88 protein-coding genes, 5 tRNA genes and 2 pseudogenes are annotated in these 97,676 nt (G+C 73.5%); 19 read left to right on the top strand and 76 right to left on the bottom strand.

Annotated elements, in window-relative coordinates; translation table 11 throughout:
• Window positions 1-226: 226 nt before the first annotated feature.
• The 4 genes from OO48_RS12370 to OO48_RS12355 form a co-directional block, all read right to left on the bottom strand.
• Window positions 227-1,753, bottom strand: coding sequence for a CoA-acylating methylmalonate-semialdehyde dehydrogenase (locus tag OO48_RS12370; protein WP_033215199.1), 1,527 nt, complete (start codon window positions 1,751-1,753; stop codon window positions 227-229).
• A 106-nt stretch (window positions 1,754-1,859) separates the two neighbouring features.
• On the bottom strand, window positions 1,860-2,768 hold the full coding sequence (locus OO48_RS35085) for a hypothetical protein (protein ID WP_051732047.1): 909 nt from the start codon (window positions 2,766-2,768) through the stop codon (window positions 1,860-1,862).
• 86 nt (window positions 2,769-2,854) lie between these two features.
• Window positions 2,855-3,301, bottom strand: coding sequence for a hypothetical protein (locus OO48_RS12360; RefSeq protein WP_033215197.1), 447 nt, complete (start codon window positions 3,299-3,301; stop codon window positions 2,855-2,857).
• Window positions 3,302-3,437: 136 nt separating this feature from the next.
• Window positions 3,438-4,952 (bottom strand): gamma-aminobutyraldehyde dehydrogenase, encoded by a 1,515-nt coding sequence (locus OO48_RS12355; RefSeq protein ID WP_033215195.1) that lies wholly within the window; start codon window positions 4,950-4,952, stop codon window positions 3,438-3,440.
• A gap of 185 nt (window positions 4,953-5,137) precedes the next feature.
• Between OO48_RS12355 and OO48_RS12350 the strand changes: the two genes are divergently transcribed.
• The gene (locus OO48_RS12350) at window positions 5,138-6,784 is read left to right on the top strand and encodes a PucR family transcriptional regulator (protein ID WP_033215193.1); all 1,647 of its coding nucleotides are present in this window, start codon (window positions 5,138-5,140) and stop codon (window positions 6,782-6,784) included.
• 31 nt (window positions 6,785-6,815) lie between these two features.
• On the opposite strand, the gene OO48_RS12345 is transcribed toward OO48_RS12350, so the two are convergent.
• The 5 genes from OO48_RS12345 to OO48_RS12325 all read right to left on the bottom strand — a co-directional run bounded on the left by OO48_RS12345 (window position 6,816) and on the right by OO48_RS12325 (window position 11,816).
• A complete protein-coding gene (locus OO48_RS12345; RefSeq protein WP_033215191.1) occupies window positions 6,816-7,439 on the bottom strand; it encodes a hypothetical protein in 624 nt (207 codons plus the stop codon).
• On the bottom strand, window positions 7,436-8,455 hold the full coding sequence (locus OO48_RS12340; RefSeq protein WP_033215187.1) for a WXG100 family type VII secretion target: 1,020 nt from the start codon (window positions 8,453-8,455) through the stop codon (window positions 7,436-7,438). The genes OO48_RS12345 and OO48_RS12340 overlap by 4 nt, the downstream gene beginning before the upstream one ends.
• On the bottom strand, window positions 8,452-8,766 hold the full coding sequence (locus OO48_RS12335; RefSeq protein ID WP_033215185.1) for a WXG100 family type VII secretion target: 315 nt from the start codon (window positions 8,764-8,766) through the stop codon (window positions 8,452-8,454). Before OO48_RS12335 ends, OO48_RS12340 begins: the two co-directional genes overlap by 4 nt.
• Window positions 8,767-8,881: 115 nt before the next feature.
• On the bottom strand, window positions 8,882-10,240 hold the full coding sequence (locus OO48_RS12330) for an aspartate aminotransferase family protein (RefSeq protein WP_033215183.1): 1,359 nt from the start codon (window positions 10,238-10,240) through the stop codon (window positions 8,882-8,884).
• Window positions 10,241-10,370: 130 nt separating this feature from the next.
• Window positions 10,371-11,816: a gamma-aminobutyraldehyde dehydrogenase gene (locus OO48_RS12325; RefSeq protein WP_033215181.1), complete on the bottom strand. Its 1,446-nt coding sequence runs from the start codon at window positions 11,814-11,816 to the stop codon at window positions 10,371-10,373.
• Window positions 11,817-12,082: 266 nt separating this feature from the next.
• Between OO48_RS12325 and OO48_RS12320 the strand changes: the two genes are divergently transcribed.
• From OO48_RS12320 to OO48_RS40645, 4 genes are all read left to right on the top strand, one after another.
• Window positions 12,083-12,556: an Lrp/AsnC family transcriptional regulator gene (locus OO48_RS12320; RefSeq protein WP_014138339.1), complete on the top strand. Its 474-nt coding sequence runs from the start codon at window positions 12,083-12,085 to the stop codon at window positions 12,554-12,556.
• Window positions 12,553-13,947: an aspartate aminotransferase family protein gene (locus OO48_RS12315; RefSeq protein WP_033215178.1), complete on the top strand. Its 1,395-nt coding sequence runs from the start codon at window positions 12,553-12,555 to the stop codon at window positions 13,945-13,947. The genes OO48_RS12320 and OO48_RS12315 overlap by 4 nt, the downstream gene beginning before the upstream one ends.
• A 221-nt stretch (window positions 13,948-14,168) precedes the next feature.
• Complete coding sequence (locus tag OO48_RS12310; protein ID WP_033215176.1) at window positions 14,169-14,891, top strand: ABC transporter ATP-binding protein; 723 nt, start codon at window positions 14,169-14,171, stop codon at window positions 14,889-14,891.
• 10 nt (window positions 14,892-14,901) lie between these two features.
• On the top strand, window positions 14,902-16,041 hold the full coding sequence (locus tag OO48_RS40645; RefSeq protein ID WP_033215175.1) for a hypothetical protein: 1,140 nt from the start codon (window positions 14,902-14,904) through the stop codon (window positions 16,039-16,041).
• Window positions 16,042-16,106: 65 nt separating this feature from the next.
• Here the strand turns inward: OO48_RS40645 and rlmN are convergent, their stop codons facing one another.
• The 6 genes from rlmN to rpsB all read right to left on the bottom strand — a co-directional run bounded on the left by rlmN (window position 16,107) and on the right by rpsB (window position 21,909).
• Window positions 16,107-17,207 carry a dual-specificity RNA methyltransferase RlmN gene (rlmN, locus tag OO48_RS12300; protein WP_033215173.1) on the bottom strand — a complete coding sequence of 367 codons (1,101 nt, stop codon included), beginning with the start codon at window positions 17,205-17,207 and terminating at the stop codon, window positions 16,107-16,109.
• A 95-nt stretch (window positions 17,208-17,302) separates the two neighbouring features.
• Complete coding sequence (locus OO48_RS12295) at window positions 17,303-18,169, bottom strand: phosphatidate cytidylyltransferase (RefSeq protein WP_033215171.1); 867 nt, start codon at window positions 18,167-18,169, stop codon at window positions 17,303-17,305.
• A 184-nt stretch (window positions 18,170-18,353) separates the two neighbouring features.
• Complete coding sequence (frr, locus tag OO48_RS12290) at window positions 18,354-18,911, bottom strand: ribosome recycling factor (RefSeq protein WP_033215169.1); 558 nt, start codon at window positions 18,909-18,911, stop codon at window positions 18,354-18,356.
• Between the two features lie 80 nt (window positions 18,912-18,991).
• A complete protein-coding gene (gene pyrH / locus OO48_RS12285; protein ID WP_033215167.1) occupies window positions 18,992-19,747 on the bottom strand; it encodes a UMP kinase in 756 nt (251 codons plus the stop codon).
• A gap of 289 nt (window positions 19,748-20,036) precedes the next feature.
• The gene (gene tsf / locus OO48_RS12280) at window positions 20,037-20,876 is read right to left on the bottom strand and encodes a translation elongation factor Ts (RefSeq protein WP_033215166.1); all 840 of its coding nucleotides are present in this window, start codon (window positions 20,874-20,876) and stop codon (window positions 20,037-20,039) included.
• A gap of 130 nt (window positions 20,877-21,006) precedes the next feature.
• The gene (gene rpsB / locus OO48_RS12275; RefSeq protein ID WP_033215165.1) at window positions 21,007-21,909 is read right to left on the bottom strand and encodes a 30S ribosomal protein S2; all 903 of its coding nucleotides are present in this window, start codon (window positions 21,907-21,909) and stop codon (window positions 21,007-21,009) included.
• Window positions 21,910-22,536: 627 nt separating this feature from the next.
• Here rpsB and OO48_RS12270 point away from each other — a divergent pair.
• Window positions 22,537-23,127, top strand: a complete 591-nt coding sequence (locus OO48_RS12270) for a murein hydrolase activator EnvC family protein (RefSeq protein WP_106970302.1) — start codon at window positions 22,537-22,539, stop codon at window positions 23,125-23,127.
• Window positions 23,128-23,134: 7 nt separating this feature from the next.
• Here the strand turns inward: OO48_RS12270 and OO48_RS12265 are convergent, their stop codons facing one another.
• From OO48_RS12265 to proS, 18 genes are all read right to left on the bottom strand, one after another.
• Window positions 23,135-23,809 carry a TetR/AcrR family transcriptional regulator gene (locus tag OO48_RS12265; protein WP_245194608.1) on the bottom strand — a complete coding sequence of 225 codons (675 nt, stop codon included), beginning with the start codon at window positions 23,807-23,809 and terminating at the stop codon, window positions 23,135-23,137.
• A gap of 110 nt (window positions 23,810-23,919) precedes the next feature.
• Window positions 23,920-24,762 carry an RNA polymerase sigma factor WhiG gene (gene whiG, locus OO48_RS12260; RefSeq protein WP_081952072.1) on the bottom strand — a complete coding sequence of 281 codons (843 nt, stop codon included), beginning with the start codon at window positions 24,760-24,762 and terminating at the stop codon, window positions 23,920-23,922.
• A gap of 1,349 nt (window positions 24,763-26,111) precedes the next feature.
• Complete coding sequence (gene dprA, locus OO48_RS12255; protein WP_245194607.1) at window positions 26,112-27,548, bottom strand: DNA-processing protein DprA; 1,437 nt, start codon at window positions 27,546-27,548, stop codon at window positions 26,112-26,114.
• A 117-nt stretch (window positions 27,549-27,665) separates the two neighbouring features.
• Window positions 27,666-29,333 carry a YifB family Mg chelatase-like AAA ATPase gene (locus OO48_RS12250; protein ID WP_081952070.1) on the bottom strand — a complete coding sequence of 556 codons (1,668 nt, stop codon included), beginning with the start codon at window positions 29,331-29,333 and terminating at the stop codon, window positions 27,666-27,668.
• Between the two features lies 1 nt (window position 29,334).
• The gene (locus OO48_RS12245) at window positions 29,335-29,805 is read right to left on the bottom strand and encodes a YraN family protein (RefSeq protein WP_081952069.1); all 471 of its coding nucleotides are present in this window, start codon (window positions 29,803-29,805) and stop codon (window positions 29,335-29,337) included.
• 276 nt (window positions 29,806-30,081) lie between these two features.
• A complete protein-coding gene (locus OO48_RS12240) occupies window positions 30,082-30,408 on the bottom strand; it encodes a DUF2469 domain-containing protein (protein ID WP_030458804.1) in 327 nt (108 codons plus the stop codon).
• A gap of 56 nt (window positions 30,409-30,464) precedes the next feature.
• Window positions 30,465-30,932 carry an NUDIX hydrolase gene (locus tag OO48_RS12235; protein ID WP_245194606.1) on the bottom strand — a complete coding sequence of 156 codons (468 nt, stop codon included), beginning with the start codon at window positions 30,930-30,932 and terminating at the stop codon, window positions 30,465-30,467.
• Window positions 30,933-31,020: 88 nt separating this feature from the next.
• The gene (lepB, locus tag OO48_RS12230) at window positions 31,021-31,764 is read right to left on the bottom strand and encodes a signal peptidase I (RefSeq protein WP_081952068.1); all 744 of its coding nucleotides are present in this window, start codon (window positions 31,762-31,764) and stop codon (window positions 31,021-31,023) included.
• A 167-nt stretch (window positions 31,765-31,931) separates the two neighbouring features.
• The gene (lepB, locus tag OO48_RS12225) at window positions 31,932-32,849 is read right to left on the bottom strand and encodes a signal peptidase I (protein WP_106970301.1); all 918 of its coding nucleotides are present in this window, start codon (window positions 32,847-32,849) and stop codon (window positions 31,932-31,934) included.
• A 204-nt stretch (window positions 32,850-33,053) separates the two neighbouring features.
• Window positions 33,054-34,040 (bottom strand): signal peptidase I, encoded by a 987-nt coding sequence (gene lepB / locus OO48_RS34380; protein WP_051732046.1) that lies wholly within the window; start codon window positions 34,038-34,040, stop codon window positions 33,054-33,056.
• 94 nt (window positions 34,041-34,134) lie between these two features.
• Window positions 34,135-35,064: a signal peptidase I gene (lepB, locus tag OO48_RS36150; protein ID WP_033215155.1), complete on the bottom strand. Its 930-nt coding sequence runs from the start codon at window positions 35,062-35,064 to the stop codon at window positions 34,135-34,137.
• A gap of 65 nt (window positions 35,065-35,129) precedes the next feature.
• Window positions 35,130-35,480: a 50S ribosomal protein L19 gene (rplS, locus tag OO48_RS12210; RefSeq protein WP_033215154.1), complete on the bottom strand. Its 351-nt coding sequence runs from the start codon at window positions 35,478-35,480 to the stop codon at window positions 35,130-35,132.
• 155 nt (window positions 35,481-35,635) lie between these two features.
• A complete protein-coding gene (gene trmD / locus OO48_RS12205) occupies window positions 35,636-36,454 on the bottom strand; it encodes a tRNA (guanosine(37)-N1)-methyltransferase TrmD (RefSeq protein ID WP_033215221.1) in 819 nt (272 codons plus the stop codon).
• 5 nt (window positions 36,455-36,459) lie between these two features.
• Window positions 36,460-37,110: a ribosome maturation factor RimM gene (rimM, locus tag OO48_RS12200; protein WP_051732045.1), complete on the bottom strand. Its 651-nt coding sequence runs from the start codon at window positions 37,108-37,110 to the stop codon at window positions 36,460-36,462.
• A 149-nt stretch (window positions 37,111-37,259) separates the two neighbouring features.
• The gene (locus OO48_RS12195) at window positions 37,260-37,499 is read right to left on the bottom strand and encodes an RNA-binding protein (RefSeq protein ID WP_033215152.1); all 240 of its coding nucleotides are present in this window, start codon (window positions 37,497-37,499) and stop codon (window positions 37,260-37,262) included.
• A 2-nt stretch (window positions 37,500-37,501) separates the two neighbouring features.
• On the bottom strand, window positions 37,502-37,930 hold the full coding sequence (gene rpsP / locus OO48_RS12190; protein WP_014138264.1) for a 30S ribosomal protein S16: 429 nt from the start codon (window positions 37,928-37,930) through the stop codon (window positions 37,502-37,504).
• A gap of 451 nt (window positions 37,931-38,381) precedes the next feature.
• The gene (locus tag OO48_RS12185) at window positions 38,382-38,960 is read right to left on the bottom strand and encodes a hypothetical protein (RefSeq protein WP_033215146.1); all 579 of its coding nucleotides are present in this window, start codon (window positions 38,958-38,960) and stop codon (window positions 38,382-38,384) included.
• A gap of 353 nt (window positions 38,961-39,313) precedes the next feature.
• On the bottom strand, window positions 39,314-40,726 hold the full coding sequence (proS, locus tag OO48_RS12180; protein ID WP_033215144.1) for a proline--tRNA ligase: 1,413 nt from the start codon (window positions 40,724-40,726) through the stop codon (window positions 39,314-39,316).
• Between the two features lie 289 nt (window positions 40,727-41,015).
• On the opposite strand from proS, the gene OO48_RS12175 reads away from it, so the two are divergent.
• Complete coding sequence (locus OO48_RS12175) at window positions 41,016-41,831, top strand: SAM-dependent methyltransferase (protein WP_245194605.1); 816 nt, start codon at window positions 41,016-41,018, stop codon at window positions 41,829-41,831.
• Between the two features lie 5 nt (window positions 41,832-41,836).
• Here the strand turns inward: OO48_RS12175 and ftsH are convergent, their stop codons facing one another.
• The 7 genes from ftsH to nsdA all read right to left on the bottom strand — a co-directional run bounded on the left by ftsH (window position 41,837) and on the right by nsdA (window position 52,075).
• The gene (gene ftsH / locus OO48_RS12170) at window positions 41,837-43,741 is read right to left on the bottom strand and encodes an ATP-dependent zinc metalloprotease FtsH (RefSeq protein WP_033215142.1); all 1,905 of its coding nucleotides are present in this window, start codon (window positions 43,739-43,741) and stop codon (window positions 41,837-41,839) included.
• 61 nt (window positions 43,742-43,802) lie between these two features.
• Window positions 43,803-44,327, bottom strand: coding sequence for a GNAT family N-acetyltransferase (locus OO48_RS12165; protein ID WP_033215140.1), 525 nt, complete (start codon window positions 44,325-44,327; stop codon window positions 43,803-43,805).
• 88 nt (window positions 44,328-44,415) lie between these two features.
• Window positions 44,416-45,975 carry a signal recognition particle protein gene (gene ffh / locus OO48_RS12160; protein ID WP_033215138.1) on the bottom strand — a complete coding sequence of 520 codons (1,560 nt, stop codon included), beginning with the start codon at window positions 45,973-45,975 and terminating at the stop codon, window positions 44,416-44,418.
• 102 nt (window positions 45,976-46,077) lie between these two features.
• Window positions 46,078-48,516, bottom strand: coding sequence for a [protein-PII] uridylyltransferase (locus OO48_RS12155; RefSeq protein WP_033215136.1), 2,439 nt, complete (start codon window positions 48,514-48,516; stop codon window positions 46,078-46,080).
• A gap of 124 nt (window positions 48,517-48,640) precedes the next feature.
• Entirely contained in the window at window positions 48,641-48,979 is a 339-nt protein-coding gene (locus tag OO48_RS12150; RefSeq protein WP_033215135.1) for a P-II family nitrogen regulator, read from the bottom strand.
• The gene (locus tag OO48_RS12145) at window positions 48,976-50,301 is read right to left on the bottom strand and encodes an ammonium transporter (protein ID WP_033215133.1); all 1,326 of its coding nucleotides are present in this window, start codon (window positions 50,299-50,301) and stop codon (window positions 48,976-48,978) included. Before OO48_RS12145 ends, OO48_RS12150 begins: the two co-directional genes overlap by 4 nt.
• A 277-nt stretch (window positions 50,302-50,578) precedes the next feature.
• Window positions 50,579-52,075, bottom strand: a complete 1,497-nt coding sequence (gene nsdA / locus OO48_RS12140; RefSeq protein ID WP_051732043.1) for a transcriptional repressor NsdA — start codon at window positions 52,073-52,075, stop codon at window positions 50,579-50,581.
• A gap of 401 nt (window positions 52,076-52,476) precedes the next feature.
• On the opposite strand from nsdA, the gene OO48_RS12135 reads away from it, so the two are divergent.
• The gene (locus OO48_RS12135; RefSeq protein WP_033215130.1) at window positions 52,477-53,136 is read left to right on the top strand and encodes a bifunctional DNA primase/polymerase; all 660 of its coding nucleotides are present in this window, start codon (window positions 52,477-52,479) and stop codon (window positions 53,134-53,136) included.
• Window positions 53,137-53,224: 88 nt separating this feature from the next.
• Here OO48_RS12135 and ftsY read toward each other — a convergent pair whose 3' ends face one another.
• From ftsY to OO48_RS12110, 5 genes are all read right to left on the bottom strand, one after another.
• Window positions 53,225-54,457 (bottom strand): signal recognition particle-docking protein FtsY, encoded by a 1,233-nt coding sequence (gene ftsY, locus OO48_RS12130; protein WP_033215129.1) that lies wholly within the window; start codon window positions 54,455-54,457, stop codon window positions 53,225-53,227.
• Window positions 54,458-54,481: 24 nt separating this feature from the next.
• Window positions 54,482-58,093, bottom strand: coding sequence for a chromosome segregation protein SMC (gene smc, locus OO48_RS12125; RefSeq protein ID WP_033215128.1), 3,612 nt, complete (start codon window positions 58,091-58,093; stop codon window positions 54,482-54,484).
• A gap of 277 nt (window positions 58,094-58,370) precedes the next feature.
• A complete protein-coding gene (locus OO48_RS12120) occupies window positions 58,371-58,574 on the bottom strand; it encodes a hypothetical protein (RefSeq protein ID WP_033215123.1) in 204 nt (67 codons plus the stop codon).
• A 381-nt stretch (window positions 58,575-58,955) separates the two neighbouring features.
• On the bottom strand, window positions 58,956-59,249 hold the full coding sequence (locus tag OO48_RS12115; RefSeq protein WP_033215215.1) for an acylphosphatase: 294 nt from the start codon (window positions 59,247-59,249) through the stop codon (window positions 58,956-58,958).
• A gap of 152 nt (window positions 59,250-59,401) precedes the next feature.
• The gene (locus tag OO48_RS12110; RefSeq protein ID WP_033215121.1) at window positions 59,402-60,208 is read right to left on the bottom strand and encodes a site-specific integrase; all 807 of its coding nucleotides are present in this window, start codon (window positions 60,206-60,208) and stop codon (window positions 59,402-59,404) included.
• Between the two features lie 169 nt (window positions 60,209-60,377).
• On the opposite strand from OO48_RS12110, the gene OO48_RS12105 reads away from it, so the two are divergent.
• Window positions 60,378-61,688 carry an MFS transporter gene (locus tag OO48_RS12105; RefSeq protein ID WP_033215119.1) on the top strand — a complete coding sequence of 437 codons (1,311 nt, stop codon included), beginning with the start codon at window positions 60,378-60,380 and terminating at the stop codon, window positions 61,686-61,688.
• A 6-nt stretch (window positions 61,689-61,694) separates the two neighbouring features.
• On the opposite strand, the gene OO48_RS12100 is transcribed toward OO48_RS12105, so the two are convergent.
• Window positions 61,695-63,086, bottom strand: a complete 1,392-nt coding sequence (locus OO48_RS12100) for a hypothetical protein (RefSeq protein ID WP_033215117.1) — start codon at window positions 63,084-63,086, stop codon at window positions 61,695-61,697.
• Window positions 63,087-63,297: 211 nt separating this feature from the next.
• Between OO48_RS12100 and OO48_RS12095 the strand changes: the two genes are divergently transcribed.
• On the top strand, window positions 63,298-64,212 hold the full coding sequence (locus OO48_RS12095; RefSeq protein ID WP_033215115.1) for a DMT family protein: 915 nt from the start codon (window positions 63,298-63,300) through the stop codon (window positions 64,210-64,212).
• Window positions 64,213-64,563: 351 nt separating this feature from the next.
• Here OO48_RS12095 and mutM read toward each other — a convergent pair whose 3' ends face one another.
• The 10 genes from mutM to OO48_RS12050 all read right to left on the bottom strand — a co-directional run bounded on the left by mutM (window position 64,564) and on the right by OO48_RS12050 (window position 74,209).
• Window positions 64,564-65,421: a bifunctional DNA-formamidopyrimidine glycosylase/DNA-(apurinic or apyrimidinic site) lyase gene (gene mutM, locus OO48_RS12090; protein ID WP_033215110.1), complete on the bottom strand. Its 858-nt coding sequence runs from the start codon at window positions 65,419-65,421 to the stop codon at window positions 64,564-64,566.
• Between the two features lie 11 nt (window positions 65,422-65,432).
• Window positions 65,433-66,227: a ribonuclease III gene (gene rnc / locus OO48_RS12085; RefSeq protein ID WP_033215109.1), complete on the bottom strand. Its 795-nt coding sequence runs from the start codon at window positions 66,225-66,227 to the stop codon at window positions 65,433-65,435.
• 20 nt (window positions 66,228-66,247) lie between these two features.
• Window positions 66,248-66,421, bottom strand: a complete 174-nt coding sequence (gene rpmF / locus OO48_RS36145; protein ID WP_081952064.1) for a 50S ribosomal protein L32 — start codon at window positions 66,419-66,421, stop codon at window positions 66,248-66,250.
• A 49-nt stretch (window positions 66,422-66,470) separates the two neighbouring features.
• Window positions 66,471-67,064 (bottom strand): YceD family protein, encoded by a 594-nt coding sequence (locus OO48_RS12080; RefSeq protein ID WP_033215108.1) that lies wholly within the window; start codon window positions 67,062-67,064, stop codon window positions 66,471-66,473.
• A gap of 179 nt (window positions 67,065-67,243) precedes the next feature.
• Window positions 67,244-68,416 carry a F0F1 ATP synthase subunit B gene (locus OO48_RS12075; RefSeq protein ID WP_033215105.1) on the bottom strand — a complete coding sequence of 391 codons (1,173 nt, stop codon included), beginning with the start codon at window positions 68,414-68,416 and terminating at the stop codon, window positions 67,244-67,246.
• Window positions 68,417-68,545: 129 nt separating this feature from the next.
• The gene (gene coaD, locus OO48_RS12070) at window positions 68,546-69,031 is read right to left on the bottom strand and encodes a pantetheine-phosphate adenylyltransferase (protein WP_033215100.1); all 486 of its coding nucleotides are present in this window, start codon (window positions 69,029-69,031) and stop codon (window positions 68,546-68,548) included.
• 32 nt (window positions 69,032-69,063) lie between these two features.
• Complete coding sequence (gene rsmD / locus OO48_RS12065; protein ID WP_033215098.1) at window positions 69,064-69,648, bottom strand: 16S rRNA (guanine(966)-N(2))-methyltransferase RsmD; 585 nt, start codon at window positions 69,646-69,648, stop codon at window positions 69,064-69,066.
• A 98-nt stretch (window positions 69,649-69,746) separates the two neighbouring features.
• Complete coding sequence (locus tag OO48_RS12060) at window positions 69,747-70,256, bottom strand: hypothetical protein (RefSeq protein ID WP_033215096.1); 510 nt, start codon at window positions 70,254-70,256, stop codon at window positions 69,747-69,749.
• Window positions 70,257-70,361: 105 nt separating this feature from the next.
• On the bottom strand, window positions 70,362-72,563 hold the full coding sequence (recG, locus tag OO48_RS12055) for an ATP-dependent DNA helicase RecG (protein ID WP_033215094.1): 2,202 nt from the start codon (window positions 72,561-72,563) through the stop codon (window positions 70,362-70,364).
• Window positions 72,564-72,601: 38 nt separating this feature from the next.
• A complete protein-coding gene (locus tag OO48_RS12050) occupies window positions 72,602-74,209 on the bottom strand; it encodes a DAK2 domain-containing protein (RefSeq protein WP_033215090.1) in 1,608 nt (535 codons plus the stop codon).
• A gap of 242 nt (window positions 74,210-74,451) precedes the next feature.
• On the opposite strand from OO48_RS12050, the gene rpmB reads away from it, so the two are divergent.
• Window positions 74,452-74,637 carry a 50S ribosomal protein L28 gene (rpmB, locus tag OO48_RS36140; protein WP_014138233.1) on the top strand — a complete coding sequence of 62 codons (186 nt, stop codon included), beginning with the start codon at window positions 74,452-74,454 and terminating at the stop codon, window positions 74,635-74,637.
• Between the two features lie 152 nt (window positions 74,638-74,789).
• Here the strand turns inward: rpmB and thiD are convergent, their stop codons facing one another.
• From thiD to OO48_RS12035, 3 genes are all read right to left on the bottom strand, one after another.
• Complete coding sequence (thiD, locus tag OO48_RS12045; RefSeq protein ID WP_033215088.1) at window positions 74,790-75,602, bottom strand: bifunctional hydroxymethylpyrimidine kinase/phosphomethylpyrimidine kinase; 813 nt, start codon at window positions 75,600-75,602, stop codon at window positions 74,790-74,792.
• A gap of 31 nt (window positions 75,603-75,633) precedes the next feature.
• Window positions 75,634-76,659 carry a 6-phosphofructokinase gene (locus OO48_RS12040; protein ID WP_033215086.1) on the bottom strand — a complete coding sequence of 342 codons (1,026 nt, stop codon included), beginning with the start codon at window positions 76,657-76,659 and terminating at the stop codon, window positions 75,634-75,636.
• 139 nt (window positions 76,660-76,798) lie between these two features.
• Window positions 76,799-77,767 (bottom strand): thiamine-phosphate kinase, encoded by a 969-nt coding sequence (locus OO48_RS12035; protein WP_033215084.1) that lies wholly within the window; start codon window positions 77,765-77,767, stop codon window positions 76,799-76,801.
• 192 nt (window positions 77,768-77,959) lie between these two features.
• Between OO48_RS12035 and OO48_RS12030 the strand changes: the two genes are divergently transcribed.
• A complete protein-coding gene (locus tag OO48_RS12030) occupies window positions 77,960-78,193 on the top strand; it encodes an Lrp/AsnC ligand binding domain-containing protein (protein ID WP_033215082.1) in 234 nt (77 codons plus the stop codon).
• A gap of 19 nt (window positions 78,194-78,212) precedes the next feature.
• Window positions 78,213-78,752: a DUF3515 domain-containing protein gene (locus tag OO48_RS12025; protein WP_051732042.1), complete on the top strand. Its 540-nt coding sequence runs from the start codon at window positions 78,213-78,215 to the stop codon at window positions 78,750-78,752.
• Window positions 78,753-78,756: 4 nt separating this feature from the next.
• Here the strand turns inward: OO48_RS12025 and OO48_RS12020 are convergent, their stop codons facing one another.
• From OO48_RS12020 to OO48_RS12010, 3 genes are read right to left on the bottom strand one after another with little or no spacing between them, the layout of a single operon-like run.
• Window positions 78,757-79,899 (bottom strand): D-alanine--D-alanine ligase family protein, encoded by a 1,143-nt coding sequence (locus tag OO48_RS12020; RefSeq protein WP_033215080.1) that lies wholly within the window; start codon window positions 79,897-79,899, stop codon window positions 78,757-78,759.
• Between the two features lie 30 nt (window positions 79,900-79,929).
• Window positions 79,930-80,913: an NAD(P)H-dependent glycerol-3-phosphate dehydrogenase gene (locus tag OO48_RS12015; RefSeq protein WP_033215210.1), complete on the bottom strand. Its 984-nt coding sequence runs from the start codon at window positions 80,911-80,913 to the stop codon at window positions 79,930-79,932.
• 14 nt (window positions 80,914-80,927) lie between these two features.
• Window positions 80,928-81,728, bottom strand: coding sequence for a lysophospholipid acyltransferase family protein (locus OO48_RS12010; RefSeq protein ID WP_051732041.1), 801 nt, complete (start codon window positions 81,726-81,728; stop codon window positions 80,928-80,930).
• A 217-nt stretch (window positions 81,729-81,945) separates the two neighbouring features.
• Between OO48_RS12010 and cofC the strand changes: the two are divergent.
• Window positions 81,946-82,629 (top strand): annotated as a pseudogene (gene cofC / locus OO48_RS12005) (2-phospho-L-lactate guanylyltransferase); the annotation flags it as partial.
• A gap of 319 nt (window positions 82,630-82,948) precedes the next feature.
• Here the strand turns inward: cofC and OO48_RS12000 are convergent.
• On the bottom strand, window positions 82,949-83,341 hold the full coding sequence (locus OO48_RS12000; protein WP_033215079.1) for a hypothetical protein: 393 nt from the start codon (window positions 83,339-83,341) through the stop codon (window positions 82,949-82,951).
• Window positions 83,338-83,583, bottom strand: a complete 246-nt coding sequence (locus OO48_RS11995; protein ID WP_033215077.1) for a hypothetical protein — start codon at window positions 83,581-83,583, stop codon at window positions 83,338-83,340. Before OO48_RS11995 ends, OO48_RS12000 begins: the two co-directional genes overlap by 4 nt.
• A 152-nt stretch (window positions 83,584-83,735) precedes the next feature.
• Between OO48_RS11995 and OO48_RS11990 the strand changes: the two genes are divergently transcribed.
• Complete coding sequence (locus tag OO48_RS11990) at window positions 83,736-84,479, top strand: GntR family transcriptional regulator (RefSeq protein ID WP_033215075.1); 744 nt, start codon at window positions 83,736-83,738, stop codon at window positions 84,477-84,479.
• A 246-nt stretch (window positions 84,480-84,725) separates the two neighbouring features.
• On the opposite strand, the gene OO48_RS11985 is transcribed toward OO48_RS11990, so the two are convergent.
• The 4 genes from OO48_RS11985 to leuC form a co-directional block, all read right to left on the bottom strand.
• On the bottom strand, window positions 84,726-85,403 hold the full coding sequence (locus OO48_RS11985) for an HU family DNA-binding protein (RefSeq protein ID WP_033215073.1): 678 nt from the start codon (window positions 85,401-85,403) through the stop codon (window positions 84,726-84,728).
• A 133-nt stretch (window positions 85,404-85,536) separates the two neighbouring features.
• On the bottom strand, window positions 85,537-85,827 hold the full coding sequence (locus tag OO48_RS11980) for an SCO5555 family protein (protein ID WP_425338534.1): 291 nt from the start codon (window positions 85,825-85,827) through the stop codon (window positions 85,537-85,539).
• A 134-nt stretch (window positions 85,828-85,961) separates the two neighbouring features.
• The gene (gene leuD / locus OO48_RS11975; protein ID WP_033215071.1) at window positions 85,962-86,558 is read right to left on the bottom strand and encodes a 3-isopropylmalate dehydratase small subunit; all 597 of its coding nucleotides are present in this window, start codon (window positions 86,556-86,558) and stop codon (window positions 85,962-85,964) included.
• Between the two features lie 3 nt (window positions 86,559-86,561).
• Window positions 86,562-87,983 (bottom strand): 3-isopropylmalate dehydratase large subunit, encoded by a 1,422-nt coding sequence (leuC, locus tag OO48_RS11970; protein WP_033215069.1) that lies wholly within the window; start codon window positions 87,981-87,983, stop codon window positions 86,562-86,564.
• A 233-nt stretch (window positions 87,984-88,216) separates the two neighbouring features.
• Between leuC and OO48_RS11965 the strand changes: the two genes are divergently transcribed.
• The gene (locus tag OO48_RS11965) at window positions 88,217-88,930 is read left to right on the top strand and encodes an IclR family transcriptional regulator (RefSeq protein WP_033215067.1); all 714 of its coding nucleotides are present in this window, start codon (window positions 88,217-88,219) and stop codon (window positions 88,928-88,930) included.
• 195 nt (window positions 88,931-89,125) lie between these two features.
• Here the strand turns inward: OO48_RS11965 and OO48_RS11960 are convergent.
• The 8 genes from OO48_RS11960 to OO48_RS11925 form a co-directional block, all read right to left on the bottom strand.
• Window positions 89,126-89,200: transfer RNA gene (locus OO48_RS11960), tRNA-Gln, on the bottom strand.
• Between the two features lie 4 nt (window positions 89,201-89,204).
• A tRNA-Glu gene (locus OO48_RS11955) sits at window positions 89,205-89,277 on the bottom strand.
• 13 nt (window positions 89,278-89,290) lie between these two features.
• A tRNA-Glu gene (locus OO48_RS11950) sits at window positions 89,291-89,363 on the bottom strand.
• Between the two features lie 35 nt (window positions 89,364-89,398).
• Window positions 89,399-89,471, bottom strand: a tRNA-Glu gene (locus OO48_RS11945).
• 21 nt (window positions 89,472-89,492) lie between these two features.
• Window positions 89,493-89,564 (bottom strand) — tRNA-Gln (locus tag OO48_RS11940).
• Window positions 89,565-89,742: 178 nt separating this feature from the next.
• On the bottom strand, window positions 89,743-91,269 hold the full coding sequence (gltX, locus tag OO48_RS11935) for a glutamate--tRNA ligase (RefSeq protein ID WP_051732040.1): 1,527 nt from the start codon (window positions 91,267-91,269) through the stop codon (window positions 89,743-89,745).
• 14 nt (window positions 91,270-91,283) lie between these two features.
• Window positions 91,284-92,081: a fumarylacetoacetate hydrolase family protein gene (locus tag OO48_RS11930; RefSeq protein ID WP_033215065.1), complete on the bottom strand. Its 798-nt coding sequence runs from the start codon at window positions 92,079-92,081 to the stop codon at window positions 91,284-91,286.
• 104 nt (window positions 92,082-92,185) lie between these two features.
• Complete coding sequence (locus OO48_RS11925) at window positions 92,186-92,380, bottom strand: hypothetical protein (RefSeq protein ID WP_033215063.1); 195 nt, start codon at window positions 92,378-92,380, stop codon at window positions 92,186-92,188.
• 466 nt (window positions 92,381-92,846) lie between these two features.
• Between OO48_RS11925 and OO48_RS11920 the strand changes: the two genes are divergently transcribed.
• The 3 genes and pseudogenes from OO48_RS11920 to OO48_RS11910 all read left to right on the top strand — a co-directional run bounded on the left by OO48_RS11920 (window position 92,847) and on the right by OO48_RS11910 (window position 97,625).
• Window positions 92,847-96,767, top strand: coding sequence for a sensor histidine kinase (locus tag OO48_RS11920; RefSeq protein ID WP_051732039.1), 3,921 nt, complete (start codon window positions 92,847-92,849; stop codon window positions 96,765-96,767).
• Window positions 96,704-97,003: pseudogene (locus tag OO48_RS11915) on the top strand (roadblock/LC7 domain-containing protein); the annotation flags it as partial. The gene OO48_RS11920 and the pseudogene OO48_RS11915, both read left to right, overlap by 64 nt.
• 175 nt (window positions 97,004-97,178) lie before the next feature.
• Window positions 97,179-97,625, top strand: coding sequence for a DUF742 domain-containing protein (locus OO48_RS11910; protein ID WP_033215061.1), 447 nt, complete (start codon window positions 97,179-97,181; stop codon window positions 97,623-97,625).
• Window positions 97,626-97,676 lie beyond the last annotated feature (51 nt).

Here is a 97,676-nt window from a genome sequence, read left to right as displayed (position 1 = left end):
CGACCCGTCACGGATCATCGAACTGGTTTCTCAGGGGATTGGCCGCCCCGGGACCGTCCACACAGATGCGTGTCCGGTGCTCCCTGCCGAGCGACCAGTGAACAATACGCCGGATCCGGCGCGGGTGCAAACCAGGCCGGGCTGCAGGGCGACGGGGGCTGAACGGCCGGAAGGCCGGCCCCTGGTGGGGGTCGGCCTTCCGTCACGCCGGGGCGCGGTGGGCTGCTCAGTTGTTGGTGGGGAAGCCCAGGTTGATGCCGCCGTGCGAGGGGTCGAGCCAGCGCTGGGTGACGGCCTTGCCGCGGGTGAAGAACTGGACGCCGTCGGGGCCGTAGGCGTGGCTGTCGCCGAACAGCGAGGCCTTCCAGCCGCCGAAGGAGTAGTAGGCGACGGGGACGGGGATCGGCACGTTGATGCCGACCATGCCGACCTCCACCTCGGTCTGGAAGCGCCGGGCCGCGCCGCCGTCGTTGGTGAAGATGGCGGTGCCGTTGCCGTACGGGTTGGCGTTGATGAGTTCCAGGCCCTCGTCGTAGGAGGGGACCCGGACGACCGACAGGACCGGGCCGAAGATCTCGTCGTTGTAGACGGACATGCCCGGCTTGACGTGGTCGAACAGGGTGGGGCCGAGCCAGAAGCCGTCGGTGGTGGGGGCGCCACTGGCGTCCTCGGCGGCGATGGCGTGCTTGCGGCCGTCGACGGCGAGCTCGGCGCCGTCGGCGACACCGGACTCGACGTAGGAGGTGACCTTGTCGCGGTGCTGACCGGTGACCAGCGGGCCCATCTCGGAGTCGCCGTTGCAGCCGGGGCCGACCTTGAGGGTGGCCATCCGCTCCTTGATCTTGGCGACCAGCTCGTCGCCGATCGGGTCGACGGCGACCAGGACGGAGACGGCCATGCAGCGCTCGCCGGCCGCGCCGAAGCCGGCGTTGATGGCGGCGTCGGCGGCCAGGTCAAGGTCGGCGTCGGGGAGCACCAGCATGTGGTTCTTGGCGCCGCCGAGGGCCTGCACGCGCTTGCCGTAGCGGGTGCCGGTCTCGTACACGTAGCGGGCGATGGGGGTGGAGCCGACGAAGGAGACCGACTTGACGTCGGGGTGCTCCAGCAGGCGGTCGACGGAGACCTTGTCACCGTGGACGACGTTGAAGACGCCGTCGGGGAGGCCGGCCTCCTTCCACAGTTCGGCGATGAAGTTGGCGGCGGACGGGTCCTTCTCGGACGGCTTGAGGACGACCGTGTTGCCGGCCGCGATGGCGATCGGGAAGAACCACATCGGCACCATGGCCGGGAAGTTGAACGGCGAGATGATGGCGACCGGGCCGAGCGGCTGGCGGATCGAGTAGACGTCGACACCGGTGGAGGCCTGCTCGGTGAAGCCGCCCTTGATCAGCTGCGGGATGCCGCAGGCGTACTCGACGACCTCCTGGCCGCGGGCGAGCTCGCCGAGGGCGTCGGAGTGCACCTTGCCGTGCTCGGAGACGATGATCGCGGCGAGTTCGTCCTTGCGGGCGTTGAACAGCTCGCGGAAGTTGAACAGCACCTGGGTGCGCTTGGCGATCGAGGCCTTGCGCCAGCTGGTGAAGGCCTGGGCGGCGGCGGCGACCGCCTGGTCGACCTCGGCGATCTCGGCGAAGTCGACCTGGCCGGTGACCTGGCCGGTGGCCGGGTCGTGGATGTCGCCGCGGCGGGGCGCGGTTCCGGCGGTGGCGACGTACTGGCCGCCGATCCAGTGGGTGATGTGCTTGCTGCTCAAGGGTCTCTGCCTCCGATGTCCACGGATGTCCCGCGCTCGTTCTCCAGTCTGCGCGGGACGGCGGGCCCGCTCAACGAGCACCCTGACGGGGAAGCGCGATTCACCCTTACAGGTCGTCAGTGGGGTCGGCGGGGTCGGACGGGTCGGCGCGGTCCTGGTGGGCGTCCAGGTAGGGGTCGTGCAGGCCGTCGGCGCGGTCCTGGTGGGCGTCCAGGTAGGGGTCGTGCAGGCCGTCGGCGAGCTCGGTGGTCTCCAGCAGGTCGAGCCGCAGGTCCTGGGCCCAGGCTTCGGCCCACCTGCGGGTGCCCGCGGTGTCGGTCTCGGGCGGGAGCAGGGCGGCGGCGGTCTCCAGCCGGTCGGCGAGCGTGCGGGTGGTGAAGTCCTCGTCGAACGCGCTTGCCAGGGCGAGGAGTTCGCCTTCGCGCCGGTGCGCGGTGAGGGCGTGCACGGCCTCCAGGTCGGCGGGCAGGGCGCGCTCGCAGAGGGTGAGGACGGCGAGCGCGGCGGTGTCGTCCAGGGCGGCGACGGGGAGGGTCGGCGGGTGGCGCAGTGGTTCGCGGCGCAGTTCGACGCCGAGTTCCGGCTCCCCGGCGGTCGCGGCAGTCGCGGTGGTCGCGGTGGTCACGGCGGTGCCGTCCGGGCTGCCGAGGGGCGGCTCTCCCGGGTCGGCGGCGGGCGTGCTGACGGCGAGTTGGCGGCGGCGCGCGCTGCCGGGCGGTTGCCGGACCCGGTGGCCGGCGGCGCGCAGGGTCTCGGCGAGCCCGGCGGCGAGGTCGGCGAGCGGCGGGCCCCCGGCGGTGACCAGCAGCAGGCCGGTGCCGTGGACGGGGGCGGGCAGGCCGTGCAGGCGCAGCGCGTCGGGGCCGGCCAGGGCGAGGGCGTGTTCCAGGCAGTACGGCTGGGCGGCGGCGAGCAGCGCGGCGCGGTCGCGGTCGGCGCTGCCGGGGTCGGCGAGGTCTCCGGGTTCCGCGGGACCGGCGACGTCCGCGGTGGCGGCGGGGCTGGTGTCGTCCATGCTGAACAGTCTGTCCCGTTCGGCGCCCGTCAGTACGGCCGAGTGCGACCGGTACGGCCGAGGGCTGCTGACCACGGCTAGTACGGCTAGTACGGCCTGCGCAGGTGCGCGGCGGCGTCGTGCAGGGCGAGTTCGAGGGCGCGGGGGTCGACGAGCCGTCCGCTGGGGCACGGAGGGATCAGCCAGTGCGGGCCGCGGGTGGGGCGGGTGGGGTGCGGGACGGCGATCCAGGTGCCGTCACCGGAGGTGCGGATGCCGGTGCCGGCCCAGCGTTCGGCGGTGCCGACGGGGACGAGGAAGCCGACGGTGTCGCTGTCGGGGTCCTCCAGGACGGGGCCGCCGCCGGGCCGGTCGAGCAGCGCGGCGGCTGGTCGGCCGAGCGGGCCGGGCACGTGCAGGACGTCCCAGCGGCGGCCGGCGGGCAGCAGGGCGAGGCCGAACCCGGTGCGCTCCCAGGCGGTGCGGCAGGCGTCGGGGTCGGGGGCGGCGGTGGCCAGCCAGTGCAGGGCGCTGGGGTGGCGGGTGGTGCTCACGTGGGGTTCCTCGTCTCTCCCGGGCGGCGCGCGGCGGGCGGGGTGCCTGCCGTCGTCACCCGGGAGAGCGGGGTACCGGGGTTCTCTTACACGGGATCGCGGGTGGCCCCGGGAGGGCCGGGGTCAGCGGTCGCGGTCAGCGGTCGCCGAAGATCGTCCGGTGCCAGTCCTTGCGGGCGACGGCGGTGGTGTCGAACATGACGTGTTTGACCTGGGTGTACTCGTCGAGCGAGTACTGCGACATGTCCTTGCCGTAGCCGGACGCCTTGTACCCGCCGTGCGGCATCTCGCTGATGATCGGGATGTGGTCGTTGACCCAGACGCAGCCGGCCGCGATCTCGCGGGTGGCGCGCAGCGAGCGGTGGACGTCGCGGGTCCAGGCGGAGGCGGCCAGGCCGTAGGGGGTGTCGTTGGCGAGCCGCAGGCCCTCCTCGTCGCTGTCGAAGGGCAGCACGACGAGCACCGGGCCGAAGATCTCGCCCTGGACGACCTCGCTGTCCTGAGCGGCGCCGGTGATCAGGGTGGGGCGGTGGTAGGCGCCGAGCGAGAGGTCGGTGCCGTCGTGGCCCTTGCCGGTGGCGGGGCCGCCGGTGACGACGGTGGCGTAGGAGCGGGCGCGTTCGACGAAGCCGGCGACGCGGTCGCGGTGGGTGAAGGAGACCAGCGGGCCCATGTCGGTGCGCGGGTTCAGCGGGTCGCCGATCCGGATGCCCTCGTACAGTTCGGCGACGCCGGCCACGAAGGCGTCGTACAGCGGGCGCTGGACGTAGGCGCGGGTCGCGGCGGTGCAGTCCTGGCCGCTGTTGATCAGGGAGGCGGCGACGGCGCCGTGCACGGCGGCGTCGAGGTCGGCGTCGTCGAAGACCACGAAGGGGGCCTTGCCGCCGAGTTCGAGGTGGGTGCGCTTGACGGTGGCGGTGGCGATCTCGGCGACCCGCTTGCCGACGGCGGTGGAGCCGGTGAAGGAGACCATGGCGACGTCGGGGTGGCCGATGAGGTGTTCGCCGGCGGTGCGTCCGGCGCCGGTGACGACGTTGACGACGCCGTCGGGGATGCCGGCCGCGGTGCAGGCGCGGGCGAACATCAGCGAGGTCAGCGGGGTGATCTCGGCGGGCTTGAGGACGATGGTGTTGCCGGCGGCGACGGCCGGGAGGATCTTCCAGGCGGCCATCTGCAGCGGGTAGTTCCAGGGCGCGATGCTGCCGACCACGCCGACCGCCTCGCGGCGCACGTACGAGGTGTGGTCGCCGCTGTACTCGCCGGCGGCCTTGCCTTCGAGGTTGCGGGCGGCGCCGGCGAAGAACGCGGTGTTGTCGATGGTGCCGGGGACGTCGAACTCGGTGGACAGCTTGATCGGCTTGCCGGTCTGCGCGGTCTCGACCCGGGCGAACTCCTCGGCGTGCTCGGCGAGGATGCCGGCGAGGCGGTTCAGGGCCTCGGAGCGGGCGCCGGGGGTGGCGCCGGACCACTCGGGGAGGGCGGCGCGGGCAGCCGCGACGGCGGTGTCGACGTCGGCGGCGGTGGCCAGGTCGACCTGTTGGACGGTGGCGCCGTTCGCGGGGTTGACCACGGCGAAGGGCTCGCCGCCCGAGCTCCTGGCCGGGCGGCCCGCGATGTGCTGCGCGCCCTCGTTGAAGCTGGTCAGGTCCATGAGCTGCCTCCATTGCCTACTCGTCCCGGCCGACGATGCCTCGGTTCGGGCGTCCGGGACAAGGGTCACTCAGCAAGGGCCGGGACGAAGGGCCTTACACGCTGCAAGGCTGCGTCCGGGCGACAGGGCGTCGCCGTCGAGCATGATTGACTTGACACCCTGAGAACCCCCCGGAGGTATCCGCGATGCTCCCCACCGTCGCCCGCGTGCTCGACCTGGACGTGATGCGGCGCGGCCTGCCCCAGGTGGTGGCCGGGGCCGCCGCGCTGGAGCGCCCGGTGCGCTGGGTGCACGTGAGCGAGCTGCCGGACGTCGCGGGGGTGCTGCGCGGCGGCGAGCTGGTGCTGTCGACGGGCATCGCGCTGCCGGAGGACCGGGACGGGCTGGCGAGGTACGTGCGGGAGCTGGCCGAGGTCGGGGTGGCCGGGCTGGTGATCGAGTTCGGCCGCCGGTACTTCGACTCGCTGCCGCGGGCGCTGGTGGCGGCGGCGGAGCGGCACGGCCTGCCGCTGGTGGCGCTGCGCCGGGAGCTGAAGTTCGTCGCGGTGACCGAGGCGGTGCACGCGCTGGTGGTGAACGCGCAGCTGGAGCAGCTGCGGGTGTCCGAGGCGGTGCACCAGGTGTTCAACGAGCTGGCGACGGAGGGCGCGGAGCCCGCCGAGGTGGTGCGGCAGGTGGCGCGGATGGCGGGCGCGCCGGTGGTGCTGGAGAACCTGGCGCACCAGGTGCTGGCGCACGACCCGGCGGGCCGCGGCGAGCAGGAGCTGCTGGAGAACTGGGAGCACCGCTCGCGCGGCGTCCACCCGCCGGGCCGCACCGGCCACGACCCGCGCTCGGGCTGGCTGGTGACCACGGTGGGCGCGCGCGGCCAGGACTGGGGGCGGCTGGTGCTGGTGGACGAGCCGGTGCCGCTGCCGCCGGACGTGCCGCACCCGCACGCGATGCTGCTGGAGCGCGGCGCGGCGACGCTGGCGCTGAACCGGCTGGTGGTGCGCGACCGGGAGTCGCTGGAGCGGCAGACCCACCGCACCCTGCTGTCGGGGATCCTGACGCACGCGCTGACGGTCTCCGAGGTGGCGCTGCGCGCGCAGGCGCTGGGCGTGCCGCTGGAGGGCCGCCGGCTGGTGGGCGTGGTGCTGCGGCAGCGGCAGGGTCCGCTGCCGGCGGCGCTGGAGGCGCAGGCCCGGCTGCGGGACTTCACCGAGCTGGCGGCCACCGCGATCCGCGCTTCCCGGCTGTCGGCGCTGGTGGGCGCGCTGGACGACGAGGGGGTGGGCCTGCTGGTGGCGCTCGGTTCGCAGCAGGACGAGCACGCCTCGCTGGAGTCCTTCGCGGCGGCGCTGCGCCGGCTGTCCGCGGAGACCGGCCGGGACGGGTCGGCGGCCGAGCCGGTGATAGCGGTGGGCTCCTCGGTGGGCTCGGTCCGCGACGCCCGGCGCACCCTGCTGGAGGCCACCCAGGTCGCGGACGCGGCGCTGCACGACGCGCCGGGCGGCCGGGCCGCGTACTACCGCCTGCCGGACGTCCGGCTGCGCGGCCTGCTGCACCTGCTGCGCGACGACGAGCGCCTGCAGACGTACGTGGAGCGGGAGTTGGGTCCGCTGCTGGCGTACGACGCGGAGCACGGCGGCCAGTTGGCGCAGATGCTGCGGATCTACCTGGAGCAGGGCCGCAACAAGTCGGCGGCGGCCGACGCCGCGCACCTGTCGCGTCCGTCGTTCTACGACCGGCTGCACAAGGTGGAGCGGATCCTGGGCGTGGACCTGGACCAGGTGGAGTCCTGCCTGTCGCTGCACGTGGCACTGCTGGCGCTGGACGCGGTGCGCCGCTGACGGCGGGGTCGGCGGCGCACCGCGTCCCGGCTCAGCGCGGGCCGAGGGCGACCAGCGCGGCGAGTTCCTTCTCGTGGACCTCCAGCGCGAGCAGCGAGCCGTCCGCGAAGTGCAGGTCGACCCGCGAGGAGATCCAGGTGTGCCGGGGTTCGACCCGCGCCAGGTGGGCGTAGGGCAGTTCGCCCAGGACCCGCACGGCCCGCCGGTCGGCGGGGGTGTTGGTGCCGCTGCCGGCCAGCAGGATCCGCCGGTCGGTGAAGAGCAGCAGCACGTCGTCGTTCTCATAGTCGTTGTCGGCGCCGCGCACGGTGCGGGCGAACCGTCCGGCCTGGCTCTCCCAACCGCGGGTGAGGCCGCGCCCGCGGAGGAGCCGGCGGAGGCTGCGGATCAGCCCCCAGGTGCAGTCCTCCAGCAGGTCGGCGACATAGTCCCCGAAGTAGAAGACCGCGGACAGGCAGCCGATCCCGGCCTCGGCGGCCCGCCCGTGGCGCTCGTTGCGGTAGCGGCGCGGGGGGCGGCGGACCAGGTCGCACAGGTCGGCGTCGACGACGCCGCGCAGCTGCTCGCCGGGCGGCACCAGGTGCGCGGCCCCCGGCAGGTGCTGGGCGCCGGGCAGCGGTGGGGCGCCGTACGGGGGGTGGGCGGGGTGGCTCATCCGAAGGCCTCCTCGACCCGGTTGCCCGGCACCCGGTAGGGGGCGCCCTGCGGCGGTCCGTCGAGCGCGCCGGCGACGGTGCCCAGGCCCTGGTCGCTGAGCAGGTTGTCGGTGAGCACGCCGGCGAAGTCCCCGGCACCGGTGACGGCGCCCAGGCCGCCCTTCACCGCGCCCTTCACCGGGCTGTAGACCGCCCCGACGGCCCGCGCGGTGGCGAACTCGCCGAGGTTCTCCATCGACGGGTCGGTGATCGCCTTCCACAGGGTCTTGCGCTGGTTTCCCCGGCCGCCGATCTTGCGGACGGCCTTGGCGGCCTTGCGGGCCTTGTTGATGGTGCCCAGGCTGCGGGCCGCCTTCATCGCCTTGACCGCCTCGTGCAGCTCCTTGAGCGCCTTCTCCAGCTTGAGCGAGACCTGGCCGACCCGGGCGATGTAGACGGCGATCTCGCCCTCGACGATGAGCGCCTCGGCGGCGGTGGCCAGGCCCAGGGTGAGGATGTCGACCACCAGGCCGGCGGCCAGCGTGATGATCAGGGTCTCGATGGCCTCGCGGATGATCTCGATGATCAGGTTCTCGGCGAGCTGGCACTCGGCGGCGGCCTGGCTGATGATCTGCGCGACCTGCGCCATGTCCTCGGCGGTGGCGTCGAGCGCCTCGACCACGACGGCCATGTGGGCGCCGAACGCCTCCGAGGCCGCGCCGTCCCAGGCCGCGTCGACCCGGGTGCCGGCCGACCGCAGTTCGGCGGCGACCTCCCGCACGGCCTGCGCCTGGGCCTGCCACTCGTGCGCGGCGGCGGTCAGCGCCTGGAGGTCGCCGGTGACCTTCTCCAGCACGTCCATCATTCCGGTGGCGTCCAGGGCCGCCTTGACGACGGAGTCGAGGCCGGCGTCGAGGCCCTCGCTGACCGGGTTCTCGAAGCTGGGCAGCGGCGGCAGCCGGTCGGCGACCCGGTCGCGGGTCCACTGGTACGCGTCGACGGCGTCACCGAACGAGCCGGGGGCCAGGGTGCTCATCGGCCGCCCCCGTAGACCTCGGCGGTGTCCTGCTCGTTGCTCTCGTAGTTGTCGACGGTGGCCCGGACGCCTTCGCCGGTCGCGTCGAGCAGTTCGATCAGGTCGGCGAAGTTCTCCTGCTCCGCGTCGGCGTGCTCCTGGTAGGAGCCGTACAGCTCGCCCGAGCCCGGCAGCTTGCCGAAGGCCTCGGACGAGAGCCGGACGCCGGTCAGCGCCGAGCGGATCCGGGCGATCCGTTCGGCCTGGGCGTCGAGCACTGCGGCGTACGCCGTGAGCGCTTCGGGTTCGACCCGAAATCCCGTGTCCCCCATGGTCATTCCTTTGCTCTCCCAGTCAGGCAGATCATCGTACTGATGGGTTCGGCAAAGGCGTCACGGGGCCCCGGGCGGATCACCCGGGGCCCCGTGGAGGAGGTGTGGAGAATCGTCAGACGGTGTGCGCGTCGGTGAGGGTCAGCACCTCGTCCAGCACCGCCAGACCGGTCTTGGCCTCCTCCGCGCTGATGTTGCACGGCGGCACCACGTGGAAGCGGTTCATGTTGGTGAACGGCCACAGGCCGCGCTGCTTGCAGGCCGCCGCGAGCTGCGCCATCGGCGCGTTGTCGGCCCCGGCCGCGTTGTACGGCACCAGCGGCTCGCGGGTCTCCCGGTCCTTCACCAGGTCGAGCGCCCAGAACACGCCCAGGCCGCGCACCTCGCCGATCGACGGGTGGCGCTCGGCCAGCTCGCGCAGGCCGGGGCCGAGCACGTTCTCGCCGATGTGCTTGGCGTTCTCCACGATGCCCTCCTCGGCCATCGTGTTGATCGTCGCCACCGCGGAGGCGCAGGCCAGCGGGTGGCCCGAGTAGGTCAGGCCGCCCGGGAACGCCTGCCGCGCGAAGGTCTCCGCGATCGCCCCGGAGATCGCCACGCCGCCCAGCGGCAGGTAGCCCGAGTTGACGCCCTTGGCGAAGGTCAGCAGGTCCGGGGTGATCCCCCAGTGGTCGGCGGCGAACCACTCGCCGGTGCGGCCGAACCCGGCCATCACCTCGTCCAGGATGAACACGATCCCGTACCGGTCGCAGATCTCCCGCACGCCCGCCAGGTAGCCGGCCGGCGGCACCAGGACGCCCGCGGTGCCCACCACGGTCTCCAGGATGATCGCCGCGACGGTGCCCGGGCCCTCGAACGCGAGGGTCTGCTCCAGGTGCGCCAGCGCGCGCTCGCACTCCTGCGCCTCGTTCTCGGCGTGGAAGTTCGAGCGGTACGGGTACGGGCCCCAGAAGTGCACGATGCCCGAGACGCCGGTCTCGTTCGCCCAGCGGCGCGGGTCGCCGGTCAGGGCGATCGCGTTGGCGGTGGCGCCGTGGTACGAGCGGTAGGTGGAGAGCACCTTGTGCCGGCCGGTGTGCAGCCGGGCCATCCGGATCGCGTTCTCGTTCGCCTCGGCGCCGCCGTTGGTGAAGAAGATCTTGTCCAGGTCGCCGGGGGTCCGCTCGGCGATCAGCCGGGCGGCCTCGCTGCGCGACTCCTCGGCGAAGCCCGGGGCGATGGTGCACAGTTGGGCGGCCTTCGCCTGGATCGCCGCGACCACCTTCGGGTGCTGGTGCCCGATGTTGGTGTTCACCAGCTGCGAGGAGAAGTCCAGGTAGCGGTTGCCGTCGTAGTCCCAGAAGTAGGAGCCCCCGGCACCGGCCACCGCGAGGGGGTCGATCAGTGCCTGGGCGGACCACGAGTGGAAGACGTGCGCGCGGTCGGCGGCCTTGACGGCCTGCCCGGCGACCGAGTCAGCGGTGGGAGTGCTCATGCGACCAGCGTAGGGAGCCCTCCCGACCCCGGGCAGCTCCATCCTGTCACGCGAGTCGCGCGCCGCCCTGACAGAGTGAAAAGCCGGGGGCGCGGGGAAGGATCCCCGCGCCCCCGACGGTCACGACCCGCTAGATCGCGGTCATGACGTGCTTGATCCGGGTGTAGTCCTCGAACCCGTACGAGGACAGGTCCTTGCCGTAGCCGGACTTCTTGAACCCGCCGTGCGGCATCTCGGCGGCCAGCGGGATGTGGGTGTTGATCCACACGCAGCCGAAGTCGAGCCGGCGGGACATCCGCATCGCGCGGGCGTGGTCCTTGGTCCACACCGAGGAGGCGAGCGCGTACTCGACGCCGTTGGCGTAATCGACGGCCTGGTCCTCGTCGGTGAACTTCTGCACGGTGATGACCGGGCCGAAGACCTCGTTCTGGATGATCTCGTCGTCCTGCTTCAGGCCGGACACCACGGTCGCCGCCCAGAAGTAGCCCTTGTCGCCGACCCGGTGGCCGCCGGCCTCGACCTTGGCGTGCGCGGGCAGGCGCTCGATGAAGCCGGCCACCTGCTTGAGCTGGTCGGCGTTGTTGAGCGGGCCGTAGAGCACGTCCTCGTCGTCCACGCCGCCGGTCTTGGTGTCGGCGGCGGCCTTGGCGAGCGCCTCGACGAAGGCGTCGTGGACCGACTCGTGCACCAGGACGCGGGTGGCGGCGGTGCAGTCCTGGCCGGCGTTGAAGTAGCCGGCCATCGAGATGCCCTCGACGGCCTCGGCGATGTCGGCGTCCTCGAAGACCACGACCGGGGCCTTGCCGCCGAGCTCCAGGTGGACCCGCTTGACGTCCTTCGCGGCGGACTCGGCGACCTGCATGCCGGCCCGGACCGAGCCGGTGATGGAGGCCATCGCCGGGGTGGGGTGCTCGACCATCAGGCGGCCGGTCTCGCGGTCGCCGCAGATCACGTTGAAGATGCCGGCCGGCAGGTCGAGGTCCTTCAGCACGCCGCCGATGATCTCGGCCAGCAGCACGGTGGAGGCGGGGGTGGTGTCGGACGGCTTGAGCACCACGGCGTTGCCGGCGGCGATCGCCGGGGCGAACTTCCACACCGCCATCATCATCGGGTAGTTCCACGGCGCGACCTGCGCGCAGACGCCGACCGGCTCGCGACGGACGATCGAGGTCAGCCCGTCCATGTACTCGCCCGCGGCCTTGCCCTCCAGCAGGCGGGCGGCGCCGGCGAAGAAGCGCAGCTGGTCGACCATCGGGCCGATCTCCTCGGAGAGGGTCAGCCCGCGCGGCTTGCCGGTGTTGCGGACCTCGGCGTCCACGATCTCGTCGGCCCGGGCCTCGACCGCGTCGGCGACCTTGAGCAGCAGCTTCTGCCGGGTGGAGGGGGTGGAGTCCCGCCAGACCGGGAAGGCGGCGGCGGCGGCCGCCATCGCGGCGTCCACGTCGGCCGCGCCGGAGAGCGGGGAGGTCGCGTAGACCTCGCCCGTGGTCGGGTCGACGATGTCGAGCGTGCGGCCGTCCGCAGCGTCGACGAACTCGCCGTTGATGTAGTTGCGCAGCGTACGAAGCTCGCTCACGGTCTCTCCTCGGTCTGGGCCTGCGTCGTTGCAGCTCCGGGCGTCAGGTTACTCCGGCGTCCGGGTGGCCACGGCATGTCAGCGACAAGCCACGATCGGCGGTGTGCAGGCTCGCGCATGTACGTAGCCAGGGTACTCATTCCGATGCCGGTATCGACAGGGCCTCGCTCCAAGAGCCACGTTTTCCGCGCCCGATCTTCGAATCGGCGACGAAATCAGCAGCACAGTGGCTTGCGATTCCGCCGCCGGTCAGGCACAGTGGCGGCGTGGCCAACCGTGACCGGAACGCCAGCGTTCCCCTCGACGCCGCCTCCAAGGCGATCATCGAGCAGCTCCAGGAGGACGGGCGCCGTCCGTACGCCGCCATCGGCAAGGCCGTGGGCCTGTCCGAGGCGGCCGTCCGGCAGCGCGTCCAGAAGCTGCTCGACCAGGGCGTGATGCAGATCGTCGCCGTGACCGACCCCCTCACCGTCGGGTTCACCCGCCAGGCGATGGTGGGCATCCGCGTGGAGGGCGACATCGAACCGGTCGCCGACGCGCTGGCCGCCTTCGACGAGGTCGACTACGTGGTCTGCACCGCGGGTTCGTTCGACCTCCTCGCCGAGCTGGTGTGCGAGGACGACGAGCACCTTCTCGAACTGATCAACAAGCGCATCCGCTCGCTTCCCGGCGTGCGGAGCACCGAGAGCTTCGTTTACCTGAAGCTCCGGAAACAGACCTACACCTGGGGCACCCGATGACAGCCGACCCGGCCCAGAAGGACCTTTCCAAGACCGCCTACGACCACCTGTGGATGCACTTCACCCGCATGTCGTCGTACGAGAACTCCCCCGTGCCGACGATCGTCAAGGGCGAGGGCACCTACGTCTGGGACGACAAGGGCCGCAAGTACCTCGACGGCCTGTCCGGCCTGTTCGTGGTGCAGGCGGGCCACGGCCGCGAGGAGCTCGCCGAGGCCGCCGCCAAGCAGGCCAAGGAGCTGGCCTTCTTCCCGGTGTGGAGCTACGCCCACCCCAAGGCCGTCGAGCTGGCGGAGCGCCTGGCGAACTACGCCCCCGGCGACCTGAACAAGGTGTTCTTCTCCACCGGTGGCGGCGAGGCCGTCGAGACCGCGTGGAAGCTGGCCAAGCAGTACTTCAAGCTGACCGGCAAGCCGACCAAGTACAAGGTCATCTCCCGCGCCGTCGCCTACCACGGCACCCCGCAGGGCGCGCTGTCGATCACCGGCCTGCCGGGCCTGAAGGCCCCGTTCGAGCCGCTGGTGCCGGGCACCCACAAGGCCCCGAACACCAACATCTACCGCGCCCCGGCCTTCCTGGCCGGCCCCGACGGCACGGTCGACCCGGAGGCCTACGGCCGCTGGGCCGCCGACGAGATCGAGCAGGCCATCCTCTTCGAGGGCCCCGAGACCGTAGCCGCCGTCTTCGTCGAGCCGGTGCAGAACGCCGGCGGCTGCTTCCCGCCGCCGCCCGGGTACTTCCAGCGCCTGCGCGAGATCTGCGACCGCCACGACGTGCTGCTGGTCTCGGACGAGGTCATCTGCGCCTTCGGCCGCCTCGGCACCATGTTCGGCGCCGACAAGTTCGGCTACGTGCCGGACATGATCACCTGCGCCAAGGGCATGACCTCGGGCTACTCCCCGATCGGCGCCACGATCATCTCGGACCGCATCGCCGCGCCGTTCTACAAGGGCGACAACACCTTCCTGCACGGCTACACCTTCGGCGGCCACCCGGTGTCCTCCGCGGTGGCGCTGGCCAACCTCGACATCTTCGAGCGCGAGGGCCTGAACCAGCACGTCCTCGACAACGAGTCGAAGTTCCTGGCCACCCTGAACAAGCTGCGCGACCTGCCGATCGTCGGCGACGTCCGCGGCAACGGCTACTTCTACGGCATCGAGCTCGTCAAGGACAAGGCCACCAAGGAGACCTTCAACGACGACGAGGTCGAGCGCGTCCTGTACGGCTTCCTCTCCAAGGCGCTGTTCGACAACGGCCTGTACTGCCGCGCCGACGACCGCGGCGACCCGGTCGTGCAGCTGGCCCCGCCGCTGATCTCCGACCAGTCGACCTTCGACGAGATCGAGCAGATCCTGCGGACCAGCCTCTCCGACGCGTGGCAGAAGATCTGATCCTCCCTTCCCCACCCTCCGCCGAAGGGCGGTCCCGGCTCCTCACCGCCGGGACCGCCCTTCGGTGCTCCCGGAACGGATCCGCCGGGTCAATCTGCGGGGCGACACGCCGCTTTCGGGGTGATTCCTCCGGGTTCGGGGCAGTGCGCCGCACCCGCACCACCGCCCGATCGTTCTAATCTGACGACTGTCATATCCCCGTCGGCACCTGGATGGATCTCATGTCAGCGGCCCCGCCCGACAACGACGTGCTCTGGGCCCGAGGGATCGTCAAGTCCCACCACGGCACACCCGCCCTGCGCGGCGTCTCGCTGGGCGTCCGCGAGGGCGAGATGCTCGCCGTCACCGGCCCGCGCGGCTCCGGCAAGTCCACCCTGCTCGGCTGCCTGTCCGCGCAGCTCCCGGTCGACGAGGGCGAGGTCTGGTTCCACAGCTCCCCCGTGCACACCCTGGGCCGGACCGGGCGCGAGAAGCTCCGCCGCGAGCGCTTCGGCTACGTCGGCCCCGAGCCGCACCTGGTGCCGGAGCTGACGGCCCGTGAGAACGTCGCCCTCCCGCTGCTGCTGGCCGGTGTCGGCCACCGGGCCGCGTACCAGGCGGCCGGCGAGTGGCTGGAGCGCCTCGACGTCGCCGACTGCGCCAAGCTGCGGCCCGCCGACCTGCGGCAGGACCTGCGCCAGCGGATCGCCGTCGCCCGCGCCCTGGCCCCCCAGCCGCCGGTGGTGTTCGCCGACGACCCCACCGCACCGCTGCACCACGAAGCCCGCGAGCAGGTCCTGCGGATACTGACCAGCGCCGCCCGCTCGCACGCGCTGACCCTCGTCCTGGCCACTCACGACCCGACGCTCGCCCGGTACGCCGACCGCACCGTCCACCTGGTCGACGGCCGGGTCTCGGCCGTGCCCGCGGAAGCCGCCGCCGTCGCCGTCGCCGTCGAGCGCTGAGAGGGCCGCCGTGTACTACCTCAGACTCGCCCGAGGCTACCGCGCCCTCGACCTCGCCCGCGGGCTGCTCACCGCGACCGCCGCCGCCGTGGTCGCCGCCTTCCTGCTGCGCGCCCTCGGCCGTGCCCTGCACGGCACCGGGGGCGACCTCGAACGGCTGCTCTGGTGCCTGCCGCCGCTCGCCGCGGTCGCCTGGTTCGCCGCCGCGGCCGCCCGCGCCGTCCCCGCCCAGCACCCCGAGCGGATCACCGGCCTGACCGCCGCCGGCGCCGGCCCCGCCCGGATCCGGCTGCTGGTGGCGGGCGAGACCGCGCTCGCCTGCGCGCTCGGCTCCGCGTTCACGCTGCTGCTGTTCCTGATCCTGCGCAACGACATCGCCGGGCCCTCGCTCGCCCCCGACGTCGGCATGGGCGTCCCGCTGCCCGCCGCCGCGCCCGTCGCCCTGCTCGCGGTCCTCCCGCTGGTCGCCGGCGTCTCCGCGGCCTGCGCGATCCGCCTCCCCGAGGGCCTCCCGGGCCGGCCCGCCGAACCCGCCGGCTCCCGCTACACCGCGCTGCGGCTGCTGCTGCCCGCGCCGGTGCTGCTCGCCGGGCTCGGCCTCGAACTGTACGGGCTGCGCCCCGACGCGACCGACGCCGAACGCACCCTCGCCCTCCCCGTCGGCCTCCCCGCCACCAGCCCCGCCCTGCTCACCGGCTGGGCACTCGCCGCGCTCGCCCTCGCCCTGTGGACCGGCCCGCTGCTCGCCCTGGCCGGCCGACTGCTCGCGCTGCGTCGGCCCGCACCGCTGCGCCTGCTGGCCGGGCGCGGCCTCACCGCTCAGGCCCGCGGCCTCGGCGTGCCGCTGGCCGTCCTGACCGCGGTCGTCGTGCTGATGCTGGTCGCCTGGCGCAACTGGGCCCGGGCCGGCGCCGGAGCCCCCGCGCTCACCGTGGTCGAGGGCGTGCTCGTCCTCGCCTGCGCGGTCGCGGCCCTCGCCGCCCGCCTGCACGAACTGCGCGCCGCCCGCCGCCCCGCCCTCGACGCGCTCGACCGCCTGGGCACCCCGCCCGGCCTGCTCACCGGCACGGCCGCCCTGCGCACCCTCGCCGCGAGCACCGTCCTGCTGCTGACCGGCGGGCTGACGGTGCTGCTCTGCCCGCTGCTGTAGCCGCGGACGCACCGGGGCCCGGGAGGAACGCGTCCTCCCGGGCCCCGGCGTTCCCGCCCGGACGCTCAGCCCGCGGCGGCCAGCTGCCCGCAGGCGCCGTCGATCTCCTGGCCGCGGGTGTCGCGGACGGTGGTGGGCACGCCGTGGGCCTGCAGGCGGCGGACGAACTCGCGCTCGTCCTCCGGCCGGGAGGCCGTCCACTTCGAACCCGGCGTCGGGTTGAGCGGGATCAGGTTCACGTGCACCCGGCGGTTCTTGATCAGCCGGCCGAGCAGGTCGGCGCGCCACGCCTGGTCGTTGATGTCCTTGATCAACGCGTACTCGATGGACACCCGGCGGCCGGACTTCTCCGCGTAGTTCCACGCGGCGTCCAGCACCTCGTCGACCTTCCAGCGGGTGTTGACCGGCACCAGCTCGTCGCGCAGCTCGTCGTCCGGGGCGTGCAGCGACAGCGCGAGCCGGCAGCTCAGGCCCTCGTCGGCGAAGCGGTGCATGGCCGGGACCAGGCCGACGGTGGAGACGGTGATGCCGCGCTGCGAGAGGCCGAAGCCGTCCGGGGACGGGTCGGTGAGGCGGCGGATCGCGGACAGCACCCGGTTGTAGTTGGCCAGCGGCTCGCCCATGCCCATGAACACCACGTTGGACAGCCGCGCCTCGCCGCCGGGGACCGCCCCCGACTTGAGGTCGCGCATGCCGGCGGCGATCTGCTCGACGATCTCCCCGGTGGACAGGTTCCGGGTCAGCCCCGCCTGGCCGGTCGCGCAGAACGGGCAGTTCATGCCGCAGCCGGCCTGCGAGCTGATGCACATGGTGACCCGGTCCGGGTAGCGCATCAGCACCGACTCGACCAGCGTGCCGTCGAACAGCTTCCACAGCGTCTTGCGGGTCGCGTCGTCGTCGCAGGAGACGTGCCGCACCACGGACATCAGCTCGGGCAGCAGCGCCTCGGTCAGCTTCGCCCGGCTCGCCGCCGGAATGTCCGTCCAGCTCTCCGGGTCGGCCGACATCCGCCCGAAGTAGTGGTTCGACAGCTGCTTCGCTCGGAACGGCTGTTCGCCCAACTCGGCGACGGCCTCCTTGCGCTCGGCAGGGCTGAGGTCGGCGAGGTGTCGCGGGGGCTTGGCGCCGCGCGGCGCGACAAAGGTCAGTTCTCCGGGCTTAGGCATGGTCCGTCCAGTGTCGCAGATGCCGGACGGCCCCCGGACGCGGTGGCGTCACGAGGGCCGGGAAGGGGCTGGGAGGTGCCGGGAGGGCTCCCGGGTCAGCTGCCGACGAAGACCGCGAGCAGCAGCCAGACCACCGGGGCGGTGGGCAGCAGGGAGTCCAGCCGGTCCATGATGCCGCCGTGGCCGGGGAGCAGGGTGCCCATGTCCTTGATGCCGAGGTCGCGCTTGATCATCGACTCGGCGAGGTCGCCCAGGGTGGCGGTGACGGCCGCGCAGCCGCCCAGGATCAGGCCCTGCCACCAGGTGCCGTCGTCGATCAGGTACTGCATCAGCAGGGCGCCGGCGATCATCGACAGGCCGATGCCGCCGGCCAGGCCCTCGCGGGTCTTGCCGGGACTGATGGTCGGCGCGAGCTTGGTGCGGCCGAACTTGTAGCCGACGGCGTACGCGCCGGTGTCGGAGCAGATGGTGACGACCAGGAACAGCAGGATCCGCCAGGCGCCGTCCTCGGCGGCCAGCATCAGCGCGACGAAGGTGGCCAGGAACGGCACGTAGAAGGCGGTGAAGACGCCGGCCGTTACGTCGCGCAGGTAGTTCTCGGGCGGGGTGGCCATCCGGGCGACCATCATCGCCAGGCCGGTCACGGCGAGGATCGCGGCGGCCCACTGACCGCCCTCGAAGTAGCCGGTGACGACCATGCCGACACCGCCGACCAGCAGCGGGACCTGCGGGACGTGGACGTCCTTGCGCTCGGCGAGCCGGCTGGTGAGCTCCCGGATGCCGACGGCCACGGCGGCCGCGACGACCACCATGAAGACCGCCTTGACCACGAACAGCGAGGCCGCGACCACCGCTCCGAGTCCGACGCCCACGCCTATCGCGGCGGGCAGGTTGCGGCCGCCGCGCGGCTTGCGGGGCTGCTGGTCGGTCTGGGCCACGGGGCTCTCCTGGGCGGGGGGCATGAACTGAGTCTGTGCCGCGCCGCCCCCTCGCCATGCCGGGGGCCGCCGCGCGTGACCCGTTTGGTGTCGGCCGGGTCGGGCCGCCGGCCCCGGTCCGGCCGGAGCGGAACCGGCCCGGGTGGAGCCGCGCCCCGGGCCGGGCGGTCTGGCCGCCGGTCCGGGGCGTTGCGGGCGGGGGTCCGGATCAGACCTCCAGCAGCTCGGCTTCCTTGTGCTTGAGCAGCTCGTCGATCTGCGCCACGAACTTGGCGGTCAGGTCGTCGAGCTCCTTCTCGGCGCGACGGCCGTCGTCCTCGCCGATCTCCTTGTCCTTGACCAGCTTGTCGATCGCGTCCTTCGCCTTGCGGCGGATGGAACGGACCGAGACCTTGGCGTCCTCGCCCTTGCCGCGGGCCTGCTTGATGTACTCGCGGCGGCGCTCCTCGGTGAGCTGCGGGAGCACCACCCGGATGACGGAGCCGTCGTTCGACGGGTTGACGCCCAGGTCCGAGTCGCGGATCGCGGTCTCGATGGCCTTCAGCGCGGTCTTGTCGAACGGGGTGACCATGGCCATCCGCGGCTCCGGCACCGAGAACGAAGCCAGCTGGTTGATCGGCGTCAGGGCACCGTAGTACTCCGCGACGATCTTGGCGAACATCGCCGGGTGCGCGCGCCCGGTGCGGATGGCCGCGAGGTCGTCCTTGGCGACGGCGACGGCCTTCTCCATCTTCTCCTCGGCCTCGAGGAGGGTCTCATCGATCACTGTCTGCTCCCTGTCCGGTTCATCTGCTGTTGTCCCGTACCGGTGCCCCGGACGGCTGTTGCTGCTCGGAACCCCGACGCCTAGGCCCGGGCGGAATCCTCGCTGATGAGTGTGCCGATCTTCTCACCCTTGACCGCACGGGCGATATTGCCCTCGGCGAGCAGCTCGAAGACCAGGATCGGCAGCCCGTTGTCCTTGCAGAGGGTGATCGCGGTCAGGTCGGCGACCTTGAGGTCGCGGGAGATCACCTCGGTGTAGTCCAGCGCGTCGAACCGGACCGCCGCGGGGTTGGTGCGCGGGTCGGAGTCGTAGACGCCGTCGACGCCGTTCTTGCCCATCAGCAGGACGTCGGCGTGGATCTCCAGGGCCCGCTGCACGGCGGTGGTGTCGGTGGAGAAGTACGGCATGCCCATGCCGGCGCCGAAGATCACCACGCGGCCCTTCTCCAGGTGCCGGATGGCGCGCAGCGGCAGGTACGGCTCGGCGACCTGGCCCATGGTGATGGCGGTCTGCACCCGGGTCTCCATGCCCTCCTTGATCAGGAAGTCCTGGAGCGCCAGGCAGTTCATCACGGTGCCGAGCATGCCCATGTAGTCGGAGCGGGCCCGGTCCATGCCGCGCTGCTGGAGCTCGGCGCCGCGGAAGAAGTTGCCCCCGCCGATGACGATGGCGACCTCGGTCCCGGCCCGGACCACCGTGGCGATCTCGCGGGCGATGGCGTGCACCACGTCCGGGTCGACGCCGAGGCCGCCTCCGCCGGCGAACGCTTCGCCGGACAGCTTGAGCAGTACCCGGCGGCGTGCACCGCCCGGCGCGGTCTCCTGCGTCTCCTGCATGGACTTTCTCCTTCTCCGCCTGCTGGTCAGCAGGTCTGCAAAGTGCTGGTCACCGCGCCGGGCGTGCGGACCCGGTGCCGTGTACACGAGAGGAGGCCACTGCCGCGGGAACCGGTACGGTCTCCTGCACGGCAATGGCCTCCTCGTCGTTCATGGTGCCGACGCCGCCCCCGGGGGGTGCTGGAGGGCTCGGTCGGCGCGCTCCTCCGTCCTCGCGGACGGGGGCGGTCCCCCTACTTTATGTCCGGCACGGGGCCGGGAGGGGCAGGACGGACCGCGGGAGCGGGTCTCAGGCGCCGACGCGGAAGCGGACGAAGCGCTTGAGGGTGACGCCGGCCTCGTCGAGGACCTTGGCGACGCTCTTCTTGTTGTCCTTGGCGAACGCCTGCTCCAGGACGGCGTTCTCCTTGACGAAGCCGGTGACCCGACCCTCGACGATCTTCGGCAGGGCGGCCTCGGGCTTGCCCTCCTCGCGGGCGGTGGCCTCGGCGACGCGGCGCTCGTTCTCCAGCTCCTCGGCCGGGATCTCCTCGCGGGAGAGGTACTTCGGCGCGAAGGCGGCGATGTGCTGCGCGACGTCCTTGGCGGTCTCGGCGTTCTCCTGGTCGAGCTCGACGAGGACACCGATGGTCGGCGGCAGGTCCGGGTCCGACTTGTGCATGTAGACGGCGACGAAGCCGTCGTTGTCGAACTGCGCGAAGCGGCGGAACACGATCTTCTCGCCGAGGGTCGCGTTGGCCTCGTCCACGAACTGCTGGACGGTCTGGCCCGGGGCGATCTCGGAGGCCAGGGCGGCGTCCAGGTCGGCCGGGGAGGTGGCGGCGACGTGCGCGGCGATCGCGTTGGCGACCTCGACGAACTTGCCGCCCTTGGCGACGAAGTCGGTCTCGCAGTTCAGCTCGACCAGGACGCCGGACTTCTTGTCCTCGGCGATCAGCGCGGCGACGGCGCCGTTGGAGGCGTCGCGGCCCTCGCGCTTGGCAACGCCCTTCTGGCCCTTGATGCGCAGGAGCTCGACGGCCTTCTGGACGTCGCCCTCGGCCTCGTCCAGGGCCTTCTTGCAGTCCATCATGCCGGCGCCGGTGAGCTCACGGAGCTTCTTGACGTCCGCGGCGGTGAAGTTCGCCATGGTTGTGATCTCTTCTCACGTCTCGCGTGTCTGCGTGGGAAAGTGCCGGGGTCCGGGGTGCGGACCCCCGGCACGGGAGAGAGGGGCACCCACCGGCAGCCCGGCCGGTGCCCCTCACCCTGGTGGTACGTCAGGCCTGCTCGGCCTCGGCGGCCGGAGCCTCGTCGGCGGCGGGGGCCTCGGCGGCCGGAGCCTCGGCAGCGGCCTCGGCCGGGGCCTCGGTGTCAGCGGCCTCGGCGGCGGGGGCCTCGGCGGCCTTCTCGCCCTCGAGGATCTCCTTCTCCCAGGCGGCCAGCGGCTGGTCGGCGCCCGGCTCGGCCTTGGCGTCGCCCTTGGCGACACCGGCGCGGGACTTCAGGCCCTCGGCGACGGCGTCGGCGATCACGCGGGTCAGCAGGGTGACGGAGCGGATGGCGTCGTCGTTGCCCGGGATCTTGTAGTCGACCTCGTCCGGGTCGCAGTTGGTGTCGAGGATGGCGACGACCGGGATGTTGAGCTTCCGGGCCTCGCCGACCGCGATGTGCTCCTTCTTGGTGTCCACGATCCAGACGGCGCTGGGCACGCGCTGCATGTCGCGGATACCGCCGAGGGTCTTCTCCAGCTTGTCGTACTCGCGCTGGAGGACCAGGAGCTCCTTCTTGGTGAGGCCGGAACCGGCCACATCCGTGAAGTCGATCTCGCCGAGCTCCTTCAGGCGCTGCAGACGCTTGTAGACGGTCGAGAAGTTGGTCAGCATGCCGCCCAGCCAGCGCTGGTTGACGTACGGCATGCCCACGCGGGTCGCCTGCTCGGCGATGGCCTCCTGGGCCTGCTTCTTGGTGCCGACGAAGAGGACGCTGCCGCCGTGGGCAACCGTCTCCTTGACGAACTCGAAGGCGCGGTCGATGTAGTTCAGCGACTGCAGGAGGTCGATGATGTAGATGCCGTTGCGCTCCGTGAAGATGAAGCGCTTCATCTTCGGGTTCCAACGACGGGTCTGGTGACCGAAGTGGACGCCGCTCTCCAGCAGCTCCCGCATCGTGACGACGGCCATGTGCCGTGCTCCTCGTGTGTTGCCCGGCGCGCCGCGGAGCGGTTGCGTCCTGCGGGGTGCCGGGGTACTCGGTTTTGTCCGTGCCGGTCGGGCGACCGTCACGCCTGACGCCCCGACGTGCCAAGCCGCTCGGCCTGCGTGAGGCTTGCGGCCTCGGCAGGCTCGGCGGACCGAGCGGCACTCGCACCGTGACGCCCGCTCCCCGAGGGGGCGGACCGCCGGTGGCGGGGCGTGCGAAGTCGACCCGGCAGACCGGGTCGCGTGTGAAGTGTACGGGAAGCCCCGAGCGGCGGGCGACTCCCCGCGGCGCCGCCACCCTGTTCAACACCGCCCCGGACGGTCCGCCGCCCACCGTTCACCCCTGCGGGGGACGGCCGTTGTCCACAACCCCCGGCCTGTCCACAGCTCCCGGAACCGACATGTGCGACGGGCACCGCGGGCCCCACCCTGGGGTCGGGTCCGGCCGGCGGTTCCGGCCGTTCTCGGCGGGTGCGCACGGACGGGGCCGGGTGGACGGGCCGGGTGGACGGGCCGGTCGGGCGGGTGGACGTGCGTGCGGGTGGACGTGCGTGCGGGGCGCAAGGCGGGACGTGTCGGTTCGGGTGCTCGGGTTGGGAGTTGGTCGGGGTGCGTTGGGTGCGGTGGGCGCGGGCTCGGCGGCCGGTGGCGCTGCTGGTGGTGCAGGGGGTGGTGCTGGTGGGGCTCGGCGGGTTCGCGCCCGCGCCTGCGCGGGGGGCGGGAACGGGGGCGGCCTCGGTGCGCTTCTCCGCGGCGGGGGCGGCCGGGCCCGGGCGGGGGCGGGCGTGGCCGGTGGGCGACCGGTCGGGACTGCTGCGGCGGTTCGACCCGCCGCCGGCGCGCTGGGCCGCCGGGCACCGGGGGGTGGACCTGGCGGCCGCGCCGGGCACGGCGGTGCGGGCGGCGGCGCCCGGCGTGGTGACCTTCGCCGGGCAGGTGGCCGGACGTCCGGTGGTCGTGGTGACCCACCCCGGGTCGGGTGCTCCCCCGCTGCGGACCACCTACCTGCCGGTGGCGGCCTCCGCGCCGGTCGGCACCACCGTCGCGGCGGGCGACCCGATCGGGGTGGTGGCCACCGGTTCCGGCCACTGCCCGGTCGACTGCCTGCACTGGGGTCTGGTCCGGGGCGACCGCTACCTGGACCCGCTCGCCCTGCTCGGCTCCGGCCGAGCCCGGCTCCTGCCGCTCCCCCCGCCCTGATCCGGGATCAGTGCGCTCCCGGCCCGCCCGCGCCCCCTGCCGTACCGGTTGCCGGGTCGGCTGCCGTACCGGTTGCCGGGCGCAGGCCATCGAGGGCGAAGCGCACGGCGGTGTCGGCGATCTCCTCGACCGCTTCGGGCCGGGCGCCGGGGGTGCCGTCCTCGCCGCGGACGCGTTCGGTCTGGCGGACCGCCGCCTCCACCACTCCCTGGAGCAGCGCAGCCGCGACGCCGGGCCGGTCGTGGCCGAGGTCCTCCAGGGTGCGGACCACCATGGCGGTCAGCCCGGCGTGGGCCGCCCTGATCCTGGCCCGCGCGGCGTCGTCGAGTTCGTACTCGGCGACGGCCACCACCGCGCGGTGCACCGGGTCGGTGGCCAGCGAGAGCTGGCCGCGGACGTACGCCTCGATCCGTTCGACCGCGCTGTCGCGGGCCGTCATGCCGGCCTCGACCTCGGCGGCCCAGAGCGGGAGGTCGACCGTGCAGAGCGCTTCCACCAGTGCGGACTTGGAACGGAAGTACTCGTACACCGAGGACCTGGCGAGGCCGGTGCGCGCCGCGAGGGCGCCGAAGCTCAGCGCCTCCCGCCCGCCTTCCGCCAGCAGGACGCGGGCGGCGTCCAGCAGGGCTGCCCGCTGCAACTGTCGATGCTCGGCCACCGTGGCCGCCCGGATTTTCGGCACGTCCCAACTCTACGGACGCCGACGACCGGTGGGGGCGACATCGCCTTCCCACCGGCCACCACGCGCCGCATCCCGCCGCGCCGTCGACCGGTCGGACGCGTGCCCTGTGCTCACCGGGCGTCGGACATCTTCGCCCGCAGTTGCAGCACCGACTTGGTGTGGATCTGGCTGACCCTGCTCTCCGTCACTCCGAGCACCTGGCCGATCTCCGCCAGGGTGAGGCCCTCGTAGTAGTAGAGCGTCACCACTGTCTTCTCCCGCTCGGGCAGGGTGTTGACCGCCGAGGCGAGCAGCCGCCGCAGTTCGCGGTCCTCGGCGATCTCGACCGGGTTGTCCGCACCGCTGTCCGGCAGCGTCTCCATCAGGGTGAGCCGGTCGCCGCCCTCGCCCGCCGAGTGCAACAACTCGTCCAGCGCCACCACATTGGCCAGCGACAACTGGCTGAAAATGGTGTGCAGTTCGTCGAGCGAGATCTTCATCTCCGCCGCGACCTCGGGGTCGTGCGGAGTCCGTCGCAGCTTGGCCTCCAGCGTGGCGTAGGCCCGTTCGACCGCCTTGGCCTTCTGCCGGACCGACCGGGGGATCCAGTCCAGCGCCCGCAGCTCGTCGATGATCGCACCGCGGATCCGGCTGATCGCGTAGGTCTCGAACTTGATCGCCCGGTCGATGTCGAACTTCTCGATGGCGTCGATCAGCCCGAAGACCCCGGAGGAGACGAAGTCCGCCTGTTCCACGTTGGCGGGCAGCCCGACCCCGACCCGGCCCGCCACGTACTTCACCAGCGGCGAGTAGTGCAGGATCAGCTGGTCGCGGAGCCCGTGGTCACCGGTCTCCTTGTACGAGCGCCACAGCGCCTGCAGCGCCGACTGGTCGGCACCCTTCGCCCGCTCCCCGCCCTTGCCCTCGCCTTCCGCACCGACGCCCGCGCGGGGCGCGGAAGCCGGCGCGGGCACCGTCACCCCGGCGCTCCCGCCCACTCCCGCGCCCGCCCCTGTTCCCGCTCCGGCCCCCGGGCCAGTGCGGTCGGCCGGGTTCGCGGGCGCGCCCACTCCGGGGCGCGGCACGGCCGAGGACGCACCCGGATCCGCTACCGACTGCCCGTTCCCCGGCCCTGGAACGGCTCCGGACGCAGGCCCGGCACCGGCCCCAGGTGCGGACCCGGGTGCGGACCCGGGTGCAGGCAGCGGCACTGATGGCGGTGCGCTCCGCCGCGCGTCCGCGCTTCCGCTTCCGCTCCCGTTCCCGCTCGCGCCGGGGGCCGACGGCTCCGGCGTGCGGGCGGGCGGCGGTCCCCCGGCTTGCCTGCGGACCTGGGTGCTCCGCACGGACGGGTCCTTCGGCTTGGACCGGGCCCCTCGCTTGGCCTGGCCGCGCGCCGGCCGCCCGGTGCTGGACGGGGTCGGGCCCTGCGGCCCGGGCACCGGCTCCACCCCGGACCCTGGCGCGATCCCGACTCCGGCCCCCAGCGCGGATCCCGCAGCGGCCGGCCCCGGCCACTGCCCGTCGACACCCTGCCCGTTGAGGCCGTGCTCGCCGCCCGCCTGGTCGCTTCCGTCCCGGTCCTCGGCGCCGGCCGGCCTGCCGGGCCCGGCACCAGCGCCCGCGTCGGTACCTGCGCCGATGCCTTCATCGGTGCGAGGCCGCAGCTTCGCCACCGCGCCGGACGGCACCTGACCGGTCCGGTCGGCCGGTGGGCGCGCCGGGATCGGCCGGGGCGCGGGCCCCGAGGGGGCCGGCGGGCGTGGGAGGGGTGAGTTGGAGGCGGGGCGGGACGGGGGCTGCGGGGGTGCGGCCGGGGAGCCGCCCGGTCGTGTCATTCCCACGACTCCCCCGGACCTGGCCCGCAGTTCCGCGGCGTTGTGGGTCTCGGCCCCCGTCCCGTCCGGGGACCGACCGTCACCGGTCACCCTGTGTCCGGGAATGTGAGTGGGCATGCGTTGGTCTGCGCCGTTCTGCCGAGTCATGTGCTGATAGGGACGCCATGAGCGAGCGTAGCGTGACCGAGTCGCTGCACAGTGCTACCGCCACTCGGGCGTCGCCCAAACCGGTGGCAGCAAAGGGCGGCGTCGGCGCGTCGCGGTCGGGCCGCCGGGCCCGCCCCGGCCCTTCCGCCCGGCGGACCCACCGACCGGCGCGGACCCGCGCGCCGCTCCGGGCGCCCCCGGGCCGGGCGAGGCACCGCTCGGCGCCCCGGCCGGACCGGACGGACCGCCATCGTCCCTCAACTCGCCCCGCATCACCTCCCGTTGACCGGATGACTCACTCGGAACCCATCACCCTGTCCGACTCTGCCCGGATGCGATCACTTGCGACGCACCAACCTCCAGTGCGCTCCGTGCCGTTCGACGAAGCCGAGCGAGCTCAGCTCGTGGAGGTGCCGGACTGTCGCCGCCTCGGAGAGTGCCGCGTAGTGGGCGATCCGCTGGACCGGCGCGCCGTCCGCGCTGGCGGGCACCGCTTCCAGGACTCGGGCCACCGGTGGCTCCAGGGCGTCCCTCGGCAGGATCGGACCGACCCGCTCCGGTGCCAGGTCGGCCCCGATGGAGCCGATCAGCTCGCCCACCTCGGCGCCGCTGGTGACCATGGTGGCCGCGCCGGCCCTGATCAACGCGTGCACGCCCGCCGAGAGCTCGGAGGTGATCGGGCCGGGGACACCCATGGTGTGCCGGTTGAGGTCCCGCGCCCGCCGCGCGGTGCTGAGCGCGCCGCTGCGCGGCGCGGCCTCGACCACCACCGTGCCGCGGGTGAGTGCGGCTATCACCCGGTTCCGCAGCACGAACCTGAACCTGGTGGGGTTCATCCCGAGCGCCAGCTCACTCACCAGCAGCCCGTCGCGTCCGATCCTCTCGATCAGCGCCTCGTTCCCGCGCGGGTAGCAGATGTCGACGCCGCTGGCGAGCACCGCGATCGTCATCCCGTTGACCGCCAGCGCCCCGAGGTGCGCCGCGGTGTCCACTCCGTGGGCCGCCCCGGACACCACCACCCAGCCCCGTTCGGCCAGCTCGGACCCGAGCTGGCCGGCGACGTGCCGCCCGTAAGCGGTGCAGGCCCTCGATCCGACGACGGCCACCGAGCGCAGGGCGAGCAGGCGCAGCGACGGCAGCCGTTGCGAGGGGACGCCACGCACCCACAGCCCGATCGGGCGGCTGTCGCCGAGGTCGTCGAGTTGGGAGGGCCATTCCCTGTCGCCCGGAATGATGAACTTCCCACCGAGCTTGGCGATCCGTTCCAGGTCGGTGGCCGGGTTGAACTTCCGCAGTCTCTCCTGGTAGGCGGCGATCCGGTCGGCTCCGAGCCCGAGCCGGCTGGCGGGCGCGCCCTCGTAGAACCCCTGCAGCAGCCGGACCACGCCGAGCCGTTGGACGGCCCGCCCGATCGCGGCGTCGCCCGGTTCGATCAGCCTGGTGAGCGCGGCCCGGGCGATCCGCTCGGGCTCGGGCGGATCCGGTGGAACCGTCGGCGCGGCCCACGCCGTGGGGCGGATGACGCGGCACTCGCTCCGCCCTCCGGGCGGCGGACCCGCCGGGTCCGGCCCGCCCGTCGGCGGTACGGCCCGGGCGGGTTCGGCCGGTCCGTGGCGCGAGCGGTGCGCGGCGGGCGGTGCGGCGCCGGGGATCAGGTGTCTGAGCCGTTCGCCGCCGTCGCACGCCGCCGGGGCGTCGGACCGGCCGACGGCCGGTGGGGGCGTTGGGGCGGTGGGGAGATGCGTGTGCGTACGGGGTGCGGGGTGTGCGGTCATCGGTGCTCCTGCTTGCTTCTGCTCGTTCCCGAGGTGCGGGCGGTGGCGGCGGAAAGGGCTCGTCCGCGGTACGGGCCTGATCGGCCGGGCTCCTGGCGGCCCGCCGGGTGGGGCCGGTCAGGAACCGGCGGCCTGGTCGAGGTCTGCGCCGGGGTCGTCGTAGGGGTAGAGCGGGTCGCTCCTGCGGTCCGTGGGGCGGGCGGCGCGTTGGACGCCGGTGCGGAGGGTGAGCGCGCGCTGGACGTCGGACCTGTCGGGGCGGCCCCGGCCGGCGAGGTCCGCCACCGTCCAGGCGACCCGCAGGACGCGGTCGAGGCCGCGCGCGGTGAGCAGGCCCCGGTCGAGATCGCGTTCGGCGTCGGCCAGCGCACCGGATGCGAGTTGCCAGCGCGTGCGCAGTTCGTGCCCGGGCACTTCGGCGTTGGTCCGCCACGGGGTGTCGGCGAGGCGAGCGGCGGCCCGCGCCCGGGCCTCCCGCACGCGTTCGGCGACCGTCGCCGTGCTCTCGGGCCTTCCGCCCTGCTGCATCAGTTCGGCCTTGGTGACTCCGGCGACCTGAACCTGGAGATCCACCCGGTCCAGCAGCGGGCCTGACAGCCTGGCCTGATAGCGGTTGATCATGACGGGTGTGCATTCGCATCCTTCCCCTCTCAGTGAATAGCGGCCGCAGGGGCAGGGGTTGGCGGCCAGGCAGAGCAGGAAGCGGGCGGGCAGCCGCATCGAGCCGGCGGCTCTGGCGATCATCACCTCCCCCGATTCCAGGGGTTGGCGCAGCGCGTCGAGGACCCGGACCGAGAATTCGGGTGCCTCGTCGAGGAACAGCACGCCGCGGTGGGCGAGGGAGACGGCTCCGGGTCTGGGCAGGCCCGTTCCGCCGCCGACGATGGCGGGCATGGTCGTCGAGTGGTGCGGCGCGCAGTAGGGCGGGGTGTCGATCAGTGGGCGGTCGGGTGGGAGCAGGCCGGCCACGGAGTGGATCGCGGTCACTTCGAGGGCTTCGGCGGGGGTGAGCGGCGGGAGCAGGGCCGGCAGCCGTTCGGCCAGCATCGTCTTGCCTGCCCCGGGCGGGCCCTTCAGGTAGAGGTGGTGGCCGCCCGCCGCGGCGATCTCCAGCGCTTGGCGGGCCTCGTACTGCCCGGCCACGTCGGCGAGGTCGGGCCGGCCGGCCTGTTCGGAGGTGAGGTCGCGGACACCGAGGCCGGGCAGCAGCAGACCGGCGAACGAGGAGTCGGGGCGGCCGGTGGACTGGTCCGGCGGTTCGTCGGGGACGGGGGCGTTGGTGAGGATCGCGATGAGCTGGCGCAGGCTGCGCACCCCGATGACGGAGACACCGGGCACCAGTTTCGCTTCGGCGGCGGTCTGCTCGGCGACCACGATCTGCCGGTAGCCGGCGTCGGCCGCCGCCAGGACCGCGGGCAGGACTCCGCGCACCGGGCGCACGCGACCGTCCAGGCCCAGCTCGCCGATGATCAGCAGGCCGTCGATCGACGCGGGGTCGAGCCGTTCGGCGGCCGCCAGGACGGCGCAGGCCACCGCCAGGTCGTACCCGCTGCCGCTCTTGGGTACGGATGCCGGGGTGAGGCCCACGGTGAGTTTTCGCAGCGGCCACTTCTCCCCGCTGTTGGAGACGGCGGCGCGTACCCGGTCGCGGGCTTCCAGGAGGGCCTTGTCGGCGAGGCCCACCAGGCTGAAGGCCGCGAGTCCGGGTTCGAGGTCGGCCTGGACCTCGACCACGACACCGTCCACTCCGACCAGGGCGACCGAGCAGGTGCGGGCGAACGCCATCTCACACCGCCCCGCGCAGGTGCTCGACCGCGGCGGCGCCCCGGCGGGGGTTGACCACGGCGACCAGGTCGATGCGGACTCCGCCGGGCGGTGGAGGTGCCGGGCCGCCGCTCTCCGCGTCGGGCCGCGGCTCGGCGCCCCCGGCCCGCTCGGCGGCAAGCACCAGGCGGAAGAAGTGCACCGGCCAGCGTTCGACGAGCCAGCGCTCGGCGAGGTGGCGCAGCCGGTCGGCCTTGGTCTGGTCGATCGCCTCGGCGGGCTGTTGGAAGCCCTGCTCGGAGCGGGTCTTCACCTCGCAGATCGCGAGGACGTCCCCGTCGAGCGCGACGATGTCGAGCTCGCCCTCGGCGCAGCGCCAGTTTCGTTCCAGGATGCACAGCCCGTGCTCGGCGAGCCGACGGGCGGCGACCTCCTCGCCGTAGCGACCGAGGCCGTTGGTGGACGTCTTGTTGGGGTTCTGCACGGCAACCACCTCCGGTCGGAAGGTTGCCGTCACACGCCCGGGACGGGCCAGCCGAATGGCTCGACCTGTGGATAACCCGGGCCTGTGGATAACTCCGCTCACCCGTTCGAGCGACAAATCGAAAAATGCGCTGGACAGTGCCCGACCGGCGCGGTCAATCTCGGTGACCCGGGCACCACCGCAGCTCACGGAGGTGCGGAAGCCCCGGCAGGAAGACGTGGTCGGCCACGCCGTTCCCGCCCGACACCGGGCCCCGCGGGGGCCGGCCGCTCAGCCGCGGAGCGGTCAGTTCCCGAAGGCGGAGTCGTCCGAGGGCAGTTCGAGATCGCTCTTGGCCAGCTCCTCGATGTTCACGTCCTTGAACGTCAACACACGGACCTTCCGGACGAACCGGGCCGGTCGGTACATGTCCCAGACCCACGCGTCCGCCATCGACACCTCGAAGAACACCTCGCCCTGCACCGAGTGCACCTGGAGGTCATAGTCATTCGTCAGGTAGAAGCGCCGTTCGGTTTCGATCACGTACTTGAACAGGCCGACGACATCCCGGTACTCCCGGTAGAGCTTGAGCTCCATCTCGGTCTCGTACTTCTCGAGGTCTTCGGCACTCATTCCAAGCGTCCCCTCACTCGTCACGTCCACCCCATTGTGGACCACCGAGCCCGTGCTCAGAGCCTTACTGGCTCTTCTGGCGGCCCTTCCGTCAGAACCCGTGCCACCAGTTCGGCAAGTCCCCGCGGGTGGACGGCCTCCCCGGTGGCCCTCAACTCCCCCAGCGTCCACCAGCGGACGGCCAGCAGCAGCGCGTGTTCGTCCGCCCCGCTCTCCGCCAGTGACACCGCCGTCCGTGTGGTGCGGGCCAGCCGGAACCACTGCTCCTGTCGGTACTCCCTGCCCCGGAAGGAGAACTCCGCCGTGCCGTACGCGACCAGCGGCCCCCACTCCACGTCCGTCAGCCCGATCTCCTCGGCCAGCTCGCGCCGGGCCGCCCCGTCCGGGCTCTCGCCGGGTTCGATGCCCCCGCCGGGCGTGATCCACCAGGTGGTACCGGGCTCGGCCGGGTCCGTCCCGCGCAGCAGCAGGACGCGGTCCTCCGGGTCCAGCAGCAGTACCCGAACGGCTCTGCGGTGCTCCACCGCCACCTGGATCGGCTCCGTCCTGAGGCGCTGGGCGCGCCTCCTCGCCGGGACCGGCACCGGCGCCGGTCCGTCGTCCGCCCCGGGGTCAGGCCCTGCGCCGTCCCCGCAGCCGACGGGTCAGCGAGACCGCCCAGCCCGCCGCGGAGGCGACCACGATCAGGGCCGCCCCGCCGGCCGACGTCCAGGCGGCGGGCAGCAGCGGGCCCGGCCGGTGGGCGGTCGGCACGCCCAGGTCGTCGAAGGCCGGGACGCGCGACTCCATCCCGGCCCGGGACAGCGGCCGGATCACCGCCTCCACCCTCGCCTTCACCCCGGAGGCGGGCACCGAGCCGGACTCCACGTCGAGGTGGCTCCGCGAGTCCAGGGAGTTCCCCCGGAAGTCGCCGAGCAGGAACAGCCGTCCCTCGGGCACCGTGACCGAGAACTCGGTCGCCCCCATCCCGACGGTCTCCAGGTATGGCTCGGACACCTGGTGCCCGTTGACGGTGATCCGCCCCTCCCGGTCGCCGGAGACGGTGTCCCCGCCGACCGCGACCACGCGCTTCACCAGGGTCGCGTTGCCCCAGTCCTGGTCCTGGAAGACCACGATGTCGCCGCGGCCGGCCGACCCGCCGGTGCGGGCCAGGACGGTGTCGCCGACCGCCAGGGTCGGGCTCATCGAACCGGTCGGGATCCGGTACGGCCGGTACTGGAGGGCCAGCACCGCGAAGCCGCCGACCAGCATCACGAAGCCGAGCGCGATCGCCACGCCCTGCACGATCGACGCGGTGTTCCGGCGGCGGGCCGATCCGGTCCCGGTGTGCGAGGTCCGCTCCGCGACGCTGCTCATCGGCTCCGCCCTCTCCTGGCTCCCGGCTGCTCCGATCGAGCACCGGCGGCCCGGCCGCGGTCGGCCGTCCCGGTCCGGACAGCGCTGCGGGCCGCGGCACGTGCGAGCAGATTACTCGCCAGTACCACGGCCCGCGCAAGAGGCGTACCCGGCCGGTCGGTGTCCGGTCAGCGGCGGCGCCGGCGCAGCCACCACACGGCGGGGACGGCGAGCGCCGTACCGGCCGTCGTCGGAGCGAGCGGTCCGGCGGCGGAGAGGCCCTTCTGGTCGAAGGTGTCGGGCACGGGCAGCGTCGCCCAGTCGCCGATCGGCCAGGCCACCACGAACGCACGGCCGACCACGTTGTCCACCGGCACGGTGCCGCCACCGGGCTGGTCCATGTGGTACCGCGAATCCAGGGAGTTGCCGCGGTGGTCGCCCATCACCCAGATCCTGCCCTTGGGCACGTTCACCGGCCCGAACGGCTTCTCCCCGCACGGGGTGTTGCCGGGGAAGATGTACGGCTCGTCGAGCGCCACGCCGTTCACCTTGACCGGGCCGGAGCCCTGGCACTCCACGGTGTCGCCGCCGACCGCGATGACGCGCTTGATCAGGTCCTTCTCGTCGCTGGACGGCATCAGGCCGATGAAACTGAACACGTCCTGCACGCCGCGCACGAAGGAGTTGTCACTGCGCTGGGTCGGCTCGTCGTTCAGCCAGCCGCCCGGGTCCTTGAAGACCACGACCTCGCCGCGCTCCGGCTCGGCGCCGAACCAGGGGGTGAGCTTGTCGACCAGGACGCGGTCGCCGACCTGGAGCGTGTTCTCCATCGACCCCGAGGGGATCGAGAACGCCTGGACGAAGAAGGTCTTGATCACCAGGGCCAGGATCAGCGCGATGCCGATCAGGATCGGCAGCTCCTTCCAGAAGGAACGCTGCTTGGGTGCCTTCTTGGGCGGTGCCGCCTCGTTCCCGTCGGCTTCCGCCCCGGCCTCGGCGTCCCGGGGCGCCTCGCCGTCGCCGGCGTGCGCCCCCTCCTGGTTGCCCACGGGTTCCCCGTCGGGCTCCGGAGCACCTGAGCGGGCACCGATCACCAGATCCCCCACGACATCTCCTCCCTGCTGTGCGGACGCCTGCGCGCCCGCGCTCACCAGTGCCGCACAGCGGGCACCACACTCTGAGATCGGCCGAGGACCCGCCTCTGGCTTGCCCTACGGGGGCAGGCCCGACACCAGGCCGGAACCGAGCACTTCACACTTCTCTATCACTCCCGGTCGACGCGCCCGTGCTCCCACGCGCCGGCCGGAACGTCAGTCGGCCACCGGCCCGTCCCTCCGACGAGGCCCGCGGTACCGGACGAGGAACGGAAGGACGCCCAACACACCCATAACGAGCGGGGGTTCCGCAGGAACCGGCCCGGGGGCCGCCGATCCCGCGGCCCGCCCCGGCAGGGAGGAGAGTGAATCGGGAACGTCCAGTTGACCGAAGTGGGAGAGCGGCCAGGCGACCACGAAGGCGCGCCCCACCACGTTCTCCACCGGGATCGTCCCGGAGCCCGGATTGCCCATGTGGTAGCGGGAGTCGGCGGACAGGTCGCGGTGGTCGCCCATCACCCAGAGCCGGCCCGCGGGCACCGTCACCTTGAAGGTGATCCGCGAGGGCGAGTTCCCGGGCGCGACGTACGGCTCGTCCAGCGGGGTGCCGTTCACGCTCACCCGGCCGTGCTCGTCGCAGCACTCCACGGTGTCGCCGCCGACGCCGATCACCCGCTTGATCAAGTCCCGTTCGTCGTCGGAAGGGAGGAGCCCCACCGCGGAGAACAGCGACTTCACGTTCCGCATCACGGGACCGTCGGCGGACGGCTTGTGGTCGTTCTCCAGCCAGCCGCCCGGGTCCTTGAAGACCACCACCTCGCCGCGCTCCGGCTCGGCGCCGAACCACGGGGTGAACTTGTCCACGACGACCCGGTCACCGATCCGCAGGGTCTGTTCCATCGAACCGGAGGGGATCACGAACACCTGGAGCAGGAAGGTCTTCATCACCAGCGCGATCACCAGGGCGACCAGCACGATCACCGGAAGCTCGCGCAGGAAGGAGCGCCGGCTGCGGCGCGCGACACGCTTGGCGGCGCGGCGGCGCTCGGCCCGGCCCCGGACGGGACGGCTCCCCGCCTCGGCCGCGCCGTCCCCGCCAGTGCCGGGGGCAGTGCCGGTGTACGGGCCCGTGCCTGCGCCCGTACCCGTACCACCGTCCCGGTCGTCCGCGTCCTCCGTCCCGTCCCCGGACGGCAGGTACACGGACTCGGGCTCGGAGCCGGGTCCGGGTCCAGTCCGGGTGTCGCGGCCCGGGCCGCCGGTGGAGCCGGACGGGCCGTCGGGGGCGGTCCTGGGTCTACCTCTGCTCCCCATGGCCACCGGTCCCCTCAATCGCGGCGAACGCCGCCGGCCGGTCGAGGGAGGAGGCGCGGCCGAGGGGGAACATCACCCAGGCGGCGCGGCCGATCACCTTGTCCTCGGGCACGGCTCCGCCGCCGGGCTCGCCGAGGTGGTCGCGGGAGTCGCGGGAGGCGCCGCGGTGGTCGCCCATCACCCAGAGCTTGCCCTTGGGGACCACGATGTCGAAGGGCACCGCCGACGGCGCGTCGCCGGGGAACAGGTAGGCGCTCTCGTCCAGCGCCACCCCGTTGACCTTCAGCCGGCCGTCGGTGCCGCAGCAGGTGATCCGGTCCCCGCCGACGCCGATCACCCGCTTCACGTAGACCGTGTCCCCGGCCGGGGCGAGGCCGGCCCCGACCAACAGCCGCTTCAGCCCGGAGGGTTCGTCCTGGTACGGCAGGAAGGAGCCGATGCCGTCGAAGACCACCACGTCGCCCCGCTGGGGGTGCCCGCCGAAGGCGTACGCGAGCTGGTTGACCAGCACTCGGTCACCCGGCTCCAGCGTCCCCTCCATCGAGCCGGACGGCACCGCGAACGGCCGTGCCACGAAGGCGTTCACCAGCAGCAGCACGACCACGCACACCGCGCCGATCCACAGCAGGTCCCGCGTCCACCGCCGCCCGCCATGACCGTCGGCGTTGTCACCGCTGGCGCCGTCACCGTCGGCGCTGTCGACGTCGTCGCTCTCACCGGCATCCGAACCGGCATCCGAACCAGCACCCGCGTCGGCGCCCGGACCAGTGGCCGCACCAGCGCCCGCGCCAGTAGCCGGGCCGGGGTCGGGAGCTGCTCCGGGGGCGGAAACGACGGCGGACCGCGTCGGCGAATCCGCACCCGTGGGTGCGGGACTGCCGTCGCGGTCCGTCGGTGGCTCGTACGTGCTCATCGGGGGTGAGCTTATCCCCCCGGTCTACACCGGAAGGAGGGCCGACCCCCGTCGAGCCCGTGCGATCACGCGTCGCGCTTCTCCTTGATCTTCGCGGCCTTGCCGCGGAGGTCACGCAGGTAGTACAGCTTGGCGCGGCGAACCGCACCGCGGGTCACGACCTCGATCTTCTCGACGACCGGGGTGTGCACCGGGAAGGTGCGCTCGACACCGACGTTGAAGCTGACCTTGCGAACGGTGAAGGTCTCACCGATGCCGGCGCCGTGACGACGGATGACAACGCCCTGGAAGACCTGGACGCGCGAGCGGCTGCCTTCGATGACTCGGACGTGCACCTTGAGGGTGTCGCCGGGACGGAAGGCGGGGACGTCGGTGCGCAGCGAGGCCGCGTCGACAGCAGCGAGCTTGTTGCTCATCGTTGCTCTCCATCGCAGGCGCCACGGGCCGCCCACGGATCATCGTCTTGATTGGGTGGTGCTGCGGGCCGCTTCGGCTGGCGGTGATCCCCCCGTGGCGGGGGCACCGGTCCACTGACTCCCGTGACGGGAGCCCGGCGACAGACAACAGTCGCCTATTGTTCCACAGGCTCGGCCACGGACCGAAATCGGCCGGTGGCCTCGTCCCAGGCCAGGCCCAGGACGCTGAGCGCTTCGCGCTCCTTCTTGCTGAACGCCTCGCGCCGCCAACGGGCCACCAGGTCGGGCCGGTTGGCGAGGGTACGGGCGAACGCCTGCTCGCGCCGCCACTGGGCGATCTTCCCGTGGTGGCCGCTGAGCAGGATCTCCGGCACCTCCCGGCCGCGCCACTCGGCCGGCTTGGTGTACACCGGGCCCTCCAGCAGGTCGGCCATGGCGCCGGGGGCGAAGGAGTCGTCGCGGTGCGACTCGGCGTTGCCCAGCACGCCGGGCAGCAGCCGGGCGATCGCCTCGACCATCACCAGCACGGCGACCTCGCCGCCGGCCAGCACGTAGTCGCCGATGGAGGTCTCGACCACCGGCATCCGGGTCGCGGCCTCCTCGATGACCCGCCGGTCGATGCCCTCGTAGCGGGCGGGCGCGAAGGCCAGCCAGGGGCGGCCGGCGAGGTCCTGTGCGAGCTCCTGGGTAAAGGGGCGTCCGCTGGGGGTGGGCACCACCAGGGTCGGCACCTCGCCCTCGGGCCCGGCGGCCAGGACGGCGTCCAGCGCGGCGCCCCACGGCTCGGGCTTCATCACCATGCCGGGGCCGCCGCCGTAGGGCGTGTCGTCCACGGTGCGGTGGATGTCGGTGGTCCACGACCGCAGGTCGTGCAGGTGCACGTCCAACTGGCCGCGGGCCCGTGCCTTGCCGACCAGGGAGACGTTCAGCGGCTCCAGGTACTCGGGGAAGATCGTGACGACGTCGATCCGCATGTCGCTCACGCGCCGCCACCGTTCCCGTCGGCGCCCGAGCCCGAGCCCGGGCGCGAGTCCGAGCCCGCGTCCGTGCCCTCGTCCGCGCCCTCACCCGCACCCGTGCCCTCGTCCGCGCCCTCGCGGCCGGTCGCGGCGGGCGCGTCGACCTCGTCGATCAGGCCGGGGGGCGGGGTGATGACGACGCGCTGCTCGTCGAGGTCGATGGTGGGCACGATCTGCTCGACGAACGGGATCAGCACCTCGGTGCCGTCGGCGCGCTGGACGGTGAGCAGGTCCTGGTACGGGAGGTGGACCACCTCGGTGAGTTCGCCGACCGGGGTGCCGTCGGCGAGCACCACGTCCAGCCCGATGAGCTGGTGGTCGTAGTACTCGTCCGGGTCGTCGGGCGTCTCGTCCGGGTCGACCTCGGCGATCAGCATGGTGCCGCGCAGGGCCTCGGCGGCGGTGCGGTCCTTGACGCCGGCGAAGCGCAGCAGCAGCCGTCCGCTGTGCACCCGGCCGGTCTCGACGGTCAGCGGTCCGATGGCGGCGGGGTCGGTGAGGAGGACCGCGCCGGGCCCGAGCCGCAGTTCCGGCTCGTCGGTGCGGACTTCGACGCTGACGTCCCCCCGGATGCCGTGGGCACGGCCGATCCTGCCGACGACGAGCTGCACGGTGATCGTTCTCCTGAGAGGTGGTGGCACTGGAAGGGGGCGGGGTGCCCCGGAAACAGGAAGGACCGACCGGGACGGATGCGTCCCGGTCGGTCCTGAAACCCGGTGGCCGACCTAGGCGGTCGGCGCCCTCGGCGGTCGGGCGGAGGTCAGCGGAGGCTGTCCACGTCGACCAGGTCGACCCGGACGTTGCGGCCGCCCAGGGCGCCGACCACGGTGCGCAGCGCGCGTGCCGTGCGGCCGCCCCGGCCGATCACCTTGCCGAGGTCCTCAGGGTGCACTCGCACCTCGATGGTGTGGCCGCGGCGCAGGTTGCGCGAACGGACCTGCACCTCGTCGGGGTGCTCGACGATGCCCTTCACCAGGTGGTCGAGGGCTTCCTCGATCATGCTCAGGCCTCGGTGGAAGCGGCCTCGGCCTCGTCAGCCTTGTCCGACTTCTTGGCCTTCGGGGTGATGGCGACACCGGTGGTGGCGTCCTCGAAGCCGGCGACGGCCTTGGCGAACAGGTGCGAGAAGTCCTCGACCTTGGGCTCGGCCACCTTCAGCGGCTCCGGAGCCGGCAGGCCCTTGAACTTCTGCCAGTCGCCGGTCAGCTTGAGGATGGCGAGCACCGGCTCGGTCGGCTGGGCGCCGACGGACAGCCAGTACTGGGCGCGCTCGCCGTCGACCTCGATCTTCGAGGGGTTGTAGGTCGGCTGGTAGATGCCGATCTCCTCGATCGCGCGGCCGTCACGCTTGGTGCGCGAGTCGGCGACGACGATGCGGTAGTGCGGGGAACGGATCTTGCCCAGACGCTTCAGCTTGATCTTGACAGCCACGGGTGTGGATTCTCCTGGTTTTGACGTGGGTGAGCAGCGCTCCGCCGCGTGGGGCCGCGGCGCGAGGTGCCGTTCAAGGGACACGCCAGCCGTTAGGAGAGAGGGTCCTGTCTTGGCTGCCGGGTACTCAGCCATCCATTCTGCCACACCGCCGAAGGTCCCCCCGAACCGCGCCCCCGCGCGGTACGGGCAGGACCCCCCGGCGCCGTCGGGCCTTCCGGCCCCGGCGACAGCGGCGATCCCGACGGGCCGCGGGCACCCCGCCCGCAACCCGGTCGAACGCATCCCGGTCGAACACCGTCCGGTCGAACGCCGGCCGGTCGAACGAGATCCGGCGGAACGAGGCCCAGCCGGGCGTCGTCCGGTCAAGCATCCGTTCCGGTCAAGCACCCGTTCCGGCCAGACGGCGCCCGCCCGCGGACACCGTTCGGTCCGGAGTCGTGCGCAGGGTTCAGGCGATCTTGAACGGCTGCTGGCAGGCGCCGCAGACGATCGCGGCCTGGGCCAGCACGGACGGGACCACGCGGACGTTGCGACCGCAGCCGCACACCGCCTTGACCCGGACGCCGCCGCCCGAGGAGCCGTGCCGCGCGGCCGGCCCGCGGAAGGCGCGGTGGCTGCCCTCGCCGGCCACGGCGAGCTGGTGCGCCCCGAGCGCGCGGTCGAGACGCTCGATGGTCTCGGCGTAGCGGTCGCGGGTCTCGTGCCCCATCGTCACCTGGGAGAAGCCGCTGCTGGCGTGCGGCTCGACCGGGTGGGCCAGGCCCAGCTCGGAGGCGAGCAGCAGGAAGCGGCGGTTGTGGTAGCGGCCGGCCCGCGAGGTGTCGCGGATCTCCCGGGCGGCGGCCAGGCCGTGGGCGGCCTCGTGCAGCAGTCGCTCGAAGTTGAGCTGGGTGCCGCAGGCGGACGAGGACTCGCCGATCAGCGCCTCGGGCGACGCCAGGTCGGGCAGGTCCCGGTGGTGGGCCTGGATGTCGCTCCAGGCGGCGGCCAGTTCGGCCGCGAGGACGAGGGGCTGTGTCGTGCTCACGCTGTACCAACGATGGGGAGAGAGCCGATGTTCCGACGGGCACCCGCGTTCGGGAATTCCCAGCGGACTCTCAGGAACGCACTTTCGCGCGCGAATTGCGCGACTCCGGACTGACGCAAGACCAACCCCCTGCACGTGTGGACCCGGCGGGCTTCGCCGGGCTTCGGCACCCGCCGCGGAGCCCAACATCCCCACGACGGACGGCCCGCGACCTGTCCGAAAATTGACAGGGCCACGGGCCGTATACCGTACCGCTTGTGGGGTACCTCGGGGAGTTGACTGGTCAGTAGTCTCAACTGCCAGCACGCGAACCGGGGTTCCGGAATTCTCCGGGCCCCGGCCCGCGGTCCGGGTCAGTACGCGCGGGCGACCAGGGCGAGGTTGCCGGGCTGGTCGTCGGCGGCCGGAACGCCGCCGTCCGCGGCGATCAGGCAGCGCACCGAAACGCCCTGCTCGGCCAGCTTGGCCTCGCCCTCGGGGCCGAGGTCGGCCCAGGAGATCCGGCCCCAGCCGGTGGCCGCGGCCTCGACGGCCTCGTCGATGCTCTTGACGTCCACGGTGCGGGCCTCGCGGCGCTCGCGGGACTCGCGCAGCAGCTGCGCCTGGTCCTCCTCCAGGATGCCGGGGACGATCGCGGCCAGGGAGTCGACCGCGACCGGCTCCTTGCCGCCGGCGATCCGGCGGACCAGCATCGCGGTGCCGGCCTCCAGGTCGCGCGGGCCGACCTCGATGCGCAGCGGGACGCCCTTGAGCTCCCAGTCCACGGCGCGGCGGCCGAACGGGGTGTCGGTGCGGTCGTCGACGACCACCCGGACGCCCGCGGCCTCCAGCTGGGCGCCGATCTCGCGGACCTTCGCCAGCACCGCGTCCTCGCCCTTGATGGCGAGCACCACGGCCTGCACGGCGGCCAGCCGCGGCGGCACCCGCAGGCCGTTGTCGTCGCCGTGGGACATGATCAGGCCGCCGACCATGCGGGTGGAGACGCCCCAGGAGGTCTGCCAGACGTACTCGCGCTCGGCGCCCTGCAGCTGGTAGGTGGTGTTGAACGCCTTGGCGAAGTTCTGGCCCAGCTCGTGGCTGGTGCCCATCTGCAGCGCCTTGCCGTCGCGCATCATGCCCTCGAGGGTGAGGGTGTTGATGGCGCCGGCGAACCGCTCCTTGGCGGTCTTGCGGCCGAGCACCACGTCGATGCCGAGCACGTTGGTCATGAAGTCGCCGTAGACGTCCGTGTGGATCCGCGAGGCGTACGCGCGGGCGTCCTCGTAGGTGGCGTGGGCGGTGTGGCCCTCCTGCCAGAGGAACTCGGTGGTGCGCAGGAAGACGCGCGGGCGCAGCTCCCAGCGGACCACGTTGGCCCACTGGTTGATCAGCAGCGGCAGGTCGCGGTGGCTCTGCACCCACTTGGAGAAGTACTCGTTGATGATGGTCTCGGAGGTGGGCCGGACGACGACCGGCTCCTCCAGTTCCTTGCCGCCGCCGTGGGTGACCACCGCGAGCTCGGGGGCGAAGCCCTCGACGTGCTCGGCCTCCTTGGTCAGGTAGGACTGCGGGATGAACATCGGGAAGTAGGCGTTCTGGGCGCCGGCCTTCTTGATCCGCGCGTCCATCTCCTGCTGCATCCGCTCCCACAGGCCGTAGCCGTACGGTCGGATGACCATGGTGCCCCGGACCGGACCGTTGTCGGCCAGCTCTGCCTTGTTGATGAGGTCCTGGTACCAGCGGGGGAAGTCTTCCGCCTGGGGGGTGAGAACGGGTGCCTTAGCCATGGGCCGAATGGTACGGAAAACCGGGGCCGGACCGTGAATCCGGTTCACCGTACGGCCGCGCGGCCGCCGGACCCGCCGGACCCGCCGGGCTCGGGGGCCGCGCCGGACCCGCCGGCCCCGCCGGACCGCGACGCGCCCGCGCACACCCCGGGGCGCACACCCGCGGCGCACGGATACCTGCTCGCACCCCTCTGGACGGCGGGGGCGGCCCGCTGTTCGCTGGGAGGGGGGCCGGGGGGCAGGGCTGCGGGGGCCGCAGCCGATTCCGAGGACCGAATGGGAGGCCGCGATGGCTTCAGCGCAGGTGACCGGCAGCACCGTGGACCGGATCCGGACGGACGGGCCGACGGGGCGCGGCGGTCGGGCGCGGGACTGGGCGGAGATCCAGGAGCGCATGCTCGTCCCCCTCTACCAGGACGTTTACCGGCGGCTCGAGGTCGGCGCGGCCACCAGCCTACTGGGCGTCGGCTGCCGGTCCGGGCTGGCGCTGCTGCTCGCCGCCGGGCGCGGCGCGCAGGTCGCGGGGGTGGAGGCGGACGGCGGGCTGCGGGAGCTGGCGGCGGCCCGCGGGCTGCAGGTGTCGCCCGGCGGGCCAGCGGAGGGCGTCGCCCGTTCGGCGCACCCCGTCCCCCGCCCGGCGCACTCCCTGGTGACCGTTTTCGAGCAGCCGCCGGTGCCCGCGCTGGTCGCCCGGGCGGCCGCCCGCGCACTGCCCGGCGGGCAGGTGGTGGTGGCCTCCTGGGGCCCGGCGGAGCGCTGCGAGAGCGCCGCCGTGCTGGAGGTGGCCCGACGGCACGCCCCGCTCGGCGCGCCGGACCCGTTCGCGGCGGCCGGGCCGGGCGCACTGGAGTCGCTGCTCGCCGCGGCCGGGACGCGCCCGTCCGGGGGCGGGCGGGTGGCCTGCCCGTTCGCCTACGCGGGCCTGGACTCGGCGGTCCGCGGCCTGCTCTCCACCGGCCTGTTCGACCGGGCCGAGGAGGCCGCGGGCACGGCGCTGGTGGCCAAGGAGCTGGAGGAGGCGCTGCACCCGTTCCTGCGCCCGGACGGCTCGGTGCGGATGGCGAACGAGTTCCGCTGGGCGGTGGGGACCAGGCCCCGCGGGTAGCGGCGTCAGGACCGGCTGAGCCCGGCGGCGGCGTACGCGGCGGCCTCGTCCAGGGTCTCGGCCTCCAGCAGGGCGGCGGCCAGCGCGTCGAGCCGGTCGCGGTGCCGGTTCAGCAGGGCCACGGCCTCCTCCCAGCACTCGGCGACGATCCGGCGGGCCTCCTCGTCGACCGCGTCCAGCGTGGTGGGGGCGGCGGCCAGGCCGTACGGGGACTGGCTGTCGTCGGGGACGGCGGTGACCCGGCCGACCCGCTCGCTCATGCCCCAGCGGCCGGCCATCGAGCGGGCGATGGTGGTGAGCTGTTCGAGGTCGCTCTCGGAGCCGGTGGTCACCACCCCGTAGACCACCTGCTCGGCGGCCATCCCGCCGAGCGCGCCGATGATCCGGCCGCGCAGGTAGGGCTCGGTGTAGGAGTAGCGGTCGGTGTCGGGGGTGGAGAGGGTGACGCCGAGGGCGCGGCCGCGCGGCACGATGGTGATCTTGCGGACCGGGTCGGCGCCGGGCTGGAGCATGCCGAGCAGGGCGTGCCCGGACTCGTGGAAGGCGGTGCGCTCGCGTTCCTGCCGGGGCATCACCAGCGGGCGCACCGCGCCGAGTTGGACCTTCTCCAGGGCCTCGGAGAGGTTGGCCTGGTCGACCGCGTCCTGCTTGCGCTTGACGGCGATCAGCGCGGCCTCGTTGACCAGGTTGGCCAGGTCGGCGCCGGTCATGCCGGGCGTGCTGCGGGCGACGGTGTCCAGGTCGGTGCCCTCGGCCAGCGGCACCCGGCGGGTGTGGATCCTCAGGATCTGCTCGCGGCCGGCCCGGTCGGGCGGGCTGACGGTGATCCGGCGGTCGAACCGGCCGGGGCGCAGCAGGGCCGGGTCGAGGACCTCGGCGCGGTTGGTCGCGGCGATCACGATCACGCCCTCGGAGCCGGAGAACCCGTCCATCTCGGTGAGGATCTGGTTGAGCGTCTGCTCGCGCTCGTCGTGGCCGCCCATGCCGCCCCCGCCGCCGCGCTGCCGGCCGATGGTGTCGATCTCGTCGATGAAGACGATCGCGGGGGCGACCTTGCGGGCCTCGGCGAACAGTTCGCGGACCCGGCTGGCGCCGACGCCGACGATCATCTCGATGAACTCGGAGGCCGAGGCGGAGAAGAACGGCACGTCGGCCTCGCCCGCGACGGCGCGGGCCAGCAGCGTCTTGCCGGTGCCGGGCGGGCCGGACAGCAGGACGCCGCGCGGCATCTTCGCGCCGAGCCTGCGGTACGCCTGCGGGTTCTTCAGGAAGTCGACCACCTCGCCGAGTTCGGCCTCGACCTCGTCGATGCCGGCCACGTCCTGGAAGGTGGTGCGCTCGCCCTGGCTGGTGTCCACCGGCTTCGGCGGGGCCTTGCGGCCGAGCGGGCCGCCGCCGATCCCGCCGGCCATCCGGCGGGCCAGCAGCACCCACACCAGGATCAGCAGCAGCATCGGCGCCAGCGAGATCAGCAGGTTCGCCAGGAAGCTGCGCTGCTGCACCACCGGACGGGCCGTCACCTCGACGTTCTGCGACTGCAGGGTGCCCCAGAGGTTGTCGCCGGCGAACGCCGGGCGCTGGGTGGTGAACTCCGTGTAGTCGCCCTTCTCCCCGTCCGGCTTGGGCCGCTCGTCCTTGAGCGTGCCCTCGATGGCGTCGCCCTTGGAGTAGATCTTGGTGATGTTCCCGCTGTCGAGCTGCTTGTTGAACTCGGTGTACGAGATCGTGGTCGAGCCGCCGTTGCCGAAGAAGCTCAGCAGGACGTCCGACAGCAGGAACACCACCAGTGCGGTGAGGATCAGGCCCGTCCAGCCGCCCGGCATCTTCTTCTTCGGCGACGGCGGGGGCGGGGCCCCCTCGGACCGCCAGGGCTGGTCGGGGGTCTGACGCGGCGGCACGGGGTTGCTCACGCGTCGGACGATACGGACACCGCGCACCGGGGGCGGGGCGCAACGCCGCGGCCGGCCCCGCTCAGCGCACCGGCGTCGGCCACTCCTCCGCGGTCAGCGCGAACCGCTCGTGGTCGCGCCAGGCGTCCTGCAGGAACAGCATCCGCGGCGTGAAGCCCTCGTGCCGGAAGCCCAGCCGGCGGGCCAGCGCGATCGACCGCTCGTTGTCCGGCTGGACGTTGATCTCCAGCCGGTGCAGCCCCAGCCCGCCCCGCTCCGGCGGCGTGAAGCAGCGCTCCACCACCAGCCGCATGCCCTCCGACATCCGGCCCGTCCCGGCGAACGGCAGGTACGAGTCGTAGCCCAGCACGCCGTTGCAGAACCGCGCCATCACGATGTTGGCCACGTTGCACTTGCCGACCAGGCCGCCGGTCTCGGTGTCGACGATCATGAACGTCCGCAGGCCCGCGCCTTGACGGCTCAGCAGGTCGGGCATGGCGTCCGGCTCGACCGGGTTCCACCGCCCGATGTGCGGGGCGGAGCGCCGCACCGCCTCGGCGTAGGGAACGACGTCATCGGGGCGGGGGGCTCGGATCGTCACGCGCATTGGCCCATTCTGGCCCAGGCCGGGCGCGGACGAGCGGCGGGGACGCGGGAGGACGCACAGCAGGCTCCCCGCGCCCCCGGTGGCCCGCCTACAGCAGGTCCTTGAACTCCTTGGGGAGTTCGAAGTCCGCCGGGCCCTTGCCGGGCTGGACGCCGAACGCGCCGCCGGGCTGGGCGCCCTGGCCGGGGCCGAGGGCCCTGCGCTCGGCGGCGGCGGCCTCCTCCTGGGCGCGCTTGAGCGGGTTGCCGCTCTTGCGCTTGCCCTTGGCGACCGGGGCCTTCTTGCCGGAGCGCTTGGCGCCGCCGCCCATCCCGGGGATGCCCGGCATGCCGGGGATGCCCTTGCCGGAGGCCATCGCCGACATCATCTTGCGGGCCTCGAAGAACCGCTCGACCAGGCCGGAGACCTCGCCGACCTGGACGCCGGAGCCCTTGGCGATGCGCAGCCGGCGCGAGCCGTTGATGATCTTGGGGTCGGTCCGCTCGGCCGGGGTCATCGACTTGATGATCGCGCCGACCCGGTTGACGTCCTTGTCGTCCAGGTTGTTGATCTGCTCCCGGATCTGGCCCATGCCGGGGAGCATGCCGAGCAGCTTGGAGATCGAGCCCATCTTCTGGACCTGCTCCAGCTGCGACAGGAAGTCGTCGAGCGTGAAGTCCTTGCCGCCGCCCTGGAGCTTGGCGGCCATCTTCTCGGCCTCGGCCTGGGAGAAGGTCTGCTCGGCCTTCTCGATCAGCGAGAGGACGTCGCCCATGCCGAGGATGCGCGAGGCCATCCGGTCCGGGTGGAAGGCGTCGAAGTCGTCGACCTTCTCGCCGTTGGAGGCGAACATGATCTGGCGGCCGGTCACGTGGGCGACCGAGAGCGCGGCGCCGCCGCGCGCGTCGCCGTCGAGCTTGGAGAGCACCACGCCGGTGAAGTCGACGCCCTCGAGGAAGGCCTGGGCGGTGGTGACCGCGTCCTGGCCGACCATGGCGTCGACCACGAACAGGACCTCGTCCGGGTCGACCGCGGCCCGGATGTCGGCGGCCTGCTGCATCAGTTCGGCGTCGATGCCGAGGCGGCCGGCGGTGTCGACGATGACGACGTCGTACTGCTTCTGCTTGGCGTACTCGATGGAGTCGCGGGCGACCTGCACCGGGTCGCCGACGCCGTTGCCGGGCTGCGGGCCGTAGAAGGCGACGCCGGCCCGCTCCGCGACGACGCCGAGCTGGGTGACGGCGTTGGGGCGCTGGAGGTCGCAGGCGACCAGCAGCGGGGTGTGCTTCTGGCTCTTGAGCCAGTGGCCGAGCTTTCCGGCCAGCGTGGTCTTGCCCGCGCCCTGGAGGCCGGCCAGCATGATCACGGTCGGGCCGGTCTTGGCGTACCGGAGGCGGCGGGTCTCGCCACCGAGGATGCTGATCAGCTCCTCGTTGACGATCTTGATGATCTGCTGGGCCGGGTTCAGCGCGCCGGAGACCTCGGAACCGAGGGCGCGTTCCTTGACCTGCTTGATGAAGGCGCGGACCACGGGGAGCGCGACGTCCGCCTCCAGCAGGGCGATCCGGATCTCGCGCGCGGTGGCGTCGATGTCCGCCTCGCTGAGACGGCCCTTGCCCCGGAGGTTCTTGAACGTCGCTGCGAGGCGGTCGGAGAGAGTGTCGAACACGTCGGTCGCGGGTCCCTTGCGGCATCGAGTACGGGTACTGTCGTCGCCCCCAAGGGTAGCCGTACCCCGGCGGCCGGTCTGCGCCCCGGCGGGAACAGCCGGTCAGTGCGCCCCCAGGGCGGCCCGGACCGCCCTCGCGACCTCCTCGGCGCGGCCCGCCGGCAGCGGGCCGCCGTCGGTGGAGGTGAGGTAGAACGCGTCGACGGCCTCCGCCCCGAGGGTGGAGACGTGCGCGGTGCGGACCCGCACGCCGGAGGCGTCCAGGGCGCGGCCGATCCGGTGCAGCAGGCCGGGCGCGTCGTGCGCCCGGACCTCCAGCACGGTGGCGGAGCGCGAGGCGTCGTGCGGGGCGACGGTGACCACCGGCGGCGGGGTGCTGATGCCGCGGCGGCGCGGCGCGGCGGCGTCGCGTTCGGCGAGCTTGCGGGCGACGTCCAGCGAGCCGTCCAGGGCGCGGCGCAGGTCGGCCCGGAGCCGGGCGGCCTCGGGCAGGTCGCCGTACTCGGCGGCGACCGTCCAGGACAGCAGCAGGACGGGCCCGGCGCCGACCGGGTCGAGTTCGCGCACGCCCGCCTTGCGGACCGCGAGGCGGTGCACGGCGAGCACGCCCGCGACGGTGCCGAGCAGGCCGGGGCGGTCGGGGATGGCCAGGGTGAGTTCGACGCCCATCGGCTCGGCGCCGCCGCCGTCCGGCGCGGGTTCGGCGTGCGCGGTCAGGGCGAGCGCGGGGGCGCCGGTGCGGGCGGCCTCGACGGCGAGGCGCTCCTGGTCGGCGGTGACCTCGGGGTCGGCGGCGGGCGGCGGGGTGTCGCCGGCCAGCCGGGCGGCGGTGCGCTCGACCAGGGTGGCGACCAGCGAGGCCCGCCAGGCGGACCAGGCGGCGGGGCCGGTGGCGGTGGCGTCGGCCTCGGTGAGGGCGTGCAGCAGTTCCAGGTGGGTCTGGGTGCCGACGGTCTTGGCCATCAGGTCGGCGGTGGCGGGGTCGTCGGGGTCGCGGCGGGTGGCGGTGTCGACCAGCGTCAGGTGGTGGCGCACCAGCAGCGCCAGGGTGTCGGTGTCGTGCTTGTCGAAGCCCATCCGGACGGCGACGTCGCGGACGATCACCTCGCCGGCCTCGGAGTGGTCGCCGGGCCAGCCCTTGCCGAGGTCGTGCAGCAGGGCGGCGACCAGCAGCAGGTCGGGACGGGCGGTGCGGCGGGTCATCGCGGCGGCCTTGACCGCGGTCTCGATCAGGTGGCGGTCGACGGTCCAGCGGTGCACGGCGTTGCGCTGCGGCCGGCAGCGGACGCGCTCCCAGTCGGGCAGCATCCGGCTGATCAGCCCCTCGGCCTCCAGCGCCTCCCACACCGGCAGGCAGGCCTCGCCGGCGCCGAGCAGGGTGACCAGCTGCGCGCGGGCCTCGTCGGGCCAGGGCACCGGCAGCGGCCCGGTCTCGGCGGCGAGCCGGCGCACGGTGGCGTAGCCGACGGTCAGCCCGGCCTGGGCGGCCGCGGCGGCGGCGCGCAGCGGCAGCACTGGGTCGGTGGCGGGCCGGGCGGCCTGGGCGAGCACCGCCTCGCCGTCCTGCTCGACCACGCCCTCGGCGAGCGGGCGGCGCTCGGCCGTGGCGGGGCCGAGCGGGGCGCGCCGGGCGCCGTTGAACGGGAAGCCGAACCGGACGGCGCGGCGGGGCGCGGACCGGCCGCGCTCGGCCAGCACCCGGTCGACGGCGCGCCAGGTGACGTCGCCGGCGTACGCGATGGTGCGGGCGGCCTGGTAGACCTGCCGCAGCAGGGTGTCGGCGTCGAGCACGCCGAGGCGTTCGGCGACCTGGTCCTGGTCCTGCAGGGAGAGTCGCTCGGTGGCCCGCCCGGTGGTCAGGTGCAGGGCGTCGCGGACGTCGGCGAGGGTGCGGGCGGCGGCGTCCAGGCCGTCGCGGGGGGCGTCGGCGAGCCAGGTGGCGGCGATCGCGTCGAGGGCGACCAGGTCGCGCAGGCCGCCGCGGGCCTCCTTGAGGTCGGGTTCGAGCAGGAAGGACAGCTCGCCGTGGCGTTCGGCCCGGGCCCGGCCGAGCTCCCGCAGCTCCGGGAGGCGCCGGGGCGCGGCGGCGCGCCAGTCGGCGAGGACGACGGAGCGCAGGTCGGCGGTGAGCCGCGGGTCGCCGGCCAGGTGGCGGGCGTCGAGCAGGCCGAGCTGGACCTTGAGGTCCTCGGCGGCGACCGCGCGGGCCTCGCCGGGGGTGCGGACGGCGTGGTCGAGGGCGACGCCGCTGTCCCAGACCGGGTACCAGACGCGTTCGGCGAGGTCGGCGGCGAGCGGTCCCTCGTGCAGCAGCAGCACGTCCAGGTCGCTGCGCGGGGAGAGCTCGGCCCGGCCGTAGCCGCCGACGGCGACCAGGGCGGTGCCGGCGGGGGCGCCGGCCATCCGGTAGAGGCCGGCGAGCCAGTGGTCGGTGAGCCGGGCGAGGGCGGCCCGGCGCTGCGGGCCGGTGGCGACGGGGTCGGCCAGCAGGCGGGCGCGTTCGGCCGGGTAGCCGTACTCGGCGGGGTCGGTGCTGCTCACGTCTGCTCCCGGTGCGTGCGGGCGCCGGATACGCCTTCGGCGGACCTGCCGGGAGGGCAGGTCCGCCAGGAGGGTTTTCGGCGGTGGATCAGAGTGGGTCGGAGTGGATCGGAGGGGCGGGTGGTCAGAGGGCGTCGGGGCCGCGCTCGCCGGTGCGGACCCGGACGGCGGTCTCGACCGGGATCGACCAGACCTTGCCGTCGCCGATCTTCCCGGTGCGGGCCGCCTTGACGACCACGTCGATCAACTGCTCGGCGTCCTCGTCGTCGACCAGTATCTCGATCCGGACCTTCGGCACCAGGTCGACGGTGTACTCGGCGCCCCGGTAGACCTCGGTGTGGCCGCGCTGCCGGCCGTAGCCGCTGGCCTCGGTGACGGTCAGCCCGTGCATCCCGAACGCCTGCAGGGCGTCCTTGACCTCGTCCAGGCGGTGCGGCTTGATGACGGCGGTGATGAGCTTCATCGGGCGTCGACCTCGGTCTTCTCGGCGCTGGCGGGGACGGCGGCGGGGGCCGCGGTGCGGACGAGGCTGGCGCCGACGGCGGTGAAGTCGTAGGCGGACTCGGCGTGCTCGGCCTGGTCGATGCCGGACACCTCGACGTCCTCGGAGACCCGGAAGCCGATGGTCTTCTGGATCGCCTGGCCCAGCAGCCAGGAGAGCACGAAGGAGTAGACCAGGACCACGACCACGCCGAACGCCTGCTTGCCGAGCTGGTCCAGGCCGCCGCCGTAGAACAGGCCGGACGCGGTCTGGCCGACGTGGCCGGTGGCGAAGAAGCCGATCAGCAGCGAGCCGACGATGCCGCCGACCAGGTGGACGCCGACCACGTCGAGCGAGTCGTCGAAGCCGAACTTGTACTTCAGGCTGATCGCCGCGGCGCACAGCGCGCCGGCGATCAGGCCGATCGCGATCGAGCCGAGCGGGGAGACCGAGCCGCAGGCCGGGGTGATGGCGACCAGGCCGGCCACCGCGCCGGAGGCGGCGCCGAGGGTGGTGAACGCGCCGTGCCGGATCTTCTCGTAGGCCAGCCAGCCGAGGACGGCGGCGGCGGTGGCGACCTGGGTGTTGACGAAGGCCATGCCCGCCACGCCGTTGGCGGCCAGCGCCGAGCCGGCGTTGAAGCCGAACCAGCCGAACCACAGCAGGCCGGAGCCGAGCATCACCAGCGGGAGGCTGTGCGGGCGCATCGGGTCCTTCTTGAAGCCGATCCGCTTGCCCAGCACCAGGGCCAGGGCCAGGCCCGCCGCGCCGGCGTTGATGTGCACCGCGGTGCCGCCGGCGAAGTCGATCACGCCGTTGCGGTCGCCGAGCCAGCCGCCGTTGCCGCCGTCGAAGAAGAACACCCAGTGCGCGACCGGGAAGTACACGACCGTCACCCAGAGCGCCACGAACAGGCTCCAGGCCGCGAACTTCGCCCGGTCCGCGATGGCGCCGCTGATCAGCGCCGGGGTGATGATCGCGAACATCAGCTGGAAGGCGGCGAAGCCGGTCACCGGGATCGTCCCGGTCAGCGCGTTCAGGTCGATGCCGCGCATGCCCAGGTAGTCGAGGTTGCCGATCAGGCCCGCCCCCGCGTCCGGCCCGAAGGCCAGCGTGTAGCCGTACAGGACCCAGAGCACCGTGACGATGGCCAGTGAGATGAAGCTCATCACCAGCATGTTGAGGGTGCTCTTGACCCTGACCATGCCTCCGTAGAAGAAGGCCAGGCCCGGGGTCATCAACATGACCAGGGCCGCACAGATGAACACAAAGGCGGTATCGCCCGCGCTGAAGCCGTCCGGCATCGGCGTCTCCTCCGAAATGAGAGCCGCACCACGACCGGGATACCTGTCCCGTGCCATCCCGGCGTGTCGGCGATGAGAGGAGAGTGCCGAAGGCTGGTTTCCGCCGATGCGGCACGGTGTTTCGCCGCAGTGACGCGGTCGACGCGCCCGTTACGGGCACGTGAACCACGGCAGGTGACGCGTACTGGACAGCGCGTGTTATACGCCGACGGCCGTCCGGACGGGGGCGGACGGCCGTGGGCGACGAGGGCTGCGGGGGCCCGTGGGCCCGTGGGGGTCAGACCACCGAGACGAACTCCGGGATGTCGTGCACCACCCGCTCGGCCAGCCGGTCCACCCCGGGCGCGCCGCGGAAGTCCCGGCTGGCGGCCTCGGAGGTCTTGCGGACCCGGGTGTTCAGCCGCTCGGAGCGGACCTTCTTGGCGATGTCGACCGCCTCCTCGCAGAACTTCGCCGCGTCCTCCGGCTCGTTCTGCAGCAGCCGCACCGAGGCCATCCCGACCAGGTTGAACGCGTAGGTGCGGACGTGGTCCTGGTCGTCCCGGAACCGGTCGACCGCCTCGGTGATCAGCCGCTCGGCGGGCTTGGCCATCGCCGCGCCGTGGTCCGAGGTGTACGCCAGGTCCCGGTAGGAGTGCCCGTTCTCCGCGCACAGCTCGGCGTACGAGAAGAACTTGAGCCAGTTCGGCGTCTCCTCGTTGCTCTCCTTGATGTCGCTGAAGGTGTCCTCCGACAGCCGGACCGCCCGGGCGCACCGGTTGAGCTCGCCGATGTTGGAGTACGCCCGCGCCTCCATCGCGTACAGCAGCGACTGCTGGCGGGCGGTGGCGGTGTCCCGGCTGCCGTACTGGGCGAGGTGGATCAGCTCCAGCGCGTCCTCGCCGCGGTTGAGGTGGATCATCTGCCGGCTCATGTCGGTCAGCACGTGCGCCCCGAACGGGCGGTCGCCGGCCTCCTTGGCCGCGTGCAGCGCCAGCACGTAGTACTTCTGCGCGCTCGGGTGCATGCCCACGTCGTACGACATGAAGCCGGCCAGGTGGGCGAGTTCGGCGGTGATCCGGAACAGCCGCTTGGTGATCGCCTCGGGGTAGCTCTCCTGCAACAGGTCGGTGACCTCGTGGAGTTGACCGACCACGGCCTTGCGGCGCAGGCCGCCGCCGTTCTGCGCGTCCCACTTGCGGAACATCTCGGTGGTCTGCTCCAGCAGCTGCATCTCCGGCTCGGAGAGCCGCCCGGTGAAGTGCTCGCCGCCGTTGGCCGCCGCCAGGATCGGGGTGGGCGCGCCGTTCGGGCCGGGCGTCAGCCAGCGCTGCATCGGCTCGATCAGTGCCGCGCCGGCCGTCAGCGCCAGCGAAGTGCCCAGGAAACCACGGCGGTTGAGCATCAGGTCGCTGCGCGAGTACTCGCTGATCGCCTGCACGGTCTGCTGCGGGCTCCAGGGCAGGTCGACCCCGCTGCCGACGGTGGTCACCTGGACCACCGCGCGCAGGCCGAGGTCCTCGACCGAGACCACCGAGCCGAAGCGCTCCGAGAACAGCTCCGACATGATCTTCGGGATCGGCTCGCGCGGCTGTTCGCCGTCCAGCCAGCGGCGCACCCGTGAGGTGTCCGTGGAGACGTGGTGCGCGCCGATCTGCCGTGCCCTGCGGTTCACTTGACGCGCCAGCTCGCCCTTCGACCAGCCGCTGCGCGCGAACCAGGAGCCAAGCTTCTCGTTCGGCTGCTTCTCACCCATGGGACCGTCCCCATCCCGCCCCGACCCGGGGCCCCGCATTCGCCCTGACCCTTTTCGTCGCCGCCCGCGTGACCGGTCGGCTGCGTTCCGTATGCCGAACGTAGCGCCCCTCCGCCATCCGGGGGAGCAACGCCGGAGAAACGCCACCTTTCGCCACCCCCACGGGTGAACTACCGGACCGGCGGGCGCGATTCACTGTGTGTCAGCCCGGCATGACCCCGGCACATGCCCGGACCCGACGGAACCCGACGGAGGCACGCGTGCGGCAACGACGATCCGGCATCCGAAGCGCCGGTGCAAGGCGCCTGCTCGCCCGCGCCGCTCGGATCGGCGCGCACCGCTCCGCGCACGCCTCCGGCGCACCACGCACCCCGCGCCCGACCGGCGACGCGCCGTCACCGTCCCGTAACCAGCGGCGACCGGAAGAGGTTGGGGGTGGCATGGACAAGCTCTTCGGCACCCTGCGGTTCACCCCCCTCGGCCGCCGCACCCGGCCCACCGCGCTGCAGGCCGCCGCCGAGTACTCCGGACGCTGGGGCTGGACGCTGGCCGTCGGCAGCCCGACCGCGCGCGCCGGGACGGCCTGCGACTGCGGCCTCCCGCACTGCGCCGCGCCCAACCTGCACCGCCTGGTCGGCCCGGTGGTCGCCCCCGGCGCGACGGCCGCCGAGCTCGCCGCCCGATGTCCGGCCGACACCCCGCTGCTCCTCCCGACGGGCCATCAGTTCGACGTGCTGGACGTACCGGCCCAGCCCGGCCTGCAGGCCCTGGTCCGGCTGGAGCGGATGGGCACCCAGGTCGGCCCGGTGCTGGCCTCCCCGGCCGGGCGGCTGCTGCTGTTCGTCGCCCCCGGCACCGCCGAGCGGCTGCCCGACCTGCTCTACCGGATGGGCTGGGACGACGCCTCGCTCGACCTCACCTGCCACGGCCTCGGCTCCTACCTGGCCGCCCCGCCCACCCCGCTGGGCCCGCTCGGCCCGATGCGCTGGCTGCGCCGCCCGACCGCGGACGGCGCCCCGCCCGAGGCCCGCCTGCTGCTCGGCACCCTGGCCTACGCCTGCCACCGCACCCGCGACCGGCAGACCGAGTTCGCCGGCTGAGGACCGCGGCGCACCGGTACGCACGGAGAGGTCCGTCCCAGGAGGGGGTTCCTCCTCGAACGGACCTCTCCGACCGCCGGGGCTCGTCTCAGCCGAGCAGCGCGTCCACGAAGGCGCCCGGCTCGAACGGCGCGAGGTCGTCCGCGCCCTCGCCGAGGCCGATCAGCTTGACCGGCACGCCGAGCTCGCGCTGCACCGAGATGACGATGCCGCCCTTGGCGGTGCCGTCGAGCTTGGTGAGCACGATTCCGGTGATGTCGACGACCTCGGCGAACACCCGGGCCTGGACCAGGCCGTTCTGCCCGGTGGTGGCGTCCAGCACGAGCAGCACCTCGTCGACCGGGCCGTGCTTCTCGACGACCCGCTTGACCTTGCCGAGCTCGTCCATCAGGCCGGTCTTGGTGTGCAGCCGGCCCGCGGTGTCGACCAGGACGGTGTCGACGCCGTCGGCGATGCCCTGCTTGACGGCGTCGAAGGCGACCGAGGCCGGGTCGCCGCCCTCGGGGCCGCGCACGGTGTGCGCGCCGACCCGCTCGCCCCAGGTCTGCAGCTGGTCGGCGGCGGCGGCGCGGAAGGTGTCGGCGGCGCCGAGGACGACCTTCCGGCCGTCGGCGACCAGGACGCGGGCGAGCTTGCCGGTGGTGGTGGTCTTGCCGACGCCGTTGACGCCGACCACCAGCACCACGGCCGGGCCGGCCTCGTGCTTGACCGAGCGGACGGTGCGGTCGGCGTCGGGGCCGATCAGGTTGACGAGCTCCTCGCGGAGCAGGCCGCGCAGTTCGTCGGGGGTGCGGGTGCCGAGCACCTTGACCCGGGTGCGCAGGTTGTCGACCAGCTCCTGGGTGGCGCCGACGCCGACGTCCGCGGTGAGGAGGGTCTCCTCGATCTCCTCCCAGGTGTCCTCGTCGAGGTGGTCGCGGGAGAGCAGGGCGAGCAGTCCCTTGCCGAGGGTGGACTGCGAGCGGGAGAGCCGGGAGCGCAGCCGGACCAGGCGGCCGGCGGTGGGCTCGGGCACCTCGACCGCGGGCGCGGCCTCGGCCTCCTCGACCCGGACCTCCTCGACGGCCGGTTCCTCGACCGGCACCTCGACCGGCACCTCGACCGGTGCCTCCGGCGCCTCGGTGGCGCCGGAGGCGGTGGGGGGCGCGGCGGCCCCCTGCGCGGTCCCGCTCTCGGCGGGCTTGGCCGGGGCGGGCGCGGTGAGGGTCGGCGCCTGGCCCTGCTTGTCCAGTTCTTTGCGTCGTCTGCCGGAGACGACGAGTCCGGTGATCGCGCCGATGGCGACCACCGCGATGACAACGGCAAGGATCACGTATTCCATAACCCGTCCAGTATCACTTAGCGCCTATGCCGGGCCCGGCTCCGCGGGTTCCAGCGCTGTCCTGTGCTCGTCCTTGCGTTCCGGCTGCCCGGGTACCCGCAGCCGCTGGCTGATCACCTGCGAGATGCCGTCGCCCTTCATGGTGACTCCGTACAGGGCGTCGGCGGACTCCATGGTGAGCTTCTGGTGGGTGATGACGATCAGTTGGGAGCTCTCCCGCAGCTCCTCCATGATCCCGACCAGCCGCCGCAGGTTGGTCTCGTCGAGCGCGGCCTCGACCTCGTCCATGACGTAGAACGGGCTGGGCCTGGCCTTGAAGATCGACACCAGCAGGGCGACGGCGGTCAGCGAGCGTTCGCCGCCGGAGAGCAGCGAGAGCCGTTTGACCTTCTTGCCGGGCGGCCGGGCCTCGACCTCGACGCCGGTGGTGAGCATGTTCTCCGGGTCGGTGAGCAGCAGCCGGCCCTCGCCGCCGGGGAACAGCCGGGCGAAGACTCCCTCGAACTGGGCGGCGGTGTCGTGGTAGGCGGCGGTGAACAGCTGCTCGACCCGGGCGTCGACGTCGCGGACGATGTCCATCAGGTCGCGGCGGCTCCTGCGCAGGTCGTCGAGCTGTTCGCCGAGGAACCGGTGGCGGGCCTCCAGGGCGGCGAACTCCTCCAGCGCGAGCGGGTTGACCTTGCCGAGCTGCTGGTGGGCGCGTTCGGCGGCCCTGAGCCGCTGCTCGACCTCGGCCCGGACGTAGGGGCGGGGCTCGCCGGCCCCCGGTCCGTCCGCGTCGCCCCGGCCGTCCTCGGGCGGCGGGGCGGGGACGGGCTGGTCGGGCCCGTAGCCGGCGAGCAGGTCGCCGCCCTCGATGCCGAACTCCTCCAGCGCCCTGGACTCCAGCTGTTCGATCCGCAGCCGCTTCTCGGCGCGCAGCACCTCGTCGCGGTGGCCGGCGTCGACCAGGCGGTCGAGCTCGGCCTTGAGTGCGCGGCCGTGCTCGCGGAACTGCCGCAGTTCGGCCTCGCGGGCGGCGCGGTCGGCCTCGACGGCGGCGCGTTCGTCCTCGGCGGCGGCGAGCGTCTCCTTGATCCGGCCGAGCAGGTGGCGGGCGCCGGCGGCGACGGCGGTGGCCACGGCGGACTCCCGGCGGGCGCGTTCGCGGCGCTCGGCGGCGCGGGCGCGGGCCTCGCGCTCGGCGCGGGCGGCGCGGTCGAGCTGGTCGGCGCGGCCGGCCAGGCCGCGGACGCGCTCCTCGTGGGTGCGGACGGCGAGCCGGGACTCCGTCTCGGCCTGCCGGGCGGCGGAGGCGGCGGCGGCGAGCCGGTCGCGTTCGGCGGGGTCGGGTTCGTCCTCGCCGCCGTCGGCGAGTTCCTCGGCGGCGGCGAGCCGGGCGGCGAGCTCCTCGGCGGCGGTGCGGGCCCCGGCGAGTGCGCCGTCCGCTCCGGCGGCGGCGGTGGCGGTGCGTTCGGCCTCGTCGGCGGCGGCCCGGGCGGCGCCGCCGGAGCGGCCGAGGGCGCCGGCGAGTTCGGCCCTGCGCTGTTCGCCCCGGCGCCGGAGGGCGGCCAGCTGTTCGACCTCGGCGACGAGTTCGGCGCGCCGTTCGCGGGCGGCGGCCAGTTCGCCGGCCAGCCGGGCGCAGCGTCCGTCGAGTTCCTCGATGCCGCGGGCGGCTTCGGCGACGGCGGCCCGGGTCTCCAGCGGGCTGGGCGCGCCGGGTGAGCCGCCGTGGGCGAGGGTGGCGGAGAGCAGGTCGCCGTGCGGGGTGACCGCGCTCCAGTGCGGGTGCGCGGCGATCAGTTCCCGGGCGGCGTCGAGGTCTTCGACCACGGCGGTGCGCGCCAGCAGCCGCCGGGCGGCGGCGGTGACGGCGGGCGGGCCGCCGACCAGTGCCCCGGCCCACCGCGCGCCCGCGGGCGGGGCCTGCTCGTGCGGCCCCGCCCCGTCCGCGATCAGCAGGGCGGCCCGGCCGGCGTCCCCGGCGCGCAGCCGGGCGAGCGCGTCGACGGCGGTGTCCGCGTCCCGGACGGCGACGGCTTCGGCGGCGGCGCCGAGGGCGGCGGCCACGGCGAGCTCGAACCCGGGTGCGACGGTGAGGAGTTCGGCGGCGGGGCCGAGCACGCCGGGGTGGCCGAGCAGGGTGGCGCTGCCGTCCTTGCGGCGCAGGCCGAGGGCGAGCGCGTCGTGCCGGGCGGTGAGCGCGGCGCGCTCCTTCTCGGCGGCGGCGAGCGCCTCGCGGGCGGCCGACGCCGCCCGCTCGGCGTCCCGCAGCGCGTCCCGGGCCCGGTCGTGGCGCTCCTCGCCCTCCCCCTCCCCGGCGGTGAACTCCTCGTGCTGCCGCTGGATCCGCTCGTACTCCCGCTGGGCGTCGGCGGCCCGCAGCCGGGCTTCGTCACGGGCGGTGGCGAGCCGTTCGGCCTCGGCTTCGGCGGCGGCGGCCCGGGAGCGGGCGGCGGCGGCGCCGCCCTGCAGCCGGGCGATTCCTTCGCGCCGGTCGGCGATGGCCCGGGCGGCGGCCCTGAGCCGGGCCTCCTCCTCGGTGAGGGCGCGTTCGAGGTCGGCGCGCTCCTCGACGGCCTCGGCCAGCGCGTAGCGCGCCTGCTCCAGGGCCTCTTCGAGGGCGGCCTCCTCCTCGCGGACGCGTTCGGCCTCGTGTTCGAGGTCCTCCGGGTCGCGGCCGCGGCGCTCCTCCAGCTGTCCGGCGGTGGCGGCGGCGCGCACCCGGGCCTCGGCGAGCCCGATGGTGCCGCGGGTGCGCTCGGCGAGCGAGGAGAGCCGGTACCAGGTCTGCCGGGCGGCCTCCAGGGCGGGCCCGAGCTGCTCGACCTGGGCTTCCAGGACGGCTTCGCGCTGGATCGCGGCGGCGAGTTCCCGCTCGACGGTGGTGCGGCGGAGCTTCAGCGCGAGTTCGTCGGCGACCTCGGCCTCGACGGCGCGGCGCAGGGTGAGCAGGTCGTCGGCGAGCAGCCGCAGCCGGGCGTCGCGCAGTTCGGCCTGGATGCCGGCGGCCCGCCGGGCGATCCTGGCCTGGCGGCCCAGCGGGCCGAGCTGGCGGCGCAGTTCGGCGACCAGGTCCTGGACGCGGTTGAGGTTGGTCTGCATCGCGTCGAGCTTCCGCAGCGCCTTCTCCTTGCGCTTGCGGTGCTTGAGGACGCCGGCGGCCTCCTCGATGAAGGCGCGCCGCCCCATCGGGTCGGCGTGCAGGACGGAGTCGAGCTGTCCCTGGCCGACGATGACGTGCATCTCGCGGCCGATGCCGGAGTCGGAGAGCAGTTCCTGGATGTCGAGCAGCCGGCAGACGGTGCCGTTGAGCGCGTACTCGCTGCCGCCGTTGCGGAACATCGTCCGGGTGATGGTGACTTCGGAGTAGTCGATCGGCAGGGCGCCGTCGGTGTTGTCGATGGTGAGGCTGACCTCGGCGCGGCCGAGCGGGGGGCGCCCGCTGGTGCCGGCGAAGATGACGTCCTCCATCTTGCCGCCGCGCAGCGACTTGGCGCCCTGCTCGCCCATCACCCAGGAGAGCGCGTCGACGACGTTGGACTTGCCGGATCCGTTGGGGCCGACCACGCAGGTGATGCCGGGTTCGAAGCGCAGGGTGGTCGCCGAGGCGAAGGACTTGAACCCTCGCAGGGTCAGGCTCTTGAGGTGCACCCGACCGTCCTCCTCGCCGTGCCGCGAACCGCCGCACCGCGACCCGCCACCCGCCGTCCCGCTCCGGGACGGCCCGCCGTTGGCGACTGTATCCGGCCGCGCCGCCGCCGGGCCTCCAGGCGGTGGTTTGGCCGTGCGGCGGGTCGGGCAGCCTCTCGGCAGAGGCCGGCGCGGACACGACGAAGGGACGTCCGCATCGGACGTCCCTCGCAGGCTGCCATCCCCTCGCCGGGGGAGCTCAGTGCACGACTGCGTCGATCGTGAGGACCACGAACGATCAGGTCAGGGCCGGCTCGCGCTGGTCCAGGTCGATGCTGCTGAGCAGCGAGTGCTCGTCCACGACGGCGGACAGGGCGTCGTTCTCGGCCTGGAGCCTGACGAGCTCGTTCTCCAGGTCCTGGACGCGCTGCTGCAGCCGTCGCATCTCGGAGAGCATTCGCGGGTCGGGGCCGCCGACGTACCCGAGAAGCGCCTTTGCCATGATGTGTGGTCCTCCACGCTGAGTGACCGAACCGTGTACGGTGGGTCTTGGGGGAAGGGATACGCACGTGCCTGCGCGCCGGACGTGCTGGCTGGGCACTACGAGGGCATCCGCTGGTGAGTGAGGCACTCACGGACGTGGCCTCGCCGGTTAAACGCAAACCTGTGCGCGGGTTTCCAGCGTCTCACCAAAGACCGTACGGGTCAACACGATCACCGCACGCTACCGCGGCCCTGTCACCTGCATGGCGGGAAAGGCACGCCATCGGCCGGGCTAGTGGATCACTACGTCTGCGGAGTCAACCACGAGTCGGCCCCGAAGGCAACCCTGGGACACCGGCGGTTGCCGGGGGCTCTCCTCCCCCCGGCAACCGCGGTGCGCTCATCGGATCGCGAAGCCCTCGTAGCCGTCGCCCACGGCCGTCCAGATCTCGGTGACTCCGCTGACCTGACCAGGCGTTCCGGGCCCGCGCAGCGCGGCGAGCAGTCGCTCGCAGTCGGCGCGCGACCCCTCGGCGACCACCTGGACGCGGCCGTCCCCGAGGTTGCTCGTGTAGCCCGTCAGCCCGATCTCCAGGGCCCTGGCCCTGGTCCACCAGCGGAACCCCACCTGCTGGACGCGGCCGCGCACCCAGATGGTGGCGCGGACGGACCGGTGGCTGTCGTGACCTTGCATGTGTCCGACCATAGTCGGGCACTTCGGGGGCGCCCGGAACGGGTTTCACGCCCCTTCCACCGTCCCTCCCCACCGCCGCCGGGCCGTTCACCGGCCCGGCCCGGCGGTCCAGCGGTGCGGCCCGGCCCGGCGGTTCAGCGGTGCGGTGCGGTTCAGCGGTGCGGTTCGGCCAGCGCGTGCAGCGTCCAGCCCCGGCCGGCCGGGTCCAGCGGGGCGGTGGCGGCGGCGAACAGCTCGGCCGCCCGCCGGTAGGAGAGCCGCCCGCGGCCGGTGAGCGGGCAGCGGTCGCGCTCCGGGGTGCCGGCCGGGGCGCGCCGGTCGGTGAGGAACAGCGGCCCCGCGGTGCGGCCGGCCACCAGCAGCGGCAGCAACCGGGCGGTGCCGCCGCGCCAGCGCAGCGGGCGCCCGTCGCCGGGCGTGCGGGCCCGGCGGTTCGGCAGGTCGAGCCGGTCGACGTCCAGCGCCAGCAGCCGTTCGATCGGTGCGCCGCTCTCCCGGACCAGGTGCCAGAGCACCTTCTCGCGCAGCGGCACCCGCAGCGCGAACACGGCCCGCAGCCGCTCCTCCCCCAGCGCCGCCCCGGCGGGGCCGGCGGACGGCAGGGGCAGCGGGCGCAGCGCCCCGGCGGGATCGGCGGCCAGCCAGCCCCGCTCGCACCACCAGCGCAGGGCGGCCCGCAGCGCGGACAGTTCGCGGTTGGCGGTGCGCGCGCCCACCGCCCCGGCCCGCGCGGCGAACGCGGCGGCCAGCCGCTCGGGCGCCTCCGGCCCGTCCAGCAGGGCGAGCGGCAGCACCGGCGGGGCGGCCCGCCGCCGCTGGGCGCCGACGGGCGGGGTGCGGCCGACCAACAGCCAGGCCCAGGTGTGCAGGGCGATCCGGTAGACCCGCCGGGAGCCGTCCGCGAGCGGAGCCTCCGCCAGGTAGTGCTCGGCCGCGACGGCGAATTCCACAGGTGTCATACCCGCAGTAAATATCCCTCGCCATGACCCGTCAACACCCGCACCTACTGCGGTAAATCGCCGATTTACTGCGCCTGTTCTCAACCTTGCGAAAATTGACGCCAGTTGGCTCAAGTTTTCCGGCGGAACCCCTTGTCCGGCGGCCCGGCCCCAGGGCAGCCTGCCGGTCATGAAATCCGTTCCACGGCGGCTCGCCGTTCTGCGCGGGCGGCAGTTCCGCCTCTTCTTCACCGGGTACGCCGTCTCCCTGTTCGGCTCCTCGACGGCCTCGGTGGCGGTGGCGTTCGCGGTGCTGGACGGCGGGGGCGGCGGCTCCGGGCTCGGGGTGGTGATGGCGGCGCGGATCGTGCCGGTCGTGCTGCTGCTGGTGCTCGGCGGGGCGGCCGCGGACCGGCTCGGGCCGCGCCGGACGATGCTCGGCTCGGACGCCCTGCGCTGCGCGACCCAGGCGGCCACGGCGGCGCTGCTGTTCGCCGGGCACGGCGGGGTGTGGGCGCTGGCGGCGCTGATGGTGCTGTGGGGGCTGGGCGAGGCGGTGTTCCTGCCCGCGCTGGACGCGCTGCTGCCGCGGATCGTCCCGGCCGCCGACCTGGCCGACGCCAACGCGCTGTCCGGCATCGCCCGCAACGGCGCCGCGGTGGCCGGTCCGGCCCTGGCCGGGCTGCTGACCGCCGCCGCGGGCCCCGGCTGGGTGCTGCTGCTCGACGCCGCCTCCTACGCGGCGGGCCTGGCCGCGCTGGCCCTGCTGCACGTTCCGCCCGGCCCGGCCGCCGACGGCTCCGCACCCGGGCTGCCGGCCGAACTGCGGGACGGCTGGGGCGAGTTCCGCTCCCGGCGGTGGCTGTGGGCGAGCGTGCTGCAGGGCTGCCTGTTCAACCTGCTGGTGTGGGCGCCGTTCCTGGTGCTGGGCCCGGTGCTGGCCCGCGAGCACCTGGGCGGGGCGGGCGGCTGGGGCGCGGTGATGGGCGCGTACGGGGCGGGGGCGGTGCTGGGCGGGCTGGTGCTGCTGGGGCGGCGGCCGGGGCGGCCGCTGCGCACGGTGCTGGCAGTGACGGCGGGCTGGGCGCTGCCCTCGGGGGCGCTGGCGCTGGGCGGACCGCTGCCGGTGGTGATGGCGGCGGCCGCCGGGGCGGGGGTGACCTCGATCGTCTCCGGCAGCCTGTTCGCCACCCTGGTGCAGCGGCACGTCCCGCCGCACGCGCTGGGCCGGGTCGGCGGGTACGTGACGCTCGGGGCGTTCGCGTTCGGGCCGGTGGGGCTGGCGCTGGCCGGTCCGCTGGCCTCGGCGGTCGGTGCCCGGACGGTGCTGGGCTGGGGCGCGGCCTGGCAGTTGGCCTCCTGCGCGGCGGTGCTGGCGCTGCTGGGCCGCCGCGAGCCGGCCACCGCCGGCCCCGACCCCGGCACCGCCCCGGCCCCGGACGTGCGGACGGCCCCCGTCCCGTCCGGGAGGGACGGGGGCCGGGGGCCGTCGGACCGCTGAGGGGCGTCAGTCTCCGAAGTTCCCGAAGTCCCCGCCGCCGCCGAAGTCCCCGCCGCCGTCGAAGCCGCCCCCGCCGTCGAAGCCGCCGCCGTCGCCGAAGTCGTTGTCGAAGTCGGAGGGGTTGAAGTCGGAGCCCGAGTACTCGCCGGCGTCCGCGCCGTCGTTGTAGTCGTACCCGCCCCCGTTGCCGTACTCCGGGCCGCCCCCGTACCCGTAGGCCGGGGTGGAGAGCATCGAGCCGAGCATGGTGCCGACCAGCAGGCCGGGCAGCACGCCGCCGCCGAAGTAGCCGCCCGCCCAGGGGCTGTACGCGGGCCCGGCGTTCCAGTACGGCTGGTGGCCGTGGTCGGTCTGCACGGTGCGGACGTCCGGGTCCTGGCCGTCGGCGATCCGGGCCGCGTCGGCGGCGCAGGCCGGGACGGAGCGCGGGGCGCCGCCCGGCGGGGCCCACTGCACGTCGGTGGTGGAGGGGCCGTGCCGCGGGTCGAAGAAGCACGGGACTCGGCGCTCGGGCAGCGGGCGGCCCTCGCGGCGGGCGGCCAGGGTGGCCAGCGCGAACCGGCCCTGCTCCAGTGCCTCGGTCACCGGGCGGACGTCCTCGGGCTTCTTGGCCTCGTCCATCGTCCGCTTGGCGCGGTCGTAGGCGTCCAGGGCGCCGGTGTAGTCGGCGCGCTGGGCGTCGTCCGCGTCGGGGGCGCCGGGGTTGAAGTCGAGCCGGTCGAGTTCCTCGCCGAACGCGGTGATGTCCTCGTCCACCACGGTGCGCAGCTGGGCGAGTTCGGCCCGGGCCTTCTCCTCCTTGCGCTTCTTGGCGCGGCGGAAGAGCAGGAAGACGCCCGCGCCGAGGAGCACGAGCAGCAGCACCGGGACGATCACCCAGGCGATCGAGGTGCTGTGCTGCGGGCCCTCGCCCTTGGTCTGCTTGGCCGCCCCGTCGACGAACTCGTTCAGGGTGGCGTCGATGTCCTTGCCGTTGGAGCGGAACGCGGCCCCGGCCAGGTTGTCGGCCGCGGCCCTGCCCAGCGCCTTGGCGTCGGACTGGGCCGCGAACTGGTCGCCGCGCCAGATCGCGTAGACGCCGACGATGCCGACCTTGGTGCGCAGGTCCTTGAACAGGCTCTGCGTCGGGTACGCGTCGCTGGCGGGCAGCACCGCGACGAAGATCGGCTTGTCGGCGTCCTTCAGCTTCTTGGCCAGCTTGTCCGCCTGGTCCTTGGAGAACCGGCCGCTCATCGCCGGGTCGACGTAGACCTGGGTCTTCTTCATGGAATCGGCCGCGTCGTTCAGGCCGGCCGCCGAGGCGGGCGCGGACAGCCCGAGCACCATCAGCAGGCCGAGCAGCGCCGCCAGGACGGCGGCGGGCCCGGTGGCCCGGGAGCGGCGTAGCACAGTTCTCATGTCACAGACCGTACCGGTCCGCCGCCCCGCCCCACGCCCTACCCCGGTACTGTTCCCACCCCGAGTCGGCCCCCTACTCCGGGGGGAGGGGGGCGGTCCGGACCCCCGCCGACCGGCCGGAGTTCGCTCCCGGCGGCCCGGCCGGCGCGCCCGAGCGGGCATAGTGGTGACGATCTTCCGCACGCCAAGCCCACCCGACAGGAGACCCCAGGTGTTCCTCGGCCTCGTCACCGCCGTCGCGGCGTCCGCCTGCTACGGCACCGGGTCGGTGCTGCAGGCCCTCGGCGCCCGCCGCTCCGCCCGGCAGGAGGCGGCGTCCGGCACCGTCACCGAGCACGGCGGGCCGAGCCTGTCCTCGACCGCGAAGGCCGCCGTCACCTGGGAGTTCATCCTCGGCACGGTGCTCGACTTCATCGGCTTCGGCCTCGGCGCGCTGGCCGCCCGGCTGCTGCCGCTGTTCCTGTCGCAGACCATCATCAGCGCCAACCTGGTGATCACCGCGGTGCTCTCGGTCCGGCTGCTGGGCCTGCGGCTGCGCCAGTTGGAGTGGCTGTCGATCGGCGTGCTGTGCGGCGCGCTGGTGCTGCTCGCGGTGGCCGCCGGCCCGGAGGGCGGGCACGAGGCGGCCCGCTCCTTCCACTGGGCGCTGCTGATCGGTTCGGTGGTGCTGATCGCGGGCGGCGCGCTGGTGGTGCGCCGGCTCGGTTCGGGCGGGGCGATCGTGGCGGGCCTGCTCTCCGGCCTGGGCTTCGGCGCGCTGGGCATCGGGGTGCGGATCCTGGACGGCGTGCAGCCGTTCGACCTCGGCGCGCTGCTGACCGACCCCGCGCTGTACGCCGTCCTGGTCGGCGGCCTGGGCGGGATGTACCTGCACACCGTCGCCCTGCAGATCGGTTCGGTGAACGGCGCGACCGCCGCCCTGGTGGTCGGCGAGACGGTCGTCCCCGGCGCGGTGGGCGTGCTCTGGCTCGGCGACTCCTCCCGGGCCGGCCTGGGCTGGCTGGCCGCCGCCGGCTTCCTGCTGGCCGTGGTCAGCGCCGTCGGCGTGGCCTACTTCGGCGAGGAGGGCGGGGCGCTGCACGCGGCCGCCGAGGAGGAGAAGGAGACCGCCGGGAAGTCGAACTGACCGGGCGTGCCGGCGTCGTTCCCTCCCCGGTCGCCGGGTGAGGTCCCCCCGGTGGGGCGCCGTGACCGGACTGCTCGACGCGCTCGACCACCTGGACGCCGTCTTCGCCCCGCACGCCGAACGGCCCGTCACCGTCGACGGCTGCGCGCGCTGCTACACCGCAGCCGATCTCGCCCTGCGGGCCGGCGCGGGTGGCCGGAGCGCCGGCTGGAGGCGCGCCTCGGCTGGGACGACGCGTACGACGCCGCCCCGGAGTCGGCGCCGTGGCCGCTCCCCTCGACCCGGACTTCCCGGGCGCCCACCGGCTGCGGGAGGTGGAGCGGATCGCCTGGAGCTGAGCGCGCGGCGGGTTCAGGCCCGGGGCGGGCGCTGGCACGTGGGGCAGGAGTAGCTGGAGCGGTTCATCCAGGCGTCCCGGCGCATCGCGGTGCCGCAGCGGCGGCAGGGCAGGCCCGCACGGCCGTACGCGTCGAGGTCGCGGGAGAAGTAGCCGCTCTCGCCGTTGACGTTGACGTACATCGAGTCGAAGCTGGTGCCGCCGACCGCGAGCGCCGCCGTCATGACGTCCCGGGCGTGGCCGAGCAGTTCGAGCGCGGCGGAGCGGGTCAGGGCGGCGGTGGGGCGGTCGTAGTGCAGGCGGCTGCGCCACAGCGCCTCGTCGGCGTAGATGTTGCCGACGCCGCTGATCAGGGTCTGGTCGAGCAGGGCGCGCTTGACGGTGGTGCGCTTGGCGCGCAGCGCGCGGGCGAAGGCGTCGTCGTCGAAGCGGGCGTCGAGCGGGTCGCGGGCGATGTGGGCCAGCGAGAGCGGGGTGGCCTCGGGGTCGCCGGCCTCGGCCTCCTCGACGGCCAGGCCGCCGAAGGTGCGCTGGTCGACGAAGCGCAGCTCGGTGCCGCCGTCGGCGAAGCCGAGCCGGGCCCGCAGGTGCACGGAGGCGGGCATCTCCGGTTCCTGGACGAGGAGTTGGCCGCTCATGCCGAGGTGCCCGACCATCGACAGGCCGTCGCCGAGCGGCACCCACAGGTACTTGCCGCGGCGCTGCGGCTCGCCGAGCGTGCGGCCGCGGAGCAGGGCGGTGAACTCGTCGGCTCCGCCGGCCTGGCGGCGCACCGCGCGCGGGTGCAGCACCTGGACGTCGGCGACGGTGCGTCCGGCGGCCCAGCGGGCCAGACCGCGGCGGACGACCTCGACCTCGGGCAGTTCGGGCACGGCGGCCGCCGTCAGACCGTCGCGGCGGATTCGCCGGCGGGCCGCTCGACCTCGCGCGCGGCCTTGATGGCGCGCCAGGCGGACTCGGCGGCCTTCTGCTCGGCTTCCTTCTTCGAGCGTCCGTTGCCGGAGCCGTAGTCCTGGCCGGCCACCCGGGCGGCGGCGGTGAAGGTCTTCTCGTGGTCCGGGCCGGATTCGGTGACCACGTACTCGGGGACGCCCAGGCCGACGGCGGCGGTGAGCTCCTGGAGGCTGGTCTTCCAGTCGAGTCCGGCGCCGAGCTGCGCGGATTCCGCGATCAGCGGGTCGAACAGGCGGTGGACGAACTCGGTGGCCGCTTCCAGGCCCTGGTCGAGGTAGGTCGCGCCGATCACGGCTTCGACGGTGTCGGCGAGGATCGACGACTTGTCGCGGCCGCCGGTGCCCTCCTCGCCCTTGCCGAGCCGGATGAAGGCTCCGAGGTCCAGGCCGCGGCCGACCTCGGCGAGCGCGCGGGAGTTGACCACCGCGGCGCGGAGTTTGGCGAGCGTGCCCTCGGCGACCTCCGGGTGGAGGCGGTAGAGGGTGTCGGTCACCACGAGGCCCAGCACCGAGTCGCCGAGGAACTCCAGGCGCTCGTTGGTGGGCAGCCCGCCGTTCTCGTACGCGTACGAGCGGTGGGTCAGGGCGCGTACCAGAAGGGCGCGCTCGAGCGGGTACCCGAGGCGCCCTTCCAGGACGTCGTATTCGGTCGAAGCCGGCCCACCGCCCTTGCCCCCGTTGGTCCCGGGGTTCGGCTTGCGGGTGGAACTGCCAATGTCCGACATCGATCCGTGCACCCCGCCGATCAGACCGAGAGGACCTGGCGACGGTTGTACGTGCCGCAGCTCGGGCACGCGATGTGCGAGAGCTTCGGCTCGTGGCAGCGCTCGCACGCGACCAGCGCGGGCGCGACGGCCTTCCAGTTGGAACGGCGGTGACGCGTGTTGCTGCGCGACATCTTCCGCTTCGGAACAGCCACGGTAAATCTCCTGGTTCTACGGCGGGGCCCTCACGGGCCGCGCTGTGTCTTATTCCTCGTCACCCTCGTCGCCGGGGGCGGCGGAGAGTCCCTGCAGGGCCGCCCACCGGGGGTCGGCGGCATCGTGGTGGTGCGCCGGGTCGTCGCTCAGGCGGGCTCCGCACTCGGAGCACAGACCCAGGCAGTCGTCCTGGCACACCGGCTGCAGCGGCAGTGCGAGCACCACCGCGTCACGCAGCACCGGCTGGAGGTCGAACAGGTCGCCCTCCAGGCGGTAAGTCTCGTCCTCGGAATCCTCGTCGAAGTCGTCCCCCGCGACGGCGCGGTGACGTTCCTCGGACTCCGGGTAGTAGTACAGCTCCTGGAAGTCGACCTCCAGGTCGTCCTCCACCGGCTCCAGGCAGCGGGAGCACTCGCCGGCCACGTGGGCCTCGGCGGTGCCGGTGACCAGCACGCCCTCCACCACCGACTCCAGGCGGAGCTCCAGCTTGATCTCGCTCTTCTCGGGAACGCCGATCACGTCCGCGATGCCGAGTTCCGCGGGGGCCTCCAGGGTGCGGGAGACCTTGCGCAGCGATCCCGGGCGACGGCCGAGCTCGTGCGTGTCGAACACGAGGGGGTCGCGGTGGTCGAGGCGGTTCAAGGTTTCCTGACTTCCTGGGCGGCGGCGCGCATTCCTGCGCGGCGCGGACTTTCGGCTCTTGCGGTGTTACGGCGGTTCCCGCGGCCCGGCGGCCCGGAAGCGGGCGCACGGCGGACCCGGCGCGAACAGGCCGGAGTGGTCAGACTACCGGAGAGTCCGCGCCGAACCCAACTCGCCCCTCAGCGACCGCCCAGCTCCCGCAGCCTGGTCATGTCGATCACGCTGGTGTCGAAGAAGCTGGTCTCGTCCAGCCCGGCCTGCTGCTGCGGCAGCTGCGCGTGCTGCTGGGACTGCTGCTGCGCGTGCTGCTGGGACTGCTGGTGGTAGCCGTACGGGTCGGCGGGCAGCGGGTTGCCCCACTGGTCGAAGCCCTGCGGCTGCTGGTACTGCGGCTGCTGGTAGTACGGGTCCACCGGCTGCTGGTGCCCGTAGGGCTGGCCGTACGGGTCGGTCTGCGGGGCCGCGGCCGGGTCGTAGCCGCCGCCGTACACCTCGGCGTACTGCGGGGCCTGCGGCTGGGCGTACGGGTCCTCGCCGGGCTGCTGCCAGCCGGCCGCGGCCGGGGTCTGCTCGGGCCAGGACTGCTGCTGCGGGACGTCCGCGTACCAGTTCTGCGGCTGCTGGCCCTGGTCGCCCTCGGTGGCGAAGCCGGCCGCCACCGCCTCGGCGCGGTCCTTGAGCTGCTGGGCCTCGTCGGCGGCGGCCAGGTAGGCGCCCAGCTCGTCGATCGGGGCCTTGCCGAGCAGCTTGTCGCGGCCCTTGCCGACCGCCTCCAGGGTGGCGGAGAGCACCGCCTCCAGGGTGGCCAGCTTCACGTCGACGTACTCGTCGGCCTCCGGGCTGGGGCTGATCCGCGGCCGGAACTCCTCGCCGTCCTCGGTGCCGTCCGCCTCCGGCTCGTACACCCCGGACTCGCCGCGCAGCTTGTGCCGGCCGCGGCCGACCGCGCCCAGCGTCTTGGTGAGCACCACCTCGAAGTTGGCCAGCTTGGAGTCGACGTAGTCGTCCGCCTCGGCCAGCTTGGCCTGCACCTCGGCCCGGGCCTCGGCGAGGATCCGGTCCGCCTCGGCCTGCGACTGCCGGACCACCTCGGTGTCGGAGATCAGCGAACCGCGCTCGTCGTGCGCGCCGCGGATGATCTGGTCGGCCTGCGCCTGGGCGTCGGCCACCAGTTGCTGGTGGTCGGCCACCACCGACTGCGCCTGCGCGAGTTCGGCGGGCATCGCCTCCCGCAGCTCGCGGAGCAGTCCGGTCAGCTCGGCACGGTTCACCACGCAGGACGACGACATCGGCATCGCCTTGGCCTTCTCGACCACGGCGATGATCTCGTCGAGTTTCTGCTGCACGTCCACGGGCGTCTTCAGTCTTTCCGTGTGCCGCCGAGGTGCGGCGGAGGCAGTGCCCGAGGACCGCCGGCTGCGGCCCCGGGGCCGGGAGTACAGACTGTACGGCCACTCACCCCGCCGCCCGCAACGGCCGGGTCAGTTGCGGCGTTCGGCGATCCGCTCGACCAACCGCCGGTGCACCACGGGGGGCAGCAGGTGGGAGACGTCGCCGCCCAGCGAGGCGACTTCCTTGACCAGGCTGGAGGACAGGAAGCTGTACGTCGGCGAGGTCGGCACGAACAGCGTCTCCACGCCGGTCAGCCCGTGGTTCATCTGGGCCATCTGCAGCTCGTAGTCGAAGTCGCCGGCCGCCCGCAGGCCCTTGATGATCGCCGGGATGCCGCGCTCGCGGCAGAAGTCCACCAGCAGGCCGCTGTGCGACTCCACCTCGATGTTGCCCAGGTGGGCGGTGGTCTCCGCGATCAGCCCGATCCGCTCCTCGATCGAGAACATGCCCTGCTTGTTGCGGTTGATCAGCACCGCCACGTGCACCACGTCGTACAGCCTGGAGGCCCGCTCGATGATGTCGAGGTGTCCGTTGGTGATGGGGTCGAAGGACCCCGGACAGACGGCGCGGCGCATGGATGTGCTCCCTCGTGGGGCGTGGTGTTCTGCTACGAGTCTTGGTCAGTCCCGTCGGCGGCGCGACCGTACCAGAGCGTGCCCTCGCCGTACTTGCGCGAACGCAGCGGTTCGAAGCCGTCCGGCCAGCCGAACTCGCCGCCCCGGGTGCTGCGTTCCACGGTGACGAGAACGTGCTCGGACAGCCAGCCCCCGGAGCGGAGTGTGACCAGCATCTCGCGCAGCGCGGCGTCCTCCACCGCGTACGGCGGATCCAGGAACACCAGGTCGTAGGGGTCGGCCGGGGGCTCCCCCGCGATCACCTTCTCGGCCTTCTCCGCCCGCACCTCGGCGCCGGGCAGGCCCAGCGCGCGGACGTTCTCCCGCACCGTGCGCGCCGCGGCCGGGTCGGCCTCCACCAGCAGGGCGTGCGCGGCCCCGCGGGAGAGCGCCTCCAGGCCGACCGCGCCGCTGCCCGCGAACAGGTCGAGCATCCGGGCCCCGGCGATCGGCCCGGACAGCGCCTCGACGGTGGAGAACAGCGCCTCCCGCGCCTTGTCGGACGTCGGACGGGTGTTCCGGCCGGGCGGCACGGCGAGACGGCGGCCTCCGGCACGGCCGGCGATCACGCGAGGCATGGCGTTGGGTCCTTTGCGGGTGGGGGGTGCTGCGCGCCCGACCATAGCCGACCCGGTCGGCCGCGGCCGGGCGCGCGCCCGCCCGCTCCCCCGTGCGGCTACTCGTTGGAGGCGGCGCCCAGCAGCGTCGGCGAGGCGTAGCGCGACCAGGACAGGCAGCCGTCGGGCGGGCAGTACTCGGGGCGGCGCGGGTCGTGCCCGAGCTCGCGCAGCTTGGTGCGGACGGAGTCGGGCGTGCGGCCGTAGCGGGCGGCGATCCGGGCGATGGTGTCGCCGTCGTGGAAGCGGCGCACCAGCTCCTCCTCGTGCTGCGGCACCCAGGGGGCGCCGTGGCCGGGGTAGAGCTCGCGGAGCACGTCCCGGTCGGGGATCGGCTCGGAGACGTCGGCGACGATGGCCAGCGCGCGCAGGGCCCGGTTGAGCGCGATGCGCAGCGAGGCGACGTCCTCCACCGGGAGGCGGAGCTTGCCGGAGGCGACCGGGTTGGCGGAGTCTCCCTCGCGCCAGCCGGTCAGGGTGAGGGTGACTTCGCGGTCGTCCTCGCTGGCGACCTCGATCCGGAAGACCTTGTCGCCGAGCGGGAGCTCGTTGAGGTGACGGAATGCCATGCAATGACCCCCAATTCTCGCGCCGGGGACGCGACTTGGAGTGCGCCCCGAACAAGTACATCCTCTCGCGCGGCACTGACAACCGGGGTGTCCGAACGACCCGCCTCAGCCCTTCTCCAGGTACTCCGCGCGGTCCTCGTCGAGCAGGCTCTCCAGGGCGGTGCGCAGCTCGGGGTGGGCGTCGAGCCGCGGGTCGGCGGCGACCAGCCGGGTGGCCTCGGCCCGGGCGGTGGCGATGACCTCCTCGTCCTCCAGCACCGAGAGCACCTTCAGCGAGGACTTCACGCCGGACTGGGCCTGGCCGAGCACGTCGCCCTCGCGGCGCTGTTCGAGGTCGATCCGGGAGAGCGCGAAGCCGTCCAGGGTGCCGGCCACCGCGTCCAGCCGGGCCCGGGCGGCGCTGGCCGCGGGCATGTCGCTGACCAGCAGGCACAGCCCGGCGGCGGAGCCGCGGCCGACCCGGCCGCGCAGCTGGTGCAGCTGGGAGACGCCGAACCGGTCCGCGTCCATGATCACCATGACGGTGGAGTTCGGGACGTTGACGCCGACCTCGATGACGGTGGTGGCGACCAGCACGTCCACCTCGCCGGCGGCGAAGCGGCGCATCACGTCGTCCTTGGCGTCGGGCGCGAGCCTGCCGTGCAGGATCTCCACCCGCAGCCCGGCCAGCGGGCCCTTCACGAGCTTCTCGGCGGTCTCCACCACGGCCAGCGGCGGCCGCCGCTCCTCGCTGTCGGCGCCGCCGACCTCCTCGGGCTCCTCCTTGCGCTTCTTCTTCCCCTTCGCGGGCTCCTCCTCGTCCCCGATCCGCGGGCAGACCACGTACGCCTGGTGGCCCTTGCCGACCTCCTCGCGGACGCGCTCCCAGGCCCGGGCGAGGAAGTTGGGCTTCTCCAGGGCCGGGACGACGTGGGTGGAGATCGGCGAGCGGCCGGAGGGCAGCTGGTCCAGGACGGAGGTCTCCAGGTCTCCGAAGACGGTCATCGCGACGGTGCGCGGGATCGGCGTGGCGGTCATCACCAGCAGGTGCGGGGGCTGCTCGCCCTTGGCCCGCAGCGCGTCGCGCTGCTCGACGCCGAAGCGGTGCTGCTCGTCGACGACGACCAGGCCGAGGTCGGCGAACTGCACCCGGTCCTCGATCAGGGCGTGCGTGCCGATCGCGATGCCGGCCCTGCCGGAGGCCATGTCGAGCAGCGCGCCGCGGCGGGCGGCGGCGCCCATCGAGCCGGTCAGCAGGGCGACCCGGGTGCCGGTCTCGGAGCCGCCGATCATCCCGGCCTCGGCGAGGTCGCCCATCATCTCGACGATCGAGCGGTGGTGCTGCTGGGCGAGCACCTCGGTCGGGGCGAGCAGCACGGCCTGCCCGCCGGTGTCGACCACGGCGAGCATGGCGCGCAGCGCGACCAGCGTCTTCCCGGAGCCGACCTCGCCCTGGAGCAGGCGGTGCATGGGGTGCTCGGTGGCCAGGTCGGCGAAGATCTCGGCGCAGACCTTGCGCTGGCCGTCGGTGAGGGTGAACGGCAGCCGCTCGTCGAAGGCGTCCAGCACCCCGCCGGGGACGGGGCGGCGCGGGACGGCGGGCAGCGCGGAGTCGGCGGCCCGTCGCTGGGCCAGGGCGACCTGCAGGACGAACGCCTCGTCCCAGCGCAGCCGGTTCTGGGCGCGCTCCTTCTCGGCCTGGTCGTGCGGGCGGTGGATCAGCTCCAGCGCCTCGGGCAGCGGGATCAGGCCGTGCTCGGCGCGCAGTTCGGCGGGCAGCGGCTCGCCGACGTCGGCCAGGTGCTTGGTGAGCGCCATCTCGACGCACAGCGCGAGCTTCCAGCTGGGCAGCTGGGCGCTGGCCGGGTAGACCGGGATGAGCCTTCCGGCGAACTGCTCCGCCGCCGCGGAGCCCTCCTCGTCGTCGATCAACTGGTAATCGGGGGAGGCGAGTTGGCGGGTACGGTTGAACAGGCCGACCTTGCCCGCGAACAGGCCCTGCCGGCCGGGGCGCAGGTCCTTCTGCCGCCAGCCCTGGTTGAAGAACACCAGCGAGAGCTTCGAGCGGCCGTCGGTGACCACCACCTCCAGCCGGTCGCCCTTGCGGCCCCGGAACGGGATCAGGGTGACCTTCTCGATCCGGGCCAGCACGGTGACGTGCTCGTCCACCTCCAGCTCGTCCAGGCTGGTGAGCTGCCCGCGCTCGACGTACCGGCGCGGGTAGTGGTGCAGCAGGTCGCCGACCGTGCGCAGCTTGAGACTGTCGGCCAGCACCTTCGCGGTGCGGTCGCCGACCAGTTCCTTCAGCGGTTCATCGAGAGCGCCCATGGCGTCCCATTTCACACCACGGGACCGACGCTCCGGGCTCACTCCACCCCGATGAGCAGCGGGGCGGCCTCCCGCCCGCCCCGGTAGGCGACGGTGTCGACCTCGGGACGGGTGCGCCGGGCGTGCGCGATCAGCCGCTCGGCGAGGCCGTCGGAGATCTCGTCGCCGAGCACCAGGGTGACCAGTTCGCCGCCGGCCGCGATCATCCGGTCGAGCACGGTCAGCGCGGTCTCGGTGAGGTCGGCGCCGATCACCGCGACGTCGCCGTCGATCAGGCCGAGCACGTCGCCGGCCTGGCAGACGCCCGCCATCGTCCACGACTCGCCCTCGGCGACGGCGAGTTCGGCGTACCGGGTGGCGCCGGCCGCGGAGGTCATCGCCACCACGTCCTCGTCGAAGCGCCGCCCGGCGTCGTGCACGGCCAGCGCGGCCAGGCCCTGCACCGGGGAGCGGGTGGGCAGCACGGCGATCCGCACGCCCTCCTCGCGCAGCTGGTCGGCGGCCGCGCCGGCGGCGGGGCGCAGTTCGGGGTCGTTGAGCAGCAGCACCACCTCGCGGGCCCCGCAGCGGTGCACGGCGGCGACCAGTTCGGCGCTGGCGGGCGGGCGGTCCGGGTCGGCCGGCAGCACCACCGAGCCGGCCTGCTCGCACAGCTGCGCCAGCCCGCTGCCGGTCACCACGCTGAGCACCGCCCGCCCGTGCGAGACGCTCTCCTCGCGCTCGCCGGAGCGGGCCGCGGCCTCGGCGAAGTGGGTGATCCTGATCCGGTAGGGCCGCCCGGCCTCGACGCCCGCCTCGACGGCCGCGCCCGCGTCGTCCACGTGCACGTGGACGTTCCACAGGCCGTCGCCGCCGCCGATCACCAGCGAGTCGCCGAGCCGTCCCAGCCGCTCGCGCAGCGCGGGCAGCTGCTCGTCCCCGGCCTCCAGCAGGTAGATCACCTCGAACGCGGGGTGGCCCGGGCCGGGCGGGCGCTCGTGGCCCTCGCAGCCCGCCACCACCAGCGGGTCCAGCTCGCGGCGCAGCGCGACCGGCCCCATCGGCTGCTGCCCGGAGACGGCGTCCACCAGCGCGCCCAGCACCGCGACCAGGCCCCGGCCGCCCGCGTCCACCACGCCGGCCTCGGCCAGTGCGGAGAGCTGGTCGGGGGTGAGCAGCAGCGCCTGCCGGGCCGCCCGGTACGCCTCCTGGGCCTGGCCGGTCAGGTCGGCCGCGCCGCCGGCGGCCTTCGCGGCGGCGGCGGCGACCGTCAGCAGGGTGCCCTCCACCGGCTCGGCGACGGCCTGGTACGCCGAGCGGGCGCCGCGGTCGAGCGCGGCGGCCAGTTCGCCGCCGCCGGCCAGCACCTCGGCCAGGCCGCGCAGCCACTGCGCCAGGATCACGCCGGAGTTCCCGCGCGCCCCGATCAGCGCGCCGCGGGCGGCGGCGGCCGCGGCGGCGGCCAGCTCCGGTTCCTCGGCGGCGGCGAACACCGCGTCCAGCGCCTCGGCGGCGGACTCCACCGTCAGGTACAGGTTCGTCCCGGTGTCCCCGTCCGGAACCGGGTACACGTTCAGCGCGTCGATCTCCTCGCGGGCCTGGCCGAGGGCCGCCAGCGCGAGTCGGCACCAGGTGCGGACGGCCGGGGCGTCGAGGGTGTCCAGCACCAGGTCTCCTCCGGATGAACGCCACGGGAGCACGACGGGGCGCGGTGGCGAGGGGCGATGCTGGCAGGTTATCGGCCCCCGCGAGGGCGCCCGCCGCAGGCTCGTGCCCAGCTCGGGGGAACGATCACCCCCGCGATCGTGGTAGTTTCGTTGAGCGGGAGTCACCGTTGTATGCTCTCCCGGTTGCCTGGAACACCCCGGGCTAGTTCAAGTACCTGATCTGAAGTCTTGGAGTGACTCCTGTGGCTGCCAACTGCGACGTCTGCGGCAAGGGCCCGGGCTTCGGCAACAGTATCTCCCACTCGCACCGCCGCACCCCCCGTCGTTGGAACCCCAACATTCAGACGGTGCGCGCTGTGATCGGGCGGACGCCGAAGCGGCTCAACGTCTGCACCTCGTGCATCAAGGCCGGTAAGGTCTCGCGCTGACGCGCAGACCGGTACGCCGGTCACCTCTTTCCCGAAGCCGACCACACCCCTTCCGGGGCCGTGGTCGGCTTTTGGTTTTGCCGGACGCCGGGGAGCGGAGCCGGGGTCGGCGGAACCGCGGGTCCGGGCCCCTGCCTCCCCGCCCCGCACGCCTAGGCGTTCCCCCTGGCCTGCCAGAAGTGGTCCACCGGCCCGATGCCGGAACCCAGCGCGAAGCCGTGGGCGATCGCGCCGGTGACGTACGCCTTGGCGTGGGCGACGGCGAGCGGCACCGGGTCGCCGAGGGCGAGCCGGGCGGCGATCGCGCTGGCGAGGGTGCAGCCGGTGCCGTGGGTGTGGCGGTTGTCGTGGCGCGGGGCGCGGTACCAGTGGGCCTCGCCGTCGGGGCCGAGCAGCAGGTCGGCGGCCTCGCCCTCCAGGTGGCCGCCCTTGATCAGCGCCCAGTCGGGGCCGAGGTCGCGCAGGGCCTTCGCGGCGTCGAGCATGCCGTCCTCGCCGGTGACGGTGCGCCCGGTGAGCTGGGTGACCTCGTGCAGGTTGGGGGTGGCGAGGGTGGCGACCGGGAGGAGCCGCTCGCGCAGGGTGGTGACGGCGGCCGCGGCGAGCAGGGCGTCGCCGTGCTTGGAGACGCCGACGGGGTCGACGACGACGGGGGCCGGGGCGTCGGCGAGCAGCGCGGAGACGGTCTCGACGAGTTCGACCGAGGCGAGCATGCCGGTCTTGACCGCCTGGACGCCGATGTCGTCGACGACGCTGCGGTACTGGGCGCGGACGGCTTCGGCGGGCAGTTCCCAGTAGCCCTGGACGCCGAGCGAGTTCTGCGCGGTGACGGCGGTGATGACGCTCATGCCGTGGACGCCGAGGGCGAGCATGGTCTTGAGGTCGGCCTGGATGCCCGCACCGCCGCCGCTGTCGGAGCCGGCGACGGTGAGGACTCGGGGCGGGGCGGCGGCGAAGGTGCTCATGCGCCCCAACCTACCGACCGCGCCGGGCGGCTCAGAGCACGGCCTCGGATTCCGTCCAGCGGTCCTGCGGGACGGTCTTGAGCTGGACGACGGCGTCGGCGATCGGGGTGAGGTGGATCTCGGTGCCGCGCAGCGCGGTGAAGTGGCCGTAGGCGCCCTTGTGGACGGCCTCGACGGCGTGCCAGCCGAAGCGGGTGGCCAGCACCCGGTCGAGCGCGGTGGGGGTGCCGCCGCGCTGGGTGTGGCCGAGGATGACCGGCCGGGCCTCCTTGCCGAGCAGGTTCTCCAGCTCGATGGCGAGCCGGGTACCGATGCCGCCGAAGGTCTGGTGGCCGAACTGGTCGACCTGGCCGTGCTCGAAGCGCAGCGTGCCGGGCAGCGGCTGGGCGCCCTCGGCGACGGCGATGATGGCGAACTTCTTGCCGCGCTGGAAGCGCTCCTCGATCATCCGGGCGACGGCCTCGATGTCGAAGGGCTTCTCGGGGATGAGGATGCCGTGGGCACCGCCGGCCATGCCCGCGGTGAGGGTGATCCAGCCGGTGTGACGTCCCATCAACTCGACGACCATCACCCGCTGGTGGGATTCGGCGGTGGTCTTGAGCCGGTCGATGGCCTCGGTGGCGACGTGCACGGCGGTGTCGAAGCCGAAGGTGACGTCGGTGGCGTCGATGTCGTTGTCGATGGTCTTGGGGACGGCCACGACGGGCAGCCCGGCGTCGCTGAACAGCTTGGCGGCGGTGAGGGTGCCCTCGCCGCCGATGGCGATCAGCGCGTCGATGCCGATGTTCGCGGCGAGTTCGCGGGAGTTCTCGACCGCCCAGCGGATCTTCTCGCGCTGCACCCGGGCGGAGCCGAGGATCGTCCCGCCGAGGGTGAGCAGGCCGGTGACGTCCTCGTGCGAGATGGGCCGGGCGCGGCCCTCGATCAGTCCGAGGAAGCCGTCCTCGATGCCGAGGATCTCGTCGCCGTGCACGTCGGTGCCGCGGTGCACGACGGAGCGGATGACCGCGTTGAGGCCGGGGCAGTCGCCGCCGCTGGTGAGAACGCCGATTCGCATGGTGGCTGTGCTCCTGCTCCTGGGGGTGCGCCCCCGCGTACGTAGGTGGACCGGACCGTCGACGCTGTCGGTCCGCCCGACAGGCGCAACCCTACGCGCTCGGGGGCCGTACCAGCCGGTAGCCGTACGGCAGCGCGGGCTACTGCTCGGCGAAGTGGTCCCAGCCCGCGGTGCGGTCCCAGGGGGCGCCGTCGACGGTGACGGTGCCGCCGCGGCCGGGGCGGGCGGTCCGCACGACCTCGCCGATGACCCGCCAACGGGCGGGCAGCGCGGTCGACTTGGGGAAGGTCGCGACGATGGCGTGGTCCTCGCCGCCGGACAGCACCCACACCAGCGGGTCGACGCCGACGGCCTGCCCGATGTCGGCCATCTGCGCGGGGACGTCGAAGTCGGCGGCCCGCAGCTCGATGTCGACGTCGCTGGCCCGGGCGACGTGGCCGAGGTCGGCGACCAGGCCGTCGGAGACGTCGACCATGGCGGTGGCGCCGAGCTCGCTGGCGGCCGGGCCCGCGTGGTACGGCGGTTCGGGGCGGCGGTGGGCCTCGACGAAGGCCCGCGGGGAGCGGAAGCCGCGCTGCAGGACGGTCAGTCCGGCGGCGGACCAGCCGAGCCAGCCGGTCACCGCGACCACGTCCCCGACCTGCGCGCCGGAGCGCACCACCGGGCGCCGGCCCTGCAGGTCGCCGAGCGCGGTGATGGCCAGCGTGATGGTGTCGCCGCGCACCACGTCGCCGCCGACCACGGCGGCGCCGGCCACCTGGCACTCGTCGCGCAGCCCGTCCATCAGCTCGGTGGCCCAGGTGGTGGGCAGGTCGGCGGGGGCGACCAGGCCGAGCAGCAGGGCGGTCGGGACGGCGCCCATCGCGGCGATGTCGGCCAGGTTCTGCGCGGCGCACTTGCGGCCGACGTCGTACGCGGTGGACCAGTCGCGGCGGAAGTGCCGGCCCTCGATGAGCACGTCGGTGGTGGCCACCACCCGCCCGTCGGGCGCCTTGACCACGGCCGCGTCGTCGCCGGGCCCGAGCTCCACCGCCGGGGTCATCGGCAGCCGCGCGGTCAGCTCCCGGATGAGCCCGAACTCGCCGAGTTCGCCCACGGTCCCCTGCATCAGTCCGTCTCCTCCGCGTTCCCCGTTTTGTCCGATTGGATGTTCGCCCCGTGTCCCGGGGACCGCCGTCCCCGCGCCGCAGCGTACGCCTTCCGGACCCTCCGGGGTCTCCCCCGTCCGCGCCCCCGCGCGGTAGCGTGGTGATCAGACTGACGGTCGCAACTCCCCCACCCAGCCGCCTGGAGGTCCACCGTGGTGCAGGCGTACATCCTGATCCAGACCGAGGTGGGCAAGGCCACCGCGGTAGCCGAGTCCATCGCCGGGATCGCCGGGGTGATCACCGCCGAGGACGTGACGGGCCCCTACGACGTGATCGTCCGGGCCGAGGCGGAGTCGATCGACGAGCTGGGCCGCCTGGTGGTGGCCAACGTGCAGCAGGTGGAGGGGATCACCCGGACCCTGACCTGTCCGGTGGTGCGACTGTAAGGGTCCTTACCATCGGGGGATGGCCTTCCGCGAGCTGTTGAACCGCCTGCCCGCACCCGTGCGCTGGCTGGCTCCCCCCGCCGTGCTGCTGGCGGGCACGGCGGGGCTGGTCGCCGCCTGGAGCGGTGAGCCCGACGTCACCCCGCCGGTGCCGTCCGCCGAGGCCGCCCGGTACTGCGCGGCGCTGGACGCCGCGCTGCCCGCCGAGGTCCTGGGGCACGCCCGCAAGGACCCGGCCCCCGCCTCGCCGTACACCGCCGCCTGGGAGACCTCCCCGCGCACCGTGCTGACCTGCGGCGGGGACCGGCCGGACTTCCTGGACGACAGCACCCGCAAGGGCCCGTGCGTCAACGAGGTCGGCTGGGGCATGGCCGAGGACGGCGACGGCGGCTACCGGTTCGCCACCGGGATGCGGATGGCCTACGTGGAGGTGCACGTCCCGAAGGGCGCGTACGCCAACTACGCGGACCCGCTGGCGTACCTCGCCGACGCCGTCCGGTCGAGCGTCCCGGTCATCAGCGGGAAGCCCGACTCGGACTGCCTGGACGGGGCGTCCTGAGGCGTCAGCGCAGGCCGGTGGAGCGGCGCAGCGCGGCGGCCAGCAGGCGGTCGATCAGCTCGGCGTAGGGCACGCCGGTGGCCTCCCACATCTTGGGGTAGGCCGAGATCGGGGTGAAGCCGGGCATGGTGTTGATCTCGTTGACCATCCACCGGCCGTCGGCCAGCAGGAAGAAGTCGACCCGGGCCAGGCCCTCGCAGCCGAGGCCCTCGAACACCTCGACGGCCTGGCGGCGGATCCCGTCCCGCTCGGCGTCGGTGAGGTCGGCGGGGATGCGCACCTCGGAGGAGTCGATGTACTTGGCCTCGAAGTCGTAGAACTCGAAGTCCCCGTCGACCAGCACCTCGGCGGGGACGGAGGCGCGCGGGCCGTCCTCGAACTCCAGCACGCCGCACTCGATCTCGCGGCCCTCGACGCCCCGTTCCACGATCACCTTGGGGTCGTGGCGGCGGGCCTCCTCGATCGCGGCGTCCAGGTCGGCGAGGTCCTTGACCTTGGTGATGCCGATCGAGGAGCCGGCCCGGCAGGGCTTGACGAACAGCGGCAGGCCGAGCCCGGCGATCCGCTCGCGGGCGGCGGCGCGGCCGGCCTCGGACTCCCACTCGCGCGGCTTGAGCACGGTGTACTCGCCCGCGTACAGGCCGAGCGACTCGATGATCCGCTTGGTGAACTCCTTGTCCATGCCGACCGCGGAGGCCAGCACGCCGGAGCCGACGTAGGGCACGCCGGAGAGCTCCAGCAGGCCCTGCAGGGTGCCGTCCTCGCCCCACGGGCCGTGCAGCAGCGGGAGCACCACGTCCACCTCGCCGAGGACCTTCGGCGCGGCGCCGGGCTCGCTCCACACCACGTCCCGGCTGCCGGGGGCGAGCGGCAGCGCCACCTGGCCCTCGGTGGACTCGGCGACCTGGTCGACGTCGGGCATCCGCCCGTCGGTGATGGCCATCCGGGCCGGTTCGTCTCCGACCAGGGCCCAGCGGCCCTCGTGGGTGATGCCGATCGGCAGCACCTCGTACTTGCTGCGGTCGATCGAGCGCAGCACGCTGGCGGCGGTGACCACGGACACGCCGTGCTCGGAGCTGCGGCCGCCGAAGACGATCGCGACGCGCGGCTTGGCCGCCTGGTTCGGGGAGGACTGTTCGATGCTCATATCGGCGTTGAGACTACCGTCCGATTCCGGTCACCGGCGCTCAGGCTTGGCCGAACGGGACATCAGTCCCTTCAGCACCTCCTGCGTCGGCCGCCCCTTGTGCACCACGTCCACCACGGCCTCCACGATCGGCATGTCCACCCCGTTGCGCCGGGCCAGGTCGAGCACCGACTCGCAGGACTTCACGCCCTCCGCGGTCTGGCTGGTGGCGGCGATGGTCTCGGCCAGCGTCATGCCGCGGCCCAGGTTGGTGCCGAAGGTGTTGTTCCGGGACAGCGGCGAGGAGCAGGTCGCCACCAGGTCGCCCATCCCGGCCAGCCCCGCGAAGGTGTGCGCGTCGGCGCCCAGCGCCAGGCCCAACCGGGTGGTCTCGGCCAGCCCGCGGGTGATCAGCGTCGCCTTGGTGTTGTCGCCCAGGCCCATGCCGTTGGCCATGCCGACCGCCAGGCCGATCACGTTCTTCACCGCGCCGCCCAGCTCGCAGCCCACCACGTCGGTGTTGGTGTACGGGCGGAAGTACGGGGTGTGGCAGGCCTTCTGGAAGCGCTTGGCGACCTCCTCGTCGGTGCACGCCACCACGGTCGCGGCGGGCTGCCGGTTGGCGATCTCACCGGCCAGGTTCGGCCCCGACACCACCACGACCCGCTCCGGGCCGACCCCGGCGACCTCCGAGATCACCTCGCTCATCCGCTTCACGGTGCCGAGTTCGACGCCCTTCATCAGGCTCACCAGCGCCGTCTGCGGCTCGATCAGCGGCGCCCACAGCGCCAGGTTGTCGCGCAGCGTCTGGGACGGCACCGAGAGCACCGCGAAGTCCGCGCCGGCCAGCGCCTCGGCGGCGTCCGTGGTGGCCCGGATGCCCGCGGGCAGGGTCAGCTCCGGCAGGTAGTCCCGGTTGACGTGGTCCCGGTCGATCGCCTCGACCAGCTCCGGGCGGCGGCCCCAGAGCGTCACCTCGCAGCCCGCGTCGGCCAGGATCATCGCGAAGACGGTGCCCCAGGAGCCCGTCCCCATCACCGCGCAGCGGGTCACCGGCCGCCCTCCTCGGCGGCGCGCTCGCGCTTGGCCTGGGCGGCCGTGGCCCGCTCCCTGGCGGCCTTGCGCATGTCGTAGCGCTCCTTCGGGGCCTGCTCGCCGCGGACGTCCTCCAGCACGGCGGTGATCGCGGCCATGATGTCGTCGGTGGCGTCCCTGAGCACCTGGGCGGTCAGTTCCTTCCCCTGGTACTTGCTCAGGTCGACCGCCGGGCCGGCCGCGACCACCACCCTGTGCCGCGGGAACAGGCGGTACTTGCCCTTGCCCTTGCCGTACGGCGGGATGATCTCGTGCGCGCCCCAGTGCGCCACCGGGATCACCGGCGCGCCGGTCATCAGCGCGACCCGGGCCGCGCCGCTCTTGCCGGTCATCGGCCACAGGTCCGGGTCCCGGGTGAGGGTGCCCTCCGGGTAGAACTGCACGCACTGGCCGCCGTTGACCGCGTCGATCGCGGCCCGGAACGCCTCGGCGGCGTCGGTGGAGTCCCGGAACACCGGGATCTGGCCGGTCTTGCGCAGCATGAAGCCGATGAACGGCACCGAGAACAGCGAGGACTTGGCGAGGATCCGCGGCGGGCGGCCCGAGTTGTACTGCCAGTGCGCGTAGAACACCGGGTCGATCACCGAATTGTGGTTCACCGCGGCGATGAACCCGGACTTCTCGGGCAGGTGCTCCCAGCCGCGCCACTCCGCCTTTGCCAGGGCGTTGGTCACCGGCTTCACGAGCACCGCCGCGAAGCGGTACCAGATCCCGTAGTCGGCGTTTCCGAACCTGGCGTTAGAGCGGCGGGCCACCCCTGCTCCTCCTCATCCGTGCGGCGCCCCGTAACTGCGCCGCGGTATCTCCTCGCCGGGGCCGACCGGCGGCTCCGAGGCGCCGACCAGTCTCGCCCGGGAGCCGAGCCTGTGTCGAGCAGCCACCACCGCCACCGGTCGACCCGTCCCCGGCCCGCCGCCCCGGGCGCCGGGACACGCTGGCCAGGGCTCCCCGGCCGACGCCACAATGGCGCCGATGACAGAGGACACCGTACGCCCCGCCGCCATCGGGCCGACCGCCCCGGGGCGGCCCCGGCCGGAGCGGGCCCGACCGCGGACCGGCTGGTCGGTGGTCGTCCCGGTCAAGCCGCTCGCCGGGGCGAAGAGCCGGCTGGCCGCGCTCGGCGCGCTGCGGCCCCGGCTGGCCCTCGCGTTCGCGCTCGACACCGTCACCGCCGCGCTGGCCTGCCCCGCGGTCGGACGCGTCCTGGTGGTCACCCGGGACGCGCGCGCCGCCGGGGCGCTGCGCGCGCTGGGAGCCGAGGTGCTGGACGACGAACCGGGCGGTCTCAACCCGGCGCTCGCGCACGGCGCCGCCGCCGCCCACCGCCGCTCCCCCGGCTCCCCCGTCGCCACCCTCTCCGCCGACCTGCCCGCGCTGCGGCCCGCCGAGCTCGCCCGCGTCCTGGCGGCGGTGCCCGTGCGGGGGCGGGCCTTCCTGGCCGACGCCCCCGGCACCGGCACCGTCCTGCTCGCCGGGCCGCCCCGCGAACCGCTGCGCCCCGCGTTCGGACCCGGCTCCCGGGACGCCCACCTGGCCGGCGGCGCCGCCGAACTGCTGCTCCCCGGCGCCCCCTCCGTCCGCCGCGACGTCGACACCCCGGCGGACCTGGCCGCCGCCCACCTGCTCGGCCTCGGCCCGGCCACTTCCGCCCTGCTCCGAAGCCCTATGCTGGCTCCCATGCAGGCCACCGCGTTCAGCTTCGACCCCACGACCCGCTCCGGCTCGGTCCTGCTCGACGACGGCACGCCCGTCCCCTTCGACGCGCCCGCCTTCGACGCCGGCGGCCTGCGCCTGCTCCGGGCCGGCCAACGGGTGCGCATCCGCACCGCGGGCGAGGGCGCCGACCGCCGGGTGGTCTTCCTCACCCTGCAGACCTTCCCGGACCCGGAAGCCGACTGAGCCGCCCGCCGGGCCCGGCACCCGCCGACCGCGCCGACCGCCCACCGCGCCGGACGGCGCCCGCCACCGCCCGCCGTCAGGCGCCGCGCCGCCGCCCGGGCCCCCGGCCGCGCCCGTCGCCCGAGCCGTCCGCGCGCAGCGCGGCGACCTCCGGCGAGTCGACCAACTTGAGCGGGGCGCAGACCTGTTGGGGCGTCCCGTGCTCCCCCGGGACGACGCTGATCAGCCTGGTCCGGCCGAGCAGGGCGAAGCCGAGCTGCAGCCGCCCGTCCCGCGCCAGGAACGCCTCGGTGCGCTCGACCGCGCCCGGGCCGAGGAAGTAGCGGTAGGCCTCGAACTGCGTCCAGCCCAGCGGCAATGTGTTCAGCGTCCACCAGAGCGAGGCCAGGGCGGGGGCCAGGGCGGGGAACGAGGTCGGCTCGGTGATCCCCTCGATGGCAACGGTGTAGCCGGGCGGCGTGTCCTTCACGATGGCTCCTGCGGCGGGTCGAATTCGGCCCAGACGGTGTGGGTGCGCGTGCGGTAGCGGTGCCCGTAGCGGTCGGCCCGGCGGAGCAGGTCGAGGACCGCCCGGTGGTCGTGCGTCTCCGGCTCTCCGGGCAGCTCCGCTTCCACTCGGTAACCGCCGTCGGGCAACTGGCTGATCCTGGCTTCGGCTCCGGTGGCCCCCGCGAGCCCGGATGCGAGGTCGAACACCCTCGTGCTCCGCATGCCACACCTCTCCCCGAAGTCAGCTCATCACTCGCAGTGAATCTGAAGCATTAGATTTCACCTAATGCATTAGGTTGTCAAGCCGAACCACCCGTCCTGATCACCCGTCCTGCCGCGACCCGGCAGGTCCGCCCTCCCCCGGGAGATGCCAGATGCCCAAACAGGACCCTCCGTACCGCCGCATCGCTGACCACCTGCGCCGCCGGGTGCTGGCCGGGGAGTGGAAGGTCGGCGAGCGGTTGCCGTCCCGGGCCAAGATGGCCAAGAGCTACGACGTGGGGACGAACGTGGTCCAGCGGGCCCAGGAAGTGCTCATCAACGAGGGCCTGCTGGAGGGCAAGACCGGCTCGGGCACCTACCTCCGCGTCCCGAAGCCGCGCCTGCCGATGGTGCGCACCCGGGCGGTGGAGGACTTCCCGGCCGCGCCGGGGCCGGACGGCGAGTGGGAGTCGGAGACCGCGGCCCTCGTCCCGGCCACCGAGGAGGTGGCCCGGCGGCTGCGGATCGAGCCCGGCGCCCTGGTGGTGCACACCCGGTACGAGTTCCTGCTGGAACGGCGGATCGTCCAACTCGCCGACTCCTGGGAGCCGATGGCGCTCACCGACAAGAGCCCGGTGACGATGCCCGGGTACGGCCCGATGCACGGTCGGACGGTGGTGGCCCGGATGGCCTCGATCGGGATCCGGGTGGTGCGGGCGGTGGAGCGGCCGCGCCCCGCGCGGGCGACGGCGGAGCAGTCCACGCTGCTGGGGATCGGCTCGGGCGATCCGGTGACGGTGATCGAGCGGACGTACCTGGACGATTCGGGGCGGCCGGTGGAGACCGCGGATCTCGTCATTCCGGATTCCCGCTGGGAGATCTGCTACGAGCTGCCGGTGGAAGCGCCGCAGGAGTAATTCCCGCCGGTTCCGCGCTTTTCCCCGCGCCCTGCGGCGCCCTGACGCCGCGTCGTTCCGACGGCCGCTCAGTTCGCCCGGCCGGGCGCGTCGGGAGCGCCGGTCCGCCGGTCGCGCCGGTCCGCCCGGGCCGCCGGGCACGGGGCGGCCGGAAAAAGGACGCGCCGGTCCGGACCCGGGGGGAACCGGGCCGGACCGGCGCGGCCGGCGACCCCGGGCCGGACTGGCCGGCGCCGGGGCGGGCGACTACTTGGCGGTGGACTTGCGCGCGGTGGTCTTCCGCGTGGCGGTCTTCTTCGCCGGAGCGGTCTTCTTGGCGGTGGCGGCGGTCTTCTTGGCGGCCGCCGCGGTGGTGGTCTTCTTGGCCGCGGTGGACGCCTTCTTGGCGGCCGCGGTCTTGGCCACCGTGGTCTTGGCGGTGGTGGCCTTCTTGACCGCGGTCTTGGCGGGCGCCGCCTTCTTGGCCGTCGCGGTGGTGGCGGTCTTCTTGGCGGCGGTCTTCTTGGTCGCGGCGGTGCCCGCGCCCGCGGCGGCGGCGCGCTTGGTGGCGGCGCGCTTGGCGGCCGGGGTCGCGGCCACGCCGGACTTGCCCGGGGTGAGCGAGCCCTTGGGCGCCTTCTTGACCGACGGGCCCTCCTTCGGCAGCTTCTTGCTGCCGGAGACGAGGTCCTTGAAGCCCTGGCCGGGACGGAACCGCGGCACCGCGGTCTTCTTGACCTTGACCCGCTCGCCGGTCTGCGGGTTGCGGGCGAAGCGCGCCGAGCGCTCCACCTTCTCGAAGGTGCCGAAACCGGTGACCGAGACGCGGTCACCCGCCACGACGGCACGCACCATGGTGTCGAGCACTGCGTCGACGGCCTCTGCGGCAGCCTTGCGACCGCCCAGCTGCTCGGCCACCGCTTCGACAAGCTGAGCCTTGTTCACGTCTTCCCCTTCGGAAACGGGCGCCGGATGATTCCATCCGTTCTTTTCGCACGTTAGGTATGTATCTGCGGACTTTCAATTACCAAACGCGTGAATCACCCTAGTGTCGCAATGGATTTGCGCATGGAGGTGCTCACCGGGGAGGCATCCGCCCCTCGTCGAGGTCCTGCACAAAGCGACTCAACCGCCGTGCCGCCTCCGGGAGATCGCGCTTCGCGGTCTCGGTGACGATCAGCAGTTGTCGGGTGAGAGCGGTCTTTGCGTCCGTCGACACGTTCAGCGCGTGAACGCGGGCGTGGGCTTGCTTCAACCGCTCGGCCACCAGTGCGTAGAGCAGGGTGACTTCCGAGTCGGCAGCACCGTCCCGACCGTCCCCGGACGCCGGTTCGCCGTCCAGGTACGGAGGTTCGGGACTGTGGTGCATGCAACGATTGTGCCATCTGTGCGGAGTTGCGCTACACCAGGGTCTATTCGCGGCTGACGAACTCCCCTGCGAACAACGAAGACCCGCCCCGGAGGGGGGCGGGTCTTGTTGTCGGAGCGTCAGAAAGCGGTGACTCAGACGACCGGCAGGGTGCGCGGCTTGAAGGAGGGCCGCTTGGCCTCGAACGCGGCGACATCGGCCTCGTTCTGCAGGGTGATGCTGATGTCGTCCAGGCCGTTCAGCAGCCGCCAGCGCACGTTGTCGTCCAGTTCGAACGGCGCCGTGATGCCCTCGGCCCGGACCTCGCGGGCCTCCAGGTCGACGGTGATCTCGGCGGTCGGGTCGGCCTCGGTCAGCGCCCAGAGCGCCTCCACCGTCTCCTGCGGCAGGACCACCGTGAGCAGGCCGTTCTTCAGCGAGTTGCCGCGGAAGATGTCGGCGAACCGGGAGGAGACGACGGCCTGGAAGCCGTAGTTCTGCAGCGCCCAGACGGCGTGCTCGCGGGACGAGCCGGTGCCGAACTCGGGGCCGGCCACCAGGACGGACGCGCCCTGGCGCTCGGGCAGGTTCAGGACGAAGGACTCGTCCTTGCGCCAGGCCTCGAACAGGCCGTCCTCGAAGCCGGAGCGGGTGACCTTCTTCAGCCAGTGCGCCGGGATGATCTGGTCGGTGTCCACGTTGGAGCGGCGCAGCGGGACGGCGCGGCCGGTGTGGGTGGTGAACTTCTCCATGGCTCAGACCTCCACGGCCACGTTGTCGGTCAGGTCCGCGGGGGCCGCCAGACGGCCCACCAGCGCGGTGGCGGCGGCCACCTGGGGGGAGACCAGGTGGGTGCGCCCGCCCTTGCCCTGGCGGCCCTCGAAGTTGCGGTTCGAGGTGGAGGCGCAGCGCTCGCCCGGGGCCAGCTGGTCCGGGTTCATGCCCAGGCACATCGAGCAGCCGGCGTGCCGCCACTCGGCGCCCGCGGCGGTGAAGACCTTGTCCAGGCCCTCCTCGACGGCCTGCAGGGCGACCCGGACGGAGCCCGGGACGACCAGCATGCGCACGCCCTCGGCGATCCGGCGGCCGTCCAGGACGGCCGCGGCGGCCCGCAGGTCCTCGATCCGGCCGTTGGTGCAGGAGCCGACGAACACGGCGTCGACCTTGACCTCGCGCAGCGGGGTGCCGGCCTCCAGCCCCATGTACTTGAGGGCGTTCTCGGCGGCGATCCGCTCCTGCGGGTCCGCGAAGTCCTCCGGGTTCGGCACGTTCGCGCCCAGCGGCGCGCCCTGGCCCGGGTTGGTGCCCCAGGTGACGAACGGGGTCAGCTCGGCGGCGTCGATGAACACCTCGGCGTCGAAGACCGCGTCCTCGTCGGTGGCCAGGGTCTCCCAGTAGGCGACCGCGGCGTCCCAGTCCTCGCCCTGCGGGGCGTGCGGGCGGCCCTGCAGGTAGTCGAAGGTGGTGCGGTCCGGGGCGATCATGCCGGCCCGGGCGCCCGCCTCGATGGACATGTTGCAGATCGTCATCCGGGCCTCCATGGAGAGGCTGCGGATCGCCGAGCCGCGGTACTCCAGGACGTAGCCCTGGCCGCCGCCGGTGCCGATCTTCGCGATCACGGCCAGGATCAGGTCCTTGGCGGTGACGCCCTCGGGCAGCTCGCCCTCGACGGTGATCGCCATGGTCTTGAACGGGGCGAGCGGCAGCGTCTGGGTCGCCAGCACGTGCTCGACCTGGCTGGTGCCGATGCCGAAGGCCAGCGCGCCGAAGGCGCCGTGGGTGGAGGTGTGCGAGTCGCCGCAGACCACGGTCATGCCCGGCTGGGTCAGGCCCAGCTGCGGGCCGACCACGTGCACCACGCCCTGCTCGACGTCGCCCAGCGAGTGGATGCGCACGCCGAACTCCTCGGCGTTCTTGCGCAGCGTCTCCAGCTGGACCCGGGAGACCGGGTCGGCGATCGGCTTGTCGATGTCCAGGGTCGGGGTGTTGTGGTCCTCGGTGGCGATCGTCAGATCGGTCCGGCGGACCGGGCGCCCGGCCAGCCGGAGGCCGTCGAACGCCTGCGGGCTGGTCACCTCGTGCAGCAGGTGCAGGTCGATGTAGAGCAGGTCGGGCTCGCCCTCGGCGCGCCGGACGACGTGGTCGTCCCAGACCTTTTCTGCGAGTGTCCGTCCCATCGGATTCCCTCCAGCCGGCCGCTCTGCCGGCCTTCTCGTGATCGTCGAGGTCTTGTCCCGTGCCGCCCTGTGAGGCTCGCTTGGAGTCGCGACCTGCACGCCGGACCGTCCAGGATCCGGACACCTCGGTGGAGTGCCGTCCTGGGTGTCTCCCGGGCTGCTGACTCCAAGAGTGGCGCTTTTCTCGGAAGATTGAACTTGCGTCTCGCTGATTGAGACTGCAGTATCGAGACATGGACAACACTAGCGGCGTCGGCGTTCTCGACAAGGCCGCTCTGGTGCTCAGCGCACTGGAGTCGGGCCCCGCCACGTTGGCGGGGCTGGTCGCCGCCACCGGTCTGGCACGGCCCACGGCCCACCGACTCGCCGTCGCACTCGAACACCACCGGCTCGTCACCCGCGACATGCAGGGCCGTTTCATCCTCGGCCCCCGGCTCGCCGAGCTCTCCGCCGCCGCGGGCGAGGACCGGCTGCTGGCCGCCGCCGGACCGGTGCTCACCCACCTGCGGGACGTGACGGGCGAGAGCGCCCAGCTCTACCGCCGGCAGGGCGAGATGCGGATCTGCGTGGCCGCCGCCGAGCGCCTCTCCGGCCTGCGGGACACCGTGCCGGTCGGCTCCACGCTGCCGATGAAGGCCGGCTCCGCCGCGCAGGTCCTGCTCGCCTGGGAGGAGCCCGAGCGCCTGCACCGCGGCCTCCAGGGCGCCCGCTTCACCGCCACCGCCCTCAGCGGCGTGCGCCGCCGCGGCTGGGCGCAGTCCATCGGCGAGCGCGAGCCCGGCGTCGCCTCGGTCTCCGCCCCCGTCCGCGGCCCCTCCAACCGCGTGGTCGCCGCGGTCTCCGTCTCCGGCCCGATCGAGCGGCTCACCCGCCACCCCGGCCGGATGCACGCCCAGGCCATCATCGAGGCCGCCAACCGCCTCACCGAGGCGCTCCGCCGCAGCTGAGCGGCCGCCGGACGACGAGACGCCCTCCCGACCGCCGGTCGGGAGGGCGTCGTCGCGTCGGGAGCGCGGGGCGGGGGCGTGCGCGCGGGCACGCGGCAGCCGGGCGCGCGGGGCCGAACGTGCGGGGCCGGGCGTGCGGGCCCGGACATGCAAAAGAGCCCCGGTTTCCCGGAGCTCGTTCTGTGGAGCGTTTCTTGGCTGGGGTACCAGGACTCGAACCTAGACTAAATGAACCAGAATCACTCGTGCTGCCAATTACACCATACCCCAAAAGTACCCCCGACCGGATTCGAACCGGCGCTACCGCCTTGAGAGGGCGGCGTGCTAGGCCACTACACAACGGGGGCCCGAATGAGCGAGTACCCCCGACCGGATTCGAACCGGCGCTACCGCCTTGAGAGGGCGGCGTGCTAGGCCACTACACAACGGGGGCGGGACTCATTCGTTCTGCAATTGTCAAGAATTGCGTACCCCCGACCGGATTCGAACCGGCGCTACCGCCTTGAGAGGGCGGCGTGCTAGGCCACTACACAACGGGGGCTTACTGCAGTGATGTGCTGCGCTGGGGTACCAGGACTCGAACCTAGACTAACTGAACCAGAATCAGTCGTGCTGCCAATTACACCATACCCCACCAGAGTTCAACCCCTCTGCGGGATCTTCCTCGGTGTCTCGCGCCTCCCTGCCCGGGCGGCGCAGAAAGAACATTACCCGACGCCCCGCCCCGCTCCAAAATCGATAACCGCAGGCAGCGCGCCGGACACCTGCGGGCCAGGTCAGCGACACGGCCCGCAGGTGTCCGGGAGCGGCCGTCAGGAGGCCGGGAGCAGCTCCAGGGCGGCCCGCAGGCGGCGCAGCGTCTCCTCGCGGCCGAGCAGCTCCATGGACTCGAACAGCGGCGGGGAGACCCGGCGACCGGTCACCGCGACCCGCAGCGGGGTGAAGGCGAACTTGGGCTTGATGCCCAGGCCCTCGACCAGGGCCTCGCGCAGGGCGGCCTGGATCGGGTCGGGGGTGAAGTCGGGAAGCTCGGTGAGCGCCCTGACGGAGGCCTCCAGCACCGGGCGGGCGTCCGCGGTGAGGACCTTGGCGGCGTCCTCCGGGTCGACGGCGAAGTCGGCGGGGGCGACGAACAGGAAGCCGGCCATGGTGGCGATCTCGGAGAGGACCACCATCCGCTCCTGGGTGAGCGGCGCGACCTTGGCCAGCAGGTCGAGCTGGTCGGCGGTGGGCTCGGCCGGGAGCAGGCCGGGAGCCTGCAGGTAGGGCACCAGCCGCTTGACGAACTCCTCGGGGGCCAGGCGGCGGACGTGCTCGGCGTTGATGTGCTCGGCCTTCTTGAGGTCGAAGCGGGCCGGGTTGCCGTTGACGTCCTCGAGGTCGAAGGCGGCGACCATCTCGTCGATGTCGAAGATGTCGCGGTCCTCGGCGAGCGACCAGCCCAGCAGGGCCAGGTAGTTGAGCAGGCCCTCGGGGAGGAAGCCGCGCTCCCGGTAGAGGTTGAGCGAGGCCTGCGGGTCGCGCTTGGAGAGCTTCTTGTTGCCCTCGCCCATCACGTACGGCAGGTGGCCGAACTTCGGGGTGGTGCCGTTGCCGACGCCGATCTCGGCGAGGGCCGCGTAGAGGGCGATCTGACGGGGCGTGGAGGAGAGCAGGTCCTCGCCGCGCAGGACGTGGGTGATCTCCATCAGGGCGTCGTCGACCGGGTTGACCAGGGTGTACAGCGGGGCGCCGTTGGCCCGGACGATGCCGTAGTCGGGGACGTCCTTCGGGTCGAAGGAGATCGGGCCGCGGACCAGGTCGTCGAAGGCCAGGGTGGTGTCGGGCATCCGGAAGCGGAGGATCGACGGGCGGCCCTCCCGCTCGTAGTCGGCGACCTGCTCGGCCGTCAGGTCGCGGCAGTGGCCGTCGTAGCCGGAGGGCCGGCCGGCGGCGCGGGCGGCCTCGCGGCGGGCGTCCAGCTCCTCGGTGGTGCAGTAGCAGGGGTAGGCGTGGCCGGCCTCGCGCAGGCGCTTCGCGACGTCGGCGTAGACGTCCATCCGCTGCGACTGGCGGTAGGGGGCGTGCGGGCCGCCGACCTCGGGGCCCTCGTTCCAGTCGAAGCCGAGCCAGCGCATGGCGTCGAGCAGCTGCTCGTACGACTCCTCGGAGTCCCGGGCCGCGTCGGTGTCCTCGATGCGGAAGACCAGGGTGCCGCCGTTGTGCCGGGCGTAGGCCCAGTTGAACAGGGCGGTGCGGACCAGGCCGACGTGCGGGTTGCCGGTCGGGGAGGGGCAGAAGCGGACCCGGACGGCGGGGTCCTTCCCCGCGGCGGAGCCGTCGATGTCTGCGTTAGTCACGCTTGCTGCTTCCTTCATCGCTTGACGACCTTGTTGGAGAGGGTGCCGATGCCTTCGACGGAGACGGCGACCTCGTCGCCGACGTTCAGGGGGCCGACGCCCGCGGGGGTGCCGGTGAGGATGACGTCGCCCGGCAGGAGGGTCATCGCCTCGGAGACGTGCGCGATCAGCTCGGCGACCGAGCGGACCATCTGCGAGGTGCGGCCGGCCTGGCAGAGCTCGCCGTTGACGGTGCAGGTGACGGCCAGGTCGGCGGGGTCGAGGTCGGTCTCGATCCACGGGCCGAGCGGGCAGGAGGTGTCGAAGCCCTTGGCGCGGGCCCACTGACCCTCGCGCTGCTGCACGTCGCGGGCGGTGACGTCGTTGGCGCAGGTGTAGCCGAAGACCACCTCGGGGACGCGCTCCAGCGGCACCTCGCGGCACATCCGGCCGATCACCACGGCGAGTTCGGCCTCGTACTGCACGTCCGAGGAGAACGGCGGGTAGGCGATCGACTCGGTGGGGCCGATGACGGCGGTGGAGGGCTTGAAGAACGTCAGCGGGACGGCGGGGACCTCGTTGCCCAGCTCGGCGGCGTGCGCGGCGTAGTTGCGGCCGACCGCGACGATCTTGCTGGGGAGCATCGGGGCCAGCAGCCGGACGTCCTGCAGGCGGTGGGTCTCGCCGGTCGGCTGGGGGGTGCCGAAGGGGTGGCCGGCCAGCGTGTGGACCACCAGCGAGTCGGGTTGCGCGGCGTCCCCCTCGATGATTCCGAAGGAGACCGAGCCCGCCGCGGGGCTCCCTTCGCGGACGGAGAACCTGGCGATACGCACAGCCCTGCAACCTCTCGGTTCGTCGGCCGCCCGGACGCTCCCGGACGGCTGCCGAGCCCGCAGTACCGGGCCCGGCTCGTGCCACCAGGTTATCGGCGCGCGGGTCAGTCCCGCGGCAGGCGGGGGGCCGGGGCGGTCATCAGGACCGTGCGGCGCGGGTTGGCCGTGCTGGCGGGGAGCTCGGCGGCGTACGCGCGGGGCGTGCGGCCGGGCAGCCGGGGGAAGTCCGCGACGGAGGCCAGGGTGGTGCGGCGCGGGTTGGCCGTGGAGCGCGCGGCCTCGTTGGTCGTCTCGGACATTTGCGTCAGCACCCTCAGTTTCGTTCGAAGCGGACTTTTGCGCGGGCCCGCGACTGGGCAGGCTCCGATCAACCCTGTCAGGTTAGGGAGCCCATTCCACAGCGGCCGTGACCAAAGCTACACATCGGGCTGTGATTTTGCTCACAATTAACGGAGCAAAGGGGGCGGAGACGGCGATTCGGGACCAATGGCGAAATCCACCATTGCGGATATCACGGACATTCGACGCACATGCCGATCTTCCCCTTCGTTGACCTGGACACGTCGAGTGTCCGAAAAGAGCCGTATTTCGCGGCCGATGCGCCACGGAACGTGAGGCGCCGCGCGCGGAGGGTTGCCCAGGACACCGTGTCGTAACGGCCCTTGTTGGACTTCCCCCGCTGTGCTGGAATGCCACGGAAAAACTCGACACCGCCCTATCTCCGCCCGGCGGGGAAGGGCGCCCGGTCCAGAGGTTGCGACGCCAGTGCAGGGACGTTTCAAGAGGGGCAGCGGCGCCGCGGGTGACCCGGAGTCGCGCGAGCCCGCAGCCGGCCCCCACCAGGCGGCACCGGCGACGACGGGCCAAGGTGAGCGGCCGTACGGCTCCGCCGCCGAGCCCGCCGCCGACAGCGGGGCGCAGCGCGCGAGCGGTGCGCCCCAGGAGCAGGGCGGCGACAAGCCGGCCGACCAGAAGAGCCGGCGGTCCAGACTCCGCGGGACGCTCACCCGCCGCCGGGCCACCGGCCTGAGCCGCTTCGCCATGCGCAACTGGCGGATCCGCACCCGTCTGATCGCCCTGCTCTTCCTGCCCGTGGCGGTGGCGCTGCTCCTCGGCGGCCTGCGCGTGCAGACCTCGATGGAGAACTCCCGCGAGCTCTCCCAGATGAGCGACCTGGCCGAGCTCGCCCGGACCGCGACCGACCTCGCGCACGCCCTGCAGACCGAGCGCGACATCTCGGCCGGTCCGCTGGTGAACAAGGTCCCGGCGGACAGCGACAAGGAGATCGCCCAGGCGTACAAGGACAGCAACCTGCTGTCCAAGAAGTTCACCGCCGCGGCCGACAAGTTCGACAACCTCGACCTGGCCGGCTCCAAGACCCTGCTGCTGCAGGTCCGCCGCGACCTCAACGGACTGCCCCGGGCCCGCACCGGCGCGTACGCCGACCTCGACAACCTCCAGGCGACGATCACCAACTACAACGTGATCATCATCGACCTGCTCGGCGCCGCCCAGGACATCGCGGTCACCTCGAACTCCCCCGAGCTGATCACCGCCACCCGGTCGCTGTACCAGTTCTCGCTGGCCAAGGAGAACACCTCCATGCAGCGCGCGCTGCTCTCCGCGGCGTTCGCCCGCCCCGGCGGTGCCAAGCTCTCCATCTCCGACGAGACCTTCGGCGCCCGGCTGCTCGTCGCCGAGGGCAACGCGCTCCAGAACTTCACCGCCATCTACGGCGAGGCCGCGGCCCGCGGCAAGCAGTCCGCGATGAGCTTCAACAAGGTGGTCGCCGAGGCCGACCGGCTCTCCAAGGCCGCCCTCAGCACCAACGGCATCCAGCAGAACGACAACGTCAGCTACCAGGACTGGTACGAGAAGTCGACCGCCAAGGTCAACGGCGAGCGCGGCATCGAGAACGAGCTGCTCAACGAGCTCGACGGCAAGGCCCAGCGGCTGCAGTCCGACGCCGACACCGAGTCGGTGATCAACGCCTCGCTGGTCGCCCTGGTGCTCATCGTCGCCATCGCCGGCGCCGCCCTGGTGGCCCGCTCGATGGTGCGCTCGCTGACCCGCCTGCAGACCTCCGCCGAGGACGTCGCCGAGCGCCGCCTCCCGGAGCTGGTCAAGACGCTCTCCGAGAGCGACCCGCAGGACGTCGACGTCACCGTCGAGCCGGTCGGCGTCGACTCCTCCGACGAGATCGGCCACGTGGCGCACGCCTTCGACATGGTGCACCGCGAGGCGGTCCGACTGGCCGCCGAGCAGGCGCTGCTGCGAGGCAACATCAACGCGATGTTCACCAACCTCTCGCGCCGCAGCCAGGGCCTGATCCAGCGCCAGCTGTCGCTGATCTCCGAGCTGGAGAGCCGCGAGGCGGACCCGGACCAGCTGGCCTCGCTGTTCAAGCTCGACCACCTCGCGACCCGCATGCGCCGCAACGGCGAGAACCTGCTCGTCCTCGCGGGCGAGGACCCGGGCCGCCGCTGGACCCGCCCCGTCCCGCTGGTCGACGTGCTGCGCGCCGCCGCCTCCGAGGTGGAGCAGTACGAGCGCGTCGAACTGGCCTCGGTGCCCACCGCCGAGGTGGCCGGCCGCGTCGTCAACGACCTCGTCCACCTGCTCGCCGAGCTGCTGGAGAACGCCACCTCGTTCTCCTCCCCGCAGACCCGCGTCCGGGTCACCGGCCACGCCCTGCCGGACGGCCGGGTGCTGATCGAGATCCACGACACCGGCATCGGCCTGTCCCCCGACGACCTCGCCGACATCAACGAGCGCCTCGCCAACCCGCCGGTCGTGGACGTCTCCGTCTCCCGCCGGATGGGTCTGTTCGTGGTCGGCCGCCTGTCCCTGCGGCACGGCATCCGGATCCAGCTCCGCCCGTCCGACTCCGGCGGCACCACCGCGCTGGTCATGCTGCCGGTGGACGTCACCAACTCCGCCGAGCGGCGCGGCAGCCGGCCCGGTGCGGGTGCCGGCGGCCCCCAGGGCGGCGGCAAGCAGCAGCGCGGCCTGGCGCCGACGCCGCGCCAGCAGGGGCGCCCCGCGGGCGACCTGCCCGGCGGGCGCACCGCGCTCGGCCAGGCGGGCCCGAACGACCCCGCGGGCCGTCCGCAGCTGGGCCAGGGCCCGGCCGGCGGCAGCCCCGACCTGTTCTCCCCCGCCGGGTCCTCCGGCCCGTCCGCGCCGCGGCGCGTCCCGGGCGGTCCCGGTGGCGCGGGCCAGGGCGCGCCGGGCGACGGCGGGTTCGGCCCGGGCGGCGCGTTCGGCAGCGGCGGGGCCCAGGGCGGCCGCTCCGGTGGGCTGCCGACCCGTGCGGCGGGCCAGTCGCTGCGCGAGAACCAGGCTCCCGGCGGGCCGGGGCCGTCGGCCCCGGCCGGTCCGGGCGCGGGTGCCGGTGCGCCGGCCGGTGGCGGGCTGCCGCCGCGGCGGGTGCCGGGCGCCTCGGGTGCGCCGGGCCTGCAGGGTGCTCCCGGCGGCCAGGGCGGTCCCGGCGGCCAGGGCGGCCCGGGCGGCGGTCTGCCGCCCCGGCGACCGCAGCAGCAGGGCCAGCCGGGCCAGCCGCCGCAGGGCGGCCCGCAGGGGCCGCGCCGTCCGCAGGGCCCGCAGGGCGGTCCGCAGCAGGGCCGGCCGCAGCGTCCGGTCGGCGGTGAGCCGGCTCAGCACGGGTGGGCCGAGCAGCCGCAGCGGCGTCCGCTGCCGCAGCAGTCGCAGCCGGCCGCACCGATCGAGGCCGCCCCGGCCGAGCAGTCCGGCGCGTTCGCCCGGCCGCGGTTCGAGGCGTCCGACATCGACCCGCGCGACCCGCTGGGCCTCGGCCTGGTGGAGCCGGTGCTGCCGGACCCGGTGGGCCAGGGCGTCCCGCCGCTGCCGCCGCAGGCCCAGCAGCCGCCGCAGCAGCAGTTCGCGGAGCGTCCGCAGCCGATGGCGCTGCCGACGGCCGGCGAGCAGTCGGCCGGTCCGGCCGACCCGATGCAGGGCCGCGAGCAGTTCCGTCCGCGTCCGTACCAGCCGCAGCGTCCGGGCACCTCGGCGCCGGGCCTCGTCCCGCAGGCTCCGCAGGCGGCGCGTCCGCAGGCCGAGCCGGCCGAGTGGCAGCGTCCGCAGGCGCCCGGTCCGCAGGGCCAGGGCCAGGGCCAGGGCCTGCCGTCGCGCCCGGTGCAGGGCGGTGCGCCGCAGGGCGCCCCGCAGCGTCCGGCCGGTCCGCAGGGCCAGCCGGGCCAGGGCCGGCCGGTTCAGGGCCAGGGCCAGGGCCAGCGTCCGGGGGCGCCGTTCGGCGGCGCTCCGGCGGGCGGTCCGACGGGTCCGGCGGTGGGCCCGCAGGACGGCCCGGACGCGCCGTGGCGCCCGTCGGCGAACGACGAGCGCTGGCGGCGGGCCGAGCAGATGCGCGAGCCGCAGACCAACGGCCTGACCACCTCGGGGCTGCCGCGCCGCACCCCGCAGGCCAACCTGGTCTCCGGCAGCGCCGAGGCCAGCCCGCTGACCGGTCCCCAGGTCTCGCGCAGCCCGGAGGAGGTGCGCGGCCGGCTGACCAACCTGCGCCGCGGCATCCAGCAGGGCCGCCAGGCGGGGACGCAGCAGCCGGGCTTCGGCGGTCCCGCGTCGCAGCAGCGGCCGGGCTCGAGGGCTTCCCCCGGGACCGTGCCGACCAGCTGGCCGCCGTCGCCTCCGGCCTCACCTCGCTGACCTCGGGTGCCAGCCGCATCTTCGAGGGCGGCGAGGTCAACCAGACCGTCGTGGAGATGGAGCGCGGGTTCCTGTTCCTGATGGCGATCAGCGACGGTTCCGCGCTCGCGGTCCTCGCCTCGCCGGACTCCGACATCGGCCTGGTCGGGTACGAGATGGCCCTGCTGGTCGACCGGGCCGGCGCGGTGCTCACGCCGGCCCTGCGGGCCGAACTCCAGGGCAGCCTGCTGCACTGACGGTCCGGTCCACCCGACCCCCGACTCCTTAGCACCACCCTCACCGTGCCGGGCCCCAACCCGACCCCGGGGTCCGGCACCCCACCCCAGGTCTTCGTCGTACGGTGGCTGACAGCCCGTCAGTCAACGGCCCAGTGGGCTCCGGCCGCGAACGACTGCAGCACAAGGAGGACGCATGACCCCGCCCCCGACACCCGCCGGTGCGTACGGCAACGGGTACGGAAACGGCTACGGCGGCCAGCAGGCCGGTGGGTACGGCGGCCAGCAGTCGGACGGCTACGAGCAGCAGCCGCTGGTCCGCCCGTACGCCATGACCGGCGGACGCACCCGGCCCCGCTACCAGTTGGCCATCGAGGCGCTGATCTCGACCACCGGCACCACCGCCCCGGGCGGGCTGCTCCCCGAGCACGCCCGCATCGTGTCGCTGTGCCGCGAGGTCAAGTCGGTCGCCGAGATCTCCGCGCTGGCGGGCGTCCCGCTCGGGGTCGCCCGCATCCTCGTCGCAGACCTGGCGGAAGCCGGTCTGGTCGCCATCCACCAGCCCGCCGCCGCGGGCGAGTCGGGCGGTACGCCTGACGTCACGCTGCTCGAAAGGGTCCTCAGTGGACTTCGCAAGCTCTAACGCGGCCGCCGCCCCCAGCCGCGCCACCACCTCCGCCAAGATCGTCGTCGC

The organism is Kitasatospora phosalacinea (assembly GCF_000716545.1).
In the GTDB taxonomy this organism is placed as follows: domain Bacteria; phylum Actinomycetota; class Actinomycetes; order Streptomycetales; family Streptomycetaceae; genus Kitasatospora; species Kitasatospora phosalacinea.
The sequence above is the reverse complement of the archived record's forward strand: the minus strand, read 5'-3'. Positions and strand labels throughout refer to the sequence as shown.

What these genes read in the sequence shown, in the direction of transcription:
- proS (WP_033215144.1), bottom strand. Translation starts at nt 40,726, where the DNA reads ATGGCTAAGGCACCCGTTCTCACCCCCCAGGCGGAAGACTTCCCCCGC.
- pyrH (WP_033215167.1), bottom strand. Translation starts at nt 19,747, where the DNA reads ATGCAGGAGACGCAGGAGACCGCGCCGGGCGGTGCACGCCGCCGGGTA.
- OO48_RS12145 (WP_033215133.1), bottom strand. Translation starts at nt 50,301, where the DNA reads ATGCCGGACGGCTTCAGCGCGGGCGATACCGCCTTTGTGTTCATCTGT.
- OO48_RS11990 (WP_033215075.1), top strand. Translation starts at nt 83,736, where the DNA reads ATGCCCAAACAGGACCCTCCGTACCGCCGCATCGCTGACCACCTGCGC.
- lepB (WP_081952068.1), bottom strand. Translation starts at nt 31,764, where the DNA reads ATGAGCAGCGTCGCGGAGCGGACCTCGCACACCGGGACCGGATCGGCC.
- OO48_RS12295 (WP_033215171.1), bottom strand. Translation starts at nt 18,169, where the DNA reads ATGCCCCCCGCCCAGGAGAGCCCCGTGGCCCAGACCGACCAGCAGCCC.
- OO48_RS11965 (WP_033215067.1), top strand. Translation starts at nt 88,217, where the DNA reads ATGGACAACACTAGCGGCGTCGGCGTTCTCGACAAGGCCGCTCTGGTG.
- OO48_RS12015 (WP_033215210.1), bottom strand. Translation starts at nt 80,913, where the DNA reads ATGGGGACGGGCTCCTGGGGCACCGTCTTCGCGATGATCCTGGCCGAC.
- dprA (WP_245194607.1), bottom strand. Translation starts at nt 27,548, where the DNA reads ATGACCGCACACCCCGCACCCCGTACGCACACGCATCTCCCCACCGCC.
- rlmN (WP_033215173.1), bottom strand. Translation starts at nt 17,207, where the DNA reads ATGCCTAAGCCCGGAGAACTGACCTTTGTCGCGCCGCGCGGCGCCAAG.
- trmD (WP_033215221.1), bottom strand. Translation starts at nt 36,454, where the DNA reads ATGCGGATCGACGTCGTCACGATCTTCCCCGAGTACCTGGAGCCGCTG.
- OO48_RS12350 (WP_033215193.1), top strand. Translation starts at nt 5,138, where the DNA reads ATGCTCCCCACCGTCGCCCGCGTGCTCGACCTGGACGTGATGCGGCGC.
- OO48_RS12335 (WP_033215185.1), bottom strand. Translation starts at nt 8,766, where the DNA reads ATGGGGGACACGGGATTTCGGGTCGAACCCGAAGCGCTCACGGCGTAC.
- OO48_RS11995 (WP_033215077.1), bottom strand. Translation starts at nt 83,583, where the DNA reads ATGCGGAGCACGAGGGTGTTCGACCTCGCATCCGGGCTCGCGGGGGCC.
- OO48_RS12310 (WP_033215176.1), top strand. Translation starts at nt 14,169, where the DNA reads ATGTCAGCGGCCCCGCCCGACAACGACGTGCTCTGGGCCCGAGGGATC.
- OO48_RS12165 (WP_033215140.1), bottom strand. Translation starts at nt 44,327, where the DNA reads ATGCGCGTGACGATCCGAGCCCCCCGCCCCGATGACGTCGTTCCCTAC.
- OO48_RS12020 (WP_033215080.1), bottom strand. Translation starts at nt 79,899, where the DNA reads ATGAGCATCGAACAGTCCTCCCCGAACCAGGCGGCCAAGCCGCGCGTC.
- lepB (WP_033215155.1), bottom strand. Translation starts at nt 35,064, where the DNA reads ATGAGCACGTACGAGCCACCGACGGACCGCGACGGCAGTCCCGCACCC.
- OO48_RS12345 (WP_033215191.1), bottom strand. Translation starts at nt 7,439, where the DNA reads ATGAGCCACCCCGCCCACCCCCCGTACGGCGCCCCACCGCTGCCCGGC.
- OO48_RS12100 (WP_033215117.1), bottom strand. Translation starts at nt 63,086, where the DNA reads ATGAGAACTGTGCTACGCCGCTCCCGGGCCACCGGGCCCGCCGCCGTC.
- OO48_RS12150 (WP_033215135.1), bottom strand. Translation starts at nt 48,979, where the DNA reads ATGAAGCTCATCACCGCCGTCATCAAGCCGCACCGCCTGGACGAGGTC.
- OO48_RS11925 (WP_033215063.1), bottom strand. Translation starts at nt 92,380, where the DNA reads ATGTCCGAGACGACCAACGAGGCCGCGCGCTCCACGGCCAACCCGCGC.
- OO48_RS12135 (WP_033215130.1), top strand. Translation starts at nt 52,477, where the DNA reads ATGGACAAGCTCTTCGGCACCCTGCGGTTCACCCCCCTCGGCCGCCGC.
- nsdA (WP_051732043.1), bottom strand. Translation starts at nt 52,075, where the DNA reads ATGCGGGGCCCCGGGTCGGGGCGGGATGGGGACGGTCCCATGGGTGAG.
- OO48_RS12340 (WP_033215187.1), bottom strand. Translation starts at nt 8,455, where the DNA reads ATGAGCACCCTGGCCCCCGGCTCGTTCGGTGACGCCGTCGACGCGTAC.
- tsf (WP_033215166.1), bottom strand. Translation starts at nt 20,876, where the DNA reads ATGGCGAACTTCACCGCCGCGGACGTCAAGAAGCTCCGTGAGCTCACC.
- OO48_RS11980 (WP_425338534.1), bottom strand. Translation starts at nt 85,827, where the DNA reads ATGCACCACAGTCCCGAACCTCCGTACCTGGACGGCGAACCGGCGTCC.
- OO48_RS12315 (WP_033215178.1), top strand. Translation starts at nt 12,553, where the DNA reads ATGACAGCCGACCCGGCCCAGAAGGACCTTTCCAAGACCGCCTACGAC.
- OO48_RS12120 (WP_033215123.1), bottom strand. Translation starts at nt 58,574, where the DNA reads ATGGCAAAGGCGCTTCTCGGGTACGTCGGCGGCCCCGACCCGCGAATG.
- leuC (WP_033215069.1), bottom strand. Translation starts at nt 87,983, where the DNA reads ATGGGACGGACACTCGCAGAAAAGGTCTGGGACGACCACGTCGTCCGG.
- OO48_RS12115 (WP_033215215.1), bottom strand. Translation starts at nt 59,249, where the DNA reads ATGCAAGGTCACGACAGCCACCGGTCCGTCCGCGCCACCATCTGGGTG.
- OO48_RS11910 (WP_033215061.1), top strand. Translation starts at nt 97,179, where the DNA reads ATGACCCCGCCCCCGACACCCGCCGGTGCGTACGGCAACGGGTACGGA.
- rsmD (WP_033215098.1), bottom strand. Translation starts at nt 69,648, where the DNA reads ATGCCTCGCGTGATCGCCGGCCGTGCCGGAGGCCGCCGTCTCGCCGTG.
- rplS (WP_033215154.1), bottom strand. Translation starts at nt 35,480, where the DNA reads ATGAGCAACAAGCTCGCTGCTGTCGACGCGGCCTCGCTGCGCACCGAC.
- rpsB (WP_033215165.1), bottom strand. Translation starts at nt 21,909, where the DNA reads ATGGCCGTCGTCACGATGCGGGAGCTGCTGGAGAGCGGCGTCCACTTC.
- thiD (WP_033215088.1), bottom strand. Translation starts at nt 75,602, where the DNA reads ATGAGCACCTTCGCCGCCGCCCCGCCCCGAGTCCTCACCGTCGCCGGC.
- OO48_RS12195 (WP_033215152.1), bottom strand. Translation starts at nt 37,499, where the DNA reads ATGATCGAGGAAGCCCTCGACCACCTGGTGAAGGGCATCGTCGAGCAC.
- OO48_RS12060 (WP_033215096.1), bottom strand. Translation starts at nt 70,256, where the DNA reads ATGGCATTCCGTCACCTCAACGAGCTCCCGCTCGGCGACAAGGTCTTC.
- ftsY (WP_033215129.1), bottom strand. Translation starts at nt 54,457, where the DNA reads ATGGAATACGTGATCCTTGCCGTTGTCATCGCGGTGGTCGCCATCGGC.
- OO48_RS12105 (WP_033215119.1), top strand. Translation starts at nt 60,378, where the DNA reads ATGAAATCCGTTCCACGGCGGCTCGCCGTTCTGCGCGGGCGGCAGTTC.
- OO48_RS12240 (WP_030458804.1), bottom strand. Translation starts at nt 30,408, where the DNA reads ATGAGTGCCGAAGACCTCGAGAAGTACGAGACCGAGATGGAGCTCAAG.
- leuD (WP_033215071.1), bottom strand. Translation starts at nt 86,558, where the DNA reads ATGGAGAAGTTCACCACCCACACCGGCCGCGCCGTCCCGCTGCGCCGC.
- OO48_RS35085 (WP_051732047.1), bottom strand. Translation starts at nt 2,768, where the DNA reads ATGGACGACACCAGCCCCGCCGCCACCGCGGACGTCGCCGGTCCCGCG.
- coaD (WP_033215100.1), bottom strand. Translation starts at nt 69,031, where the DNA reads ATGCGCCGCGCCGTCTGTCCGGGGTCCTTCGACCCCATCACCAACGGA.
- recG (WP_033215094.1), bottom strand. Translation starts at nt 72,563, where the DNA reads ATGGGCGCTCTCGATGAACCGCTGAAGGAACTGGTCGGCGACCGCACC.
- OO48_RS12025 (WP_051732042.1), top strand. Translation starts at nt 78,213, where the DNA reads ATGGCCTTCCGCGAGCTGTTGAACCGCCTGCCCGCACCCGTGCGCTGG.
- OO48_RS12035 (WP_033215084.1), bottom strand. Translation starts at nt 77,767, where the DNA reads ATGCAGGGGACCGTGGGCGAACTCGGCGAGTTCGGGCTCATCCGGGAG.
- OO48_RS12110 (WP_033215121.1), bottom strand. Translation starts at nt 60,208, where the DNA reads ATGACACCTGTGGAATTCGCCGTCGCGGCCGAGCACTACCTGGCGGAG.
- OO48_RS12355 (WP_033215195.1), bottom strand. Translation starts at nt 4,952, where the DNA reads ATGGACCTGACCAGCTTCAACGAGGGCGCGCAGCACATCGCGGGCCGC.
- rnc (WP_033215109.1), bottom strand. Translation starts at nt 66,227, where the DNA reads ATGTCGGACATTGGCAGTTCCACCCGCAAGCCGAACCCCGGGACCAAC.
- OO48_RS12250 (WP_081952070.1), bottom strand. Translation starts at nt 29,333, where the DNA reads ATGGCGTTCGCCCGCACCTGCTCGGTCGCCCTGGTCGGAGTGGACGGT.
- OO48_RS12330 (WP_033215183.1), bottom strand. Translation starts at nt 10,240, where the DNA reads ATGAGCACTCCCACCGCTGACTCGGTCGCCGGGCAGGCCGTCAAGGCC.
- OO48_RS12040 (WP_033215086.1), bottom strand. Translation starts at nt 76,659, where the DNA reads ATGCGAATCGGCGTTCTCACCAGCGGCGGCGACTGCCCCGGCCTCAAC.
- OO48_RS12175 (WP_245194605.1), top strand. Translation starts at nt 41,016, where the DNA reads ATGGCTTCAGCGCAGGTGACCGGCAGCACCGTGGACCGGATCCGGACG.